This is a genomic window from Klebsiella sp. MPUS7 (assembly GCF_009905335.1).
GTDB lineage: Bacteria > Pseudomonadota > Gammaproteobacteria > Enterobacterales > Enterobacteriaceae > Klebsiella > Klebsiella grimontii.
On the sequence record NZ_CP047604.1, the window covers coordinates 1,721,453 to 1,836,795 of the forward strand.

At 54.1% G+C, this 115,343-nt stretch carries 88 protein-coding genes, 1 CRISPR repeat array and 1 riboswitch (2 of these 90 running past the window's edge); of the genes, 61 read left to right on the top strand and 27 right to left on the bottom strand.

The annotated features are described in order from the left end of the window. From GUC22_RS08170 to metG, 3 genes are all read right to left on the bottom strand, one after another. On the bottom strand, window positions 1–2,233 hold the 5' portion of the coding sequence (locus GUC22_RS08170; protein ID WP_160183465.1) for a DUF4132 domain-containing protein. 1,364 nt of this gene lie to the left of the window's left edge; 2,233 of the gene's 3,597 nt are visible here — the first part of the coding sequence; the start codon lies at window positions 2,231–2,233; its stop codon lies beyond the left edge, outside the window. Window positions 2,234–2,247: 14 nt separating this feature from the next. Next, window positions 2,248–5,967 (bottom strand): WGR and DUF4132 domain-containing protein, encoded by a 3,720-nt coding sequence (locus GUC22_RS08175; protein WP_160183466.1) that lies wholly within the window; start codon window positions 5,965–5,967, stop codon window positions 2,248–2,250. Window positions 5,968–6,108: 141 nt separating this feature from the next. After that, the gene (gene metG / locus GUC22_RS08180; protein ID WP_004138615.1) at window positions 6,109–8,142 is read right to left on the bottom strand and encodes a methionine--tRNA ligase; all 2,034 of its coding nucleotides are present in this window, start codon (window positions 8,140–8,142) and stop codon (window positions 6,109–6,111) included. 151 nt (window positions 8,143–8,293) lie between these two features. On the opposite strand from metG, the gene apbC reads away from it, so the two are divergent. Continuing rightward, window positions 8,294–9,403, top strand: coding sequence for an iron-sulfur cluster carrier protein ApbC (apbC, locus tag GUC22_RS08185; RefSeq protein ID WP_004122768.1), 1,110 nt, complete (start codon window positions 8,294–8,296; stop codon window positions 9,401–9,403). 350 nt (window positions 9,404–9,753) lie between these two features. Then, window positions 9,754–10,083 carry a hypothetical protein gene (locus GUC22_RS08190; RefSeq protein WP_024359185.1) on the top strand — a complete coding sequence of 110 codons (330 nt, stop codon included), beginning with the start codon at window positions 9,754–9,756 and terminating at the stop codon, window positions 10,081–10,083. Window positions 10,084–10,142: 59 nt separating this feature from the next. On the opposite strand, the gene GUC22_RS08195 is transcribed toward GUC22_RS08190, so the two are convergent. Further along, the gene (locus GUC22_RS08195; RefSeq protein ID WP_024359184.1) at window positions 10,143–10,460 is read right to left on the bottom strand and encodes an RcnB family protein; all 318 of its coding nucleotides are present in this window, start codon (window positions 10,458–10,460) and stop codon (window positions 10,143–10,145) included. A gap of 169 nt (window positions 10,461–10,629) precedes the next feature. Here GUC22_RS08195 and GUC22_RS08200 point away from each other — a divergent pair, with 169 nt between their 5' ends. Next, on the top strand, window positions 10,630–11,550 hold the full coding sequence (locus GUC22_RS08200) for a LysR family transcriptional regulator (RefSeq protein ID WP_024359183.1): 921 nt from the start codon (window positions 10,630–10,632) through the stop codon (window positions 11,548–11,550). A gap of 155 nt (window positions 11,551–11,705) precedes the next feature. Here the strand turns inward: GUC22_RS08200 and GUC22_RS08205 are convergent, their stop codons facing one another. Both GUC22_RS08205 and GUC22_RS08210 read right to left on the bottom strand, forming a co-directional pair. Beyond that, complete coding sequence (locus tag GUC22_RS08205) at window positions 11,706–13,049, bottom strand: NCS2 family permease (RefSeq protein WP_024359182.1); 1,344 nt, start codon at window positions 13,047–13,049, stop codon at window positions 11,706–11,708. Window positions 13,050–13,051: 2 nt separating this feature from the next. Further along, complete coding sequence (locus GUC22_RS08210; RefSeq protein WP_024359181.1) at window positions 13,052–14,863, bottom strand: adenine deaminase; 1,812 nt, start codon at window positions 14,861–14,863, stop codon at window positions 13,052–13,054. 120 nt (window positions 14,864–14,983) lie between these two features. On the opposite strand from GUC22_RS08210, the gene GUC22_RS08215 reads away from it, so the two are divergent. Next, the gene (locus GUC22_RS08215; RefSeq protein WP_171820856.1) at window positions 14,984–15,910 is read left to right on the top strand and encodes a LysR family transcriptional regulator; all 927 of its coding nucleotides are present in this window, start codon (window positions 14,984–14,986) and stop codon (window positions 15,908–15,910) included. Between the two features lie 176 nt (window positions 15,911–16,086). Next, window positions 16,087–16,665: a CRISPR direct-repeat array (repeat unit 29 nt; unit sequence GTGTTCCCCGCGCCAGCGGGGATAAACCG). A 67-nt stretch (window positions 16,666–16,732) separates the two neighbouring features. Here the strand turns inward: GUC22_RS08215 and GUC22_RS08220 are convergent. Further along, a complete protein-coding gene (locus GUC22_RS08220) occupies window positions 16,733–18,709 on the bottom strand; it encodes an alkyl/aryl-sulfatase (RefSeq protein WP_024359179.1) in 1,977 nt (658 codons plus the stop codon). Window positions 18,710–18,941: 232 nt separating this feature from the next. After that, window positions 18,942–19,038: riboswitch (TPP riboswitch) on the top strand. Window positions 19,039–19,072: 34 nt separating this feature from the next. On the opposite strand from GUC22_RS08220, the gene thiM reads away from it, so the two are divergent. From thiM to fbaB, 3 genes are all read left to right on the top strand, one after another. Continuing rightward, a complete protein-coding gene (gene thiM, locus GUC22_RS08225) occupies window positions 19,073–19,846 on the top strand; it encodes a hydroxyethylthiazole kinase (RefSeq protein WP_004138623.1) in 774 nt (257 codons plus the stop codon). Beyond that, window positions 19,843–20,643, top strand: a complete 801-nt coding sequence (gene thiD / locus GUC22_RS08230; RefSeq protein ID WP_004138624.1) for a bifunctional hydroxymethylpyrimidine kinase/phosphomethylpyrimidine kinase — start codon at window positions 19,843–19,845, stop codon at window positions 20,641–20,643. Before thiM ends, thiD begins: the two co-directional genes overlap by 4 nt. A gap of 148 nt (window positions 20,644–20,791) precedes the next feature. After that, window positions 20,792–21,844 (top strand): class I fructose-bisphosphate aldolase, encoded by a 1,053-nt coding sequence (gene fbaB, locus GUC22_RS08235; RefSeq protein ID WP_004103793.1) that lies wholly within the window; start codon window positions 20,792–20,794, stop codon window positions 21,842–21,844. Between the two features lie 197 nt (window positions 21,845–22,041). Here fbaB and GUC22_RS08240 read toward each other — a convergent pair whose 3' ends face one another. After that, window positions 22,042–23,649, bottom strand: a complete 1,608-nt coding sequence (locus GUC22_RS08240) for an FGGY-family carbohydrate kinase (protein ID WP_160183467.1) — start codon at window positions 23,647–23,649, stop codon at window positions 22,042–22,044. Window positions 23,650–23,679: 30 nt separating this feature from the next. Next, on the bottom strand, window positions 23,680–24,429 hold the full coding sequence (locus GUC22_RS08245) for an SDR family oxidoreductase (RefSeq protein ID WP_024359177.1): 750 nt from the start codon (window positions 24,427–24,429) through the stop codon (window positions 23,680–23,682). A 256-nt stretch (window positions 24,430–24,685) separates the two neighbouring features. Between GUC22_RS08245 and GUC22_RS08250 the strand changes: the two genes are divergently transcribed. Continuing rightward, complete coding sequence (locus GUC22_RS08250; RefSeq protein ID WP_049130873.1) at window positions 24,686–25,687, top strand: substrate-binding domain-containing protein; 1,002 nt, start codon at window positions 24,686–24,688, stop codon at window positions 25,685–25,687. Window positions 25,688–25,708: 21 nt separating this feature from the next. Here the strand turns inward: GUC22_RS08250 and GUC22_RS08255 are convergent, their stop codons facing one another. Beyond that, window positions 25,709–26,650 carry a sugar-binding transcriptional regulator gene (locus tag GUC22_RS08255; RefSeq protein WP_024359175.1) on the bottom strand — a complete coding sequence of 314 codons (942 nt, stop codon included), beginning with the start codon at window positions 26,648–26,650 and terminating at the stop codon, window positions 25,709–25,711. Between the two features lie 206 nt (window positions 26,651–26,856). On the opposite strand from GUC22_RS08255, the gene dalD reads away from it, so the two are divergent. The 12 genes from dalD to GUC22_RS08315 all read left to right on the top strand — a co-directional run bounded on the left by dalD (window position 26,857) and on the right by GUC22_RS08315 (window position 40,128). Then, window positions 26,857–28,224, top strand: coding sequence for a D-arabinitol 4-dehydrogenase (dalD, locus tag GUC22_RS08260; RefSeq protein WP_024359174.1), 1,368 nt, complete (start codon window positions 26,857–26,859; stop codon window positions 28,222–28,224). A gap of 9 nt (window positions 28,225–28,233) precedes the next feature. Further along, complete coding sequence (gene xylB / locus GUC22_RS08265) at window positions 28,234–29,697, top strand: xylulokinase (RefSeq protein WP_024359173.1); 1,464 nt, start codon at window positions 28,234–28,236, stop codon at window positions 29,695–29,697. A 68-nt stretch (window positions 29,698–29,765) separates the two neighbouring features. Further along, window positions 29,766–31,043 carry a D-arabinitol transporter gene (dalT, locus tag GUC22_RS08270; RefSeq protein WP_024359172.1) on the top strand — a complete coding sequence of 426 codons (1,278 nt, stop codon included), beginning with the start codon at window positions 29,766–29,768 and terminating at the stop codon, window positions 31,041–31,043. Window positions 31,044–31,091: 48 nt separating this feature from the next. Then, window positions 31,092–31,754, top strand: a complete 663-nt coding sequence (locus tag GUC22_RS08275) for an HAD family hydrolase (RefSeq protein WP_024359171.1) — start codon at window positions 31,092–31,094, stop codon at window positions 31,752–31,754. A 298-nt stretch (window positions 31,755–32,052) separates the two neighbouring features. Continuing rightward, window positions 32,053–33,207 carry a mandelate racemase family protein gene (locus GUC22_RS08280; RefSeq protein WP_024359170.1) on the top strand — a complete coding sequence of 385 codons (1,155 nt, stop codon included), beginning with the start codon at window positions 32,053–32,055 and terminating at the stop codon, window positions 33,205–33,207. 64 nt (window positions 33,208–33,271) lie between these two features. Then, window positions 33,272–34,894: an ABC transporter substrate-binding protein gene (locus tag GUC22_RS08285; RefSeq protein ID WP_024359169.1), complete on the top strand. Its 1,623-nt coding sequence runs from the start codon at window positions 33,272–33,274 to the stop codon at window positions 34,892–34,894. After that, on the top strand, window positions 34,891–35,928 hold the full coding sequence (locus tag GUC22_RS08290; RefSeq protein WP_004138648.1) for an ABC transporter permease: 1,038 nt from the start codon (window positions 34,891–34,893) through the stop codon (window positions 35,926–35,928). The genes GUC22_RS08285 and GUC22_RS08290 overlap by 4 nt, the downstream gene beginning before the upstream one ends. Next, a complete protein-coding gene (locus GUC22_RS08295; protein WP_160183468.1) occupies window positions 35,925–36,830 on the top strand; it encodes an ABC transporter permease in 906 nt (301 codons plus the stop codon). Before GUC22_RS08290 ends, GUC22_RS08295 begins: the two co-directional genes overlap by 4 nt. Next, window positions 36,802–37,665, top strand: coding sequence for an ABC transporter ATP-binding protein (locus tag GUC22_RS08300; protein WP_032710982.1), 864 nt, complete (start codon window positions 36,802–36,804; stop codon window positions 37,663–37,665). Before GUC22_RS08295 ends, GUC22_RS08300 begins: the two co-directional genes overlap by 29 nt. Window positions 37,666–37,675: 10 nt before the next feature. Then, window positions 37,676–38,449 carry an ABC transporter ATP-binding protein gene (locus GUC22_RS08305; protein ID WP_024359167.1) on the top strand — a complete coding sequence of 258 codons (774 nt, stop codon included), beginning with the start codon at window positions 37,676–37,678 and terminating at the stop codon, window positions 38,447–38,449. Between the two features lie 415 nt (window positions 38,450–38,864). Then, complete coding sequence (locus GUC22_RS08310; protein WP_024359166.1) at window positions 38,865–39,671, top strand: winged helix-turn-helix domain-containing protein; 807 nt, start codon at window positions 38,865–38,867, stop codon at window positions 39,669–39,671. Beyond that, complete coding sequence (locus GUC22_RS08315; RefSeq protein WP_024359165.1) at window positions 39,658–40,128, top strand: hypothetical protein; 471 nt, start codon at window positions 39,658–39,660, stop codon at window positions 40,126–40,128. Before GUC22_RS08310 ends, GUC22_RS08315 begins: the two co-directional genes overlap by 14 nt. Here GUC22_RS08315 and yegS read toward each other — a convergent pair whose 3' ends face one another. From yegS to GUC22_RS08355, 8 genes are all read right to left on the bottom strand, one after another. After that, window positions 40,129–41,022 carry a lipid kinase YegS gene (gene yegS, locus GUC22_RS08320; protein WP_024359164.1) on the bottom strand — a complete coding sequence of 298 codons (894 nt, stop codon included), beginning with the start codon at window positions 41,020–41,022 and terminating at the stop codon, window positions 40,129–40,131. It lies immediately after the preceding gene. 245 nt (window positions 41,023–41,267) lie between these two features. Continuing rightward, the gene (yegQ, locus tag GUC22_RS08325) at window positions 41,268–42,629 is read right to left on the bottom strand and encodes a tRNA 5-hydroxyuridine modification protein YegQ (RefSeq protein ID WP_004138658.1); all 1,362 of its coding nucleotides are present in this window, start codon (window positions 42,627–42,629) and stop codon (window positions 41,268–41,270) included. A 292-nt stretch (window positions 42,630–42,921) separates the two neighbouring features. After that, a complete protein-coding gene (gene baeR / locus GUC22_RS08330) occupies window positions 42,922–43,644 on the bottom strand; it encodes a two-component system response regulator BaeR (RefSeq protein WP_160183469.1) in 723 nt (240 codons plus the stop codon). Continuing rightward, the gene (gene baeS, locus GUC22_RS08335) at window positions 43,641–45,176 is read right to left on the bottom strand and encodes a two-component system sensor histidine kinase BaeS (protein ID WP_004138662.1); all 1,536 of its coding nucleotides are present in this window, start codon (window positions 45,174–45,176) and stop codon (window positions 43,641–43,643) included. Before baeS ends, baeR begins: the two co-directional genes overlap by 4 nt. Beyond that, a complete protein-coding gene (locus GUC22_RS08340; RefSeq protein WP_049100341.1) occupies window positions 45,173–46,588 on the bottom strand; it encodes an MFS transporter in 1,416 nt (471 codons plus the stop codon). The genes baeS and GUC22_RS08340 overlap by 4 nt, the downstream gene beginning before the upstream one ends. 1 nt (window position 46,589) lies before the next feature. Then, a complete protein-coding gene (gene mdtC / locus GUC22_RS08345) occupies window positions 46,590–49,667 on the bottom strand; it encodes a multidrug efflux RND transporter permease subunit MdtC (protein ID WP_049089146.1) in 3,078 nt (1,025 codons plus the stop codon). Beyond that, complete coding sequence (locus tag GUC22_RS08350) at window positions 49,668–52,790, bottom strand: MdtB/MuxB family multidrug efflux RND transporter permease subunit (protein WP_134878338.1); 3,123 nt, start codon at window positions 52,788–52,790, stop codon at window positions 49,668–49,670. Then, complete coding sequence (locus GUC22_RS08355; RefSeq protein ID WP_004138669.1) at window positions 52,790–54,034, bottom strand: MdtA/MuxA family multidrug efflux RND transporter periplasmic adaptor subunit; 1,245 nt, start codon at window positions 54,032–54,034, stop codon at window positions 52,790–52,792. The genes GUC22_RS08350 and GUC22_RS08355 overlap by 1 nt, the downstream gene beginning before the upstream one ends. Window positions 54,035–54,418: 384 nt before the next feature. Here GUC22_RS08355 and GUC22_RS08360 point away from each other — a divergent pair, with 384 nt between their 5' ends. The 4 genes from GUC22_RS08360 (at window position 54,419) to GUC22_RS08375 (ending at window position 57,460) form a co-directional block, all read left to right on the top strand. Beyond that, window positions 54,419–55,180 (top strand): dimethylarginine dimethylaminohydrolase family protein, encoded by a 762-nt coding sequence (locus tag GUC22_RS08360; protein WP_004138671.1) that lies wholly within the window; start codon window positions 54,419–54,421, stop codon window positions 55,178–55,180. Window positions 55,181–55,207: 27 nt separating this feature from the next. Beyond that, window positions 55,208–55,981 (top strand): ABC transporter substrate-binding protein, encoded by a 774-nt coding sequence (locus GUC22_RS08365; protein ID WP_004122619.1) that lies wholly within the window; start codon window positions 55,208–55,210, stop codon window positions 55,979–55,981. A 64-nt stretch (window positions 55,982–56,045) separates the two neighbouring features. Next, window positions 56,046–56,738, top strand: coding sequence for an ABC transporter permease (locus GUC22_RS08370; protein ID WP_024359158.1), 693 nt, complete (start codon window positions 56,046–56,048; stop codon window positions 56,736–56,738). Continuing rightward, window positions 56,735–57,460, top strand: a complete 726-nt coding sequence (locus GUC22_RS08375) for an ABC transporter permease (RefSeq protein WP_004138673.1) — start codon at window positions 56,735–56,737, stop codon at window positions 57,458–57,460. Before GUC22_RS08370 ends, GUC22_RS08375 begins: the two co-directional genes overlap by 4 nt. Here GUC22_RS08375 and GUC22_RS08380 read toward each other — a convergent pair whose 3' ends face one another. Beyond that, window positions 57,461–57,916, bottom strand: a complete 456-nt coding sequence (locus tag GUC22_RS08380) for an Lrp/AsnC family transcriptional regulator (protein ID WP_004122605.1) — start codon at window positions 57,914–57,916, stop codon at window positions 57,461–57,463. A gap of 14 nt (window positions 57,917–57,930) precedes the next feature. Here GUC22_RS08380 and GUC22_RS08385 point away from each other — a divergent pair, with 14 nt between their 5' ends. After that, window positions 57,931–59,049, top strand: coding sequence for a succinylglutamate desuccinylase/aspartoacylase family protein (locus GUC22_RS08385; protein WP_049100344.1), 1,119 nt, complete (start codon window positions 57,931–57,933; stop codon window positions 59,047–59,049). Here the strand turns inward: GUC22_RS08385 and GUC22_RS08390 are convergent. Next, entirely contained in the window at window positions 59,021–59,953 is a 933-nt protein-coding gene (locus GUC22_RS08390; protein ID WP_049086784.1) for a proline iminopeptidase-family hydrolase, read from the bottom strand. The genes GUC22_RS08385 and GUC22_RS08390 overlap by 29 nt on opposite strands. A gap of 84 nt (window positions 59,954–60,037) precedes the next feature. Then, window positions 60,038–60,790 carry a helix-turn-helix transcriptional regulator gene (locus GUC22_RS08395; RefSeq protein WP_024359155.1) on the bottom strand — a complete coding sequence of 251 codons (753 nt, stop codon included), beginning with the start codon at window positions 60,788–60,790 and terminating at the stop codon, window positions 60,038–60,040. 201 nt (window positions 60,791–60,991) lie between these two features. Here GUC22_RS08395 and GUC22_RS08400 point away from each other — a divergent pair, with 201 nt between their 5' ends. The 7 genes from GUC22_RS08400 (at window position 60,992) to GUC22_RS08430 (ending at window position 68,686) form a co-directional block, all read left to right on the top strand. Beyond that, window positions 60,992–61,891, top strand: coding sequence for a proline iminopeptidase-family hydrolase (locus tag GUC22_RS08400; RefSeq protein ID WP_154933302.1), 900 nt, complete (start codon window positions 60,992–60,994; stop codon window positions 61,889–61,891). Beyond that, window positions 61,891–62,829, top strand: a complete 939-nt coding sequence (locus tag GUC22_RS08405; RefSeq protein ID WP_154933304.1) for an ABC transporter permease — start codon at window positions 61,891–61,893, stop codon at window positions 62,827–62,829. Before GUC22_RS08400 ends, GUC22_RS08405 begins: the two co-directional genes overlap by 1 nt. After that, window positions 62,826–63,671, top strand: a complete 846-nt coding sequence (locus GUC22_RS08410; protein WP_049100347.1) for an ABC transporter permease — start codon at window positions 62,826–62,828, stop codon at window positions 63,669–63,671. Before GUC22_RS08405 ends, GUC22_RS08410 begins: the two co-directional genes overlap by 4 nt. Next, window positions 63,668–64,648, top strand: a complete 981-nt coding sequence (locus tag GUC22_RS08415; protein ID WP_098362823.1) for an ABC transporter ATP-binding protein — start codon at window positions 63,668–63,670, stop codon at window positions 64,646–64,648. Before GUC22_RS08410 ends, GUC22_RS08415 begins: the two co-directional genes overlap by 4 nt. Further along, window positions 64,648–65,682 carry an ABC transporter ATP-binding protein gene (locus GUC22_RS08420; RefSeq protein WP_024359150.1) on the top strand — a complete coding sequence of 345 codons (1,035 nt, stop codon included), beginning with the start codon at window positions 64,648–64,650 and terminating at the stop codon, window positions 65,680–65,682. Before GUC22_RS08415 ends, GUC22_RS08420 begins: the two co-directional genes overlap by 1 nt. Then, on the top strand, window positions 65,663–67,177 hold the full coding sequence (locus tag GUC22_RS08425) for an ABC transporter substrate-binding protein (RefSeq protein ID WP_024359149.1): 1,515 nt from the start codon (window positions 65,663–65,665) through the stop codon (window positions 67,175–67,177). Before GUC22_RS08420 ends, GUC22_RS08425 begins: the two co-directional genes overlap by 20 nt. A gap of 276 nt (window positions 67,178–67,453) precedes the next feature. Beyond that, window positions 67,454–68,686, top strand: a complete 1,233-nt coding sequence (locus tag GUC22_RS08430; protein WP_221343810.1) for a dicarboxylate/amino acid:cation symporter — start codon at window positions 67,454–67,456, stop codon at window positions 68,684–68,686. A 298-nt stretch (window positions 68,687–68,984) separates the two neighbouring features. Here GUC22_RS08430 and GUC22_RS08435 read toward each other — a convergent pair whose 3' ends face one another. From GUC22_RS08435 to GUC22_RS08450, 4 genes are all read right to left on the bottom strand, one after another. Further along, window positions 68,985–69,602, bottom strand: a complete 618-nt coding sequence (locus tag GUC22_RS08435; protein WP_160183470.1) for a helix-turn-helix transcriptional regulator — start codon at window positions 69,600–69,602, stop codon at window positions 68,985–68,987. A gap of 108 nt (window positions 69,603–69,710) precedes the next feature. Further along, the gene (locus tag GUC22_RS08440; RefSeq protein WP_160183471.1) at window positions 69,711–69,851 is read right to left on the bottom strand and encodes a small membrane protein; all 141 of its coding nucleotides are present in this window, start codon (window positions 69,849–69,851) and stop codon (window positions 69,711–69,713) included. A gap of 367 nt (window positions 69,852–70,218) precedes the next feature. Next, complete coding sequence (locus GUC22_RS08445) at window positions 70,219–70,917, bottom strand: response regulator transcription factor (protein ID WP_024359146.1); 699 nt, start codon at window positions 70,915–70,917, stop codon at window positions 70,219–70,221. Beyond that, entirely contained in the window at window positions 70,914–72,884 is a 1,971-nt protein-coding gene (locus GUC22_RS08450; RefSeq protein ID WP_201746409.1) for a sensor histidine kinase, read from the bottom strand. Before GUC22_RS08450 ends, GUC22_RS08445 begins: the two co-directional genes overlap by 4 nt. Before the next feature lie 650 nt (window positions 72,885–73,534). Between GUC22_RS08450 and fdnG the strand changes: the two genes are divergently transcribed. From fdnG to GUC22_RS08470, 4 genes are all read left to right on the top strand, one after another. Beyond that, a complete protein-coding gene (gene fdnG / locus GUC22_RS08455) occupies window positions 73,535–76,585 on the top strand; it encodes a formate dehydrogenase-N subunit alpha (protein ID WP_160183472.1) in 3,051 nt (1,016 codons plus the stop codon). A gap of 12 nt (window positions 76,586–76,597) precedes the next feature. Beyond that, window positions 76,598–77,500, top strand: coding sequence for a formate dehydrogenase subunit beta (fdxH, locus tag GUC22_RS08460; protein WP_004122548.1), 903 nt, complete (start codon window positions 76,598–76,600; stop codon window positions 77,498–77,500). Next, entirely contained in the window at window positions 77,497–78,126 is a 630-nt protein-coding gene (gene fdoI / locus GUC22_RS08465) for a formate dehydrogenase cytochrome b556 subunit (protein ID WP_031446324.1), read from the top strand. Before fdxH ends, fdoI begins: the two co-directional genes overlap by 4 nt. 280 nt (window positions 78,127–78,406) lie before the next feature. Continuing rightward, a complete protein-coding gene (locus GUC22_RS08470; protein ID WP_004138691.1) occupies window positions 78,407–79,693 on the top strand; it encodes a citrate synthase in 1,287 nt (428 codons plus the stop codon). 127 nt (window positions 79,694–79,820) lie between these two features. On the opposite strand, the gene yegD is transcribed toward GUC22_RS08470, so the two are convergent. Next, window positions 79,821–81,173, bottom strand: coding sequence for a molecular chaperone (gene yegD / locus GUC22_RS08475; RefSeq protein ID WP_004138692.1), 1,353 nt, complete (start codon window positions 81,171–81,173; stop codon window positions 79,821–79,823). A 136-nt stretch (window positions 81,174–81,309) separates the two neighbouring features. On the opposite strand from yegD, the gene alkA reads away from it, so the two are divergent. The 4 genes from alkA (at window position 81,310) to asmA (ending at window position 85,461) form a co-directional block, all read left to right on the top strand. Next, window positions 81,310–82,158: a DNA-3-methyladenine glycosylase 2 gene (gene alkA, locus GUC22_RS08480; protein ID WP_160183884.1), complete on the top strand. Its 849-nt coding sequence runs from the start codon at window positions 81,310–81,312 to the stop codon at window positions 82,156–82,158. Between the two features lie 114 nt (window positions 82,159–82,272). Further along, window positions 82,273–82,914: a uridine kinase gene (gene udk / locus GUC22_RS08485; RefSeq protein WP_004122537.1), complete on the top strand. Its 642-nt coding sequence runs from the start codon at window positions 82,273–82,275 to the stop codon at window positions 82,912–82,914. A 90-nt stretch (window positions 82,915–83,004) separates the two neighbouring features. After that, window positions 83,005–83,586, top strand: a complete 582-nt coding sequence (gene dcd / locus GUC22_RS08490; protein ID WP_004122535.1) for a dCTP deaminase — start codon at window positions 83,005–83,007, stop codon at window positions 83,584–83,586. Window positions 83,587–83,613: 27 nt separating this feature from the next. Continuing rightward, complete coding sequence (gene asmA / locus GUC22_RS08495) at window positions 83,614–85,461, top strand: outer membrane assembly protein AsmA (protein WP_049087582.1); 1,848 nt, start codon at window positions 83,614–83,616, stop codon at window positions 85,459–85,461. A 243-nt stretch (window positions 85,462–85,704) separates the two neighbouring features. Here the strand turns inward: asmA and GUC22_RS08500 are convergent, their stop codons facing one another. Continuing rightward, the gene (locus tag GUC22_RS08500; protein ID WP_160183473.1) at window positions 85,705–87,291 is read right to left on the bottom strand and encodes a TerC family protein; all 1,587 of its coding nucleotides are present in this window, start codon (window positions 87,289–87,291) and stop codon (window positions 85,705–85,707) included. A gap of 961 nt (window positions 87,292–88,252) precedes the next feature. Between GUC22_RS08500 and galF the strand changes: the two genes are divergently transcribed. The 21 genes from galF to ugd all read left to right on the top strand — a co-directional run. Then, on the top strand, window positions 88,253–89,149 hold the full coding sequence (gene galF / locus GUC22_RS08505) for a UTP--glucose-1-phosphate uridylyltransferase GalF (protein ID WP_024360046.1): 897 nt from the start codon (window positions 88,253–88,255) through the stop codon (window positions 89,147–89,149). A 459-nt stretch (window positions 89,150–89,608) separates the two neighbouring features. Next, the gene (locus GUC22_RS08510; protein ID WP_160183885.1) at window positions 89,609–90,238 is read left to right on the top strand and encodes a phosphatase PAP2 family protein; all 630 of its coding nucleotides are present in this window, start codon (window positions 89,609–89,611) and stop codon (window positions 90,236–90,238) included. A gap of 997 nt (window positions 90,239–91,235) precedes the next feature. Beyond that, window positions 91,236–92,675, top strand: coding sequence for a capsule assembly Wzi family protein (locus GUC22_RS08515; RefSeq protein WP_160183474.1), 1,440 nt, complete (start codon window positions 91,236–91,238; stop codon window positions 92,673–92,675). Window positions 92,676–92,748: 73 nt separating this feature from the next. After that, window positions 92,749–93,885 (top strand): polysaccharide export protein, encoded by a 1,137-nt coding sequence (locus GUC22_RS08520; RefSeq protein ID WP_160183475.1) that lies wholly within the window; start codon window positions 92,749–92,751, stop codon window positions 93,883–93,885. A gap of 2 nt (window positions 93,886–93,887) precedes the next feature. Beyond that, on the top strand, window positions 93,888–94,322 hold the full coding sequence (locus tag GUC22_RS08525) for a protein tyrosine phosphatase (RefSeq protein WP_064410835.1): 435 nt from the start codon (window positions 93,888–93,890) through the stop codon (window positions 94,320–94,322). Between the two features lie 17 nt (window positions 94,323–94,339). Beyond that, window positions 94,340–96,508, top strand: coding sequence for a polysaccharide biosynthesis tyrosine autokinase (locus GUC22_RS08530; RefSeq protein ID WP_064410836.1), 2,169 nt, complete (start codon window positions 94,340–94,342; stop codon window positions 96,506–96,508). 86 nt (window positions 96,509–96,594) lie between these two features. After that, entirely contained in the window at window positions 96,595–97,737 is a 1,143-nt protein-coding gene (locus tag GUC22_RS08535; RefSeq protein WP_227673669.1) for a glycosyltransferase family 4 protein, read from the top strand. Window positions 97,738–97,850: 113 nt separating this feature from the next. Then, window positions 97,851–98,969, top strand: coding sequence for a hypothetical protein (locus GUC22_RS08540; RefSeq protein WP_160183476.1), 1,119 nt, complete (start codon window positions 97,851–97,853; stop codon window positions 98,967–98,969). Between the two features lie 314 nt (window positions 98,970–99,283). After that, window positions 99,284–99,964, top strand: coding sequence for a glycosyltransferase family 4 protein (locus tag GUC22_RS08545; protein ID WP_227673670.1), 681 nt, complete (start codon window positions 99,284–99,286; stop codon window positions 99,962–99,964). 20 nt (window positions 99,965–99,984) lie between these two features. After that, complete coding sequence (locus GUC22_RS08550) at window positions 99,985–101,019, top strand: cellulase family glycosylhydrolase (RefSeq protein WP_160183477.1); 1,035 nt, start codon at window positions 99,985–99,987, stop codon at window positions 101,017–101,019. Window positions 101,020–101,112: 93 nt separating this feature from the next. Next, window positions 101,113–102,534: a mannose-1-phosphate guanylyltransferase/mannose-6-phosphate isomerase gene (locus GUC22_RS08555; RefSeq protein WP_064410839.1), complete on the top strand. Its 1,422-nt coding sequence runs from the start codon at window positions 101,113–101,115 to the stop codon at window positions 102,532–102,534. A gap of 16 nt (window positions 102,535–102,550) precedes the next feature. Continuing rightward, window positions 102,551–103,927 carry a phosphomannomutase CpsG gene (cpsG, locus tag GUC22_RS08560; protein WP_160183478.1) on the top strand — a complete coding sequence of 459 codons (1,377 nt, stop codon included), beginning with the start codon at window positions 102,551–102,553 and terminating at the stop codon, window positions 103,925–103,927. A gap of 74 nt (window positions 103,928–104,001) precedes the next feature. Further along, window positions 104,002–105,153, top strand: a complete 1,152-nt coding sequence (locus tag GUC22_RS08565) for a glycosyltransferase family 4 protein (protein WP_064410841.1) — start codon at window positions 104,002–104,004, stop codon at window positions 105,151–105,153. A gap of 212 nt (window positions 105,154–105,365) precedes the next feature. After that, window positions 105,366–106,721 (top strand): undecaprenyl-phosphate galactose phosphotransferase WbaP, encoded by a 1,356-nt coding sequence (wbaP, locus tag GUC22_RS08570; RefSeq protein ID WP_101868637.1) that lies wholly within the window; start codon window positions 105,366–105,368, stop codon window positions 106,719–106,721. Window positions 106,722–106,781: 60 nt separating this feature from the next. Next, window positions 106,782–107,711, top strand: a complete 930-nt coding sequence (locus GUC22_RS08575) for a glycosyltransferase family 2 protein (protein ID WP_160183479.1) — start codon at window positions 106,782–106,784, stop codon at window positions 107,709–107,711. Beyond that, window positions 107,708–108,547 (top strand): glycosyltransferase, encoded by an 840-nt coding sequence (locus tag GUC22_RS08580; protein ID WP_160183480.1) that lies wholly within the window; start codon window positions 107,708–107,710, stop codon window positions 108,545–108,547. The genes GUC22_RS08575 and GUC22_RS08580 overlap by 4 nt, the downstream gene beginning before the upstream one ends. Then, window positions 108,540–110,054 (top strand): lipopolysaccharide biosynthesis protein, encoded by a 1,515-nt coding sequence (locus GUC22_RS08585; RefSeq protein WP_160183481.1) that lies wholly within the window; start codon window positions 108,540–108,542, stop codon window positions 110,052–110,054. Before GUC22_RS08580 ends, GUC22_RS08585 begins: the two co-directional genes overlap by 8 nt. Then, window positions 110,051–111,379 carry a Coenzyme F420 hydrogenase/dehydrogenase, beta subunit C-terminal domain gene (locus GUC22_RS08590; RefSeq protein WP_064410844.1) on the top strand — a complete coding sequence of 443 codons (1,329 nt, stop codon included), beginning with the start codon at window positions 110,051–110,053 and terminating at the stop codon, window positions 111,377–111,379. The genes GUC22_RS08585 and GUC22_RS08590 overlap by 4 nt, the downstream gene beginning before the upstream one ends. Before the next feature lie 14 nt (window positions 111,380–111,393). After that, complete coding sequence (locus GUC22_RS08595) at window positions 111,394–112,527, top strand: polysaccharide pyruvyl transferase family protein (RefSeq protein ID WP_064410845.1); 1,134 nt, start codon at window positions 111,394–111,396, stop codon at window positions 112,525–112,527. Between the two features lie 139 nt (window positions 112,528–112,666). Then, the gene (gndA, locus tag GUC22_RS08600) at window positions 112,667–114,073 is read left to right on the top strand and encodes an NADP-dependent phosphogluconate dehydrogenase (RefSeq protein WP_160183482.1); all 1,407 of its coding nucleotides are present in this window, start codon (window positions 112,667–112,669) and stop codon (window positions 114,071–114,073) included. Between the two features lie 245 nt (window positions 114,074–114,318). Beyond that, on the top strand, window positions 114,319–115,343 hold the 5' portion of the coding sequence (gene ugd, locus GUC22_RS08605; RefSeq protein ID WP_004122472.1) for a UDP-glucose 6-dehydrogenase. The gene runs 142 nt beyond the window's last position; only the first 1,025 of its 1,167 coding nucleotides appear in the window; its start codon is at window positions 114,319–114,321; its stop codon lies off the right edge, out of view.

Consider the following 115,343-nt stretch of genomic DNA (forward strand, 5'->3'; position numbering starts at 1 on the left):
GCGGCCTGCGCCAGAGCGTCGGTTGCCAGAAGTCAGGCACTTTTGGAATGCGGACAGGGTAGTTGTCCAGCGGATCCTGCGTCAGCAGCTGTTCCAGCTTCGTCCACAGTGCCGGTTCGTTCCAGCGTTGTGCTACCGCTTTCAGCCGTTCATGGTGGCCTTCCTGGTACAGCAGACGCAGCGCGTTAATAGCCGCCTCGCGGCTATCGCCCGCTTTATCGAACGCCAGTGGGATTAACGCGGCGGCTGCGTGCTCCGGCCACTGCAGGAGCCACTGACGAGCCAGTTGGCTGTGCGCCTGCAAGCGTCGCCAGACGCGGGCCATCGGTAGCGCCAGCTCCGTTGCGCCGAGATGCGTCAGCAGGGGGAAGATCTCCTTTGGCCGATGCTGCAGCGCCAGCAGCAGGCCGGGTAGGGCATCGGTCCCGAGAATGCTCAGCGCATATTCGGCGCCGACAAATCTAAAGTTAGCGGCATTGATGCCCTGCCAGGCCACCAGCGCCCGCTCGCGAGGCAGCTGCATAAGCAGATAAAGATTCCAGCAGTCGTTAGGGTTGTAGGCCTTTACCAGGTAATCCCCCCATGCCTCCAGTAGCGTACCGATATCGAAGTTTTGCAGTGCGTGGCAGGCGTTGCCCCACCAGACATAGCGATGAAAATATTTCTCCGTATCGAAATGGTCCCGCTTGCCGCATAACGTGTACTGGTGGAACAGGTATTCAATACTCTGAAAGCCCAGCTCCTGCATGACGATGGTGCAACCTATGCTGGCGAGACGTTCATCGAGCGGAAGGTTATTAAAGAAACAGGCGGGTTTGCTGGCAGCCAGCGCTTCCCGCTCTCCTGGCTGCCAGTGCTCCTGAGGCGCAACGGTCAGCGACGTTAGCGCAAAACGCGGGGGCGCGACTTTTTTCTTTTTGCTGCGCCACGGCGGCGAGCGCAGGATCTCCGGCAGGCAGGAGCGATCGGTTGCCAGCGTAACGTCTGAAGGCATCGATGGTCGGCTGGCCGCCAGAAGTTCCTGTGCCTTCGTGCTTAGCCAGGGAGTAACCTGCTCAGCCAGCTGAGGATGCGTATTGAGCAGCGTCCGCAGCAGCATTCTCCAGCTTTCTTCACGCTTTTTCTGCTGCTGCGGACGCTTTTTCTCTGCGATCTCAGGATAGCCCGGACGAGCGGGCGGTTCCGGCAGCGCCAGCAATTCCGCTACAGCGGCCAGAGCGGCATGGGGATATTTTTTGGCGAATGTTGACACGCGCTGCTGGCTGGGTTTGTTTTTATCCGCCACCAGCAGCAGCAGCCGGATAGCCTGCGGATGGTTAATTTGCGCCAGCAGGCTGCCGCAGTCATCCCGGTGCGCATATATCGCCAGCCTGGGGATCGCCGCCAGCCCCTGCTCGCGCAGCAGGGCCGCGCAGGCGGAGTAACCGTAGCGGTTTTCGTCGCACATCTCGCTGGCCTGACAATCGGTAAAGACATCAAGCCAGCAGGATTGCTCCAGTACTGCCAGCTTAGCAGGATCTGTCGCTACCGCTTTCAACCACTCGCTTGATGAACGGCTGGCGTATTTATCAGCGTCGAGCAGGCTATTCGCAACGTCCGGTCGTTCCGGCAACAGCAGGGCAATAAACGGTTTACGATTAAGCTCGATATCAGGGAGCGCGCGGATAAGTTTGTCAGCGCAGCGTAGCCAGATCGCCTCTTCAGCCAGCGAAAGGTGTTTTCGCAGACGCAGATCGAATTCGTGGTAAGTATCGCAGCGAAAACCGTACTGGTACGCTTTTTTCGGATGAGAAAAAACGATGCTGGGTGGCTGAAGATTGCTGTGGGTCACGGTGATAAATTGCCGTTCAATCACCACTTCGGTGGCATATTCCACGCCCCTTAGCTGGACGATTTCATCGAGTAGCTCGGGACTGTCATCTTCTGCCAGCCGGGTAAGCGCCGCCAGCGCGCGGGGGGGCATTGCCGGTTTGGCTTCGCCCACATAGCCGACCGCCTGCGCAATAGCCTGCCGCCATTCGGCAGTGCATGTTTCATAGTCCCACGTAAGGGCCTGAATATGCTGATAGCGCGAGAGAATATCGTTCGCCAGTCGTTGCAGGCGTCCCTCTTCGATCGGCGGTACCGGGTCGCCAGGCCAGCGGCGATGGCTTAACGGTTGTTTGCCCTTTTTAAAGGATAGCTCCAGCTGCGCGTCATCCGCCAGCCATGGCGGGAGTGCTGTGTTGTGCATAAACGTTCCTTGTGTTACTCAAACAGCCCGTCGATATCGTTAATCAATTCGCTGAGGGTGACGTTATCCAGCACCGAAAACGTGGCCTGCTGTTTGCCGTTGCCGCCCCAGCCGTACTGGTGCGCATTTTCGGCACACAGCCATATTTTGCTCAGCAGCTGCTCGGCGCTGAGTTCATCCGGCAGCAACCCGACGGCAAAGCCTTCGTCGATTTCCATCACCAGCGTCCACTGGCCCAGCGGTTTAAGCATCCAGCCAATCCAGCCTGCATCCTGCGGTTCGCCGCGCAGCCAGCCTTTATTCGCCAGCCCTATTACCCGCCCGCTCGGGCATTTGCGCCCGGCCCAGCGGGTCAGCTCGGTGGCCGCCAGTTCGGCGGTCGTCAGGGTGTAGCAGCTGCGGTCAAGCTGGTGGAACGGCGGCAGCAGCTCATAATCGGCGAACAGCTGACCGAAGGCGGCGGCGTCTTCCGCGGGCATTTCCAGCAGATGCGGAAGACCGATTTGGACCGCGCCTTGCGGCAGGGTGAACAGATCGTCATCGGCGTTACCGTAGCTGTTGTCTTCCGCCACGCGGAAGCAGGCCAGCAGCCTGTTTTCGGCGTCGTAGACTCCCCATACCAGGCGGCGGGTGAGGTGGCAGACCAGGGGATGATTAACCAGAAACTGCCGGAAGTTTTCCACCGTCCAGCGGCGACGCTGGCACATGGCGGACTCCATGCGCGCGATTTGCTGGGCGGCAATCGTGCGGGCGTCTTTTTTCAGGGCTTTGTAGCGATTAACGGCCTCGGTAGCCAGCGCCTTATCATCGCTTTTATTCGGCTTCGGCAGGTCCTTAAGGCGGCTGCCGTTTTCATCGCGCACGTACGGCCTGAGGGCTTCATCAAAGCTAATGATAAAGCGCCGCGGGCCGAAATCGAGGGTCAAGGTTCCGTCGGCGTTGAGTCCCAGATCCGGCGCGAGGCGGTCCTCCAGCTCTTCCACGGTCAGCGCGCGGCTTGCGGCGATATGGCCGATTTTCTCTCTGGCGCGCTCCTGCAGGGCTTTGAACTTGAGTTTCCCGGCGATGCCGTTCAGCTGCATCAGGGCGATATCGGTGCCGATGGCGGCGAGAATATCCAGCCCGACGGTAGCGCGTTTATGTTGGGATTCTCCCGGCCAGGCGCGGATCAGCGGGGTGAGCGCGCGGGCGGTATCGTCGTTACCGAAGATGCCGAGCGCGGTAAAGGCCCAGCTCTCTTTCGACGGCGCGCCGGCGGTTTGCCAGGCGCTGAACAGATCCCAGGCGAAGGCGGCGAGTGATGCCACGGTACAGAGATCTTTTACCTGCTGCAGGCCGGGGTAAATACCTTCCTCTGACGGGAAGCGCAGCATTTCGCCGAGCGTTTTTAATGCGTCGTCCGGCAAGGCAAGGCCATTTTCCCGCAGCAGCGGTCGCGCCCACAGCGCGGGCTGATAAAACGCGGGCAGCGGCGGAATTTTCGTCGGATGGTTATCCAGCGGATCGAGCGCCAGTAGCGCGCCGACCGCCGCCATCACCTCCGGCCGATCGTAGCGGCGGGCAACCTGTTCAAGCAGCGGCTGATGACCGTTATCCATCAGCATGCGTATGGCCAGGCGCGCACTGTCCTGCGCTTCGCCCGCTTTGCCGAGAGCGGCGGGCAGCAGGCCGGCAATGGCGTGCTCCGGATAGGCCAGCAGCCACTCGCGCGCCTCTTCGCGCAGCGTTTTCAGCTTGTGAAAGGCGCGGGCGACGATGGGGGCCAGTTCGCTGGCGGCAAACCAGATAGCGACCGGTAAATTCTCCTGCGGATAGCGGGACAGGGCGTGAATAAAACCCGGTAGCCCGGCAAGACGCAGATAGGCCATCACATATTCCCCGCCGGTATGGGGCTCTTTACTCAGCGAGCTCCAGGCATCGGCTGCCCGGCCGGCGGGCAGCGCGGTGAGCATATAAAGATTCCACTCCCCCGGATAAGGGGCGTGGTAAGCGTGGAATTCGGCGATCAGCGCGGGATAATTCTGCCGCCGCCAGGCATCTGCTGCGGCGTCGGAGGCGTGTTCATAGCGATTGTTTTGACGGCTCCAGACCCTGAAACCCAGGCGCGTAAGGTACGCTTTCTCACTCTCCTGTTGGCTCATCTCCACCTGCTGCGCGTACCAGCTCCGCTGGGCGAGAAGCGCGTTGGCCGCCTCTTCCGTCAGCATACAGGCCGGTTCTAAAGCCAGCGGCGTTAAGATTAGCTGAGGGATCGGTGATTTTTTCTTTTTCGCCGTCCACGGGGGCGAAACCAGCACCGGCGGCAGAATATCGGCCCCGGCGCAGTCGACCCGCTGGCTTAACTGCCGTTGGCAGGCTGCCAGCAGCGTTGCGGCCTGCGACGAGAGCCACGGCGAAATTTGCGCCGCCAGCTCCGGCTGCGCGCTCAGCAGGGTCATCAGCATAATGCGCCAGCGCTTCTCTTCTTTCTGCGCCAGCAGTTCGGCCAGCGCCGCCAGCGCCGCGTGCGGGAAGCGGGCGCTGGCGCGGGCCATCCGCTCGTGGCAGCGTTTGCCTTGTTCGCTCACCCGTATCAGCTGCATCAGCGCCTGGGGATGGTTCACGCCGCTTACCCGCTCTCCGCACAGGTCATCGTGAACGTAGGGCGCAAAGCGGGCGATACCGGCGACGCCCTGTTCGCGCATCACCGTCGCGTTCCAGACGCTGCCGTGGTAATAATCGTTAAACAGATTTTCCGTCTGGTAAGGCTCCAGCGCTTTGACCACCTGCGGGTCGCGGGCGACGACCTTCAGCCATTCCGCCGTCTTCACATTTTTGTGCGCCAGTACCCGACGGGCGATATCGTTCACGATATCCTGGCGTTCCGGCAGCAAGAGCGCCACCAGCGGCTGTTGCCCGATGGGCATATCCGGCAACGCGGCGATCAGTTTATCCACGCAGCGCCGCCAGAGCGCCTCATCCGCATGAGCCAGATGGGCGCGCAGGCGCACGTCGAGCAGCGCCGGCCCGCGCGCGCGGGTGGGCTCGGCGCGGAAAGTCACCTGAAGGGTTTGATAATTATAATCAAACTCAATGTGCTGCAGGGCGATAAACATCTCGATGGCATATTCCAGACCGTAAACGTAAACAATCTCGTCCATCAGACAGGCATTATCAGCGCTGCGCCAGCCGCGGCGCGTGGCTACCGCCACCTGAACCGCCAGCGCCGCGGGTGAAAGCGGGCCATCGGTCAGGGCCTGGTTGATGATTTGCTGCCAGTACGCGGAGCAGTCGGCAGAGTTAAAGGTGACGATATTCACTGATTGTTTGTGGATCTCGTTGCCGAGGTCCATCAGTTTGCTATTTTCAGGCGCGGCGATCGGTTTACCGGGAAAGAGGCGAGAAGGGAGCACCTCTTCAAGCAGCTCATCCGATAAAAGCAGTTCGCCATCGTCCGCCAGCCACGGACGGGTGATGTCTGCGGGCGTTGAGGCGTATTCGGGCTGTGGGGCGGCTGGTGGCGATGCGGGTAAGGCAGGCTGCTCGGTGCGAGTATCTTCAACGTAGCCTTTGCGGGTTTTTTCGTTAATCAATTTGACTTCAGCCTTGCTGGCCGCCGCCGCGTCGGCAAAGGTTTTGATCTGGCTCTGCCCGTGTGTGCCAACCTTGCCCCAGCGTAGATGCAGCTCGTGGCCCTGCTGCTCAATCGCCCAGAATTTATGTGATTTTTCGTCCTGATAAATAAAGGTTTTCATCAACGTCCCTGTGTTTTTATCCAGCCTGGCGTTGATGCTAACAGCTATTGACAGGAACACCGAGGGTGGGGGTAGCAAGAATACAATTTTCAGAATTTATAAAATAAAAAAAGCGCTGCCGGAGCAGCGCTTTATGCGTCATTACTTGACCTGCTGGCCCGGCTGGGCGCCGCTGTCCGGGCTGAGCAGGAAGATATCTTTCCCGCCAGGACCCGCGGCCATCACCATGCCTTCAGAAACGCCGAAGCGCATTTTGCGCGGCGCCAGGTTGGCGACCATCACCGTCAGGCGGCCAATCAGCACCTGCGGGTCCGGGTAGGCGGAACGGATGCCGGAGAAGACGTTGCGCTTCTCGCCGCCGAGATCCAGCGTCAGGCGCAGCAGCTTGTCGGAACCGTCCACGAACTCGGCGTTTTCAATCAGCGCGATGCGCATATCGACTTTGGCGAAATCGTCAAAGGTGATGGTTTCCTGAATCGGATCGTCCGCCAGCGGGCCGGTGACCGGCGCTGACAGCGCTTTGACTTCTTCTTTCGACGCTTCGACCAGCGCGTCAACCTGCTTCATCTCAATGCGGTTGTAGAGCGCTTTGAAAGCGTTAACCTTGTGACCGAGCAGCGGCTGCTGGATAGCATCCCAGCTCAGTTCGCCGTTGAGGAACGCTTCGGCGCGGGCGGCCAGCTGCGGCAGGACCGGCTTCAGCCAGGTCATCAGCACGCGGAACATATTCAGGCCCATGGTGCAGATGGCCTGCAGGTCGGCGTCGCGCCCTTCCTGTTTAGCCACCACCCACGGCGCCTGCTCGTCAACGTAGCGGTTCGCCACGTCGGCCAGCGCCATGATTTCGCGGATAGCTTTACCGAACTCCCGGCTGTCCCACGCTTCGCCAATGCTTGTTGCCGCATCGGTAAAGGTTTTATACAGCTGAGGATCGGCCAGTTCGGCGGACAGCATGCCGTCGAAACGCTTGTTGATGAAACCGGCGTTGCGCGAGGCGAGGTTCACCACCTTGTTGACGATATCGGCGTTAACGCGCTGCACGAAGTCTTCCAGGTTCAGGTCGATGTCATCGATACGCGACGAGAGCTTGGCGGTGTAGTAGTAGCGCAGGCTGTCTGCGTCAAAATGATTCAGCCAGGTGCTGGCCTTAATAAAGGTGCCGCGCGACTTGGACATCTTGGCGCCGTTGACCGTCACGTAGCCGTGAACGAACAGGTTGGTCGGTTTGCGGAAGCTGCTGCCTTCCAGCATCGCCGGCCAGAACAGGCTGTGGAAGTAGACGATATCTTTACCGATAAAGTGATACAGCTCGGCGGTGGAGTCTTTCTTCCAGTATTCGTCGAAGCTGGTGGTATCGCCGCGCTTGTCGCACAGGTTCTTGAAGGAGCCCATGTAGCCGATCGGCGCGTCCAGCCAGACGTAGAAGTATTTGCCCGGCGCGTTCGGGATTTCGAAGCCGAAGTACGGCGCATCGCGGGAGATATCCCACTGCTGCAGTCCGGACTCGAACCACTCCTGCATTTTATTCGCCACCTGCTCCTGCAGCGCGCCGCTGCGGGTCCACGCCTGCAGCATTTCGCTGAACGACGGCAGGTCGAAGAAGAAGTGCTCGGACTCGCGCATCACCGGCGTCGCGCCGGAGACAACCGATTTCGGCTCGATAAGCTCGGTCGGGCTGTAGGTCGCGCCGCACACTTCGCAGTTATCGCCGTACTGATCCGGTGATTTGCACTTCGGACAGGTGCCTTTTACAAAACGGTCCGGCAGGAACATGCCTTTTTCCGGATCGTAGAGCTGAGAGATGGTGCGGTTTTTGATAAAACCGTTCTCTTTCAGACGCGTATAGATAAGCTCCGACAGCTCGCGGTTCTCGTCGCTGTGCGTGGAGTGATAGTTGTCATAGCTGATGTCGAAGCCAGCAAAATCGGTCTGATGCTCCTGACTCATTTCGCCAATCATCTGTTCCGGGGTGATACCGAGCTGCTGCGCTTTCAGCATGATCGGGGTGCCGTGGGCGTCGTCGGCGCAGATGAAGTTGACCTCGTGGCCGCGCATTCGCTGGTAACGGACCCAGACATCAGCCTGGATGTGCTCCAGCATGTGGCCGAGGTGGATTGAGCCGTTTGCGTACGGCAGCGCGCACGTTACCAGAATTTTCTTCGCGACTTGAGTCATAGTGGGCATTACATCTTCTATTGTAAAAAGGGGTTTCGATGTTACCGCAAAGGCAATAATTTGGTAAGCCCAAAGCTTATTGTGGGGGAATTATTCCCTTTAAGGTAAACTTAACGCACAAGATTCAACTCACAATAACAAAGGAGTCGGGATGAGTTCGCAATCCCAGGCCAAATCCCCCGAGCGTCTGCGCGCGATGGTCGCCGGGACCCTGGCTAATTTCCAGCACCCAACCCTGAAACATAACCTCACTACGCTGAAGGCGCTGCATCACGTCGCCTGGCTGGACGAGACCGTGCACATTGAAATTCAGATGCCGTTCGTCTGGCATAGCGCGTTTGAGGTGCTCAAGGAGCAGTGCAGCGCCGAGCTGCTGCGCATTACCGGCGCTAAAGCTATTGACTGGAAGCTGACGCACAGCATCGCCACGCTGCAGCGGGTAAAAAATCAGCCCGGCATCAACGGCGTGAAAAACATCATCGCCATCAGCTCCGGCAAGGGCGGGGTGGGTAAATCGTCTACCGCGGTCAACCTCGCGCTGGCGCTGGCGGCGGAAGGGGCGAAAGTCGGCATTCTGGATGCCGATATTTACGGCCCGTCGATTCCGACCATGCTCGGCGCGGAAGATCAGCGTCCCACTTCGCCGGACGGCACCCATATGGCGCCGATTATGAAATTTGGTCTCGCCACCAACTCCATCGGCTATCTGGTCACCGACGACAACGCCATGGTCTGGCGCGGCCCGATGGCCAGCAAAGCGTTAATGCAGATGCTGCAGGAAACCCTGTGGCCGGATCTCGATTACCTGGTGCTGGATATGCCGCCGGGCACCGGTGATATTCAGCTGACGCTGGCGCAAAACATTCCGGTCACCGGCGCGGTGGTGGTGACTACGCCGCAGGATATCGCCCTGATCGACGCCAAAAAAGGTATCGTGATGTTTGAGAAAGTCGAAGTGCCGGTGCTGGGGATTGTGGAAAACATGAGCATGCATATTTGCAGCAACTGCGGACACCACGAGCCTATCTTCGGTACCGGCGGCGCGCAAAAGCTGGCCGAGAAATACCATACCCAGCTGCTGGGCCAGCTGCCGCTGCATATCACCCTGCGCGAAGACCTCGACAAGGGAACGCCGACGGTGGTGGCGCGCCCGGAAAGCGAGTTTACCGAAACCTACCGCCAGCTGGCAGACCGCGTCGCGGCGCAGTTGTACTGGCAGGGCGAAGTTATCCCCGGTGAAATAGCTTTCCGCGCGGTCTGATTTTCCCTCCCTTCTGAACCGTACGGCACGTTGCGCCGTACGGTTTGTTATCGTATCCGCCCCGTTTTCTCTTTCCAAAATAATCACCGCGTGAATGATATAAGCGTTAAATATTACTTGTTTTTATTCACATTTAGCGATGTTGAGATTTGTCAATAAAACATATTGTTAACATTGTTTTCCGCTGGCGGTTGTGCGAGCTTGATTAGCATAGAAGTGAAGTATTTTAATTCGCCGTGACGATGTTTAATTTTGGCTGTGTGATTTGGCGAAACGTGGAAGTTATCAGTACTACGTCAATAAAAACGATGGAAGGAAAGTATAGCCGTAATACATTTCCGGAGTGCATGATGAACAATATTGCTCTAATCGTTAAGTTACGAGAACTGCTGGTTATTTTTATGCATACGCGCACGCTGCCGGAGAAAGCCGCAGACGCGTTACGCTATTGCCAGGAGCATCTCCCGATGGCTGAAATTCCGATTGGTGCTTATGGTGAATACAGTGATATTTTTGAACAGCTTGTTTTTTTATCGGATGAAAAGAGTCGTACTGCCCCGGATGATTTATTGCGTAGCGGCGGCGATTTGATATTAAGTATTTTAATGCTCTATGAGCACGTGGCTTCCGGTATTGCCGTCGAGGAATTTATGCATAAACAAAACCGCTTTAACGGATAGCATTATCGCATCGAAAAACAAAACGCCAGCGGCAGGGATAGCGCGCTGGCGTTCGGCTTTTAGCGATGGTAGAAAATCTCGCCATCATAGATTTTGAGGATTTTTCCCTCGGTTTCGGTAATCAGAACGTAGCTTCCGCCCATATAGGTCCAGCGGGTCCCGGCATCCGGGGCAGGCAAATTGCGCTGCTGCCACTGCTTGATGTTGTATTCTGGCGTGAGGTACAGCGGCGGTACGGTGTCGCCGATGTGGAATTGTTTGAAGTCTGCGGTCACCCCATCCAGCTCATATTTCTGTATACCTTCGCCGGACGCCGCCCACGCTCCGCTGGAGCAGGCCAACAGTACGCCCAGAAGCATCATTTTTGTTTTACGCATAATTTCCCCATTATTATCCTGGACACAAAATCGCAGCCTCGTATGATTCCTGATAGGTCAAGGAAATGGCAAGCATTGGTTTGGTTAAAAGTGTAAGCAAACGGTGATACGGCGACGTTTTTCATCGGGGCGCGTCTGTTTTGAGAATAATCCGGGGTGGGGAGTGGGTATGTTCAGGCTGGAAGATCTGGCATTGTTTGTCCGCGCAGCGGCGTTAAGCAGCTTCAGCGATGCGGCGCGGGAGGCCGGGCTGCAGCCCTCGCAGGTCAGCGCGGCGATAAAGCGTCTTGAAACGACGCTGAATATCCGTCTTTTCGCTCGTTCGACGCGAAGCTTACGCCTGACGCCGGAGGGCGAAACCTGGCTGCCTTATGCCACGCAGATGATCGATACGCTGCACGCCGGGCTGCAAAAAATCCACACGCCGGATGACGAAGTCCGCGGAACGTTACAAATCGCCGTGCCGTCTGACCTTGGGCGCAATTTGCTTCTGCGCGTGTTTCGCGATTTTCGCCAGCGGCATCCTGCGCTGCGCCTGCGGATACTGTTTTCCGATCATCGGACCGACGTGTTTAAAGACCCGGTGGACGTCGCGTTTCGCTACGGCGATAACGACGATGCCTCGTTTATTTCTCTGCCCGTTGCGCCGGATAATCGCCGGGTGCTGGTAGCCTCGCCCGGCTGGATAGCCGAAAACGGCGAACCGCAGACGCTGGAAGATTTGGCCCGACACAACGCGCTGACCTACGTGCTGCGCGGCAGAGCGTTCGACCGCTGGCCGTTGAGCCTGGAGGGGAAAGTCCATCACGTGCAGGTTTCCGGCACTATCGTGAGCGATGACGCCGAGGTGATACGCCGCCTGGCGGTTGCCGGGGAGGGCATCGCCTTCAAGTCTGAACTCGACGTCGGCGATGATATCCGCGAAGGGCGGCTGCGGGTGCTGTTGCCGCACTATCAAGGAGACGTGGTGCCGCTGAATATGATTTGCCCGCACCGTAAACAGCTTTCTCCCGCGGTACGGCTGCTGTATGACGCAGTGAAAGAAGCGTGCGAAGCGGTTAATTCCCGCGCGCCCTCTGCGGGCCGGTAGCACCGCCTGCGGGAACGGTGTCGGGGTGATAAATCGGCGTGGCTTTTTCCCGGTGGCGCTGCGCTGACCGGGCTACGGGTTCACAGCTGTCTGCGGGCCGGGAGCCCGGACAAGGCGCGCCAGCGCCGCCTCCGGGAACACGATTGGCACTAACCTTAATGCTTCACCAGCGTGGCAAAGTAGTACACCAGCGGAATTGCCAGGATCCACAGGCCAATCGGGATTTCTCGCCACTTCCCGGCGATGGTTTTGATCACCACATAAAACAGCAGCCCGCCGGCAATTCCGGTGCCGAAGCTATTGGCAATCAGCGTAATCATCACCATCATCAGCACCGGCAGGCCGTCGGTGAAGTTTGCCAGATCCACTTTGCGCAGGCCGCTGAACATATTCAGGCCGATCAGGATCAGCGCCGGCGCGGTCGCCTCTTTCGGAATCATCAGCGCCACCGGAGTAAACAGCAGCATCAGCAGGAACATCACCGCCGCCGATAGCGCGGTTAACCCGGTTTTGCCGCCGGCTTCCGCGGCCGCCGAGGATTCAATCAGCGCGGTCGCCGCCGGAATGCCCAGCCAGGGGCCAACGGCCGCGGCGATCGAGTCAACCATAAACGGGCGATTGATATGCGGCATATTGCCTTCTTCATCCAGCAGACCCGCTTCGCCGCCCACAGCCAGGGTAGTGCCCATGGTGGAAAAGAACTCTGAAGCGAAGAACACAAACAGGAACGGCAGGAAGGCGATATTCAGCGCGCCCAGCATATCGATTTGCCCCAGCACCGGCGTCAGCGAATGCGGCATATCGATAAAGCTGCCCGGCAGCCTGGTAACGCCCATCGGAATCCCGACCAGGGTGGCAAAGAGAATCGCCCACAGAATCGACCCAGGAATTTTTCTCGCCTGCAGGGCGATGGCCAGAAACAGCCCGCAGAGCGCCACCAGCGCCCCCGGCGAGAGAAAATCGCCGAGCATCAGGGCGTTGGTTTTGGCGTTGGCCAGCACCAGCCCGGCGTTACGGAAGCCCAGCACCGCGACGAACAGCCCGATGGACGCCGTCAGGCCGAGCTTGATCGACTGCGGCACCGAACGGGTCACCACTTCACGCAGGCCGAACTTCGTTAGCAGGAAAAACAGAATCCCCGACCAGCAGGCGATACCGAGACCGACCTGCCAGCCAATGCCTTCGCTGCCCGCCAGCGTGACGCCGACCAGCACCGAGCCGCCGATGCCCGGCCCGACGATAAACGGCAGGTTGGCATAAAACGCCATCAGCAGCGTACCGCCGACGAACACCAGGATCGTGCCGGTGGTTGCCGCGCCTTTATCCATCCCGCCAACCGCCAGCAGGCCGGGGATAACCACCAGCAGATAGGCGGCGGCGAGAAAGCCGGTGATGCCCGCGAGGCATTCGGTGCGCAGCGTACTGCCGCGGGAATACAAGGCAAAACGGCGCTCCAGCCAGCTACCTTGCGCGGATGAGTTAAGGGTATTGTCGGCCATGCTCAGGCTCCCTGATGATTATTGTTGTGTTCTGGGCGTTCCGGGATTTCCCGGCTCTCTATCAGCGGCTCGACTATCTGGCGAGTGCCGCCATCGGTCAAACCTAAATCCGTCAAATGCGGACCGGCATTACAGGCCAGGCAGGTACCCTCAATCGCCTTAAATACGCGGTAGGGCGGCTCCCAGTCGGCGATTTCCGCGCTCAGGTCGCGAAGCTCGCGGAACTGCCGCGCCAGCTCCGTGGCGGGTAAGTCGGAGAGCATCCCGGCAATCGGCATCGCTACGTGGGCGAGGATTTTTCCCTGCTGCGACAGCGCCATGCCGCCGCCGGATTCGATCAGCCGGTTTGCCGCCAGCGCCATATCGTCAGGATCGCGGCCGAGCACCACCAGGTTGTGGGAATCGTGGGAGTAGCTGGTGGCGATAGCGCCGCGCAGTTCGCCCCAGCCCTCTAATAGCGCAATTTGCGGTTTTGCTTCGTGGCGGCCGTGGCGATGCTTAACCCAAATCAGGCTAAATCCGTCCGGGATTTGCACTTTGCCATCGCGGACCTGTACCTCAACCTCTCCCCACTGGGTGAAGCGTGCGCCGCGGATATGCCGCAGGCGGGCGACGCCGTGGCGAATAGCGCCGACGCGAAGGATAAAATCGGCTGGGCTGAGCGGCGGCATCTGTAGGGTATCGCGCGGCGGGGTCACGCCGCTCGCCGACGGAATCGGCTCCAGCAGGGCGCCCGCGCGGGCAATCAGCTTACCGGCGACGTAAACTTCCCGCGCGGCGAGCTTTTCTAATGAATCGAAAACTACCAGATCGGCACGGCGTCCGGCGGCAATCAGCCCCAGATCGTTACGTTGCAGCCGGATCGCCGCGTTTAAGGTGGCGAAACGCAGGACGTCTGTTGCCGGCAATCCGTGCTCAATCAGGAGGTTGAGCAGGGCGATAATGCCGCCTTTTTCCAGCAGCATATCCGGCGGCACATCGTCGGTGCAGACGGTGATTTGCGAGGAGAGATGCGGCAACGATTTCAATGCGTTAACGATATCCGGCAGCAGGTAAGGGTGCGAACCGCGGATCTCTACCGTCAGCCCGGCGCGCAGTTTTTCCAGCGCATCTTCCGCCGAGGTGAGTTCGTGATCGGAGGTGACCCCGGCGGCGAGATAGGCCTGCAGATCCGCGCCGCTCAGGCCGCGCGCGTGGCCTTCAATCAGCTTGCCGCTGTCCAGGCCGGCCTGGATAATCTCCTGCATCCTCTCGCTGCCGTGCAGCACGCCATGCATGTCCATCACTTCGGCGACGCCGCAAACTTCCGGCCAGGCCAGCATGGTGGCCATTTCCGCGCCGGCGAAATCGGCACCGGACATCTCCAGCCCCGGCGTGGACGGCACGCTGGAGGGGGCGGCGACCATCACCTGTAGCGGCAGATGGCGGCTGGCGGCGACGGCGTAGCGCACGCCCTCAACGCCCAGCACGTTGGCCAGCTCGTGCGGGTCCCAGAATACCGCCGTCGTGCCCTGAGCCAGGACGATTTCGGCATAGCGTTCAGGCGGCAGGTGAGAGCTTTCAAGATGGACGTGGGTATCCATCAGCCCCGGAGACAGGAAACACCCCGCCAGCGAGCGGCGTTCGCGGGCATCGGAGCGGCTGCCGCGCGGGTGCACGCTGGCGATCCTATCGCCGACGATCCCGACATCGGCCTCGCGAATTTCGCCGGTGGCCATGTCGACAATCTGCGCGTCGGTTAATAAGAGATCGAAAGGGGATTCTCCGCGCGCGGCCTGCACGGCGCGGCGGCGAGTTTCAGCACTGCTGGACATAACAACTCCGGCACAAGGATAATGGGGATACTCTAGGGGCAGAGCAAACGTTTGCCCAGATGAATAAATTTATCGCCCGATAACCTCGGGTTATTCTGCATGCTCACCGTTGACGAAAACATGATGACCGAACCCTGGCAACGTCTGCCCGCGCTCTCTCTCAAGCAGATTCAGTACTTTGTGACCCTGGCCCAGCTGCGTCACTTCACCGACACCGCTAACCGGTTGGCTATCAGTCAGCCGGCGCTAAGCAGCGCGCTGCGGCAAATCGAGACGGTGCTGGGTGGTAAGCTGGTCAACCGCACCGCCTCGGCGGTCACCTTAACCGAACTGGGGGCGGCGATTTTGCCCCACGCCCGGCGGGTGCTGAGCGTGGCGCAGCTGGCGTTTCAGGATATGCAGCAGATAGTCGAGGCCGGCGGCGACGGTACGGTGCGTATCGGTCTGGTGCCCTCGGTGAGCTCGCTGCTATTTCCTCTGCTGCCGCAAACGCTGGCTCAGGCGTTTCCGCGCCTGAGAGTGGAGTTTCACGATCAGACTAACGACGCCCTGTTTTGCGAGCTGCAGTCGGGAAAGATAGATTTTGCCGTAGGCGCAATAGACCGTTCGTTACCGCCTGAGCTGCAGGTTTATCCTCTGCGCGAAGATCCGTTTGTGGCGGTGCTGCACTGCGACGATCCGCTGGCCGGGCAGCCGCATCTGCCGTGGAAGCTGCTCGCGGGGCGCGATATCGCGGTGTTCTCAAAGGGCAATATTCAGCGCCTGGTCGGCGCGCTGGCGGAGAGCCATCGCCTCACGCTGCAAACGCGTTATCAGGTTGACTATATTGAAACGCTTTACGGCCTGGTGCGTTCCCGGCTGGCGGTGGCGATTCTGCCTGAGCTTTATACCACCCACCTTCAGGATCCGGCGTTAAAGGTGGCGCAACTTCAGCAGCCGGCGCTGACGCGAACCGTGGCGCTGATGCGCGGGCCGCAGCCTCTGCCGCCGCTGATAGAAGCGTGTTTTACATTATTACTGAGTTCGCTGCGGGAAGTGAATCTGTAGAGGCCGTTGCTCTCTCAGCTTGTTGTGGTGAAATGCGAGAGAGGTAACGGAATAGTTTCTTGTGCCTTTTAAAATCAAATAGTTATGGCTCTTTAAAAACATCAATTTGTTGCAAAAATGTCGGTAGATTGTTCTTGGTGGATAAATTTATTATAAAACAATAAGATATGGTTAGTGTGTTCCCCGCGCCAGCGGGGATAAACCGCTCGATATTTGAGTCCTCAGCCAGACCAATGAGTGTTCCCCGCGCCAGCGGGGATAAACCGACAGCGCCATCTGAGCAGGAGGCGATCGATACGTGTTCCCCGCGCCAGCGGGGATAAACCGTTCTTTTGAGCAATACTACCTGAACCGTAAGGGTGTTCCCCGCGCCAGCGGGGATAAACCGGGAGCATTTAAAAATCTGCTGCTGCACGCGCCGTGTTCCCCGCGCCAGCGGGGATAAACCGAAATCCGCAGCCGCCGCGAAGTCGTTCGCGTGTGTGTTCCCCGCGCCAGCGGGGATAAACCGGTTATATCCCTTACCCAGGCTTCAAAAAGTTGGTGTTCCCCGCGCCAGCGGGGATAAACCGTGCGCGCGCTTCTTCTTCATCCGCTCCTTTGGGTGTTCCCCGCGCCAGCGGGGATAAACCGGGGCGGCCGGTAGTCGTCCTTTCCAATAATGAGTGTTCCCCGCGCTAGCGGGGATAAACCGAACAGCCCACAAAACTTTTTGCATGGAGCCGCGTGTTCCCCGCGCTAGCGGGGATAAACCACAGTCAATGTTTCCCGAACATGGTTCTAAAGAGTGTTCCCCCGCAGCTGGCCGCCGCGGGGGCTGATTTACGGCGTCACGATATTGAACCAGAACTCAAATTTATCCATATAGCCCAGCATCTCATCCAGCTTCGCGCCATCGCCGGTCACTTTCACTTCACCCTTATCTTGCGCCTGTTTTAGCGTTTCCTCTTTCAGGATGATTTTGTTCAGCGTGGCGCGTTCCAACGCAATGGTAGCATCCGCGTCCTTGGCTTCGGCATCGGCGGTGTGGTTGAGCACGCCGTTTTCCAGCTCCAGCTTATATTTACCGCCATCGTTACCCAGGTCGATATTGAACACCGCTTTGGCGGTTCCGGCTTTCTCACCATTAATATGCACCGCAAGGTAATCGAAGAACATTTCCGGGGTCATCGCCCGTACGGTATCCGGGCTGGCGGTGTTCGGCGTCGGGCCTTTCACTACGCCGTTGCGTAGCTCCTGAGCGCCGGTCAGGTAGAAATTACGCCACGGTCCTGATTCCGCCTGATAGCCCAGCTGCTCCAGGGCATCGGCTTCCAGATTGCGCGCCTCCAGATTACCAGGATCGGCGAAGACAATTTTACTCACGACCTGCGCTACCCAGCGATAGTTGCCCTGGTTGTAGTCCTCTTTGGCTTTCTTGAGGATAGCGTCGGCGCCGCCCATATAATCAACGAATTTCTTCGCCGCTTCTTCCGGCGGCAGTTCATCCAGCGTAGCCGGGTTGCCGTCGAACCAGCCGAGGTAGAGGACGTAAGTCGCTTTTACGTCATGGCTGACGGAACCGTAGTAGCCGCGGTTGGCCCAGGTGTTGGCCAGGCTGTCCGGCAGCTTGAATTTGGCGGCGATCTCATCGCGGGTCAGGCCCTCGTTGGCCATGCGCAGGGTCTGGTCATTGATGTATCGATACAGATCGCGCTGGCTCTTCAGCAGGTTAACCACGTTCTCATTGCCCCAGGTCGGCCAGTGGTGCTGGGCCATAATGATTTCGGCCTTGTCGCCCCAGCGTACGATGGCGGCGTTGATATATTTCGACCACGGCAGCGGTTCACGAATTTTCGCTCCGCGCAGCGAGTAGGTGTTATGCAGGGTGTGGGTGACGTCTTCTGCGGATTCAATCAGCTTCTTCTCTTCGATATACCACAGCATTTCCGACGGTGCTTCTGAGCCCGGCGCCAGCATAAAATCGTAGGTCAGCCCGTCGATGGTCTCTTTCTGACCATCTTTCTCGATGATATTGGTGGGAGCAATCAACGTGACGGTGCCGGCGGAGGTCGTGGTGCCGAGGCCTGCGCCAACCTGGCCGGTGGCATCCGGTTTCAGCAGGTTGCCGTACATATAGCTGGCGCGGCGGCTCATTACGTTCCCGGCCATAATGTTTTCAGCAACGGCGGCTTCCATAAAACCGGAAGGCGCGTAGATTTTGACTTTACCGGATTTCACATCGGCTTCATCGACCACGCCGCGAACGCCGCCGTAATGATCGACGTGGCTGTGGGTGTAGATCACCGCAACGACCGGCTTATTGCCGCGATTTTTGTAATACAGATCCATTCCGACCTTTGCGGTCTCCGCCGATACCAGCGGATCGACAACGGTGATGCCTTCTTTGCCTTCGATAATGGTCATGTTGGAGAGATCGAGGTTGCGGATCTGGTAAACGCCTTCGGTCACTTCAAACAGGCCGCTAATATTGATCAACTGGGATTGACGCCAGAGGCTGGGGTTGACCGTATCCGGCGCCTTTTCACCCTCTTTAACAAAGTTGTACTGCTGCGGGTTCCAGATAACGTTGCCCTGTTCGCCTTTAATCACCTCCGTAGGGAGCGCGGCGATAAAGCCTTTATGCGCGTTGGTAAAGTCGGTGTTATCGGAGAAGGGAAGCTGTTTGTACAGCGCGTCGTTTGCCTGTTTGGTTGCCGCGGCGGCTGCTTTGGGAGACGTTTCGGCCCAACTGGTCATGGGGAGGGTCGAAATGATTCCTGCCAGAGCCAGACTTATCATAATCGGTGTTAATTTCATCGGAATCCTCATGGGTTTACGCTGATTCACTCGTTAATTTCGATATGACGCCGGGTTACATCCTGTAACGCCTCCTAAACTATAAACACGTATCTGAAAAAGTGTTTATTTTGTTAATTATTTGATTTCTTATTGTTAAATTCAGATCGGCGTGCGCTCCTCTAACCGCGCCAGGCCAGCTTGCGTTGTCCCGCGACTTACCGTAACCTGCCCGCTGAGAACGTTTTTATCTCTCAATGACTCGGGGTGCCCTTCTTTGTGAAGGCTGAGAAAAACCCGTACCACCTGATCTGGATAATGCCAGCGTAGGGAAGTCAGAGACCGCAGGGTCGTCGCTTCTTCATCGCCTGGCGGGAGCAAACGATGTCTGACCTGCTGAACCCCGCGCATATCGCCCATCTGCGGCACCTTTTTCACCGTCATTCCCCTCTTGTGCACTGCATGACGAACGACGTGGTGCAGACCTTTACCGCCAACGTCCTGTTAGCGATTGGCGCATCCCCGGCGATGGTTATCGACCCGGACGAAGCCAGCCAGTTTGCCGCTATTGCCGATGCGCTGCTGATTAATGTCGGTACGCTGACCGTCGAACGCGCGGCGGCGATGCGTGCGGCGGCGCATAGCGCAACGCAGGCGGGCAAGCCCTGGGCGCTGGACCCGGTGGCGGTCGGCGCGCTGACCTTACGGACAGAATTTTGCCGGGAGCTGCTGGCGCTGCAGCCTGCCGCTGTTCGCGGTAATGCCTCGGAAATTATGGCCCTGGCCGGAATGAGCGGCGGCGGGCGCGGTGTCGATACCACCGATACCGCCGCCGCAGCGCTGCCCGCGGCGCAGGCGCTGGCCCGCCAGTTGAATACCGTGGTCGCGGTCACCGGCGAGGTCGATTACATCACCGATGGCCAGCGCACGCGCGCGGTCACCGGCGGCGATCCGCTAATGACCCGGGTAGTCGGCACCGGCTGCGCGCTATCGGCGGTGGTTGCCGCCGCTGCGGCGATGCCCGGCGATCGGCTGGAGAACGTGGCCGCGGCCTGCGGTCTGATGAAGCTGGCGGGGGGAAAAGCGGCGCGGCAAGGCGGCCCCGGCAGCTTTACTCCCGCCTTTCTCGATGCGCTCTACGCGGGAGGTGACCTGTGAAACGAATTAACGCGTTAACCATCGCCGGCACCGACCCGAGCGGCGGCGCTGGGATCCAGGCGGATCTCAAAACCTTCTCGGCGCTGGGCGCTTACGGCTGCTCGGTCATCACCGCGCTGGTGGCGCAAAACACCCGCGGCGTCCAGTCGGTGTACCGTATAGAGCCTGATTTTGTCGCCGCGCAGCTCGATTCGGTCTTCAGCGATGTGCGCATCGATACCACCAAAATCGGGATGCTGGCGGAAACCGATATCGTCGAGGCGGTGGCGGAACGGCTGGCGCGCTACCGGATAACCAACGTGGTGCTGGATACCGTCATGCTGGCAAAAAGCGGCGATCCGCTGCTCTCAGCCTCGGCGGTGGAGACGCTGCGCCAGCGCCTGCTGCCGCAGGTGTCGCTGATCACCCCGAACCTGCCGGAGGCGGCGGCGCTGCTGGATGCGCCACATGCCCGAACGGAAAAGGAGATGCTGGAGCAGGGCAGAGCGCTGCTGGGAATGGGCTGCGGAGCGGTATTAATGAAGGGCGGCCATCTTGATGATGCGGAAAGCCCTGACTGGCTCTTTACCCGCGACGGGGAGCAGCGCTTTACCGCGCCGAGAGTCCAGACCAAAAACACCCACGGTACCGGCTGTACGCTGTCGGCGGCGCTGGCGGCGCTGCGTCCGCGTTACGATGATTGGGGGCGAACCGTGGAGGAAGCCAAGGGCTGGCTCTCTGCGGCGCTGGCGCAGGCCGATTCGCTGGAAGTGGGGCACGGCATCGGTCCGGTCCACCATTTCCACGCCTGGTGGTAACCGGCAAGACAACGTGTCAGCAGACTATGCTGAAAAAATAGGCTCCCGGCTGGAAAATATGCTGAGTCGGTACCAGGCTTAACCTGCCCAAAATAATTGGGTTGGGAAAACGCATGCCGGTTTCGACCGGCACTTACGGGAGATAGCTATGACTGATATTACGCAGTTGCTTGGCAAAGATGCCGACACGCTTTTACAGCACCGCTGTATGACGATTCCAGCCGACCAGCTCTATTTACCGGGGGCGGATTATGTCGATCGGGTGATGGTGGATAACAATCGTCCGCCGGCGGTGCTGCGTAATATGCAAACCCTGTATAACACCGGCCGCCTGGCGGGAACCGGGTATCTGTCGATCCTGCCGGTCGACCAGGGCGTAGAGCATTCTGCTGGCGCCTCTTTTGCCGCCAACCCGCTGTACTTTGATCCGAAAAATATCGTCGAACTGGCCATTGAGGCCGGTTGTAACTGCGTGGCCTCCACCTATGGCGTGCTGGCCTCGGTGTCGCGCCGCTATGCGCACCGCATCCCCTTCCTGGTCAAACTGAACCATAACGAGACGCTGAGCTACCCGACCGAATACGATCAGACGCTGTACGCCAGCGTTGAGCAGGCATTCAATATGGGCGCCGTGGCGGTCGGGGCGACGATCTATTTCGGTTCCGAGCAGTCTCGTCGGCAAATCGAAGAAATCTCCGCTGCGTTTGAACGCGCGCACGAGCTGGGCCTGGTGACCGTGCTGTGGGCCTATCTGCGTAATTCGGCATTTAAGAAAGATGGCGTCGACTACCATGTTTCCGCTGACTTAACCGGCCAGGCCAACCACCTGGCGGCGACCATCGGCGCGGATATCGTGAAGCAGAAAATGGCGGAAAATAACGGCGGCTATAAAGCGGTGAACTTCGGCTATACCGATGACCGGGTTTACAGCAAGCTCACCAGCGATAATCCGATCGATCTGGTGCGTTACCAACTGGCGAACTGCTATATGGGCCGCGCCGGGCTGATTAACTCCGGCGGCGCGGCGGGTGGCGAAACCGATCTTTCCGACGCGGTGCGCACGGCGGTTATCAATAAGCGCGCGGGCGGCATGGGGCTGATCCTGGGACGTAAGGCGTTTAAAAAATCGATGGCCGACGGCGTGAAGCTGATCAATGCCGTGCAGGATGTCTATCTGGACGGCAAAGTCACTATCGCTTAAGCACTCGCGTCGTCTGCCTTCCCCGGCGGCGCTGCGCTTGGCCGGGCTACCGGTTCACCGCCGTCTGAGGATCGGAGCCCGGACAGGCGCGTCAGCGCCGCCTCCGGGAAGCTATGCAGAGCAGGGTGACCGGTTCACCGCCGTCTGCGGGCCGGTAGCCCGGACAGGCGCGTCAAGCGCCGCCTCCGGGATCCCGCTTATTCGCGAATCAGCCGCGCCGTGTGCTGTAGCGTTTTATACGCTTCATAGCGCCGCTGATGCTCGGCGCTATACTGCGCAACGCAGCGATAGGTTTTATCCACCCGCGTAAACTGCTTCATCGCTTCCGGCAGTGAAGGGGCGACTTTACCTGCTACCGCGCCGAGGATGGCCGAACCTAACAGCACCGGCTCGCTGCTGGCGGTGCTAACTACGGTAACGCCGCAGGCATCGGCTAATAGCTGGCGCACCAGCGGATGCTGCCCGGCACCGCCGCTAATGATGATATTCTCGCTGCGGATGCCGCACGTCTTCTGCGCGTCAATAATCTGCCGCAGGCCGTAACCGATCCCGCACAGCCCGGCGACGTAGAGCGCCATCAGGTTGTCCAAATCCCGTTCCATCCCCAGTCCGGCGATAATCGCTTTCGCATGCGGGTCGGCCAGCGGCGCCCGATTACCTAAAAATTCAGGCACCACGTGCAGCCCGGCGGCGAGGTTAACCGCCGCAGAAGGAGTTTCCACCTGCGCCAGCACGCGATCCGCCAGCCAGACCGGCAGCGGGAGGCCTGCGGATTTCGCCCGGTCGCGAGCCTCCGCCGCAGCCGGATGGAAGCTCAGCAACTGGTCGATGGCCGCCCCGGCCGCGCTCTGTCCGCCTTCGCTCAGCCACAATCCCGGTACCATCGCCGAATAGTAAGGACCCCAGACGCCGGGCACGAACACCGCTTCCTGAGTGGAAGTCATGGTGCAGGAGGAGGTGCCGAAGACGTAGGCCATATTGTTGACCGCGCCGTTCAGCACGCCGACGGTGCCGATGCCGCCCGCGTGGGCGTCGATCATACCGACCGCCACCGGGGTACCGACCGGCAGGCCCATCTCCTCTGCCGCCGTGGCGCAGAGGCCGTCGCCGCAGGGGGTTCCCGGATCGACAATCCGCTGGCCGATGCGGACAAAATCTTCATCCGCCAGCTCTTCGAGGCCAATCTGGCGGAAGTACCCGGCGTCCCAGCGTTGTTCATGCGCCAGGTAGGTCCATTTACAGGTCACGGTACACGCCGAGCGGGCTAAATCGCCGCTTGAGCGCCAGGTCAGATAATCCGCCAGATCGAAAAAGTGGCGCGCCTGCTGGTAAATGTGCGGGCGGTTCTCCTTCAGCCAGAGAATTTTCGGCGTTTCCATCTCCGGCGAGATTTTGCCGCCAACGTACTGCAGCACCGGGTGGCCCGTGGCGTTAATTTTTTCCGCCTGGCCAGTGGCGCGATGATCCATCCAGACGATAATGTTACGGTCCGCATCTTCCGAAGGCCCGACCGCCAGCGGCGCGTCGTTTTCGCCGATCACCACCAGCGAGCAGGTGGCATCGAAGCCGATACCGGCAATTGACGATGGAGCGACCCCGGCGCTGGCCACCGCCGTTTTAATGCAGTAGCACACCGCCTGCCAGATCTCGCGGCTCGACTGTTCCACCACATTTCCGGCACTGCGAAACAGGGTAATTTCCCGGGTCGCGTGGGCGACAAGGTCGCCCCGCAGATTGAACACCCCAGCGCGAACGCTGCCCGAACCGACATCGACGCCAATAATATGTTGCGTATCGCTTTGCATAAAATCCTCTCACACAGGCTGGTTGAACGGTCAGAGATCGACGCTGTTAGGCAGAATCACGATGTCGCGTACGGTGACGTTTTTCGAGCGCGTGACCATAAACAGTATCGACTCGGCCACTTCAATCGGCTGCATCAGGCTGCCGTTGGCCAGCGCTTCGTCCATTTTTGCTTTTGGCCAGTCGTCCAGCAGGGCGGTGACCACCGGACCCGGCAGCACGGCGCCGACGCGCACGCCGTACTGGGAAACCTGGCGACGGGTGGTATGCACAAACGCCTGGACGGCAAATTTCGACGCGGTATAGATAGGTTCCCAGATCACCGGCACCACGCCCGCGATAGAGCTGGTGAAGATAATGTCGCCGGATTTTTGCGCGATAAGATGCGGCAGGACGCTGCGCACGCAGCGGAAGGCGGCGTTGATGTTGAGATGCAGCACGCGGTCCCATACGTCCGGGTCGCCTTCAGCCACCGGCCCGCCGATATAGGCTCCGGCGTTGGCGTGGAAAATATCGAGACGTCCGGCAAGGCGTAAAATGCCCTGCAGCAGGTTATCAACCTGTTCCGCCTGCATCAGGTCAACCTGCAGGGCGAAGGCGTTTTCGCCTAGTTCAGCGACGATTTTGTTGAGCTTCTCGCCTTCGCGGTCGATAAGCACCACTTTAGCGCCAGCCCCGAGCAGGGTTTTCGCGCATTCGAGGCCGATACCGGATGCCGCGCCGGTGATAGCGGCGACTTTACCGCTGAGGGAAGTATTCATAGAGGAGACAGAGTGGTTCATTTTATAATCCTTTACAGAGTCAGTTGGCGCTAACGAACACGAGGGCATCACGTTCGACGCCAGGGGCGAAAACTTGTTAAGGTATTGAATATGAGCCTCATTATTTGATGTTCGCTGGAATATTAACGCTCAATGCGTGAAGGCTCCGGCGGGTAAAATGCAAGCTCAATCGATGAAGCTCATGTTGCTCCAGCTTCATCGATTGAGCAAGTGGGGAAATTAACAGCGAAATGATTTTGTGACGCAAGTTGGAAAAATGAAGAAAATCACGATTTACGACCTGGCGGAACTCTCCGGCGTTTCGGCGAGCGCGGTCAGCGCCATTCTTAACGGCAACTGGAAAAAGCGCCGCATCAGCGCGAAGCTTGCCGAAAAGGTCACGCGGATTGCCGAAGAGCAGGGATATGCCATCAACCGCCAGGCCAGCATGCTGCGCAGTAAAAAATCGCACGTCATTGGCATGATTGTCCCCAAATACGATAACCGCTATTTCGGTTCAGTCGCTGAGCGTTTTGAGGAGATGGCCCGCGAGCGCGGCCTGCTGCCGATCATTACCTGTACGCGCCGTAGCCCGGAGCTGGAAATTGAAGCGGTAAAAGCGATGCTCTCCTGGCAGGTTGACTGGGTGGTGGCGACCGGGGCGACCAACCCGGATAAAATTACCGCCTTATGCCAGCAGGCGGGGGTTCCGGTGGTTAATCTCGACCTGCCGGGTTCTCTTGCGCCATCGGTGATTTCGGATAACTACGGCGGCGCGAAGGCGCTGACGCATAAGATCCTCGCCAACAGCGCCGGGCGTCGTGGGACGCTGGCGCCGCTGACCTTTATCGGCGGACGCAGCGGCGACCATAATACCAGCGAGCGTTTACGCGGCTTTCACGATGCGCACCGGGAGCAGGGGCTGAGCGTGCCGCAGGAGAACATCCTGGCGCCCGGTTATTCGAAAGGTAAAGTCGAGGCCTGCCTACAAGCGCGGTTTGGCGCCGCGAAGACCTCATTGCCGGGGATATTTGTCAACTCGACGATATCGCTGGAAGGAGTGGTGCGTTGGCTATCGCAGGCGGGATTGACCGGCAGCGAGCAGCCGCCGATGGGCTGCTTTGACTGGGACCCGTTTGTCTATCTGCTGGGGCACGATATCGACATGGTGCAGCAGGACGTGCCGGCGATGCTGGAAGCGGTGTTTCAGATTATCGATTCCGGCGATGCCAGCCAGCAGCGGATTGAAATCCCGCCGCTGTTGATGAGCAGCCGCTGAGCCGCTTGCTGGCGGTTGACGTTAGCGCGTCAGCAGCCAGCGGGCGGTATGTTCATCGGTCACCAGGCCATTGATCCAGCCGCCTTTAAGCGCCGCCAGAATCGCCGGACGTTTGTACTCGCCGCACGCCACCGCGATACGCGGACACTGGTTCTGGCGAATGTCATAGCTGGTAATCATTCTGTTGATTTCGCTGTCAACCACGCCGCCTTCGGCATCGATAAAGCGCCCCATGATCTCGCCGATGCCGCCGCGGGCGGTCAGCTCATCCATCTGCGCCTGATTGATAAAGCCGTCTTTGAAAATCGGGCTTTGGGTACCTAATGGCCCAATGCCGACAAAAATAACGTCCGCCCGGCGGGCGACGGCGGAAACGCTGCAAAACAGCCGGCTGGTGCACCACATGTCGTACTCCTCCTGGGTCTGCGCGTAGCGCGGCGCGGGCCACTGATAGTACTTGGCCTTAATTTTGCTGGTCAGCAGCAGCGGGACGTCATCGTAATAGTTGCACTGGCCGTCGGCGTCCATGGCGCTGATCAGCGCCACGCAGCGGGTATTCTGGCTATCGAAATCGATGCGCTGCAGCGCTTTTTTCAGGGTCAGGCCGGAACCCAGGCCGATGATTTTCTCTTTATCATCCTGCAGATAGCGGGCCATCAGCTGATAGCAGCCGAACGACACGCTATCGAGGGTGCTTTCTTCGTTAAAGGCGGGCACGATATTGCACTCGATAAGCCGGTACTTCTCCTGCAGCAGCTGCGCGTAATCGAGGCAGTTAGCCACCGGATGGTGCAGGCTAATCGACACGATCCCTTCTTCTTTCGCGGCGGCGATCAGCCGCTGCACCACCGGCCTCGAGGTGCCAAGCTGGCTGGCGATTTCGCTCTGATTCTGCCCGGCGATGTAGTACATCCACGCGGCGCGGACCTTCTGATCCAGCCGGATATCGTCTTCTTTGCTCATGGTTTCCCGCCCTAAGTTGCTGGCCGCGGCGATAATTTCACCCGGCGAATACCCGCATTCTGGCCGTGGTCGGGATAACTGGCAAGCTTTTGCTCTTTTCTGGTCATTTGTAATTTTATTGGGTAATTGTTCTTTTGTGATCCATGGCTCTTATTTCGGTCAAATGATCAATTACAGTGAGCCCATCAACTCAAGGAGAGCAGAACATGAACAATCAATTCACATGGCTTCACATTGGTCTGGGTTCTTTTCATCGCGCTCACCAGGCGTGGTATCTGCATCGTTTGATCGCTTCCGGAGATAAGCGCTGGCATATCGCGGCGGGGAATATCCGCAACGACGCCGAGCAGGTGGTCCAGGCGCTGGCGGCGCAGGGGGGGCGTTACGTGCTGGAAACCGTCAGCCCGGAAGGGGAGCGCGAATATGAAGAAATCACCTCCATTCAAAAACTGCTGCCGTGGCAGGCCGGGCTGCAGCCGCTGATTAACGAAGGGGCAAACCCGCAGACCAAAGTTATCGCCTTTACCGTGACGGAGGGGGGCTACTACCTGAATACCCGCCATCAGCTGGAAACCAGCAATCCCGATTTGCAGGCCGATCTGGCAGGGGAGTGCAAAACCATTTACGGCACCCTCGCGCGGATTCTGGAAAAGCGCATGGCCGACAACGCCGGGCCGCTGACCCTGCTGAACTGCGATAACGTGCGCCATAACGGCGAACGCTTCCACGACGGTATGGTTGAGTTTCTGCAGCTAACCGGCAAGCAGGCGGTGATTGACTGGATGGCCGTCAACACCACCTGTCCGAATACCATGGTCGACCGCATTACACCGCGTCCGGCGGCGGACCTGCCCGCGCGCATCAAAGCGCAAACCGGTATTGACGATAAAGCGCCGGTGATGGGCGAGACCTTTATCCAGTGGGTAGTGGAAAACAACTTCCGCGATGAGCGCCCGAAGCTGGAAGCAGTCGGCGTGGAGATGGTTGCGTCGGTGATCCCTTATGAAGAGGCGAAAATCCGCATTCTCAACGCTTCGCATAGCTGCATCGCGTGGGCGGGGACGTTAATCGGCCAGCAGTATATTCATGAAAGTACGCTGACCGACTTCATCTACGCCATTGCCGACCGCTACGTCACCGAGGATGTGATTCCGTGCCTCGGCGATAACGGCATTGACCTGCCGACCTATCGTGACGTGGTGCTCAAGCGCTTTACCAACCCGTATATCCAGGACACCAACCAGCGCGTCGCCGCCGATGGCTTCTCGAAAATTCCGGCGATGATCGCGCCAACCCTCCAGGAGTGCTACCAGCGCGGCGTCCGCCCGGAAGCGACCGCCATGCTGCCCGCGCTGTTCTTCGTCTTTATGGAACAGTGGCATAAAGGAACCCTGCCGTATCAGTACCAGGACGGTATCCTCGACGCTCAGGCGGTACATGAAATGTTTGAAGCTCAGGATCCGGTGGCCCTGTACGCCCGCAATACAGCGCTGTTTGGCACGCTTGCCGACAATGCCGATTTCCTGGCGCTGATGCGCGAGAAGATCGCCGCCGTTTATACGCTGATTAAATAAGAGGTGGCTATGTATCTGGGTATCGATCTCGGCACATCGGAAGTCAAAGCGCTGGTCATTGATGAGAACAATGAGGTTATCGCCAGCCATAGCGCGCCGCTGAGTATTCAGCGTCCCCATCCGCACTGGTCAGAACAGTCGCCGCAGTCATGGTGGGAGGCGACGGAGTATTTGATGGCCACGCTGCGGGAAAAATGCGCCCAGCACTGGCCGGCTATTAAAGCGATCGGCCTTTCCGGGCAGATGCACGGCGCGGTCCTGCTGGATGCCGAGGGGGAGGTGATTCGCCCGGCCATTCTGTGGAACGACACCCGCTGCGCCGCGGAGTGCGCGGAGCTGGAAGAGATGGCGCCGGAGCTGCATCAGGTGGCGGGAAACCTGGCGATGCCGGGCTTTACCGCGCCGAAGCTGCTGTGGGTACGCCGCCACGAGCCGCAATACTTTCAGCGCACCGCCACGGTGCTGCTGCCGAAAGACTATCTGCGCTACCGGATGACGGGTAAGAAAGTCTCCGATATGTCTGACGCCGCCGGGACGCTGTGGCTGGACGTGGCGAAGCGCGACTGGTCCGATTCTCTGCTGGATAAGTGCGGCCTGTCGCGCAGCCAGATGCCGACCCTGGTCGAAGGCTGCGAGGTGTCCGCCACGCTTGACCCGCAGGTGGCCGAGCGCTGGGGGCTGAACGCCTCGGTAGCGGTTGCCGGAGGCGGCGGCGATAACGCGGTCAGCGCCATCGGCGTCGGCGCGGTCTCGCCGGGAGACGCGTTTATTTCGCTTGGCACCTCCGGGGTGCTGTTTGTGGTGACCGACGCCTATCGTCCGGCGCCGCAGTCGGCGGTACACGCCTTTTGTCACGTTCTGCCGAATCTGTGGCATCAGATGAGCGTCATGCTCAGCGCCGCCGGCTGTTTGCAGTGGTTCTGCCGCCTGACCGGCACCACGGAGGTGGCGCTGCTGGAGGAGATTGCCCAACTTAGCGAGGAGGAGAAGGCCCATGCGCCGTTCTTCTTACCCTATCTCTCCGGCGAACGTACTCCGCACAACGATCCTGACGCGCGCGGCATGTTCTGGGGCATGACCCACTCCAGCCTGCGCGCCCAGCTCGGCTATGCGGTGCTGGAAGGCGTGAGCTTCGGCATCAACGACGGCCTGCGGGTGCTGAAAGAGAGCGGGACGCGGATCGAACAATGTTCACTGGTTGGCGGCGGCGCCCGCAGCCCGTTCTGGGCGCAGCTGTTGGCCGATATTCTCGATATGCCGGTGGTGACCCACAAAGGGGGAGAAACCGGCGGCGCGTTGGGCGCGGCGCGGCTGGCCTGCCTGGCGGCGGGCAAACCGCTTGCCGCCGTGTGTGAAAAACCGGAGGTCTGGCAGACCTGGCGCGCTGACCCGGTACGCCATCAGACCCTGATGCGCCGCTACGCGCAGTTTAACTCCTTGTATTTAAATGATCTGAACTACCGGCAGCACTAATTTTTATCACGATAACCGTTCCGGTGAACTGACCGGAACGGCCTCCTGTACCCTAAAACGAGGTCATTATGTCTATCAATAATAAACAGTGGCTCGGCTTACCCCTGAACCTGCTCTGGGGATACATCGCCATTGCCGTATTCATGACCGGCGACGGTTTTGAACTGGCATTTCTCTCGCATTACATCAAAGAGCTCGGCTTCTCTCCGGCGCAGGCTTCATTTGCCTTTACCCTCTACGGCCTGGCCGCGGCGCTGTCGGCGTGGATCTCCGGCGTGGTGGCGGAAATTATTACCCCGCTGAAAACCATGATGATTGGCTTCGTGCTGTGGTGCGTGTTCCACGTGCTGTTTCTCGTCTTCGGCCTCGGCCATGCGAACTATGCGCTGATCCTCGTTTTTTACGGTATTCGCGGCTTCGCGTATCCGCTGTTCCTCTACTCGTTTATCGTGGCCATTATCCACAACGTGAAAAGCGATAACGCCAGCTCGGCGATCGGCTGGTTCTGGGCGGTTTACTCGATCGGCATCGGCGTTTTCGGCAGCTATATTCCGAGCTTTACCATTCCGCATATCGGCGAGCTGGGGACGCTATGGCTGGCGCTGGCTTTTTGCGTCACCGGCGGCATCATCGCGCTGGCTTCCCTGCGCCATATTCAAACGCCGCGCCATATGCAGAACCTGACCACCCGCGAGAAGTTTTCCGAACTGGGGCGCGCGGCGACGCTGCTCTATACCAACCGCAATATTCTGCTGTCGAGCATGGTGCGGATTATCAATACCCTCTCGCTGTTCGGCTTTGCAGTGATTATGCCGATGATGTTTGTCGATGAGCTGGGCTTTACCACCTCCGAGTGGCTGCAGGTGTGGGCGGTGTTCTTCTTCACCACCATTTTCTCTAACGTGCTGTGGGGCATTCTGGGGGAAAAACTGGGCTGGATGAAGGTGGTGCGCTGGTTTGGCTGCATCGGCATGGCGCTCTCCAGCCTGGCGTTTTACTACATTCCGCAGCATTTCGGACATAACTTCGCGATGGCGATGATTCCGGCCATTGCCCTCGGGATCTTTGTCGCCGCGTTCGTACCGCTGGCGGCGGTCTTCCCGGCGCTGGAGCCGAAGCACAAAGGGGCGGCCATTTCGGTTTACAACCTGTCGGCGGGGATGTCGAACTTTCTCGCGCCGGCCATTGCGGTGATTTTGCTGCCGTTCTTCAGCACTATCGGGGTGGTGATCGCCTATACCGCGCTGTACGTGACGGCCTTTTTCCTCTGCGCGTTTATTCGCGTCGAGCAGCCGGGTTTTACCCGCAAGGAAGCGCCGGCCGGCGAGCAGGTGGAGTTCTCTTAAGGTAATGCGGCTGGCATGCCCGGCATGCCAGCCTTAACGAGGTGGATGATGAGTATTCAGGCAGTAATTTTTGACATGGATGGCGTCATTATTGATTCCGAATCCCTGTGGCGACGGGCGCAAATCGAAGCCCTCGCCCGCTGGGGGGCAACGGCGAGCGATGAGGAGTGCGAAAGGCTGACCAAAGGTAAACGCCTCGACGACATTGCCCGCACCTGGTGTCAGTATTGCCAGCTTGACCTCGCCCCGCAGCGGCTTGAAGAGGCCATACTGCAGCGTATCACCGGCCTGATCGCCGCCGAAGGCGAGGCGATGCGCGGAGTGCATGAGGCGTTACGCTATTTTCGCCACGCGGGCTATAAGATTGCGCTCGCCACGTCTTCATCCCGGCAGGTTATCTCCGCGGTGCTGAACAAGCTCTCGCTCTGGCACTATTTTGACGTTATCTCCAGCGCGGATGATGAAGCGCAGGGCAAGCCGCATCCGGCGGTGTATCTGACGACGTTGCGTAAGCTCAATCTCGACGCCAGCCGGTGCCTGGTGATTGAAGATAGTTTCAACGGCTTTAGCGCGGCCCGGGCCGCAGGGATCGCCACGGTGATTATTGCCGAAGATAGCCAGCATGCGCGCTTCCAGGCCGCCGCTGGCCGCTATCAGGCTTTACCTGAGCTGCTGGAAAACCTCACCGCAGCGGCGGAAGCGGTCGAATAACTGACTCTTTCGTGGGCGCAGAACATCTCGGGATGTACCCGGTCGGTCACTCTCTTTTCTGCGCTCACGCCCCCTTTTTCACCATGACGATCCTTCTCACATATCGCCCATCTTTTGTGAAAACAGTCACGTCCTGTTGTGCCAATGCCCAAATTTATTGCCTTGCTTAGCGGTGTTTGTCCGAGGCACTGCTACGTAATTGTGCTTAGATTAGATATTGAAACGTTTTTTCAATAATGTGAAACCACTTTACCGATTTGCCTCTATAGATCGGATTTGGCCGTGATAAGGACCGAGCATGAAAATTGAATCTGTAAATGTCACCGTTTTCCAGTATCCCACGCGTCGGGTTTCCGACAGCGCCGGGCACTCCCATCCGGGAGCGGAAAGCATGGCGAAAATGGCGATGCTGACCATTACCGCCGATGATGGCACCCGGGGTTTTTCGTTTGCGCCGCCGGAAGTGGTACGCCCGTTCGTGGTGAACACCTTTTTTCGCAAGGTGATGGTGGGGCAGGACCCGTTTAACCGCGAGCGTATCTGGCAGGATCTTAACCACTGGCAGCGCGGCAGCGCCCATCAGCTGACCGAGCGCGCGCTGTCGTTTGTTGAACAGGCGCTGTGGGACCTGATTGGCCGCAAGCTTAATATGCCGGTGTACAAACTGCTCGGCGGCTATCGCGATACCGTCCCCGCCTACGGCAGCACCATGTGCGGCGACGATCTGCCGGGCGGTCTGTCGACCCCGGAGGAGTATGCAGCCTTTGCCGAAAAGCTGGTCGCCCGCGGCTATAAGGCCATCAAGCTGCACACCTGGATGCCGCCGATCGCTTTTGCGCCCAATCCGAAGATGGACATTAAAGCCTGCGCGGCGGTGCGCGAAGCGGTAGGGCCGGATATCGACCTGATGATTGACGGCTATCACTGGTACAGCCGCGCCGAGGCGCTGTGGATTGGCAAAGAACTGGAAAAACTCAACTTCGCCTGGTTTGAAGAGCCGATGGAGGAGGATTCGATGTCCTCCTACGCGTGGCTGGCGGAAAACCTGTCGATTCCCATCGTCGGACCGGAGAGCTTCGGCGGCAAGCACCATATGCGCGCCGAGTGGGTGAAAGCCGGAGCCTGCGACATCCTGCGCGCCGGGGCCAACGGCGTGGGCGGCATTACCCCCACCATGAAGGTGGCGGCGCTGGCGGAATCCTTCGGTATGGACTGCGAAGTCCACGGCAACGGCGCGGCAAGCCTGGCGGTGGTCGGCGCGATCCGCAACTGCCGCTGGTACGAGCGCGGACTGCTGCATCCATTCCTCGACTACGATGAGCCGGCGGCCTATCTCAACAGCATTGTCGATCCTATGGATGACCAGGGCTTTGTGCATTTGTCCCAGCGTCCGGGTCTCGGCGAAGACATTAATTTTGCCTGGATCGAAGCCAATACCGTTAGCCACGACTGATGAATAACTAAAAAAACAGGCGCGTGCTGAGTCGCGACGCCTGAGTACCCTACAGGCGATAGATATGAAAAAAAACTCCTTACTGGCAGCGTGCTTACTCGCGCTCGCCGTGTCGATGGGGAGCGGGGCGGCGTTGGCGAAAACGCCGCCGGATCAGCTCATCATCGGCATGAATATGAATAACCTGCTCACCCTTGACCCGGCGGCGATGACCGGGAACGAAGTGGTGGGGATCGTGGTTAACCTCTACGACTCGCTGGTGGAGCTTGATCCTGAGCAGCTCACCAACGTCAGGCCCGCGCTGGCGAAATCCTGGGACATCAGCCCGGACGGTAAAACCCTGACCTTTCATCTGCGCGACGACGTGAAGTTTCACTCCGGCAACCCGCTGACCGCCGCCGACGTGGTGTGGTCGATGCGGCGTATTTTGCATCTCAACCTCGCGCAGGCCTCGGTGTGGAAGTCTTACGGCTTTAGTAAGAAAAATATCGACGGCCAGGTCAGCGCGCCGGACAGCTTCACGGTGCAGATCGTGCTGCCGAAAGATAACGACCCGCAGCTGGTTATCTACTCGCTGGCGGCGCTGGGCAACCTCGGGGTGCTGGACAGCAAAACGGTGCAAAGCCGCCAGCAGGATAATGACTGGGGCAACCGCTGGCTGACCACCCATGAAGCCGGTTCCGGGCCGTTCACGCTGGAAACCTGGCAGGCAAAAGATGTGCTGCGCATGAAGCGCAATCCTGACTACTGGCGCGGCGAGGCGAAAATGAGCCGCGTGGTGCTGCGCCACTTCCAGGAGTCGCAAACCCTGCGCCTGATGATCGAAAAAGGCGACCTCGATATTGCCAACAATATGGCGGTTTCCGACATCAACGCCCTGCGCGGCGACCCTCAGCTGACCGTCGACGCGGTGCAGCGCGGCACCATGTACTACGTGGCGATGAGCATGAAAGAGGCGCACTTCGCTAACCCGAAAGTGCGCGAAGCGGTGCGCTATCTGATTGATTATCAGGGCATCAATAAAGCGCTGATGCCGGGCTACGGGGTGCTGCATCAGCGGCCGATTAAGGCGGGTATGCCGTCAACGCTGCCCGATCCTGGCTACAGGCTGGACGTGGCGCGGGCGAAAAAGCTGCTGGCGGAAGCGGGCTATCCCAACGGGTTTGATACCACGCTGCGGGTGCTCGCGGATCAGCCGTTTCTCAATATCGCCATCGCCGTGCAGTCGACGCTGATGCAGGCGGGGATTAACGCCAAAATCATCACCGGCACCGGTAACCAGATTTATGGCGCGATGCGCGAGCGTAAATTTGACCTGCTGGTGGGGCGCGGCGGCAGCGGCATGGAGCCGCACCCGCACTCCAGCCTGCGCGCGCTGGTCTATAACCCGGATAACAGCGATGAGGCGCGCCTGACCAACTTCCAGGGCTGGCGCACCGGCTTTTACGACCCGCAGCTCAATTCGATGATTGACCACGCCCTGCTGGAACGCGATGCGCAAAAGCAGGTCGCCGATTACCAGGCCATTCAGGCGCGCTACGACCAGCTGATCCCGGCGTTAATTCCGCTTTCGCAGATGGTCGATTCGGTGGTGGTGCGCAACGAGGTGCGGGAGTATCAGCCGCACCCCTCCGCCACCACTTTTCTGCGTGACGTCTACAAAACCCGCGAAGGAGAGAAAGGATGAGCACCGCAATCCTTGCGCCCGGCTCACGCGGCCGGCGCTTATCAAAACGGCTGCTGCAGGTGGTGATTACCCTGTTCGGCCTGCTGCTGCTGACCTTCACCATCGGCCGCGTTATGCCCATCGACCCGGTGCTGGCGATTGTCGGCCCGGACGCTGATCAGAGTACCTATCAGCAGGTTTACCAGCAGCTGGGGTTTGATAAATCGCTGACCACCCAGTTTGGGATCTATTTCGTCAACCTGCTGCACGGCGATCTGGGCAACGCGCTGCTGACCGGGAAACCGGTGGTGGACGATATTATCCGCGTCTTCCCGGCCACCATGGAGCTGGCGACGATGGCGATTCTCGTCGGCGCCGGGCTGGGTATCCCGCTGGGCGTGCTGGCGGCGGCGCGACGCAACAGTATTTCCGACTATGTGGTGCGCATTATCAGCCTGGCGGGCTACTCAACGCCGATCTTCTGGGTGGGGATGATGGGGCTGCTGCTGTTCTACGCCTGGCTTGGCTGGGTGGGCGGCGCCGGTCGGGTAGACCTCGGGCTGGACGGTATCGTGCCGCGGCGTACCGGTTTAATGACCGTCGATGCGCTGCTGGCGGGCAACGGGCAGGTGTTCTGGAATGCGATTAACCACCTGATTCTCCCCGCCTCGCTGCTCGGCTTTCACTCGCTGGCCTACATCAGCCGCATGACCCGCAGCTTTATGCTGGCCCAGCTGTCGCAGGAGTTCATTATTACCGCGCGGGTGAAGGGGCTGACCGAGCGTCAGGTCATCTGGAACCACGCGTTTCGCAACATTCTCGTGCAGCTGCTGACGGTGGTGGCGCTGGCCTACGGCGCGCTGCTGGAAGGCGCGGTACTGATTGAAACCGTCTTCTCCTGGCCGGGCTTTGGCTCCTATCTCACCGGCAGCCTGCTGCTGGGCGATATGAATGCGGTGATGGGCTGCGTGCTGCTGGTGGGGGTGATCTTCGTGATGCTCAACCTGCTCTCCGACATGCTGTATCAATTCTTTGACCCGAGGACAAAATCATGACCGTTTCTCTGGATTCGCCGCTTTCCGACGGCACGGGTGAAGGCCGCCAGCGGCTGCGGCGCGCGGCGTCGCGGACGGCCGGGTTTATCGGCAAAATGGCGCGCAACCCGCTAACGGCGATCGGCGGCGGAATTATCTTTCTTCTGCTGGTGGTGGCGATTTTCGCGCCGCTGATTGCGCCTTATAACCCGCTGGTGCAGGACCTGAACAGCGCGCTGGTCGCGCCGAACGCGCAGCACTGGTTCGGCACCGATGAGTTTGGCCGGGATATCTTTAGCCGCCTGGTGTACGGCTCGCGCATCACGCTTTACATCGTGCTGCTGGTCTCGGTGACCGTCGGTCCGCTCGGGCTGCTGCTCGGCGTCAGCGCCGGCTATTTCGGCGGCAAAGTCGATATGGTGCTGATGCGCGTTACCGATATTTTCATCTCCTTCCCGAGTCTGGTTCTGGCGCTGGCGTTCGTCGCCGCCTTAGGTCCCGGGCTGGAGCACGTGGTTATCGCCATCACGCTTACCGCCTGGCCGCCGATTGCCCGTCTGGCGCGCGCCGAAACCCTCTCTCTGCGCCAGGCCGATTTTATCTCCGCCGTACGTCTGCACGGCGCGTCATCGGCCCGCGTCCTCTGGCGACATATCGTGCCGCTGTGTCTGCCGTCGGTGATTATCCGCATCACCATGAATATGGCGGGGATCATTTTGACCGCGGCCGGTCTGGGCTTTCTCGGCCTCGGCGCGCAGCCGCCGGAGCCGGAGTGGGGGGCGATGATCTCCAGCGGGCGCACTTATATGATGGAGTGCTGGTGGGTGGTTACGATTCCGGGGCTGGCGATTCTGATCAACAGCTTAGCGTTCAACTTTTTAGGAGATGGCCTACGTGACATCCTCGATCCTCGCAGCGAGTAATGCTCCGCTGCTCGACGTACGCGATCTGTGCGTCGACTTTGTTAACGGCAGCGCGGTGACCCATGCCGTGCGCGGCGTCTCCTTCCAGCTGGGGCGCGAAAAGCTGGCAATTGTCGGCGAGTCCGGTTCGGGTAAGTCCACCGTTGGGCGCGCGCTGCTGCAGCTGCATCCGAAAAAAGCCCGCGTCACCGCCGCCCGGATGCAGTTTGCCGACCTCGACCTGCGGCATCTTAGCGAAGCGCAGATGCGCGGCGTACGCGGTAAGCGTATCTCCATGATTATGCAGGACCCGAAATATTCGCTCAATCCGGTGGTCTGCGTCGGCAAGCAAATCGCCGAGGCCTGGCTTACCCATCATCCGGGGCGTAAAGATGAGGCCAAAGCAAAGGCGCTGGAGATGCTAGAGGTGGTGCGTATTCGCCAGCCGGAGCGCGTTTACCAGCTTTATCCGCATGAAATATCCGGCGGGCAGGGGCAGCGCATCATGATCGCCATGATGCTGATTACCGACCCGGAGCTGGTGATCGCCGATGAACCCACTTCCGCGCTGGACGTGTCGGTGCGCCTGCAGGTGCTGGGCCTGCTGGATGACCTGGTTCAGTCGCGCGGGCTGGGGCTGATTTTTATTAGCCACGATATCAACCTGGTGCGCAGCTTCTGCGACCGCGTGCTGGTGATGTACGCCGGACGGGTGGTGGAGTCCATCGCCGCTAGGGATCTCGATAACGCGCGCCATCCCTATACTCAGGGATTGATTAACTCGCTGCCGGATATGCAGCATCGTCGCCCGATACTGCCGGTGCTGCAGCGTCAGGCCAGCTGGTTAACGGAATAAGGAGCGGATGATGATTGAAGTTCAACATCTCAACCTCGCGTTCGGCGAAGGGGAGAAGCGCAATCAGGTGCTGTATGACGTCAGTTTCCACGTTAAGCCCGGTGAGATCTACGGTCTGGTGGGCGAGTCCGGCTCCGGTAAAACCACGGTGCTGAAGTGTCTGGCGGGGCTGTTTACCCACTGGCAGGGGGAGCTGGCAATCGATGGTCAGCGTTTAGGCCACGAGATTAACCGCGAGCGCTGCCGGCAGGTGCAGATGGTTTTTCAGGATCCGTACGGTTCGCTGCATCCTCGTCACACCATTGGCGACATCCTCGAAGAGCCGTTACAGATTCATCGCATTCGCGATCGCGACCGGCGGATCAATGCGCTGCTGGACAAAGTGGGCCTCAATCGCGCCTTTCGCGAACGCTATCCGCACCAGCTCTCCGGCGGCCAGCGGCAGCGCGTGGCGATTGCCAGAGCGCTGATCCTTGAGCCACGGGTGCTGCTGTTGGATGAGCCGACATCGGCCCTGGATGTGTCGGTGCAGGCCGAGATCCTCAACCTGCTGGCGGAGCTGCAGCAGGAGGCGAAGCTCACTTACCTGATGGTGACCCACGATCTGGGCGTTATTGCCCACTTATGCCAGAAAGTAGCGGTGATGCAGTACGGCAAGATCCTCGAAACTTTGACGGTGGACGCGCTGGTCAACGGCGAAGCGCAAACGGCCTATACGCAGATGCTGGTTAACGCCAGCCAGCAATATACGCGCGAAATGGCGCGGGCGGTGGCTGCCTATTAGGCAATATGGCGCATTCTCTACCGGAGTGTGCGCCATTTTTTAGATAAAAGATTGAAATTATATGTATTTATAGTTATAAATATCGTATATTAATGTAAAAGTGGTGTTTAGATCTAAAATGATTATATCTTTCGTATAAATGAAATTATATGAAACTATAATTTATATTTATGGTTTTTAATGACATAAACGACCATTTTCTGTTTAAAGTGCAAAATCATCCCTTCTGTAAATTCGCTTAAACCTTGTTAATAGCAAGGAAAAACTGCGTATTGTGCCTCCAGATCCGCTGAGTAATAGAGTAAACTCGCTTGCGAAAAATCTTAAGCTGTCATCTCCGTCATGGAGGATTATCGTATTTAAAATACGGTACCCATGCCGCTCATCCACATGATTACCACGCTCAGGGAACAGGATGGAAAAATATACGATTAATGGAATAGTGGAATTTACTCCGCAACGTAGCGTTTTAATACTCATTGCTGACGAGACGAAAGCGGTATCATTAAATATGCCGGCCAGCCGCTGTCTGTTGCTGCTTATTCAGCAGGATGGCAAAAACGTAGCCCGTGAAACCTTTTTCGAGGAAGTGTGGATAAAGCATGGTGCCCAGGTGACCAGCAACGGTTTCTATCAGAATATTTCCCTGCTGCGCCGCGCATTTAAGGAACTGGGCGTCGAGGAAGATATTATTATTACGGTGCCGAGAGTGGGCGTCAGGCTGGAGGCGACATTAACGATGACGGAATTTCAGCCGGACGAGGCGGAAAAGACGCCGGTCGCGGAGGAACAACGCCCGCACGTTGACGAGCCTGGGCATAAGGAGGTCGCTGCTGCGAGTGTGCCGGGAAAAAAGCGGTTAAGGCCGCGAAGCTCTCTTCTGTGGGGGCTTGCGGCGCTGCTGAGCTGTCTGGTGGGCGGTTTTGTTGCGTGGTACACAGAATTCGACTCTTATTTGCAAAGTTATGTGCCCATTAATGCTAAATTTTCGCAACAATGTCATTTTTTTGCCAATAATGATGTGGTAGATCACGTTCGGCATACGACTTTTATCAATCGTAGCAAATTTGATTGTGAAAAATATTCGTGGATTTATTTGACGCTTTATCCTGGGGGAGCCCGCGTTTCGGTGATTAGCTGTCAGCAAAAATTTAGTCAATGGCGTGATAATCAATGCCTCACCAAATATTACATTAAGGAGGTAGTCAATGCGCCGGCGTGAAATTAACTGGTTAATCACTATCGTATTTATCGGCATATTAACTGGGGTAGCAATAAAATCCTGGCAATACTGGCAGCGCAACCATTTTCAGTGTAGCGGGGAGCTGCGGCTATTTAGCGCAGGTTACCAGGGCGATATTTCGTTACGCTATGTATTTGATAGCAGCCGCGGGCTGGTGATTGTTCGCGGGGAAATTACGCCGCCGCAGGGCGAGTCGTTTACTATTAATCAGAACATCTGGTTTAGCTTTACCCGCGACGGCCGGCACTACTTCCTGCGTTCAGAAACCGTCTCGGCCAGCATCGGCGAGACCGAGCAGGAGGAGCACATAAAGCGCATCCTGCCCTCGTTTTTCCTGCAGCCGCAGGTGCCGTTTTACCTGAACATCCAGCGGCTTAACGAGCGTACCCGGCTGCTGTATACCAGCCGGGCGCCGTCTTTACTTTGCGAAGCCTGATTAGCGTAACAGCGGGCAGTCGGGCGGCAGTCGGCAGCGCAGCGCGGCCGGTAAGAGCTCCATCCGGAAGGTTTTACCGGTTAGCGGTTCGCCGTCGAGGTTAAACGTCATCTCATGGGGAGCGGTTATCTCAAACCACGATGAGACGCCGTCGATAATATTCGGTGAGTTTTCCGGATTGGCGAGGGTGCTGAACAGCGTAGGGATCAGCTCTTCGCCGGTGAAGATGCGCAGGTGCAGCAGGCCGTCGTTAATTAACGCTTCCGGGCACAGCTGCTGGCCGCCTCCGGCCTGGCGTCCGTTGCCGATGCCGATGACCAGCGCATCGCCGTGCCAGTAAAAGTTCTCGCCGCGGATTTCGCAGCGGTCCGGTTTGAGCGCGTCCATACGCATCAGGCCGTGGATTAAATAAGAGACGCCGCCGAGCGCGGCCTTGAGTTTCTCCGGGGTTTCGGTCGTGATTCGGGTGCCAAAGCCGCCGGTGGCCATATTAATAAAACCGGTCTTATCATTAACCCGCGCAATATCTATCGCCACGTCGCGGCCAACAATGGCCAGCTTCAGGGCGCTGGCCAATTCCTGGGGGATACCGACGCTGGTAGCGAAGTCGTTCGCCGTGCCCAGCGGTAAAATTCCCAGCGCCATATCGCCGTCGCGCTCGACCAGCGCCGTCGCCACCTCATTGATGGTGCCATCGCCGCCGCCGGCAATCACCGTTTCGACATTCAGCTTCAGGGCCTCATCGATAAACCGAGCGGCATCGCCTTTTTCCCAGGTCACGCGGACGTGAATATCAATTCCTTCGTCGCGTAACAATTTAACCGCCTCTCGTAGCGACGGTTCATTGGCGCCTTTGCCATTCAGAATCAGTAAGCTGGCTGGAAACGTGGACATTATCAGGGGACCTTTGTTGCTCAGTAATGCATAAAGTGTACCGCATGAAGAAAGGGAAGGATGGGGGGAGAGATAAAAAAATAAGCCCGCGTAAGGGAGATTACGCAGGCTAAGGAGGTGGTTCCTGGTACAGCTAGCATTTATGGGTTATGTTTTTCAGCGAAATGGATGATATCTGCTTTGAACGAAACGGTATGTGATCCGTTTCTAATATCTTTACATCGTGAAAAAATAACCCCGATTAACTAGTTTCCGTGTGGGTTTCTGGTCGTCTGACCCGCAAAATTGCGCATCAGCAGCGCATACTGCAGCGCCATATCTTCCGGAACGGGCAGCCATACCGTGTGGCCATCGCCTGGCGCGACCGGCATGATTTCGCCTTTGCCGTTTTCCATATGCTCAAGGGTAAAGTTGACGTTGCCCTGCGGGGTCATCAGCTCCAGGCTGTCACCGACGGAAAATTTGTTTTTCACCGCCACCGCGGCCAGCTGGCCTTTGCGCTCGCCGGTAAATTCGCCGACGAACTGCTGGCGTTCGGACACGGAGTAGCCGTGCTCGTAGTTCTGGTAGTCATCGTGGGTATGGCGGCGTAGAAAGCCTTCGGTATAGCCACGGTGAGCGAGGTTTTCCAGAGTATCCAGCAGGCTGGCGTCGAACGGTTTGCCTGCGGCAGCGTCGTCAATGGCCTTGCGGTAGACCTGAGCGGTACGGGCGCAGTAGTAATGTGATTTGGTGCGGCCTTCGATTTTCAGCGAGTGGACGCCCATCTGGGTCAGGCGCTCAACGTGGGCAATCGCGCGCAGATCTTTCGAGTTCATGATGTAGGTGCCGTGTTCATCTTCGAACGCGGTCATATATTCGCCCGGACGCTTGGCTTCTTCAATCATAAACACCTGGTCCGTGGGCGCGCCGATGCCCAGCGTCGGCTCGACGTTCTGCACCGGGATCGGTTCGTGCTTGTGAACGATATTGCCGACGTCGTCTTCTTTGCCTTCCTGAACGTTGTACTCCCAGCGGCAGGCGTTGGTGCAGGTGCCCTGGTTGGGATCGCGTTTGTTGATATAGCCCGAGAGCAGGCAGCGGCCAGAGTAGGCCATGCACAGCGCGCCGTGAACGAAGATTTCAATTTCCATCTCCGGCACCTGGCTGCGAATTTCGGCGATCTCATCCAGCGACAGCTCGCGGGAGAGAATCACGCGGGTCAGCCCCATTTGCTGCCAGAACTTGACCGTCGCCCAGTTGACGGCGTTAGCCTGTACCGAGAGGTGAATATCCATGTCGGGGAAATTCTCGCGCACCAGCATAATTAACCCCGGATCGGACATGATCAGCGCATCCGGCCCCATTTCCACTACCGGCTTCAGATCGCGAATAAACGTTTTCAGCTTGGCGTTATGCGGCGCGATATTGACTACCACATAGAACTTTTTACCCAACGCGTGGGCTTCGTTGATGCCGAGCTGCAGATTTTCGTGATTGAATTCGTTATTACGCACGCGCAGCGAGTAGCGCGGTTGGCCCGCATACACGGCGTCTGCGCCATAAGCGAAAGCGTAACGCATATTTTTCAGCGTTCCCGCCGGGGAAAGGAGTTCCGGTTTAAACATGATTTTCTCGTTCTGATGACAGGTCAGATTCGCCGCACCCGGTGCGGCGAGTTGGGGAGTGCCCCCACATTAAGGGCGGGCATTGTAGCGCCGTGGGGGAGGGGAGTAAATATCAGCCGGGTATCTTTGGCGATCAGCGGGCGGCAAATCTTTACAGGGCATGAATCGCGCGGCCGCTCTCTGCTGGTTTCAGCCGCTGCTTTTCCCCGGAGACGGCGCTTGACGCGCCTGTCCGGGCTACCCGGCCCGCGGACGGCGGTGAACCTGTAAGCGCAGCGCGAGCCGGGGCTAACTACGCCAGCCGGCAGGCGTCGGCTTCCCAGCGGTATCCAACGCCGTACACCGCGCGGATAAACGACTGATCGGCGTCCAGCGACTCCAGCTTACGCCGCAGGTTCTTGATATGGCTGTCGATCGTTCGGTCGGTGACCACGCGGTAATCATCGTACAGATGATTCAGCAGCTGCTCGCGCGAGAAGACTTTACCCGGCTCCTGGGAGAGGGTTTTCAGCAGGCGGAACTCGGCGGGAGTGAGGTCCAGCAGCTTATCGCGCCAGGAGGCCTGAAAGCGCCCCTCGTCGACAATCAGCGGGCTTTGCGCATCCAGCGCCTGCAGATCGCGCTGCGGTTTGCAGCGGCGAAGAATGGTCTTCACACGGGCCACCACCTCGCGCGGGCTGTAGGGCTTACAGATATAGTCATCGGCGCCGATCTCTAACCCCAGCAGGCGGTCGATCTCTTCGATTTTGGCGGTCACCATCACCACCGGAACCTCAGAAAAACGGCGGATTTCCCGGCACAGGGTGAGCCCGTCGGCGCCGTGCAGCATCAGATCCAGCAGGATCAGGTGCGGCGGCGTCTGGCGAACGTACGGCAGAACCCGATCGCCGTGATTAATCAGCGTCGGCGCATAGCCCGCCGCCTGAAGATAATCAATCAGCAGCTGACCCAGCTTGGGCTCATCTTCCACGATAAGAATGCGTGGCGTGTTTTCATCAACAGGTAATTCAGTCATACGTCTCTCGATAAATTACGTTCCAGAGGTAGCTCTACTTTAATGCTAACCCCGCCCAAAGGCGAATGGCCGACACGTAAAGTGCCGCCGTGGGCCGCGACGATGTTAAGGCAAATCGCCAGTCCTAAACCAGAGCCGCCGCTGGCACGATTGCGCGACCCCTCAGTACGGTAAAAACGCTCAACCAGCCGCTCCAGCTGTTCATCGGTGACGCCGGGGGCGCTATCGGCGAAATCGAGAATTAGCCTATCGCCGCTCTGGCTGGCGCTAATCTGCAGGCCGCCGCCGCTATCGGTATAGCGCAGGCTGTTTTCCAGCAGGTTATTAAAAAGCTGCATCAGGCGATCCCGGTCGCCGAAAACCGTCGCGCTTTCCGGCAGCGAAACGCCGATCGACAGTCCGCGGCTGGCGAAGCGTTCGCGAAACGCGCCGGCGGCGACCTCCAGCAGGTTGATGATATCCACCGCGCTTTTCTGATAGGAGAGGGCGCCTTCATCGGACATCGACAGCTGGTGCAAATCATCGACCAGTTTGGTCAGGGTGGCGACCTCCGCCTGCAGGGAGGCGATGGAATCCGGGGTGAATTTCCTGATCCCATCCTGAATCGCCTCCAGCTCGCCGCGCAGCACCGCCAGCGGCGTGCGCAGCTCGTGGGAGATATCGGCCATCAGGTCCCGGCGCATCTGCTGGTTGCGCTCAAGGGTGCTGGCCAGCTGGTTAAAATCTTTGGCCAGACGCCCTAGCTCATCGCTGCTGGTGGCGGCGACGCGGGTGGAAAAATCCCCGGCCGCCAGACGGTGCGTCCCATCAACCAGTCGTTTGACCGGCGCGAGCAGGCCGCGCGCCAGCGGGAAGGTGGCCAGCGCCGCCAGCAGCGTGGCGAGGGCGACAATCAGCCAGCTGGTGCGCTTCTGCTGGCGGTCGAAGTTGATATCGGTATTGCGCGTCAGGCGTTCAACCGGCGAGGCGATGACCGCGCCAACCTCAACGCCGTCGACCATAATACTGCGCCGGGTCCCGTCCTGCGGCACGCGCTCGCGCGGGCCCACCAGCACGCGCCCTTTTTGATCGACCACCCAGAACATGGTGCGCCAGCCGTGGGGAGGCATATCGGGGCCGGGACCGCGATCGCCACGATCGCCGCGCGGACCGTCGAGCGGCCGGTCCGGCGCGGCATCCGGCGGCATCTCTTCGGGGCCGGGGCCACCGTGCGGCTCATCTCTCGGACCATGACCCATACCGCGGCCCGGCGGCGAGCGGTCGTCGTTGTCGCGTTCAAAGGTTTTCAGCAGCTGGAAAATAAAGCGGTCGTTGTTGCGCAGGAACGTCCAGCTGCCGTGCTGGGCATACTGCTCGCTCAGGGCATCGCCGAGCATCGTCAGCCGCTGTTCATTGCCGCGTTTGATATAGTCGATAAACCCGCGTTCAAAGCTGATGCGCACCGCCCAGTGCATGCTGATCAGCAACACGATGCAGGTGGCGAGGATCGCGATAAACAGCTTGCCGGTAATGCCGGGACGCCAGAACTTCAAGACTCACTCCTTTTACGGCGACGAATCACCGTATTGACCGTGGTGTCGTCCGGGACGCGGGCAAAAATCAGCGCGGGCAGCGCGATAACCACCGCCATGCTTAAGTAGGTATAGAGAAAGACCTGGTGCGTGGTCGGCGCATCGGCGCTGATATGCTGCTGGCCGTAGAAACCCAGCAGCATGCCGGCGACGGTCACGCCGATACTCATCGACAGCTGCATGACCATCGACAGCAGGCTGTTGCCGCTGCTGGCCAGATCGTCGGGCAGGTCTTTCAGGGTCAGCGTATTCATAGAGGAAAAGCGGCTGGCGTTGATCATCCCCTGCATAAACAGCACCACCGGCAGCAGCCAGTACCAGCCCGCGAGGGCGACGGCCATGAACAGCAGGCTGACCAGCGCGAGGCCGATCGTCGAGGCCACCAGCACCCGACGGTAGCCGAAGCGGTTGACCACCTGGACTACGATGCGCTTCATCCCCATGCTGCCGAGCACCATCGGGATCATCATCAGACCGGCGTGGAACGGCGTAAAGCCGAGGCCAATCTGTAAAAACACCGGGGTCATAAACGGCAGCATACCGCTGCCGATGCGCCCGGCGAAGCTGCCGCCAAGGCCGAGCGAAAAGGTGCGGTTGTTGAATAACTTAAGGCTAAACAGCGCGTTGCGGTTGCCGCGCGCGTGCCGTAAATAGTACAGAATGGACGCCACGCCGACCGCCACCAGCCCCGCCAGCCACAGGGGAGAGATCCCGAGCCCTTTGTTGCCGTCCAGCGCCAGGGTCAGCGTCGCCATCCCGGCGGCCAGCAAAACAAAGCCGAAGAGATCGAAGCGGCGGGTTTGCAGGGTGTAGTTGGGCATCAGGCACAGCGTGGCGATGGCGCCGACAATACCGACCGGAATGTTGATCAGAAAGATCCAGTGCCACGAGGCGTACTCCACCAGCATTCCGCCGAGAGCCGGGCCGAGCAGCGGGCCCACCTGGCCGGGTAGGGTGACGAAGGTCATCGCCGCCATATATTGGCTGCGCGGGACGATTTTCATCACCGTCAGGCGGCCCACGGGAACCATCATCGCGCCGCCGACGCCCTGCAGCACGCGGGCGAGTATTAACCCATCAAGAGTAGCGGCCTGGGCGCAGAACAGGGAGCCGGCGGTAAACAGCACGATGGCGCAGAAAAAGATATTGCGTACCCCAACGCGGTCCGCCAGCCAGCCGCTGGCGGGCAGCATCACCGCTACCGTCAGGACATAGGAGACGATAACCATATGCATATGCAGCGGGCTCTCCCCAAGGCTTTTCGCCATCGAGGGGAGAGCGGTGTTAACGATAGTGGTATCCAGCGCCTGCATAAAGAAGCCGAAGGCCACTATCCATAGCTGCCAGCGCACGCTGGAGGGGAGGTCTGTCATGTTATTCGCTTACCGGTTGATGGACTTTTCGCGAAAAACGCAGCCGCAGACGGTCGAAGAACAGATAGACCACCGGCGTGGTGTACAGGGTCAACAGCTGACTCATCACCAGACCGCCGACAATGGTAATCCCCAGCGGCTGGCGCAGCTCGGATCCATCGCCGCCGGAGAGCACCAGCGGCAGCGCGCCGAACAGCGCCGCCAGGGTGGTCATCATTATCGGCCGGAAACGCAGCAGACAGGCCTGGAAGATGGCCTCTTCCGGCGGCAGGTTGCCGTTGCGCTGCGCCTCAAGGGCGAAATCGACCATCATGATGGCGTTTTTCTTCACGATACCAATTAATAGCATAATCCCGATGAGCGCGATTAGGCTGAACGGGGCATCGAAAAGCTCCAGCGCCAGCAGCGCGCCGACGCCGGCGGACGGAATGGTCGACAGAATGGTCAGCGGATGAACGTAGCTCTCATAGAGGATCCCCAGCACGATATAGACCGTGGCGATGGCCGCAAGGATCAGGATCACCTGCGAGTTCATGGTCTCCTGGAACACCTGCGCGGTCCCGGCGAACGACCCGCGTACGCTGGACGGCACGCCAATCTGGGTCATCGCCCGGTTGATGGCGTCACTGGCTTCCGACAGCGACTTGCCGGTAGGCAGGTTAAAGGAGATGGTCGACGCCGCCGAGAGTCCCTGGTGATTCACCGACAGCGGCGCGTTGGCCGGCTGCCATTTCGCGAAATAAGCAAGCGGAATCGGCTTGTCTTCGCTGTTGATCACAAACATCTTATCGAGGGCGCTGACGTCCTGGGTGTAGACCGGGTCGACCTGCATCACCACTTTATACTGGTTCAGCGGCTGGTAGATGGTGGAGATCTGCCGCTGGCCGAAGGCGTTGTTCAGCAGATTGTTGGCGTCCTGCACGCTGATGCCGAGCCGCGACATGGTATCGCGATCGTAGATCAGGTCCATCTCCGCGCCGTTATTCTGACTGTCGGAGTTAACGTCCGCCAGCTCCGGCAGCGCCGCCAGCGTTTTGCGGATTTTCGGCTCCCATTCCCGCAGCGCCGCGAGGTCGTCTGACAGCAGGGTGTACTGATAGCTGGCGTTGGCCTGACGACCGCCGACGCGGATATCCTGTACCGCCATCAGGAACAGGTTGGCCCCCGGCTCCTTCGCCAGCTTTTTGCGCAGTCGATCGATAATCTGCTGCGCCGTCTCATGGCGCTCATCGCGCGGCTTCAGGGTGATAAACATCATCCCGCTGTTGACCCGCGAGCCGCCGGTAAAACCGGTGACGTTGTCTACCGCCGGATCTTCACGAATGATCTTCATAAAGTCCTCCAGCTTGCCGCGCATCGCCTGGAACGAGATGCTCTGGTCCGCCTGGATGCCGCCCATCAGCACCCCGGTGTCCTGCTCGGGGAAGAAGGTTTTGGGAATCGAGATATAGAGCCAGACGCTTAGCGCGATGGTGCCGAGCAGCACCAGGCCGGTTAAGCGGCTGTGCTTCAGCACCCACTTCAGCGACTTACCGTAGCCGCCCTGAATCGCCACCAGCAGGCGGCCAAACCCGCGCTTGCGCGTCGGCTGGTGGGGCTTGCCGCTTTTCAGCAGCCAGCCGCACATCATCGGCGTCAGGGTCAAAGAGACCGCCAGCGAGATGCCGATCGCCACCGACAGGGTGACGGCGAATTCGCGCAGCAGCCTTCCCGGCAGGCCGCCCATCAGCAGCAGCGGCAGGAACACCGCCACCAGCGACAGGCTCATCGACAGGACGGTAAAGCCGACTTCCCGGCTCCCCTGCAGCGCGGCCTGCAGCGGCTTCATGCCGGCTTCGAGATGGCGGGAAATATTCTCCAGCACCACGATGGCGTCATCGACCACGAAGCCGGTGGCGATGGTCAGCGCCATCAGCGACAGGTTGTTGAGGCTGAAACCGCACAGGTACATAGCGGCGAAGGTGCCGATCAGCGATACCGGAACGGCCACCGCCGGGATCAGCGTCGCGCGCCCTGAGCGCAGGAACAGGAAGACCACGAGGATCACCAGCGCCACCGAAATCACCAGCGTTTGCTCGACTTCCTCCAGCGAGGCGCGGATGGTCGGCGAACGGTCCTGGGCGATCTGCAGATCGACTGAGGCCGGGATGGTGCGCTGCAGCTCCGGCAGGCGGGCGCGAATGCTGTCCACCGTCTCAATGATATTGGCTTCCGGCAGCTTGCGGATCATCAGCAAAATCGCCGGTTTGGCGTTAGTCATCCCGGCGTTGCGCACGTCCTGCACCGAATCGGTGACGTTGGCGACGTCGCCGAGGCGCACCGCCGCGCCGTTATTGTAGTGCACGATCAGCGGCTGGTATTCGGCGGCGGTCTTCAGCTCGTCGTTGGTCGCTACCTGCCAGCGGTGGGTCGCGTCTTCCAGCGCCCCCTGCGGTCTACGCACGTTGGCGTTGCTGATGGCGGTTCGCACCGCGTCCAGCGACACGCCCTGGTTAAACAGCGCCTGCGGGTTGAGGTCGACGCGCACCGCGGGCAGCGAACTGCCGCCGACGTCAACGTCGCCGACGCCGTCAATCTGGGCAAGGGTCTGCGCCAGCTGGGTAGAGGCGAAGTCGTACAGCTCACCCTGGGACCAGGTATCCGAGGTGAGGGTGAGGATCATGATCGGCGCGTCGGACGGGTTGGCTTTGCGGTAGGTCGGACGGCTCGGCATGCCGCTCGGCAGCAGGCTTTGCGCGGCGTTAATCGCCGCCTGCACGTCACGGGCCGCGCCGTTGATATCGCGGTCAAAGTTGAACTCGAGAATGATTCGCGTACTGCCGAGCGAGCTGGAGGAGGTCATCTCATTGACCCCGGCAATCCGCCCCAAAGAGCGCTCCAGCGGGGTCGCCACCGACGAGGCCATGGTCTCCGGCGACGCGCCGGGCAGCGAGGCGCTGATCATGATCACCGGGAAATCCACCTGCGGCAGCGGCGCCACCGGCAGCAGGCGGAAGCCGAGGATGCCGCACAGCGTAATGGCGAGCGAAAGCAGAATCGTCGCCACCGGACGATAAATGAAGAGGGCGAAAAACTTCACCTACGCCTCCTCCTCACGCCGCGGGAAGCGGCTCTTCATATACAGCGACAGGCGGTCGAACAGCAGATAGATAACCGGCGTGGTGAACAGCGTTAGCACCTGGCTGAGCATCAGGCCGCCGACCATGCCAATCCCCAGCGGTCGCCGCAGCTCCGCGCCGACGCCGGTACTGAGCATCAGCGGCAGCGCGCCGAACAGGGCGGCGAGGGTGGTCATCAGGATCGGGCGAAAACGCAGCAGACAGGCCTGATAAATCGCCTCGCGCGGCGGCATACCCTGTTCGCGTTCGGCGGCCAGCGCGAAGTCGATCATCATGATGGCGTTTTTCTTGACGATGCCGATCAGCAAGATGATGCCGATAATGGCGATAACGTCCAGCTCGCTCCCGGCCAGCCATAGCGCCAGCAGCGCGCCGACGCCCGCCGTCGGCAGGGTGGAGAGAATGGTGATCGGGTGAATAAAGCTCTCATACAGCACGCCGAGGACGATATACATCGCCACCACCGCGGCGACCACCAGCCAGACGGTACTGCCGAGCGCCGACTGGAAGGCCAGCGAGCTGCCCTGGAACTGGGTGCGGATGTCGCTCGGGAAGTCCAGCGCCTGCTCGGCGCTAAGAATCGCCTCGACCGCATCGCCCAGCGAATAGTTGTCCGGCACGTTAAACGAAATGGTGGTGACCGGGAACTGATCGAGATGGTTAATCGACAGCGGAGCAAAGCGCTGCTCGACTTTGGCGATCGCGGTGAGCGGCACGATCCCGCCGTCGCTGCTGGTGAGGCGGATATTGTCCAGCGCCGCCAGCCCCGGCGTGGCCTGGGTATCATGCTCCAGCACCACGCGGTACTGGTTCGCCTGGGTATAGATGGTGGAAATCAGACGCTGACCAAAGGCGTTATACAGGGCGTTATCGACGTCCGCCATGCTGATGCCGAGGCGGCTGGCGCTGTCGCGATCAACGTTGATATACGCCGCCAGCCCCTTATCCTGCCAGTCGCTGCTGACGTCGGAGAGCTGCGGCAGCGCCTGCAGCCGGGCCAGCAGCTGCGGGACCCAGTTGCTCAGCGCATCCAGCGAATTCGCCTGCAGGGTGAACTGGTACTGGGTCCGGCTGACGGTGGTGTCAATGGTCAGATCCTGGGTCGGCTGGAGATAGAGCTCGACGCCGGGGATGCCGCTCACCGCGTTTTGCAGACGGCCGATCACCGTCTGCACACGATCGTCGCGTTCATCCAGCGGCTTGAGGTTAATCTGCAGGCGGGCGCTGTTCAGCGCCGGGTTGGTGCCGTCGACGCCGACGAAAGAGGTCAGGCTTTCCACCGCCGGATCTTTGAGTATCGCCGCCGACACCTGCTGCTGGCGCTCGGCCATATTGGCGAACGACGCCGACTGCGGCGCCTGTAGCGTGCCCTGGATAATACCGTTGTCCTGAATCGGGAAGAAGCCTTTCGGAATAAACACCCACAGCATAATCGACAGCGCCAGGGTGCTGAGGGCTACGCTCAGGGTCAGCCACGGATGATTCAGCACCCGGCTCAGCCAGCGGCCGTAGACGGCAATCACCCGCTCAAAAAAGCGTTCGCTGGCGCGCGAGAAGCGGTTCTGCTTGCGCAGCGATTCATGGCTGAGCATGCGGGCGCACATCATCGGCGTCAGGGTCAGCGACACCACCGCGGAAATCAGAATCGCCACCGCTAGGGTGATGGCGAACTCGCGGAACAGACGACCCACGATATCGCCCATAAACAGCAGCGGGATCAGCACCGCAATCAGCGAGAAGGTCAACGAGATAATGGTAAAGCCAATCTCTCCGGCCCCTTTCAGGGCGGCGGCCAGCGGCTTTTCGCCTTTCTCGATATAGCGCGAGATGTTTTCGATCACCACGATGGCGTCATCGACCACAAAGCCGGTGGCGATGGTCAGGGCCATCAGCGTCAGGTTGTTAATCGAGAAATCGAGAAACACCATTACCGCAAAGGTGCCGACCAGCGATAGCGGCACGGCGATGCCGGGAATAATTGTCGCCGGGACGTTGCGCAGAAAGACGTAAATAATCATCACCACCAGGGCGATAGCCAGCATCAGCTCGAACTGGGTGTCGCTAACCGACGCCCGGATGTTGGTAGTGCGGTCGGAAAGCACCTGTACTTTGACTGATTTCGGCAGGCTTTCGGTCAGCTGCGGCAGCATCTGGCGGATGCTGTCGGCGGTCGAGATAATATTCGCCCCCGGCTGGCGCTGGACGTTCATGACGATCGCCCGCTGATTGTTGGCCCATGCTCCGAGCCAGCTGTTTTCCGCGCCCTGTTCCACGGTAGCGACGTCGCCGAGGCGAATCGGCGCGCCGTTCTGGTAGGCGATAATCAGCCGGCGGTAATCCTCCGCCGACTGCATCTGATCGTTGGCGGAGAGGGTAACCGCCCGCGACGGGCCGTCGAGGCTACCCTTCGCCGAATTGACGTTAGCGCTGGTAATCGCGGTGCGTACCGTTTCGCTGGTCAAGCCGAGGGCGGCGATGGCCTGGGCGTTGAGCTTGACGCGTACCGCCGGGCGCTGCCCGCCCGCCAGAGTCACCAGTCCGACGCCGGAAACCTGGGAGATTTTTTGCGCCACGCGGGTCTCGACCATATCTTCGACCTGGGTCATCGGCACGGCGGAAGAGGTGACCGCGAGGGTCATAATTGGCGGATCGGCAGGGTTCACTTTGCTGTAGACCGGCGGGTTAGGCAGGTCCGAGGGCAGCAGGTTGGTGGCGGCGTTGATGGCCGCCTGAACTTCCTGCTCAGCGACGTCCAGCGGCAGCGTGAGCTGGAACTGGAGCGTGACCACCGACGCGCCGCCGGAGCTCTGGGAGGACATCTGCTTAAGGCCGGACATCTGGCCAAACTGCCGCTCCAGCGGGGCGGTCACCGACGAGGTCATCACGTCCGGGCTGGCGCCGGGATAGAGCGTTACCACCTGAATCGTCGGGTAGTCCACTTCCGGCAGCGCCGAAACCGGTAGGAAACGATAGCCGATAATCCCGGCCAGCATAATGGCCACCATGAACAGCGTGGTGGCGACCGGGCGCATGATAAACAGACGGGATGGGCCGCCCGTACTGCTCGGCGGTAGCACTTGCATCAGGAGCGCGCTCCTTTTTTACCGTATTCGCGGCTGGTGGCTTTCGCCGGTTCGGCGGCGCTAGCCGCATTCTGGGCTTCCACCACTTCAACCTTCGCGCCTTCGGTCAGACGGTCGATACCGTCGGTCACTACGCGATCGCCGGCGGAAAGCCCGGCGTTAATCACCACTTTCAGGCTGTCCTGAATACCCGGCGTGACGGTGTGCTTGCTGACTTTGTTCTCATCGTTCAGAACCCAGACAAAATGGCCTTCGTTACCCATTTGCAGCGCGGCGGTTGGGATCACCACCGCGTTCTGCTCGGTATCGACCAGCATCCGGGCGTTAACGAACTGATTCGGGAACAGGGCATCGTCCAGGTTAGTAAAGCGCGCTTTCAGCTTGATGGTGCCGGTGGTGGCGTCAATCTGATTATCGAGGCTCAGCAGTGAGCCTTCGCTGATTTTCTGTTTATTGGTGCGGTCCCAGGCTTCGACGACCAGCTTTTTCCCCGCCTTTTGCGCCTGTACCACCGTGGCGATTTGGTTTTCCGGCAGCGTAAACACGACGTCGATCGGGTGCGTTTGCGTCAGCACCACGATCCCGGTGGTATCACCGCTGGAGATTTGGTTGCCGATATCCACCTGCTTTAAGCCGACCCGGCCGTCGATCGGCGCGGTGATGCGGCTCCAGTTCAGCTGCAGCTGGGCGCTGGCGACGGCGGCTTCGTCCGCTTTGATCGTGCCCTGGGTTTCGCTGACCAGCGACTGCTGGGTATCCAGCTCCTGACGGGAAACCAGATTGGTTTTCACCAACTGCTGGTAGCGCGCCAGATCGCGGCGGGCGTTGGCCAGGGTTGCCCGATCTTTCGCCAGCTGGCCTTCGGCCTGGGCGAGGGCGACCTTAAACTGGCTGGGGTCGATTTCCGCGAGCAGATCGCCCGCTTTAACCTGCTGGCCTTCGGTAAAGTGGATAGCCAGCAGCTGACCGTCGACGCGGCTGCGAACGGTGACGGTATTCGCCGCCGTTACCGTACCGAGGCCGGAAAGATAGCGGGGCACCGCTTCGCTGGCGGCGGTTGCCGCCTGCACCGGCGCGAGGGCGGCGCCAAAACGGCCAGCACGCCCGCCGCCGGGCCCCGGACCTGCCGCCGTTGCCGACGGCGCGTTTGCCGCTTCGCGACCCTGCCAAAACCAGTACGCGGCACCCGCGATGATTGCCACCACCAGCACGGCTGCCCAACGGCTTTTATTGCTACCTTTCATTAATTTGCTATCTCATCCTGAAACGTTTCACGGAATGATACTAGTTTAGCCAGCGAACGCTGCTTAAAAATGGAGGAATTATGAAAAGACTGTCCAGATATGTCTGTAAAAAAGGCTTTTCGCTGAGCCGTTTACGGTGAATATTTACGCGCAATTTACGCTTAGTCATTTTCGACTACCGGCCTGGCGAACAGGGCTGCTTATTACCCTCATTCGGCGCTTTCAGGGGGCCAACAGCGGAATACGTCGAACCTGAACTGATATACAGCGTGAATAAGCGGCCCGGGGAAGTGATTCAGCCTGATTGGCGGCGGCATCTGATTAATAATCAAATTCACTCACCGTTTTGCATTAAACAATGCGACCAATACCAGAGGGTTCTTTATGCATTTTACCCAGGCTATCGCCCGCCTACCGGCCGCCACCTGCGGCGCGGGACAAACTACCGCCCAACTGGGCGCGCCGGATATCGCCGCCACCACCCGCCAGTTTCTCGCCTATGTGGAAACCCTGCTGCAGCTTGGCCTGAAGGTCACGGTGCTGCCCCCGGCGGCGGATTATCCTGATGCGCACTTTGTTGAAGATACCGCCGTGGTCATGCCGGAACTGGCGGTGATTACCCATCCGGGCGCGCCGAGCCGTCAGGGCGAAGTCGATACCATTGCGCCGGTGCTGGCGGGGTTTCGTCCGCTGGCGCGGATGAGCGAGCGCGGGCATATGGACGGCGGCGACGTGCTGTTAGTGGATAAGCAGTTTTTTATCGGCCTGACGGCGCGCACCGATGAGCAGGGGATCCGCGAGTTTGCCGCCGCCGTTGAGCCGCACGGCTATCAGGTCGCGGCGATCGAAGTCAGCGCCGGTCTGCATCTGAAATCAATCGTCAACTATGTGGGCCGCAATACGCTGCTGCTGACGGAAGGCTACGTTAACCATCCGGCGTTTAGCGGTTTCAACAGCATCGTGATCCCGGAGGAGGAGGCCTACGCCGGAAATACGCTGTGGATCAACGATACCTTAATTACGCCGCAGGGCTATCCCCATACCCTCGGCGAAATCAGCAAGCTGGGAATGCCTATCGTGCAGCTCGACACCAGCGAATTTAAGAAAATGGATGGCGGCCTGACCTGCCTCTCACTGCGTTTTTAATCATCGCGCCAACACCGGGGAATCAAAATGAAAATACGCCTTGCCGCATTACTGGCCTGTATGGCGCTGAGCGCGCCGCTGGCCGCCCAGCAGTTTGACACCATCAGCTTTGGCGTCGATGGCGGCTATCCGCCTTTTGACGTGCTGGCGCCCAGCGGCGAAATCACCGGCTTTGATATTGATATCGCCAACGCGCTGTGCACCCAGCTAAAAGCCAAATGCGTTTTCGTGAAGCAGCCGTTTGAGAGCATGATCGCCGCCCTCAACGCGCATAAGTTCGATGCCATTATCGCCTCGCTCAATATTACCGATGAACGTAAAAAGGAAGTGGATTTCACCGACCGCTACTACCGCAGCGCGGCGCAGCTGGTGGCGCGCAAAGGCAGCCCGTTGCTGCCGGATGCCGCCAGCCTGAAAGGCAAAACCGTCGGCGTTCAGACCGGCTCTACCCATGAAGCGTTTGCAAAGGCCAACTGGGCCAATCATGGCGTGAAGATTGTCGGTTACGCTAACCAGGATAACGTCTACCTCGACCTGCTCTCCGGGCGCATCGACGCCGCGTTGCAGGATAATATCCAGGCGGCGACCGGCTTTATTGATACCCCACGCGGGCAGAAATTCGCCTTTGCCGGCCCGGTTATCCAGGACGGCGGCATCTCCTCCGACGTCGGGATTGCGGTCAATAAAGACAATCCGGCGCTGCGCGATGCGCTGAACGGGGCCATTAAGGCAATCCGCGCCGACGGGACCTATGACGCCATTCAGAAAAAATACTTTAGCTTTGATATTTATGGCAAATAAGTCGTAAAGGAGCGGGCGTGGGCGCTGGCCTGCGCCCCTTTACGACCTCCGCGGAAGGCTGAATATGGTCGCAGACTATTTACCCCTGTTGTTACGCGGCGCGGCGCTTTCGCTGTGCGTGATGCTCTCTTCATTACTGGTTGCTCTGCTGCTGGGGCTGATTAACTCGCTGATTAAGCTCTTCGGCCCGCCGTGGCTGCGCCTGTTTTCCACCGCCTACACCACGCTGGTACGCGGGATCCCGGAGCTGGTGATTATGCTGCTGCTGTTTTTCGGCGGCGAGATGCTGGTTAACCTGCTGCTGGGTCTGGTGGGGCTGGGGCCGGTGCGCTTCAATACTTTTATCTCCGGCGTGCTGGCGATTGGCTTTGTTTTCGGCGCCTATTACACCGAGACTTTTCGCGGCGCGTTTCTGACCGTCGATAGCGGGCAAACCGAAGCCGCGCAGGCCTACGGGATGCGACCCTGGACGGTATTCCGCCGGGTGATGCTGCCGCAGATGCTGAGCTTCGCGATCCCGGGCATCAACAACAACTGGCTGGGGCTGATGAAAGCGTCAGCGCTGGTGTCGATCCTCGGCCTTGAGGATATGGTCTGGCTGGCCGAACAGGCTGGGCGCGCCACGCAAAAGCCGTTCCTCTTCTATTTTCTGGTCTCGCTGATTTACATGGTGATTACCGCGCTCTCCAGCTGGCTGTTCAGCCGCCTGGCGAAGCGTTACGCGCTGCGCTCTTCCACGGCGGGGGCGGCCTTATGAATCTGCAAACCTTTATCGATGCGATTCCGAGCTTTTTGTGGAGCGACGGCAACGGCGCCGCCAGCGGACTGGCGGTCACGGCGGAGCTGTTTTTACTCTCCATCGTTCCCGGAATGGCGCTGGCGATAGCGATGGCGGTGGGGCAGGTGTACGGTCCGCGCGGGCTGGCGCTGCCCATTCGCGCGTTTACATATTTTTTTCGCAGCACGCCGCTCTATCTCCAGCTGATGCTGATTTACTACGGCCTGTCGCAGTTCGATATCGTACAGACGGGCTGGATGAACGACCAGCCGTTCTGGCTGCTGTTTCGCGATGCGACCTTCTGCGCCACCCTGGCGCTGGTTCTCAACACTGCCGCGTACGTTGCGGAGCTGCTGGCGGGGATGATGGTGACTTTCCCGCGCCAGGAGTGGATCGCCGGAGAAGCCTACGGGATGGGGAAATGGCAAATTATTCGCCGTCTGGTTCTGCCCGCGACCCTGAGGCGTGGGATCCCGGCGCTGAATAATGAAATGGTCTTTTTGCTGCACGCCACGTCGCTGGCCAGCACCGTGACCCTGCTGGATATTACCGGCGTGGCCCGCGCGTTCTACGCCATGACCTATTCGCCGTTTATTCCGTTTCTGATGGCCGCGGCGCTGTATCTGCTCTGCACCTTTTTGCTGATTTTCACCTTCGCGCGCGCCGAGCGGCGCTGGCTGGCGTTTATCCGTCGCGGCTAATCAGGAGCGCTTAATGGCCTGCAGTTCGGTGAGGGTGACGATTTTATCGACGTGAAACTTTTTACTGGTCAGCCAGCTATCCGCCAGCTGGCAGTAGTGCGCCATGCTGCGGCAGCCGATACGCACCAGAAAGTCGAAGCTGCCGCTGACCAGCCAGCAGTCCAGCACTTCGGGCGTCTGGCGCATCTCCTGTTCAAACACTGGCTGCGATCGCCCGTGGTCGGCCAGCGCGATTTGCGCCTGCACCACAAACGCGTGCTCCGGCTCGGGCAGTTCTACAATGGCGCTGTAGCCGCGAATAATGCCGTCGCGCTCGAGGCTGCGCACCCGTTCCAGGCACGGACGGGCGGTAAGGTTTACCTGCTCCGAGAGCTTTTGATAAGAAATGCGGCCATCCCGGCGCAGGATTTCAAGGATCTTGTGATCGATACGGTCAAGCCGGATTTTCTTTTCCACAACCAGGACGTCCAATGAAAATTAAACACTATACATTACCTGAACATGCACTCGGTGGGCAGCGGCAATTAAGCCATTTTCATTTCGGCGCGCCCGGCACAGGAGAGAAGGTCTATCTGCAGGCGGGGCTGCACGCCGATGAAATTCCGGGCATGCTGGTTCTGCATTATCTTAAAAGATTACTCAGTCAGGCGGAACGGCGCGGCGAGCTGCGCGGCGAAATCATTCTCGTGCCGGTGGCCAACCCGCCGGGGCTGGCCCAGGTGCTGCTCAGCGGCGGCGTAGGTCGTTTCGATCTGGCAAGCGGGCGTAATTTTAACCGCGACTTCCCCGATCTGGCTGCCCTGGCGCAGCCCTATCTGCGTGCGCCATCGCCCGGTTCGCGCCGCGAGTACCTGCAGCAGGTGCGCGCGGCGATGCGGGATGCGCTGGCGGCGCTGCCCGTGGTCAGCGAAGTTCAGGCCCTGCGCCATCATCTGCTGGGCCTCGCCTGCGATGCCGATTTGGTACTCGATCTGCACTGCGATGACCAGGCGATTTTGCATCTCTACGCCGACCCGGCCTGGCAACGCGAGGCGAAAGTTCTGGCGGCTTTCCTCGGTATTGGCGCCGTGCTGCTGTCGCAGGAGAGCGGCGGTCATTCGTTTGATGAGGCCTGCGGCCTGCCGTGGCAGCGCCTGGCGGCGCGTGATTCATCGCGCTCGCAGCAGCAGCCCGGCTGTATGGCGGTGACCGTCGAACTGCGCGGCCAGCAGGAGGTGGATCACGCCACCGCCTGTGACGATGCCGAACGTCTTTATCGCTATCTGCAGTACCGCGGCGTACTGGCCGGCGCGAAGCCTGAGATTCCGCAGCAGGAAACGGTAATGCTGCCGTTTGCCGCCGGGGAGATTGTTACCGCCCCGGCGACCGGCATCCTGGTGCTGTTAAAACAGCCCGGCGAGTGGGTCAGCGCCGACGATGTGGTCGCGGAAATCATCGATCCGCTGACCGATATGGTCAAAGCGGTGCGCCCGACATCGGGCGGGCTGATTTATGCCAGCCGTCGGGCGCCGTTTGTCACCCTGGGGGCCGAAGTAATGAAAATCGCCGGCGAGCGGCCGTTCAGCGGCGGAGGCGGGCTGGCGCTGTAAGCGGCTTTTCGTTTATCGCGCGGCTTAAAAAGTCGTTTACCGTCTTCATGCACAGCTCGCGCTCTTCGACGTGCGGCATATGGCTTGAGGCTTCGAAAATGACCCACCGCGCGTCGGGGATGTGGTCCATAAAGGGTTGTACCACCTCCGGGGTGGCTTCATCGTAGCGCCCGGAAATCAGCAGGACCGGAACGTCAATGCGCGCGAGGCGGTCGATAATCGTCCACGCTTTCATGCTGCCGATGACGTGGAATTCGGTGGGGCCATTCATGGCGTGATAAACCGTCGGGTCGGCATCCATGGCGTCGAAGGTGCGCCGCACTTCCGCCGGCCAGGGATCGAGGCGACAGACGTGGCGTTGATAAAATACCTGGCTTGCCGCCTTATATTCCGCGCTGTCCAGCGTTCCTGCCGCCTCATGGGCCAGCAGCGTCTGCTGGACGTCGGCGGGCAACTGCGCCCGCAGCCTGGCCGCTCCCTGTAGCCACAGGGCCATCGACGCCGGGGAGTTGGCGATAATCAGCGCCTTTAACCCCTTTGGCCGCGTCACGGCGTGCTCCGCGCCGAGCATACCTCCCCACGATTGGCCGAGCAGGGCGTAATGATCGGCAATATTGAGATGCTGCAGCAGGTTGGCCAGTTCGTCGAGGAACAGCGCCGGTTGCCAGAAATCGGCGGGCTGCTGCGGGAGATGGGTTGAGCGTCCGTTGCCTAACTGATCGTAGTGGATCACCGCCCGCCCGCTGAGGGCGATATCGCGGAACGCATCAACATAATCATGCGTGCACCCCGGCCCGCCGTGGGCGATGACCAGCGGCGTGAGCCCGCTATCGATATCGCCGCAAACGCGAAACCAGGTTTGATAGCGCCGAAACGGGGCGTAACCTTCGCTGATGGTATACATGAATCATCTTTACCCTGCTAAGTGGACCGGCTTTCAGGGTAAAGGGTGGCAACCGCGGCTGAACACTAGCAAAAATGCTAGTTCTTAGCTGTCGAGCAGGCGGTAGTGCAGGGCGCGGACTACCGCCTGTACGCGGTTGCTGGCGCCGAGCTTTTTGGCCGCGGTATTAAGATGCAGCGTCACCGTCGCCACCGAGCGGTGCAGCTTGCGGGCGATCTCTTTAGCGGTAAGTCCTTCGGCGGACCACGCCAGGCATTCGCGCTCGCGGTTGCTTAGCTTCACATGGCGGCAGGTAAGCAGGGTGCTGTCAAACAGCGGAAACGCCGACTCCTGAAACTGGTGGGCGAGCAGCATCAGCTGCGCCAGGGTGGCGCTGATTTCCCGTTCCTGACGCTGGCCGGTATGGATGCCGGTGAGAGTGACGAAACTGCCGTTGGGGAGATGCAGGGGAACCGTCGCCCCGCAGGGCATATTATGTTCGCGCATATAGTCGGTGACCGCGGTGGCGTGATTGTTCAGCCTCCCGCGCAGCATGCTGTTGTCCGGTCGTTGATAGGACCAGACAAAAGGCGCGCAGCTTTCGAGCGCGCAGTGCTGCACCGGATCAAGCTGGTAATATCCGCGCTCGCACCATAGCTGGCGCATATCTTCCGGCACATTGCACGTTTTCAGCAGCGAAGGCGTAATCAGCTCCCCTTCCAGAGAACGCGGGACCGGCGTGTAGTCGTAAATGACCGCGTCAAATCCTAACTTCCGGGTGGCCTGAAAAAGTCCGCTGAATGCCTCATCCAGGCTAGCCGCCCGCGCGCTGCCGGGGCGTTCAAATTCCAGTCGCATATAACCCCCTTCATCTAAAACGAGACCTGCGACGGGCACGATTTGTGCAAATCCGTCAATAGTTAGCGCAAAAGGCATGCAATTCCGGTGCCGCACCGGCGCCGCGCAAAACTAGTATTTTTGCTAACTGTTCAGCCTCCGGGGTTGCCGTTAGCGTTAACGCAACGCCAGAACCGGGCCATCGACGATGAGGAGTACACCATGTGGAGCGAAATAGCGCCCGATCAGTACCATAACATTGCGGTGGAGGGATATAACGTCGTGGCCTATCAGTTTGGCGACGGCGAGGAGACCGTTCTCTGCCTCAACGGCGGGCCGGGGCTGCCCTGCGATTATCTGCGCGAAGCCCACTCCTGCCTGAAGCAGCACGGTTATCGGGTGATCGCTTTTGACCAGCTGGGTACCGGCAAGTCCGACCGGCCGGATGATGCCAGCCTGTGGACGATGGCGCGCTACGTGCGTGAAGTGGAGACCGTGCGTCAGGCGCTGGGGCTCGGTCAGGTGCATCTGCTTGGTCACTCGTGGGGCGGATGGCTGGCGATTGAAGTGGCGTTGCACCATCCTGGCGCAATTCGCTCGCTGATTCTGGAAAACACCGTCGCCGATATGCCGCATCTGGTGCAGGAGCTGAACCGTCTGCGCGGGGCGCTGGGGCCAGAAACCGTCGCGATGATGCAGCGCTACGAAGCGCTCGGCTGGCTAGACCATCCGGCCTATCAGGCAGCGATTACGCTGCTGAATTACCGTCATGTGTGCCGTCTTGACGTCTGGCCGGAGCCGGTTACCCGCTCGCTTGGGGACTGGAATATGGGCCCGTATATCACCATGCAGGGGCCGAACGAATTCCTCTACACCGGTAATTTAAAAAACTGGAACCGCAGCGCTGAGCTGGCGTCAATCCGCGCGCCCTGTCTGATCACCAGCGGCCAGCACGATGAGCTGACGCCCGCCTGCGCCCTGAAAATGAAGCAGGGCCTGGCGAACGCCGAAATAGCCATTTTTGCCAACAGCAGCCATATGCCATTTTACGAAGAGCCGCAGGCTTACTACCCGGTGCTGCTCGATTTTCTGGCGCGCCAGCGCGACGCGGGAGGCTGTTGATGCACCGTTACCGCTTTCTGCTTCTTCGCCCGCTACAGCTGCTGCCGGTTCTGCTGGGTATCAGCCTGATCACCTTCATGATGGTGCGCGCGATCCCCGGCGATCCGGCGCGTATTCTGCTCGGGGTGCGCAGCACGCCGGCGGCGCTGGCCCGCCTCCGCGCGCAGTTTGGCCTCGACGAACCGCTGTGGGTTCAGTACGGCTATTTTCTGCGCAATCTGCTGCAGGGCGAGCTGGGTAAGTCCATTGTTTACCGGGTCGATACCCTGAAGCTGATTGCTTCGCGTCTGGAACCGACGCTGTGGCTGGTGCTCGGCAGCGTTCTGCTAGCGATAGCGTTGACGGTACCGCTGGCGGCGATGGCCGCACGCCAGCGCGGGCGCCTCGCCGATCGGCTGATTCGTCTGTTTACGACCGCCGGGCTCGGGTTTCCGGCGTTCTGGCTCGGCATCATGTTGATTCTGCTGTTCAGTATCGCGCTCGGCTGGTTTCCGGTCTCCGGCTACGGCAGCGATTTTGTAGACCAGCTGCACCATATGGTTCTGCCGTGCCTGACCGTGGCGCTGGCGCTGTCGGCGGTATTGATTCGCAACCTGCGCGCCAGCCTGCTGATGGAGATGAATAGCGACTATGTGGTGGCGGCCCGGGCGCGGGGACAGCAGGAAAGACGTATCTTCTGGCGGCACGTGCTGCCGAACTCTCTGGTGCCGACCATCAATCTGCTGGCGGTGAATATTGGCTGGCTCATCGGCAGTACGGTGGTTATCGAAAGCGTGTTTGCCATCCCCGGCCTCGGACAGCTGTTGGTTAAGGCGATTTTTAGCCGCGACTACATGGTGGTGCAGGGCGTGGTGATGGTCTTTGCCCTTGCTACCGTAGCGGTCAGCCTGCTGGCGGATATTCTGACCGTGGCCCTCGACCCGAGGATAAAACTATGAAGGCGATAGCGACGTTTTCCCGTCTGCGTCAGCGGGCTATCCCGCGTCAGCAGGCGCTCTACGCCGGGCTGGCGATCGTCGGACTATGGCTGCTGGTCGCCTGTCTGGCGCCGTGGATCGCGCCGTTCGATCCGATTGCCCAGGACGCCTCTTCCAGCCTGCTGCCGCCGGGCGGCGCGCATCTCTTCGGTACCGACAACTTTGGCCGCGACGTTTTTTCCCGCGTGCTGTGGGGCGCGCGGGTCGATCTCCAAATCTGCCTGCTGGGGGTGCTGTTCCCCTTTATGCTCGGTACCGCGCTGGGGGCGCTTGCCGGCTATTCTGGCAGCGTGGTCGATGCCCTGGTGATGCGGGTTATTGATATCGTGCTGGCCTTTCCGTTTCTGGTGCTGATGCTGGCAATCATCGCCATTCTCGGGCCGGGACTGAGCAGCTTTTACATCGCCATGGCGATGGTGGGCTGGGTCTCCTACGCCCGGCTGGTGCGCGCTCAGGTACTGACGCTGAAACAGCGCGATTTTATTCTGGCGGCCCGCAGTCTGGGCTACGGCCATCCGCGGATTTTGTTCCGTCATCTGCTGCCGAACGCGCTAACCGGAGCGATCGTTTTTTCGATGTCCGACTGCGTACTGGTGCTGCTGAACGGAGCCGCGGTGAGCTATCTCGGGCTCGGCGTGCAGCCACCAACCGCCGAATGGGGCGTTATGGTGGCCGAAGGGCAGAGCTTTATCACTACCGCGTGGTGGATAACCACCTTTCCAGGGCTCGCCATCGTGCTGCTGGCGATGGGCTTTAGCCTGCTGGCTGATGGGCTCGGCGACAAGTTAGGAGGACGGGGATGAGTTTGCTGAAGGTGAATCGCCTGATGGTCACGGGCGGCGAGGATATCGCGCTGGTCGATAACGTCTCATTCACGCTTGAAGCCGGGGAGATGCTGGGGCTGGTTGGCGAAAGCGGGTCGGGAAAAACCGTGACCTGCCGGGCGCTGATGCGCCTGCTGCCGGGGGACGGGCTGCGGATTAGCGGCGGTGAGGTTGTGCTCGACGGCCGGGATATCTTACCCCTCAGCGAAGGGCAAATGTCGGCGGTGCGCGGGCGGGAAATCGGTATGATTTTCCAGAACCCGACCAGCCATCTCAATCCGGTGATGACCATTGGGGAGCAGATCGCGGAAAGCCGGCGCCTCCATTTTGCGGCAAACCGCCGTCAGGCGCGGGAAGATGCGCTGGCCCTGCTGCGCCAGGTCGGCATCCCGGACCCGCAGAATCGGCTCAATAGCTATCCGCACGAATTTTCCGGCGGTATGCGCCAGCGGGCGATGATCGCCGTCGCCCTTGCGCCGGAACCGCGGCTGCTGATTGCCGACGAACCGACGACCGCGCTGGACGTCACCGTGCAGATGCAGATTTTGCGCCTGCTCAGCGACCTGCGTGCCGAGCTGGGGCTGGCGGTCATTATGATCACCCACGATCTCGGGGTGGTGGCGCAAACCTGCGACCGGATCGCGGTGATGTACGGCGGCAGGCTCTGCGAGGTGGGCGACAAACGCGAAGTGCTCGCCGGGCCGCTGCACCCCTATACCCGCGGGCTTATTGATTGTCAGCCGGCCAGCGAAGGCGGACGGGGGAGGCTGACAATCATCGACGGCCAGCCGCCGAGCGCCGACCACTTTCCATCAGGCTGTCGCTTTCATCCGCGCTGCCGCCGCGCCGATGAGGCGTGCCTGCAGCAGCCGCCGCTGCATTACGGGCAGGATCGCCATAGCCACGCGGTGGCTTGTCATCACCGCTTACCCACGCTGACCCGACAGGAGGGATAATGGCTAACGCTCACTGGCCGCTGCTTGAGGCCGATAATCTTTGCGTCACCTTCCCGGTGTCGGGCGGTCTTTGGCAGCCGAAGCGGGTCGTGCACGCGGTGAACCAGGTCACGATGCAGATCTTTCCCGGCGAAACGCTCGGTCTGGTCGGCGAATCCGGAAGCGGCAAGAGCACGCTTGGCCGAGCGTTGTTACAGCTTGAACGGGTAGCCGATGGCGAGGTGCGGTTCGAGGGGCAGCGTATTACCCATGGCTTAACCAGCGATATCGCCCGTCTGCGCCAGCAAAGCGCGATGATTTTCCAGGATCCCTTTGCCTCGTTGAACCCGCGGCAGAGCGTGGGAGAGAGCATCGCCGAGGTGCTGCGCGTGCATCAAAAAGTGCCCCGCGGGCAGGAGGCGCTGCGGGTAGCAGAACTGCTCACCCTGGTGGGCCTGCGCCCGCAGCAGGCCAGCGCGAAACCGGCCCAGCTTAGCGGCGGCCAGTGCCAGCGCGTCGGTATTGCCAGAGCGCTGGCCATGGAGCCGCGGCTGATCGTGGCCGATGAGTGCGTCGCGGCGCTGGACGTCTCTATTCAGGGACAGATCGTCAACCTGCTGATGGATCTGCGGGAGAAGATGGGGCTGGCGATTCTGTTTATCGCTCACGATCTGGCGATTGTGCGGCGGCTCTGCGATCGGGTGGCGGTAATGTACCTTGGGCGGATTGTGGAAGAGGGGCCGGCAGAGGCGGTCTTCACCCGTCCGCTGCATCCCTATACCGCCGCGCTGGTCTCGGCGATCCCGGAAATCGACCCGGATAAACCCCTACCGAAAAATTTGCTGGGGGGCGAGCCGCCCAGTCCCGTTGCCGTTCCACAAGGCTGTGCATTTCATCCGCGCTGCCCTTATGCGCAGGTGCAGTGCCGCACCGGAGCACCACCACCAACCCGGCAGATTGCCGATCGCGCTTATGCCTGCGTGCTCAACCTCGCGGGCGATGAGACCGTTTTTCCTTTAACAGGGGGATCTTTTGATGAAGCACAGGCAAGTTAAATTACTGGCGGCGAGCGTTTTTCTGGCGCTTAGCGTGGTGAGCGAAATGGCCCAGGCGGCGGGGGTATTGACCATTGGCCGCCGGGAGGACAGCACCACGTTTGACCCGATAAAATCGGCGCAAAACGCGGATAACTGGGTCTTTTCCAACGTCTTTGACCCGCTGGTGCGGGTGGATAAGAGCGGGACGAAGCTGGAGCCGGGCGTGGCTGAGAGCTGGACGATTTCTCCGGATGGCAAGGTCTACACTTTTAAAATTCGCGACACGACCTTCTCTGACGGCACACCGCTAACCGCCAGCGATGCGGCGTTTAGCTTGATGCGTATCCGCGATGATGAAGGCTCGCTGTGGCGCGACTCCTATAGCATTATTGCCAAAGCGGAAGCCCCGGACCCGCGCACGCTGGTAGTGACGCTGAAATCGCCGTCAGCGCCGTTCTTGTCGCAGCTGGCCCTGCCGAACGCCTCGGTGATTTCGCAGAAGGCGATGAAAGCGGAAGGCGAAGAGGCGTTTGCCGAAAAACCCGTGGGCTCCGGCGCGTTTAGCGTGAAAGAGTGGCTGCGCGGGGAAAAGATCGTGCTGGTGAAGAACCCGCACTTCTGGCAGGCGAAAAACGTCAGCCTCGATGGCGTGGAGTGGTTAACCATTCCGGACGATAATACCCGCATGCTGAAGGTGCAGGCCGGCGAGCTCGACGCCGCGCTGACCGTGCCTTTCTCGCGCATTGCATCGTTACAAAAGGATGCCAATCTGAAGGTGGAGCTGGACCCCTCCACGCGCGAGGACCATCTGCTGATCAACCATTCTCACGGCGCGCTGGGCAAGGTGGAGGTGCGCCAGGCGCTGGACTTCGCGATTGATAAAGACGCAATCGTGAAGACCGTGACCTTTGGCTACGGCCAGGTGGCCAACTCCTATATTCCCGCCGGGGCGCTTTACCACTACCAGGATAATCTTCGCCGGCCGTACGATCCGCAGAAGGCCAAAGCGATGCTAAAAGCGGCGGGCGCTGCCGATCTGAAGCTGAACTACGTGGTCAACGCCGGGGATGAAGTCGATGAGCAGATTGCCATTTTGCTGCAACAGCAGCTGGCGAAAGCCGGGGTGACGGTGAATTTGCAAAAAGTCGACCCGAGCCAGAGCTGGGATATGCTGGTGGCCGGAGAGTACGATATTTCGGTGATGTACTGGACCAACGATATTCTTGACCCCGATCAGAAAACCACCTTCGTGCTGGGTCACGATGCCAATATGAACTATATGACCCGCTATCATAACGAGCAGGTAAAAGCGCTGGTGGCTGCCGCGCGCGTCGAAATGGACGGTAAAAAGCGCGAGCAGATGTATATCGACCTGCAAAAAATGGCCAAGGCCGATGTGAACTGGGTCGATCTGTATTACAGCCCGTACCGCAACGTCAGCCGCAAAAATATCGACGGTTTTTATCAGAATCCGCTGGGACGTTTCTTCCTGGAGGATACCGTAAAACGCTAGTGCCTCTTTGCGCCGGTTGTCCTCTGACGCCGGCGCCTTTTTCATCTTACCGGCGGCGCGACGCGGTTTGATGCATATCAACGAGCACATTAACTTTTACTATAAAAACTAAAAAAGAGTTGTAACCCCGCGTGCTTTTATTCAATTTATGTGGTGAATGTTTAATGTATTCCAATAAATAAAGCATATATACATTAAAAAACAACACGTTAAATAAATCAGGGGTTAATTTTTGTGGCAAGTGCAAACAAACTCACGCTGTTCATCGTCATCTTCATGCTGCTGGGGATCCTCTCCGGCGCGGCCATCCACGCTTACGCCGGGCAAACGACCATTACCGCATGGTCGGAAAACATTACGCTGCTAACCGATGTGTTCCTGCGCCTGATTAAAATGGTGATAGCGCCATTAGTCTTCAGTACCCTGACGGTCGGCATTATGCGCCTTGGCGAAACGGCGACTATTGGCCGGGTCGGCGGTAAAGCCATGGTGTGGTTTATTACCTCGTCAATTCTCTCCATTCTGGTCGGGCTGGTGATCGTCACCCTTGAGCATCCCGGCGCCGGTCTGAACCTGGCGATCCCGAAAGAGTCCGTGGATACCGGGCTGGCGGTGAGCGGGATGAGCCTGAAAGGCTTTCTGACCCATACCATCCCGACCAGCATTACCGAAGCGATGGCCAGCAACGAGATTCTGCAAATCGTGGTGTTCTCGATGTTCTTCGGTATTGCCGGGGCGTCGCTGGGGGAGAAATTCAATGCTCCGCTGGTGGCGGCGCTCAACGTGGTTTCCCACATTATGCTGAAGGTGACCGGGTACGTGATGTACGTCGCGCCGCTGGCGATTTTCGCCGCTATCTCTTCGGTTATCGCCTCGCAGGGGCTGGGGATCCTGCTTAACTACGCCTCGTTTATCGGCGGATACTATGTCGCGATCCTGCTGACCAGCGCGGTGCTGCTGGCGGTGGGGTATATGGTGCTCAAAAAAGAGGTTTTTCGCCTGCTGAATATGCTGAAAGACCCGGTGCTGGTGGCGTTCACCACCAGCAGTTCCGAAGCGGCCTATCCGAAGACCCTGGAGCGCCTGGTGGAATTTGGCTGTTCGCGAAATATCGCGTCGTTTGTGCTGCCTATCGGCTACTCCTTCAACCTGGTCGGCTCAATGGTGTACTGCTCTTTTGCCGCCATGTTCATCGCTCAGGCCTATAATGTTCAGCTGAGCTTTAGCGAAATTACCGTGATGATGCTGACGCTGATGCTGGCCTCGAAAGGGATTGCCGGGGTACCGCGTTCGGCGCTGGTGGTGCTGGCCGCGACCATCCCGAGCTTCAATATTCCGGTGGCGGGTATTTTGCTGCTGATGGGCATTGACCATTTCCTCGATATGGGGCGCTCAGCGATTAACGTGCTGGGTAACGGGATTGCGACGGCGATGCTGTCAAAAAATGAAGGTCAACTGCAGGAAGAGGCCCCGGAGGCTGAAGCCGCGCCTCAGCAGGCCGAAGCCTGATCGTCGCGCGCCCTCTCTGACGGGGGCGCGTTCCGCAGAGAAAAAGAGGCCCCTAACAGGCACGCAAGGGGCAATGTGACGAAGTAACAGATTCCTCGATAAAGACGTTGTTCTTATTATATAAAAATACGCTCCGGTATTTTCACATTGAGGAACCGGGTAATGGTACCCGCAGCCAGTTACCCCTGAGTAGATGTTTTTGAGGTTACCGATCTTTTTCGGAATCCCGTCGCTAACAAGCCGTCAAATTCCTAATTTTAACGTACAGAATGCGCTCACTGGCGGGCACAGCGCGAGTTTACCAGCGCTCTTTTAACAAGTTAATGAACTGAAAAAAGTCATGATTGTTATTAAGACGGTATTTTTCCATGATTTTGCTTTTGTGCCAGGTGATGGTTTTGGGGGTGACTTTGTTGAGGGCGGAAATTTTAATGATATCAAAGCCATCGATGATGCCGGTGGCGACGGCAGCCTGCGATTTGGAGAGCATTTTATGCGGGCAATGGGTGCAAACGAGCGTGGAATTGCTGCTCTGCGCGCCGGGGAGAATTTCGCTCCTTTTTATCTCCTGGGCAATAATTTCGAACATCTCATCGATATTGACCGATTTGATAGAAACAAAGATAACGCCCTTGAGACAGTTAACGATCAGCTCTTTTTCCGGCAGCTTGTCATAGCTGTGCAGGATAATCACCGAACTGTTTTTTTTACGGTTCTTTATGCTGGTATTGCACAGATAGATCTCGCCGGGGAGAACTTCAGCGATGATGATATCTTTATCTAAAAAATCATTATGCTTATAAGAAAAAGCGACTTTAAGATTCCCGCTGCGGCTGATGAGCTCATTGACGACGGAAACCAATGATTCTCTGAGAAAGGTATTTCTGGTGTTGATGGCGATGTTTACTTTTTTCATGGCGTTATTTCCCTGATATATCAACATAACGCCATGTTGTGATCAATCCTCCGGGCGTATGCGGTGATTGTTGCTATGCAGATTTCGTTATTATTAATGTGACTTTAGTTATTTTCTGCGCATAGAGTTCTTTGCTGAAAACGGAAATTTCTGTTTTCGCCTGTCGCGGATATACGACACAAGACTATAAACAGATACGCAAAGGCAAAATATGCACAGCAATAAGGCTAACCATGTTTGCATGGCCATAATTGAGATCCTTTAACTTAATTTTTGGTGTTAAAAATGTACCTCGCAGGCACGTGAATATTTTTATACTCTTCGTTAAACCGTGCTCGCGATGCGCGGACGAAATGCGCATGACAAGCGGCCTGCATTCGGCTCGCGCTGAATTCAGCAATAGCCTGATAGCTCAGGTCGCTTTGGGTCGAAACGCTCACGACGCCCGGTCAATGTAAGAAAATTCTTAATGTGCTGTCAGTCTCATTTCTCTCATTCCTCTCAAAAACTGAAAAAAAATTAACAAGAAACGCCAGGCTGAAAACATATTCGCCATGACCTCGCGCGGGTGGCGGAACGGTGGCCGGCGGCGTCGCCGCTGCCGGCTGGGGAAAGGTCAGGAGAGAAACGCCAGCCCTTTGCCAAAAATCGCGCGAATCGGCAGGGTGATGCCCTGTAGGCGGGCCTTGTGGCGCAGGCGGCTGATCACCACGTCGATGCGGTGCAGTTCCGGCTCGCCCTCATCGGTAAACAGCGAAGTGTGCAGGTCAACTTTGCTGCACACTTCATTGCGATTACGCATTAAGACTTCCAGCAGACGGTACTCTTGCTGCGTTAGCGGCAGGATCCGCCCCGATGGCGCCACCAGGCGCTCGCTCTGGAGAATCCAGTGGGAAGGGGCTGACCGCTCCGCTGATGGCGCCGGATTGACGCCTTCCGCCGGTTGTTGCTGGCGAAGCCGGGAGCCCAGCGCGTGGATGCTCTCCGCGAGGTCGGAAAAGTTGACCGGCTTGATGAGATAGAGGTCGGCGCCGGCGTTTAAGGCCTGGAGCCGATCCTGCTCATGCCCTCTGGCGGTAATGACGACCAGGCCGAACTGGCCAATCTCGTGCAGATAGTCCAGCACGCTAAACCCGTCTTCGCCCGGCAGGCCAATATCGATAAGAACGATATCAACCGGATCGCGATGCAGCTGCCGCCAGAAGGCCTCGGCGCTGCCGACGCCCCAGGCGTCAAAGCCGCGATGGCGCAGAAAAGCCAGCAGCTCGTCGAGTAGATCTGCGCTATCTTCAATGATAGCTACGCGTAGTGTCATGGTTTGTCCTTCTGCTGTCCCGTCAGCGGGAGAGTGAGCGCAAATTCGCATCCGGCTGAGCTATTTTCTGCCAGCCACAGGTCCCCGCCGTGGGCCTGGATGATTTGTCGGGCGACGTACAGCCCAAGACCGGTCCCGGCCGGCGTTGAGGTATGCGTTTCGCCGCGTCGATAGCGCTCGTAAATATGCTCGACCTGTTCCGGCGGGATGCCGGGACCGCGATCGCCAATGCGTAATTCAACGTGCTTTTCCTGCTGATAAATCTCGATTCTTATTTCGCCTGCTGCAGCATATTTAACCGCGTTATCGAGCAGGTTGGCGATCGCAATACACAGCAGCCCGCTATCAATAAACAGCACCGGCGAAGGGGATTGCGGGCCGACAGTTTGCCCCTCAAGGGTGACATTCAAATAATGATTAAGCGAAAGATCCACGACGGTCGCCGCCATATGGATGACCGGCAGCAGTTCGGCATCCTGCTTGTCGGCGTGCAGGTCTCGGGAGGAGAGGCGGGCATCGGCCAGGCAATTATCGGTAAGCTGCACCAGGCGGGTTGTCGCGCGCTGCATGCGATCGAGGCGCAAGCTCTGGGTGACGGTTGCGGGACTCAGGCGCAGGTTTTCCAGCGCCGCCTGGAGGATCGCCAGCGGCGTTCTGAACTCATGCGCCACCATTCCCATAAACTGGCGCTGGTGGAAGCTGGCCTCGCGTTCAATCTGCAGTTCCCGCGCCAGCTGCTGCTTGCGCACCAGGGTACGGTTTTCCGCCCGCACCCGCAGTACCGCGATGATCAGGACGGTGACGATATGGATAATCAGCGCGTACTGCCAGGTGGAATAAACCATGTTATGAAACGGAATGACGCCGTGGATAGAGAGCAGCGCCAGCCCGGCGGAGACGACGTATACCGGCGGCAGCAGCCCCAACAGCAGGGTGTTGATATCAACCGCTTTGCGCCGCCACAGCATCCATGAGGTGATCAACAGAATCGGCGCGGCGATGAAGAATATCCCCGCTTCAATCTGCATCGCCTGGCCGTAAAACCCTAGCGGGATACTGATCTGCAGAACAATGTTTAAGGCGATCGCCGCCAGCAGCAGTTGATGCAGCCGCGGCATGTTTTTCTTCAAATCGAAAACTTCGCTATGCAACCACAGCGCGGTGGCGTAGCTCACCAGCGACAGGCAGCTAATCATGTAATCCTGCACCGGCAGCAGGGCGTCGCCAAAGAGCCATTCCGGGTAGCCATGAAGGGCCGCGACGAGCGGATAGTTGAGCGAGAACAGGCAGATCCCCCACAGCAGGCGTCGGCGCAGCGCGACGGCAAGCCACAGGGCGATACCGCTGGCAATCACCGCCAGGCCAAAATAGAAACTCCAGAAGGCGGTATCGAGGGTGGCCGAACGCACGAACTCCTGCGGCGACGAGAGCGTCGCCAGCAGGATCAGGGTGCTGGTGCTCTGGAGACGGAAGACCATCTCGTAGCCAGCCGCCGTGGGCGGGGGCGGTAAAATCAGCACGCTTTCGCGGTAGTCGAGATCGTTATCGCGGGCGGAAGCGTGGTCGCCAAACTCTTTTTGTTTCCAGGGGGCATCGCTGCCGCAGGGGCGATAAAATACGCTCAAGCGATCGACAAACGACGGACCGAGCTGCAGCCAGCGCTGCTCGCCTGCAAACCAGGCCGCCGGGAGCGAAGTACGTAGCCAGTAGGTCTTTGACGAATAACCGAACGACGGGATAAGCGGCGCCGTTTTTAGCGCCTCCTGTGGCAGCGAAAGAAAGGCGTCGAGGGGCATCGTGTCGCTGGCGTCGGCGTACCAGTAGACCGGGATATCGATACCCAACTGGCGGACTTCCGCGCGCGCCGGCGTCCACCACTGCAGGGAAATAATGACGCCGCACATTGCCCAGAAATACGCGCTGTGGCTCCTGCGAATAAGATCAAAAAAAGCGCACGAACGATTCAATCACGCCCCCTTGCGGCATGGATTAATAAATCAGTACGGTATAAACGAACAGGGACTCTGCTACTGGCACAGATAACCCTCCGCCATTCGGGAAATATACGTGTAGGGCTGGACAACGCAGCATTCTGCTGGTGCCGAAGATATTATTCCAGCGTTATCTACGCGCCGGGGAACTGGCCAGACCTGCTGCAAGAAGATCCTTAATCAAAGTTAACGTATGGGGGAGATGCATAATAAGCAAGCGGAAAGTTCAGTCACGACATACGGATTTACGATGTTATGCCATGAATTCACGCGATAGTTATATAAAAAGCGGCAATAAATTATTTAATCAGCGCATATAAAACCCGATAGTTATATTAAACGTTAATTACCGTTGTTATTGATGGCCGGATAACGGCGGCACATCGCCCACCTCATCAAACGAAGTTGGGTACGGTCCGAAGGTTTGTAGACGGCAGGGGATGACAATGATTAGCATGGCGTTAACATTCCCGGCCCCTGTTTTAAGGCGATGGATTTTAACTATTTGAAATGAAATGGATTAATTGTTTGTTTTTTGTCGTAAATGTTAACAGCAGATGCAAAAGCCAAAAATACCCGTATAATCATTGTCCCTTTTCCTGTCTTAAGTTTAAGCTGGAGGCACAATGGAGCTCAGTCGCAGGCAGTTCTTTCGCATCTGCGCGGGTGGTATGGCAGGGACGACCGTAGCATCGCTTGGTTTTCTTCCCTCGTTTTCCGCTCACGCAGAGACGCGTCAATATAAACTCTTAAAAGCTAAAGAAACCCGTAATAACTGCACCTACTGTTCAGTCGGCTGCGGGATCCTCATGTACAGCTTCGGAGATAACGCCAAAAACGTGCGTGAACGCATTTATCACGTCGAAGGCGACCCCGATCATCCCGTGAGCCGCGGATCGCTGTGCCCAAAAGGCGCAGGCGTACTGGACTATATTCACAGCGATAACCGTTTACGCTATCCGGAGTACCGCGCGCCGGGCTCGGACAAGTGGACGCGTATGAGCTGGGATGAGGCCATCGATCGTATCGCGCGATTGATGAAAGATGATCGCGACGCCAACTTTATCGAAAAGAATGCCCTGGGCGTCACCGTCAACCGCTGGACCTCAACCAGCATGCTGTGCTCTTCGGCGGCGAGCAATGAAACCGGGATCCTTGACGGTAAATTTACCCGCGCGCTGGGGATGGTATCGATTGACTGCCAGGCGCGCCTTTGCCACGGCCCGACGGTATCGGCGCTGGCGCCAACCTTTGGTCGTGGGGCGATGACCAACAACTGGGTGGATATTAAAAACGCCAACGTGGTGCTGATTATGGGCGGCAACGCGGCGGAAGCGCATCCGGTAGGGTTCAAATGGGTTATCGAAGCCAAAATTAAAAATAATGCGACGGTGATCGTCGTCGATCCGCGCTTTAACCGCAGCGCGGCGGTGGCTGACCTGTACGCGCCCATTCGCGCCGGCTCCGACAGCGCTTTCCTGCTCGGCGCGATCCGCTATCTTATCGAACACGATCGGATACAGCATGAGTACGTGCGTCACTACACCAACGCCAGCATGATCGTGCGGGAAGATTATGATTTCGACGAGGGGCTGTTTAGCGGTTTTGATCCGCAGAAGCGTCAGTACGATAAAACCAGCTGGAACTATGAACTCGACGCGAACGGCTTCGCCAGGCGCGATGATACGTGGAACCATCCGTGCTGCGTCTGGAATCTATTGAAGCAGCACGTTGAGCGCTATACGCCAGAGCTGGTCAACCGCCTGTGCGGCACCTCGTTACACGATTTTCAGCGCATTTGCGAACTGTTAGCCAGCACCAGCGCTGCGAATCGAACCGCGACAATCCTGTATGCCCTCGGCTGGACCCACCACACCACCGGAGCGCAGACCATCCGCGCGGCCGCGATGCTGCAGCTGCTGCTGGGCAATATCGGCATGGCCGGCGGCGGCGTTAACGCGCTGCGCGGGCACTCCAATATTCAGGGCTATACCGACCTGGGGCTGCTTTCGACTAATCTGCCGGGATATATGCCGCTACCGTCGGAAAAACAGGTTGATTATCAGAGCTATATTTCACAAATCACCCCCGCGGCGCTGGGCGTGAACGAAGTGAACTACTGGCAAAATACGCCGAAGTTTTTCGTCAGCATGATGAAAAGCTTCTGGGGCGATGCCGCAACCGCGGAAAACAGCTGGGGCTATGACTGGCTGCCGAAATGGGATCGTTTATACGATGTCATGACCCAGGCCGAGCTAATGGCCCAGGGCAAAATCAACGGCTACGTGGTACAGGGATTTAACCCGCTGGCGGCGTTCCCGGATAAAAACAAATCCGCCCGCGCGCTGGCGAAGCTCAAATATCTGGTGGTGATCGATCCGCTGGTGACCGAGTCGTCGAATTTCTGGCAGAACCACGGCGAAATGAACGACGTGCGTCCTGCAGATATCCAGACCGAAGTCTTCCGCCTGCCGTCCTCCTGCTTCGCCGAAGAGAACGGTTCGATCGCCAACTCGGGCCGCTGGCTACAGTGGCACTGGGCGGCGGCCGAACCGCCGGGCGAAGCGCTCCACGATGGCAAAATTCTCGGACGCCTGTTTATGCGCCTGCGCGATCTGTATCGGCAAGAGGGCGGCGCAAACCCGGCGCCGGTGCTGAATATGTCCTGGGATTATCACGATCCCCTCGACCCGCAGCCGGAAGAGGTCGCCAGGGAGGCCAACGGCAAGGCGCTGCGCGATATCGTTGACGAGCAGGGCCGGGTAGTTGTCAAAAAAGGCCAGCAGCTGAGCAGCTTCGCGCAGCTAAAAGATGACGGTTCAACCAGCAGCTACTGCTGGGTTTACTGCGGCTGCTGGACCGAGCAGGGCAATCAGATGGCGAACCGCGATAATAGCGACCCGTATGGTTTAGGCTGTACGCCCGGCTGGGCATGGTCCTGGCCGGCGAACCGCCGCATCCTCTACAACCGCGCCTCCGCGGACCCGGCGGGTAAACCCTGGGATCCGCAGCGCTCGCTGCTGAACTGGGACGGCAAACGCTGGACCGGTATGGACGTCGCCGACTATAGCCAGGCGGCGCCGAACACCAACGTCGGGCCGTTTATCATGAATCCGGAAGGCGTGGCGCGCCTGTTCTCGCTGGACAAACTAAACGATGGCCCGTTCCCGGAACACTATGAGCCTGTCGAATCGCCGATTGGCACCAACCCACTGCACCCGAAGGTGGTCTCCAGCCCGGTAGCGCGCATCTATCACGATGACCTGGCGAATATGGGCAAAGCGGATGAGTTCCCCTACGTGGCGACAACCTACTCGATCACCGAACTGTTCCGTCACTGGACCAAGCATGCGCGGCTGAACGCCATCGTTCAGCCCGAGCAGTTTGTTGAAATTGGCGAGGCGTTGGCGAAGGAGAAGGGCATCGTCGCGGGGGACACGGTAAAAGTGATGTCGAAGCGCGGGTTTATTAAAGCCAAAGCGGTAGTGACTAAGCGAATACAGGCGCTGACTATTGATGGCCGTACGGTGAATACCATCGGTATTCCGTGCCACTGGGGTTTTGAGGGGGCGACGCGGAAAGGATTCCTGGCCAATACGCTGACGCCATCGGTGGGGGACGCGAACTCGCAGACGCCTGAATATAAAGCTTTCCTCGTGAACGTGGAAAAGGCGTAACGGAGACGAATTATGGCCTATCAATCGCAAGACATTATCCGTCGTTCCGCGACTAACGGCTTCACCCCCGCGCCCCGCGCGCGGGACCACCAGGAAGAGGTGGCGAAGCTTATCGACGTCACCACCTGTATCGGCTGTAAAGCCTGTCAGGTGGCCTGTTCCGAGTGGAACGACATCCGGGATGAAGTCGGTCACAACGTCGGGGTGTACGATAACCCCGCCGACCTGACCGCCAAATCCTGGACCGTGATGCGCTTCTCGGAAGTGGAGCAGAACGACAAACTGGAGTGGCTCATCCGCAAGGATGGCTGTATGCACTGCGCCGACCCGGGCTGCCTGAAGGCCTGCCCGGCGGAAGGGGCGATCATTCAGTACGCCAACGGCATCGTCGACTTCCAGTCCGAGCAGTGCATCGGCTGCGGCTACTGCATCGCCGGCTGCCCGTTCAACGTGCCGCGTCTGAACCCGGAAGATAACCGCGTCTACAAATGTACGCTGTGCGTCGACCGCGTTAACGTTGGCCAGGAGCCGGCGTGCGTGAAAACCTGCCCGACCGGCGCTATCCACTTCGGCTCCAAAGAGGAGATGAAAACGCTGGCTGGCGAGCGCGTCGCCGAGCTGAAAACCCGCGGTTACGACAACGCGGGGCTGTACGATCCGGCCGGCGTTGGCGGCACGCACGTGATGTACGTGCTGCACCACGCCGACAAGCCGAACCTGTACCACGGCCTGCCGGAGAACCCGGAAATCAGCGCCACGGTTAAGTTCTGGAAAGGGATCTGGAAGCCTCTCGCGGCGGTCGGCTTTGCGGCCACTTTCGCCGCCAGCATCTTCCACTACGTCGGCGTCGGTCCGAACCGCGCGGAAGAGGAAGAGGACAATCTGGATGAAGAGAAAGACGAGGTGCGCAAATGAAAAGACGTGACACCATCGTGCGCTACACCGCGCCGGAACGCATCAACCACTGGGTCACCGCCTTCTGCTTCGTGCTGGCGGCGGTGAGCGGGCTGGGCTTTTTCTTCCCGTCCTTCAACTGGCTGATGCACATCATGGGCACCCCGCAGCTGGCGCGTATTCTGCACCCGTTCGTGGGCGTGATTATGTTTGCCTCGTTCATCATCATGTTCTTCCGCTACTGGCACCATAACCTGATCAACCGGGACGATATTTTCTGGGCGAAGAACATTCGCAAGATTGTGGTCAACGAGGAAGTGGGCGACACCGGGCGCTATAACTTCGGCCAGAAGTGCGTGTTCTGGGCGGCGATTATCTTCCTGGTGCTGCTGCTGGTGAGCGGGGGGATTATCTGGCGTCCGTACTTTGCGCCGGCCTTCTCCATCCCGGTTATCCGCGTCGCGCTGATGCTGCACTCCTTCTCGGCGGTCGCGCTGATCGTGGTGATCATGGTGCATATTTACGCCGCGCTGTGGGTGAAGGGCACCATTACCGCGATGGTGGAAGGCTGGGTGACGAAGACCTGGGCGAAGAAGCATCATCCGCGCTGGTACCGTGAAGTGAAAGCGAAACGGACGAAGGATTGATAAAACAAATACGATAAATTTGCTGCCATGCAGCGGATATTATCGTAGCGAGCGCGCGTAATGGCAGGTAAACCGCAAGGTGAACAAGCGATTACGCGCTATTTTTATCGGTAATTATTAGAGGGTAATCAACATAAAACCGCTGATAATAACGCTGTTTTATGAATGTTTTGGTTATCCATATCAAAGAATCGCCGGACGACTCTGGTTATGTTGGCCGTTGCGCCCGGAGAAACGCCCGGGTTAATTCATCACTCGTTGTGGAAGGGGACCTGACAGGATGACGACGAAATCGCTAACGCTTTCTTTGGATGAACAACAGTCAATTCCTTTGAGTACGGTCTCGGGGACCCTGGGCTACCTCGGCATGGATATTCGTCCGCTGGCTTCCGCCGGGATATGCAGTTTCGACCCCGGCTTTGCTAACACCGCAGGCTGTAAGTCGGCCATCTCGTGGATCGATACCGAAAAGAGCATTCTGCTGCACCGCGGCTATCCGGTCGATCAGCTGGCGCGCCAGTGCGACTTCCTGGAAGTGGCGTGGATTCTGCTGCGCGGAGATGCGCCTGACGAAGCCAGCTATCAGGACTTCAAAAACACGATTACCCGCCATAGCCTGGTGCATGAGCAGATTGCCCGCATGTGCAGCAGCTTTCGTCGCGACTCGCATCCGATGGCCTTAATGTGCGCCCTGGTAGGCACCCTGGCGGCGTTCTATCACGATGTGCTGGACGTTGAAAATCCTGAGCACCGCGCGCTGGCCGCCACCCGCCTGCTGTCGAAAATGCCAACGCTCGCGGCGATGAGCTATAAGTTTTCAATTGAGCAACCGGCGCAGTATCCGCGCAACGATCTTTCCTATGCGGGGAATTTCCTGCATATGCTGTTTGCTATTCCGGCGGAACAATATCAGCTGAATCCGGTGATTGAGCAGGCGATGAACCAGATCCTGGTGCTGCACGCCGACCATGGCCAGTGCGCATCGACGACCACCGTCCGGGCGGCGGGCTCCTCCGGGGCGAATCTCTTTGCCTGCGTCGCCGCCGGGCTCGCGTCTCTGTGGGGACCGGCCCACGGTGGGGCGAACGAAGCCAGTATGCGGATGCTGGAGGAGATCAACACCGTCGATCAAATTCCGGCGTTCCTGAGCAAAGCGAAACGCGACCCGCAGACGTTCCGTCGTCTGGGATTCGGTAACTCTCGCTACCGTCATCTTGACCCGCGCGCCGCCATTTTGCGCGAGACCTGTCATCGGGTACTGGAAGAGCTGGGGATGTCCGACATGCCGTTGCAGGTGGCGATGGCCCTCGAAGAGGTGGCGCTGACCGACCCGTACTTTGTTGAAAATGGCCTGTCGCCGAGCGTGGATTTCTATACTGCGGTGATCCTCAAGGCGATGGGGCTGCCTTCATCGATGTTTGTGGTGATTACCGCCGTGGGCAGAACGCTTGGCTGGGTGGCGCACTGGAACGAAATGCACGAAGCGCCGCTGACGATTTATCGTCCGCGGCAGATTTATACCGGCGAACAGCGGCGGGATTACGTTTCACGGCGTGAAGGGAAATAACAGAGCGCGGTTTTGATATTGTGTTCGTATTGTTGCCGGGCGGCAGCTGTCGCCTTGCCCGGCCTACCAAACCCTGGTCGGTAGCCCGGATAAGGCGTCAGCCGCAATCCGGGATCGTACCGTTTGATTAACGAAACACCACCTGCGCCCAGCGGGCCAGCCCGGCGGTGACCGAGCCAAAATCATCGCCGCCGGCCACCGGAATGCCCGGCAGGTGTGCCGCCAGCGCTTTTTTGATCAACGGCGAGCGAGCGCTGCCGCCGGTCAGGTAAATCACGTCCGGCTTGTCATTGCTGTTATCCAGCGCCAGCTGAACCTGCTCCATTATGCGGGCCAGCGGCTGATCCAGCGCCGCTTCCAGACCCTGCTGGCTGATGGCTGTCGCCAGCTCGTCGCTGATAAACGGCAGCCCGGCGGTGACGCTCGGCTGCGCGGACAGGGCGATTTTGCTCTCTTCCGCGCTACGCACCAGACGATAGCTCAGACGCTGACGCCAGACCTTCAGCAGCAGCGCGACTTTTTCGCTATCGCGGGCGCTGCGCAGCAAATCGTTAAGCAGGCGACCGTTGGCGGCGCTGTAAAAATCGGTTTGCGCCGGGACGTCGTTAATCGCCACCGCATTCCACCACGGCAGAATCGGCAGCGCGATGCCTTTTTCGGTATCGCCGCCCATACCCAGCAGCGGCATCAGGCATTTAAAGGCCAGGGCGATATCAAGGTCGTTACCGCCGACCCGGCAGCCGCTGTGGCCAAGCAGGCTTTGCTGGCGATCGGCTTTTTCCCGCCACTGCGGCCCCATCAATAGCAGTGAACAGTCGGTGGTACCGCCGCCGATATCGACGACCAGCACGCGTTTTTCCTCGCTCAGCGTCGCTTCGAAATCCAGACCGGCGGCGACCGGTTCAAACTGAAACACCACGTCGCGGAAGCCCGCGCGCTTTGCCGCACGTTCGAGAATGCCCTGCGCCTGGGCGTTGGCGTCATCGCCGCCCAGTCCCTGGAAGTTAATCGGCCGGCCGATAACCGCCTGGTCGATGGTTTCCGGCAGCTGCGTTTGCGCCTGGAGTTTGATATGCAGCATCATGGCGCACACTAAGTCTTCAAACAGCGCCACCTGCTGCGGCTTGAGCCCGCTGGCGCCGAGAAAGGATTTCGGCGACTTCACAAAGTAGACTTCTTCCGGATCTTCAACGTATTGATGCAGCGAAGCGAGACCAAACTGCACGCTGTTGCCGAGTACGTCGATATCTTCCTCGCGGTTGAAGCTAATGGCGCGACGCAGCAGCGCCTGGTTTTCATCCCCGTTGGGCGGGACATCGTGATGGCGGTAGAGCCACTCGCTGACCGCTTCGCGGGTCGGCGCGCAAAGCATGGATGGCAGCAGTGAACTGCCGTTTTCCAGCGTTAACAGCTGCGGCGTATTCTCGCGCATTACCGCCACCGAACAGTTAGCGGTACCGTAGTCAAAACCAATAAACATAGCCTGCAAAATCCCCATGCCGGTGAAGAAGGGGGGCGACTTTAGCGGATTGACGGCACTGCGACAACTGGAATTTAAAAGCAAGGCGCCCGCGGCGCAGAGCCGCTATGATTGAAGCGCTAAAAAAGGAGAAATGATGACGCTGCTACCCTGGCATCCCCCCTACGACTGGCAATGGATGTTTCATTTTCTTGAGGCGCGTACCGTGCAGGGGATTGAAACTTTTGTCGACAACAGCTACTGCCGCAGCTTTGCCCTCAATGGCCACGCCGGGCTGATCGCGGTGACGCCGGATGACGCCGCGCAGGGCATGCGGGTGACGCTTTCCGCCGGGCTACAGCCGGTCGCGGAAGAGTGCCTGGCGCGGGTTGCGCGCTTATTTGATTTGTCCTGCGACCCGCAGCGGATCGCCCTGACGCTGGGAAACCTCGCGCTGCCAAGGCCGGGGCTGCGCCTGCCGGGATCCCTGGATGCGTTTGAACAAGCGGTACGCGCGGTGCCCGGCCAACTGGTGAGCGTGGCCATGGCGGCAAAGCTGACCGGGAAAGTGGTGGCTGCCTTCGGGGAACCGTTGACCGATGCGCCGGGCTTTTATCTGTTCCCGAGCGCGCAGCGGCTGGCGCAGGCCGATCCGCTGGCGCTGAAGGCGCTGGGTATGCCCCTGCGGCGGGCGGAGGCGCTGATTCACCTGGCGCGGGCGGCCATCAGCGGCGAACTTCCCCTCCGGGCGCCGGATAATATCGACGCTGGAATAAAGCAGCTGCAGACGCTGCCCGGCATTGGCCGCTGGACGGCGAACTATTTCGCGCTGCGCGGCTGGCAGGCGCCGGATATCTTTCTGGCGGATGATTATCTGATTAAACAGCGTTTTCCCGGCATGACGCCGAGCCGGATTGCGCGCTACGCCAGCCGCTGGCACCCCTGGCGCTCGTACGCTTTATTGCATATCTGGTATACGCAAGGCTGGTCGCCGGAGGAGGAATAGACCCGAGAGGCGCTTAGCACTGGTATCGACGCGCTGAAATCCCTATAATTGCGGCGTTTGGCGGTCAACCGCCACCCTTCCTACATTCCCAGGTTAATCAGGTCGCAAAAATTTATGACTGATACGTCTCATCAGTGCGTCATTATAGGCATCGCCGGCGCATCGGCTTCGGGCAAAAGCCTTATCGCCAGTACGCTATATCGTGAATTACGTGAACAGGTCGGCGATGAACATATCGGCGTTATTCCGGAAGACAGCTATTACAAGGATCAAGGTCATCTGTCGATGGAAGAGCGTGTAAAAACCAACTATGACCATCCAAGCTCCATGGATCATAGTCTGCTGTTTCAGCATCTGCAGATGCTGAGAAGCGGCCAGCCGATAGAGTTGCCGGTATACAGCTACGTTGAACATACCCGTATGCCGGAAACTATCCATATCGAACCGAAGAAAGTCATCATTCTTGAAGGGATTCTGCTGCTGACCGACGCTCGCCTGCGCAACGAACTCAGCTTCTCCATTTTTGTCGACACCCCGCTGGACATTTGTCTGATGCGCCGCATCAAGCGAGACGTCAACGAGCGCGGACGTTCGATGGATTCAGTGATGGCGCAGTACCAGAAAACGGTGCGCCCGATGTTCCTGCAGTTTATCGACCCTTCCAAGCAGTATGCCGATATTATTGTGCCTCGCGGCGGTAAGAACCGTATCGCCATCGATATTCTGAAGGCCAAAATCAGTCAGTTCTTTGAATAACACGAACGAATTGTGTAACGTGCAAAGAGAAGCCAATTTGCCCTTATCCCCGGAAGGCGTAGGGGCGCAATGCCTTAAAGGAGAACGTTCATGCGTCTGTGCGACCGAGATATAGAAGCCTGGTTGGATGAGGGGCGACTGGCCATTAATCCGCGCCCGCCCGTTGAGCGCATTAACGGCGCGACGGTCGATGTTCGGCTGGGGAATAAGTTTCGGACTTTCCGCGGGCACACGGCGGGCTTTATTGACCTGAGCGGGCCGAAGGCGGAAGTCAGCGCGGCGCTGGATCGGGTGATGAGCGAAGAGATTGTTCTGCCGGATGGTGAGGCGTTCTTCCTGCATCCGGGCGAGCTGGCGCTGGCGGTGACCTTTGAATCGGTTACCCTGCCGCCGGATCTCGTCGGCTGGCTGGATGGCCGTTCTTCGCTAGCGCGTCTGGGCTTGATGGTGCACGTTACCGCGCACCGCATCGATCCGGGCTGGTCCGGCTGTATCGTTCTGGAATTCTATAACTCGGGTAAGCTGCCGCTGGCGCTGCGTCCAGGGATGCTGATCGGCGCGTTAAGTTTTGAACCCTTATCCGGCCCGGCGGTGCGTCCTTATAACCGCCGCGAAGATGCGAAATATCGCGACCAGCAGGGCGCGGTAGCGAGTCGAATCGACAAGGATTGATAATTTTAGCGGTTTGCTGAGGATGCCATGAGACGAATTCTGACCACGCTGATGATCTTACTGGCGGTAGTTGTCGCCGGTCTTACCGCGCTGGTATTGCTGGTCAACCCCAACGATTTTCGCGCCTATATGGTTAAAGAGGTGGCGGATCGTAGCGGCTATCAGCTTGAACTCAATGGGCCGTTGCGCTGGCACGTCTGGCCGCAGCTCAGCATTCTCTCAGGCCGCATGACCCTGACCGCGCCCGGCGCGGCAGAACCGGTCATTCGCGCGGATAATATGCGCCTTGACGTCGGGCTGCTGCCGCTGATCTCGCATCAGCTGCAGGTTAAGCAGGTGATGTTGAAGGGGGCGGTGATCCAACTGACTCCCAAAACCGAAGCCGTGCGCAGCAAAGGAGCGCCGGTCGTTCCGCACGACAACACGCTGCCTCAGGTTCCGGAGGATCGCGGCTGGTCGTATGATGTCCAGAAGCTGCAGATTGCCGATAGCGTGCTGTTTTTTCAGCATGAAGATGGCGAGCAGGTGACGGTGCGCGATATCCGCCTGCAGATGGAGCAGGACAGCAGCCATCGCGCAACGGTCGATTTCTCTGGCCGGGTGAACCGCGATCAGCGCGATCTGGCGCTTTCCTTCACCGCCCAGGTGCAGGGCGGTGATTATCCTCATTCTCTGAAGGCGGATATTTCACAACTGAACTGGCAGCTTCGCGGCGCGGAGCTTCCCCCTGAAGGGATTAGCGGCCAGGCCAGCATGCAGGCCAGCTGGTTCGAGGATGCGAAAAAGCTCAGCTTCGATAAGCTGAACTTAACGGCTAACGGGAGTACCGTTGCCGGCAACGGCAGCGTGGTGCTGGGCCAACAGCCTGACTGGACGCTGAATCTTCAGGCGGGCACGCTCAACCTCGATAGCCTGCTGTCTCATCCCTCAGCATCTGACAATAATGGCGTTAACCAGCAGGGGCAAAGCCAGGCCAGGCAGCTACGCCCGGTTATTGCGGATAACGGTATTCAGCAGGATTACAACTCGCTGCGCGGTTTTAACGCCCGGCTGAGCATCACGGCCGAGCAGCTGCAGTGGCGAGGCATGCATTTTACCCAAGTGAAAAGCGATATCAGCAACCAGCAGGGGCTGCTGACGATTCATCAGATGCAGGGGAACCTGGACGGCGGGCGACTCTCGCTCCCCGGCTCGCTGGACGCGCGAGGTGAAACGCCGCGAGCCTCCTTCGAGCCGCAGCTCGACAACGTTGAGATCGGCTCGATTCTGAAAGCGTTCAATTATTCGATAAACCTGACCGGCAAGCTCTCGCTGACCGGCGAGTTCTCCGGCGGCAAGATTGATGCCGACGAGTTCCGCCGCAGCTGGCAGGGGCAGGCGCAAATTCAGATGACGGATACGCGCACTGAAGGGCTTAATTTCCAGCAGCTAGTCCAGCAGGCCGTCGAGCGCAGCACCAACGTTCAGGCGCAGGAAAACTACGATAATGCGACCAGGCTGGACTCCGTCAGCACCGAGTTTGCGCTGGATAATGGACAGGTGACCTTAAAGGGTATGCAGGGGCAATCTGAACTGATGGCGTTAACCGGGCAGGGTGAACTCAATCTGCTGAAAGAAGACTGCGATATGCGCTTCAACGTCCGGGTACTGGGCGGCTGGAAGGGCGAGAGCAAACTCATCGATAGGCTCAAGCAGACGGCGATCCCATTGCGAATTTATGGAAACTGGCAGACGCTGAGCTACAGTCTGCAGGTGGACCAGATACTCCGCAAGCAGCTGCAGGATGAAGCGAAAAAACGGCTTAGTGAATGGGCCGAACGCAATAAAAACACTCAGGATGGCAAGGATGTGAAGAAGCTGCTGGATAAGCTGTGAGTCTGGCGGTTGTTGTCGGCGGATGATAATCCATGGCCGGCGTCTTTGCTGACAAAGTGCGACATGTGGCATTGCCTGGCGGCGCTTTGCTTGCGCGGGCCTACGGGGAGGCGTTATGTGTTGCGGGCGTGGATTTGTAGGCCGGGTAAGGCGTCAGCCGCCACCCGGCAGTAATGTCAACGGCTCCTCAAAAACCGGTTTGCCATTGTTCATGCGGCTTTAGAATATTCATTGAAGTGAGCATTACACTTCATAGTCCAGTTCATCTTCATTATGCGCCGGCGGCACTATTTGTACTTTTTGCACCCGATGGCTCTCCACCTGCAGCGTGCGCAGAACGTAGCCGTCAAGGTTCACTTCTTCACCTTCCTGCGGCACATGCTGCAGGTACTCCATCAGCAGACCGGCGACCGTATGGTATTCACGTTTCTCATCCAGCGGCAGGGGGACATACTGGACCAGGTCTGCCAGCGGCATATGCCCGTTGACCGTCCAGCTACCGTCGCCGTTTTTGTGAATATCGTGGCGAGCGTCAATCTCTTCTACTTCATTAGGCAAATTACCGGCGATAGTTTCCATAACGTCGCTGAGCGTGACAATGCCCTCGACGGAGCCAAACTCATCAACCACAAAGGCAAAGTGGGTTCTGGCTTTGCGGAACTGCTCCAGCGCCGGAAGCAGCGGTAGCGTCTCCGGGAACACCAGCGGCTGACGAATCAAGGCCTGCAGGTTGAGCGGTTCATGTCGTAACGATTGCTGCAGCAGATCGATCACGTGCACGACGCCAAGCATATCTTCGTCATCATCGCCGCCGGTAACCACCAGGCGGGTATGCTGATTCTTGTCGAGTAAGGCGCGGATCTCCTCTTCCGGAGCGCTGAGATCAATATGTTCAATATCATGACGCGAGGTCATGATGCTGCTGACGGTGCGCTGATTGAGATTCAGTACCCGCTCAATCATCCGCCGCTCCTGTGGATTAAACAGCGGGTTATCGTCGCGATCGGCAACCAGCGAAGCGGTATCGCTATCCAGCTCGCTATTCTCTTTGTGGCCGCTCAACAGATTCATTACCGCTTCAGTGGTTCGCTGGCGTAACGTCAGGTTGGCCGAGAGAAAGCGATGACGGTTAAAGATCGCCAGCTGATTGAAGGATTCAATCATGACCGAGAAGCCGATGGCAGCGTACAGGTATCCTTTGGGAATAGGGAAGCCAAAGCCTTCGGCAATCAGGCTAAAACCGATCATTAACAGGAAGCTCAGGCAGAGAATAACAATTGTCGGATGGCTGTTAACAAAGCGGGTCAGGGCCTTGCTGGCCATCAGCATCAGGCTAATGGCAATAATCACCGCAGCCATCATTACCGCCAGGTGGTCAACCATGCCGACCGCGGTTATCACCGAATCGAGAGAGAAGATGGCATCAAGCACCACGATTTGCGCAACCACTCCCCAGAACCTGGCGCCTTTGCGCTGGGTCGGGTTATCGCTATCTTTACCTTCCAGCCGTTCGTTGAGCTCAACGGTGGCTTTAAAGAGAAGGAACAACCCGCCAAACAGCATAATGAGATCGCGAGCGCTAAAGCTCAGATCGTGCCACGTAATCAGCGGCCTGGTGAGAGTAACCAGCCATGAGATCGACGCCAGCAGCAGCAGGCGCATCACCATTGCGAGCAGCAGACCGGTCACGCGCGCCCTGTCGCGCTGCGCGGGAGGGAGTTTTTCCGCGAGAATGGCGATAAAGACCAGATTATCAATACCGAGTACCAGCTCAATAACGACAAGCGTGATGAGCCCGGCCCAGATCGAGGGGTCGGCAATCCATTCCATATTCAGTTAAAACCTTTACAACCTAAGAGTGCCATGTACCGATCATGGATAAGCCATAGATAAAATGCAATATTTTCTGCTGTTAATTACCTCGGGCGCCAAACGGGGCCTCGTAATACCTGTAAATAAAATAGCCACTTGCACAGGATATAACCGTATTCAACCACAAGCATATCGGCTGGTTATTATTTGTCATCGTGCGAATTTTCATCGATATAGGCTGAAATGGCCCGCCTGATTTTATGCCGGATTCCGCGCAGGCGCTGAATGGCTATACCAGGGCGGTCTCCGGCAAACGGTAAAGTCTATCAATAGATTTGATGTATATAACAACAATTTCCTGGAATTTAGATATTTATACTACTTAATGTCGTGGCTTGTCGGAGATCAATTTTTCCCGGAGGATGTGATGCGCGTTATCGGGGGACGCAGAGCGGCAAAAACAGCAGTGGGAATAATTTGTTGCCAGTAAAAGGCACCAGGGGTTAGCGGGGAAGACGTCGCTGCTGCTGAAACCCGTTGTGACGAGTAATTTGCTGCCGTTCAGACGGTTTTGTGCGTTAAATAATTTTATTATCACTATAATTGATTATATGGTCTGGATTTTTATTTTTTTGCAGTCACTTGTTCTGTATCAACTCATTGTGAAAGATAACAAGGTATTAAAAGAGGAATGATGGAGGAACGATGAACGTCATTACTCAATCTTATGAATTGAATGGAACGGTTTTTTTGCCTAACATATTGTAAATATTGGGTATTTACTTCGAAATATTGCGTATAAGAATTTTCTTAAATCTGTCTATTGGTATGTAGACTTTACGTGTATTCTTAAATTATACGTGTAATTTCAGAATTTGACGGACAGTATGGCAGGGATCAACCGTGTATCATCACTGATAAATGCCAGTGATAGATACAAACTGACAGGATCAAAAGGTTTATAACCATACGGGTGGATATGAAAATGGTGAGTTTGAAAGCAGTTATACCGGTAGCAGGATTAGGGATGCATATGTTGCCCGCCACTAAGGCCATTCCGAAAGAGATGTTGCCGATCGTCGACAAGCCTATGGTGCAGTATATTGTTGATGAAATCGTAGCTGCGGGAATCAAGGAAATCGTGCTGGTAACGCATTCATCCAAGAATGCGGTAGAAAACCATTTCGACACCTCCTATGAACTGGAAGCATTGCTCGAACAACGCGTAAAACGTCAGCTTCTGGCGGAGGTGCAGGCTATCTGTCCTCCTGGCGTAACCATTATGAACGTACGTCAGGGCCAGCAGTTGGGGTTAGGCCACTCCATTCTTTGCGCGCGCCCGCTGATTGGCGATAACCCCTTTGTGGTTGTGCTCCCGGATATCATTCTGGACGACGCCAGCGCCGATCCTCTGCGCTATAACCTTGCCGCGATGGTAGCGCGTTTCAATGAAACGGGCCGTAGCCAGGTTCTGGCCAAACGAATGGAAGGCGACCTCTCCGAGTACTCTGTTATTCAGACTAAAGATCCGCTGGAATCGGCAGGGCAGGTGGCCCGAATCGTTGAATTCATCGAAAAACCTGATGAACCGCAAACGCTGGATTCCGACCTGATGGCGGTAGGGCGTTATGTGCTCTCTGCCGATGTATGGTCCGAACTGGAGCGTACCGAGCCGGGCGCCTGGGGACGCATCCAGTTAACCGATGCCATCGCCGAGCTGGCGAAAAAGCAGTCGGTCGATGCGATGTTAATGACTGGCGATAGCTATGACTGCGGTAAAAAAATGGGCTACATGCAGGCTTTTGTAAGCTACGGTCTGCGTAACCATAAAGAAGGGGCAAAATTCCGCGAGAGCATTAAGAAGCTGCTGGCATAGTTTAAGCGCATAGTTTTTTAGCGGATGAGAGTGAGCGGTCCGAGTTTTCTGATGAAGAACAGACAATTCGTGACCGTTCACACCGTTAAGTACAGCAGGTATCACTGATTAGTATCCATTTTAATACAATGAGTTAGCGGTTTTCTTGTTATATTGTAGCGTTTGCGAACATGAGGCAATGTTCGGAGACTTCTGGTAGTAGAAGAACACGTATCATGCTGAAATGGTCGGACTAGCTAAATTTACTCTTTGCTGATAATTACTTACTAAGAGTTTTCTTAAGTAAGTGGCCCTTAGTCAAGGCGTGAGACGAAAATAAAACTTGACTGAGATCATGTTTGCGCATTAAACAACGGTAACGCATGCATAATAATGTGAAGTTACTGATTGTGTATGCCCACACCAATGTCGCGGAAAAGACGTTACGGACTGGAGAGATCGTCAAAGGATGAAAAAGAAATGAACTGGCAGGTTGTCACTTTTTTTGGCGATAGCACCGTACTGTTACCCAGTGCGGCCGTACTGTTTATCGTTCTTTTTCTGCGAAAAGACTCAAAGCAGCTGGCCTGGCACTGGGCTCTGCTGTTCGGCATAACTGGCGCAATTGTCTGCGCATCAAAACTGGCATTTATGGGCTGGGGTATCGGGATTCGCGAGCTGGACTTCACTGGCTTTAGCGGGCACACCGCACTCTCTTCCGCTTTCTGGCCAATCCTCTTATGGCTGCTGTGCGCGCGTGCCACACCAGCTCTTCGTTTTACTGCCGTCGTATTCGGATATGCACTAGCCGGGCTGGTAGGCTATTCCCGTTTGATGGTTCATGCACATTCAACTTCGGAAGTTATTACCGGCTTACTGCTGGGCGCCGCAGGGAGTGCAGCCTTTCTGCTGCTGCAGTCGCGCGTTCGCGATACTCATACAGCGCAGTTATCATTTGGCAGCCTGGCGAGCATGGTCATTATCCCGGCGCTTCTGCTGAATACCGGGGCGAAGGCGCCAACCCAGTCGCTGTTGGGCGAGATAGCGGTGAAAATTGGTCCACTGGAGAAACCTTTTACCCGTGCCGACCTGCATAAGGAATTTTACTGACTCAGGGGTGCGTGGGCGAGTTGAAGGATTCAGAGTGATTCATGTGCTGTTCACATTGTATGCTAGATGAAATTTAAGGTGAAATGGTCTGCCGCTGCGATATTTCATATCCATGAAATAAATCTGTGATGGGCAATTCTGCACAATAATTAGCATAACGATAACCAGCCAGGATGTTTCCTAAATAAGTTTTCTGGCTATATATCGAATTTATTAATGATAACAGCATGCTGGCATAATTCTTTTCACTATTAATTTTTGTAGTTGACTAACTATAATTAATTTGAAACTAAGTCAACACACTTTTTGTGGTGAAAAAACAATAAAATCATAGGGTTGAGATTATTTGGCTGTACGGTACTGTTGGCGTTTGTATGCGTTGGACTGAAAACAATAACCTTATCGACGAGCAGTTCATAGCGCTGCCAGCGTATCTGATAATTTAAGATTACGCTCCCAATTGAGGGCAGAATCTCGTAAACTTATGGCCGCGAAATTGTTTGTTTTGATGGATTAATCGCCGATTTATCGAAATCTGCGATTGAATTTAAAGGGAAAGAAGTGCAGTGCATTGGTAGCTGTTAAGCCAAGGGCGGTAGCGTACCTGCGGACGGACGTTTTCTCTATATCACATCTCATTTCATGCGACCGAAATTCCTAAAGTGGCCTTCATACAGGTGATTATCTTCACAACCAGTATATACTTACGTGTTGTCGCCAGCTCAGAGCGTTCCGTTTGGGGGCGGGCAGGAGAAACTGCGGGTGTAAAGCGTAAGGAATGGCCTTCAATAACAATTTCGCATACATTGTGTACTGCAGATAGCCTGTGAATCAAAAGCGGGCGTTGACCTGAGAATCCGATAACATGCTTTCGTTTTCTTTGCTCAAACCTGTAGACCAAAAATAGCAAAGGTTGGCGTCAGAGGGCGCTGCATCTATCTGTGTTCCCCTTGTCGCGCCAGCTTGCGGAAACGGGGCTTTAAATGGATCTTGTACAATGATAAAAATTGCGCGAATCGCACTCGCATTAGGGCTGCTTACTTCTGCCAGCTCACTTGCCTATGCCTCAGGGTTAGTGATGAATGACAACGAACTGCGCAACGATCTGGCGTGGCTTTCCGATCGCGGCGTTATTCATCTCAGCCTGTCGACCTGGCCTCTGAGCCAGGAAGAGATTAATCGGGCACTTAAGAAAGCAAAACCCTCTTACTCTTCTGAACAGGTTGTTCTTGCTCGAATCAACCAACGCCTCGATTCCTTAAAATCTGATTTCCGGGTGAGTGGCTATACCTCAACGGATAAACCCGGAACGCCGCAGGGGTTTGGTCAGAATCAGCCTGCGGATAGCTCTTTATCATTAGCCTTTAATAACAGCGGCGAATGGTGGGATGTGCACCTGCAGGGCAACGTTGAAGGTGACGAACGCATCAGCAACGGTTCCCGTTTTAATGCTAACGGCGCCTACGGCGCGGTTAAGTTCTGGAACCAGTGGCTCTCGTTCGGCCAGATGCCGCAGTGGTGGGGACCGGGTTACGAGGGCAGCCTGATCCGCGGTGATGCGATGCGCCCGATGACCGGCGTTTTAATGCAGCGTGCTGAACAGGCCGCACCTGAAACCTGGTGGCTGCGCTGGATTGGCCCGTGGCAGTATCAGATTTCCGCCAGCCAGATGAATCAATATACCGCTGTACCGCATACCAAAATTATCGGCGGTCGTCTGACGTTTTCTCCTTTCCAGTCCCTTGAGCTTGGCGCATCACGCATTATGCAGTGGGGAGGGGAGGGGAGACCGGAGTCGTTTAGTAATTTTTGGGATGGCCTGACGGGTAAAGATAATACCGAAGCAAACGATCCCAATGAACCAGGCAATCAGCTTGCTGGTTTCGACTTTAAGTTGAAACTGGAACCCACGCTTGGCTGGCCGGTTAGTGTCTATGGGCAGATGATTGGTGAAGATGAATCTGGTTTCTTACCTTCAGCGAATATGTTCCTTGGGGGTATCGAAGGACACCACGGTTGGGGTAAAGATGCAGTCAACTGGTATCTTGAAGCTCATGATACCCGGACGAATATGAGCCGAACCAATTATAGCTATACGCACCACATCTACAAAAATGGTTACTACCAACAGGGGTACTCACTCGGGGATGCAATGGGAGGCGATGGCCAACTGTTTGCAGGAAAAGTCGAGCTGGTGACCGAGAATAATCAACGTTGGAGCGCGCGTTTAGCGTATGCGAAGGTTAACCCTGAAAACCAGTCAATTAATAAGGCGTTTCCTCGTTCGGATACCTTGAAAGGTGTGCAATTGGGATGGAGCGGGGATATCTATAAATCGGTAAGGCTGAATACCTCTCTCTGGTACACAGACGCAGACAATAGCGATAGTGATGATGTGGGTGCGAGCGCGGGGATAGAAATCCCATTTAATTTATAGCCTTAACACAGCTTCTGGAAATAGACTGTTGTTTGGGGATTAGAAACTTTTGGTTTACTGATGATGTGACATTATGAAGAAAAAAATTGTTAGATTTTCGGCATTGGCATTAGCAATAGGGTTTTTATCGGGCTGTACTATTTTGCCGGGACAGGGGTTAAATAGCCTTCGTAAGAATGTGGTTGAGTTGCCGGATAGCGATTACGACCTGGATAAACTGGTGAATGTCTATCCAATGACGCCGGGGTTAGTGGATCAGCTTCGCCCTGAAACCATATTGGCTCGCCCAAATCCGCAGTTAGACAACTTACTAAAAAATTATGAGTACCGTATCGGCGTAGGCGATGTACTTATGGTGACGGTTTGGGATCATCCAGAGTTAACTACTCCTGCCGGTCAATATCGTAGCGCAAGTGATACGGGTAACTGGGTAAATTCTGATGGGACGATTTTCTATCCTTATATTGGAAAAGTTCAAGTTGTTGGCAAAACTTTAAGTCAGGTGAGGCAAGATATTGCTAGCCGGCTAACAACTTATATCGAAAGTCCGCAAGTGGATGTAAGTATCGCGGCATTCCGTTCTCAGAAAGCCTATGTAACCGGTGAAATTGTCAAATCTGGTCAGCAACCGATAACAAATATTCCTCTGACAGTAATGGATGCGATAAATGCGGCTGGTGGACTTGCTCCAGATGCAGATTGGCGAAATGTTGTCCTAACTCATAATGGAAAAGATACTAAGCTTTCTTTATATGCATTGATGCAAAAGGGCGATTTAACACAGAACCGATTGCTTTATCCTGGCGATATTCTATTTGTTCCGAGAAATGATGATCTAAAAGTATTCGTTATGGGCGAGGTTGGCAAGCAAAGTACTCTTAAAATGGATCGTAGTGGTATGACCCTTGCAGAAGCATTGGGTAACACTGAAGGCTTATCACAATCCGTAAGTGATGCCACAGGAATCTTTGTAATTAGGCAGCTTAAAGGTGATAAAGAGGGCAAGATTGCAAATGTGTACCAATTGAATGCGCAAGATGCTTCGGCTATGGTTTTGGGTACTGAATTTCAGTTGAAGCCATATGATATTGTCTATGTCACCGCTACACCAATTGCTCGCTGGAATCGTGTAGTAGCTCAGTTGGTACCGACGATTTCAGGAGTTCATGATATGACTGAAACCGTAAGATTTATTAAAAATTGGAATTGATTATGTTTGATTCGATTCTCGTTGTTTGTACTGGGAATATTTGTCGTTCTCCAATTGGAGAACGTTATCTGCGATCTGTTCTACCGGGAAAAAAAATTGATTCCGCTGGAACAGGAGCACTTGTAGGTCATGAAGCTGATGCAAGCGCTAAGCGAATAGCAGAGATACATGGCTTATCTTTAGATGCTCATTCAGGAAAACAATTTACTGCATCATTAGGACGCCAGTATGATTTGATTCTTGTTATGGAACGTACCCATTTAGAGCAGATAGGACGAATTGCACCTGAGGCTAGAGGTAAAACTATGCTTTTCGGACATTGGCAGGACCAAAAAGAAATACCGGATCCTTATCGGAAAAGTGAAGAAGCCTTCGCCTCGGTGTATGAGTTAATAAAGCGGGCCGGTGATAGCTGGGCTAAAAAGTTGAGTGATTAATATTCAGGAATTAATGCATGTCATCAGTTAAAAATAAACCAGCCGTTAAAGATGCAGATGAAATTGATTTAAGTAGATTATTTGGTGAGTTAATCGATCATCGGAAACTTATCATTTCAGTTACAGCATTTTTCACATTGCTTGCGTTGATTTACTCATTATTTGCAACACCAATTTATCAAGCTGATTCACTGATTCAAGTCGAGCAAAAACAGGCTAATGCAATACTGAGTAATTTAAGTCAGATGTTGCCAGATAGTCAACCTCAATCAGCGCCAGAGATTACTCTTTTACAGTCACGAATGATCTTAGGGAAAACAGTTGATGATCTCAATTTACAAGCTAGGGTAAAACAAGACTATTTTCCGTTGTTCGGTCGAGGCTTAGCAAGAATACTAGGGGATAAGCCTGGTAAGATTTCAATTTCTCGACTTTATTTGCCAAAATCGGTTGATGATGCGGACACTCCTGAAATTAAATTAACAGTCTTAGGAAACAATAGATTTATTATTTCTGGTGATGGCTTTGAAGGTGAAGGAACAGTTGGCAATTTATTTGAAAATAAAAACGTTGTTTTAAATGTCGCGAGCCTTGATGCTGAGCCAGGTACAGTTTTTATAATATCATATATTACCCGGTTGAAAGCCATAAATGATTTGCGGGATGCAATGACAGTAAGTGATCAAGGCAAAGATACTGGTATGTTAACTTTATCTTTAATTGGCGATAATCCGAGTCTGATCAAGGAAATTCTCGATAGCATTAGCAACAATTACTTGATGCAAAATATTGATCGACAAGCTGCTCAAGATGCAAAAAGCCTGGAATTCTTAAACAAACAATTGCCAGAAGTTCGTCATGACTTGGATGTGGCAGAAGAAAAGCTTAATAAATATCGTCAGCAAAAAGATTCTGTAGATTTATCACTAGAAGCTAAATCTGTTTTAGACCAAATAGTCAATGTTGATAATCAACTCAATGAACTTACTATTAGAGAATCAGAGGTATCTCAGCATTTTACTAAAGAGCATCCAACATATAAAGCCTTGATGGAGAAAAGAGTAACCCTCCAGGAGGAAAAGGCCAAATTAAATAAAAAAGTATCTGCCATGCCTGAAACACAGCAAGAGGTGTTAAGGTTGAGTCGCGACGTAGACTCAGGTAGGGCCGTGTTTATGCAATTGTTAAATCGTCAGCAAGAGTTAAATATAGCGAAATCGAGTGCTATAGGTAATGTTCGAGTTATTGATGAAGCTGTGACGCAGCCGAAGCCTGTACAACCTAAAAAAATCCTCATAGTGTTACTGGGTATTATACTTGGAGGTATTGTAGCCTTTGGTTTAGTGTTTATACGTATATTCTTACGCAGAGGTATTGAGTCTCCCGAGCAATTAGAGGATTTGGGTATCAACGTTTATGCAAGTATTCCTGTGTCAGAAGTATATGCAAAAAATATAGTTCAGGGGATTAGAGGAAGTAAAAAGAAAGCAAAAGAATATGATGAGTTCTTGGCTATTGCTAATCCGGCGGATTTGGCTATCGAATCTATCCGTGGTCTACGGACTAGCTTACATTTTGCAATGATGGAAGCCAGAAACAATATCCTCATGATTTCCGGTGCAAGTCCTAATGCGGGAAAGACATTTGTAAGCTCTAACCTTGCTGCGATTATAGCGCAGACCGGTAAAAAAGTTCTATTTATTGATGCGGATTTAAGGAAAGGATATACCCATAAGTTATTTAAAACAAATAACGATCATGGGCTGTCAGATTTTTTGGCGGGGAAATATGAAATTGATTATTGTGTCAAAAAATTGGTAGACACTGGATTCGATTATATCTCTAGGGGAATGGTTCCACCTAATCCAGCGGAGCTCTTGATGCATTCGCGCTTTAGTGATTTAGTTCAGTGGGCAAGTCAACATTACGACTTAGTTATAATGGATACACCTCCGATACTTGCAGTAACAGATGCTGCTATAATTGGTAATTATGCCGGAACAACATTACTTGTCGCGAGATTTGAACAAAACACTGTCAAGGAAATAGAAGTAAGTATTAAACGTTTTGAACAAAGTGGTGTTGTTGTCAAAGGTAGTATTCTAAATGGAGTAGTTAAAAAAGCTAGTAGCTATTACGGTTATGGTTACAGCCATTATGGATATTCCTATTCTGATAAGGAATAGAAAATAATCAGTACTAACCACTTGTGAATTCTGCTGGTGGTTAGTATAAAAATTGCTATAAGTCGAAAACATATTTAGGAAAGTCCATGAAAATAATGATTTTCAATTCACTATACTATCCTTATCGTGTAGGAGGAGCTGAAATATCAGTCCAGTTGTTAGCTGAAGAGCTGGTACGTATCGGGCATGATGTGAAAGTTATTACTTTACATGAACAGAAGTCTAGGCTTGAAGATGTGTTAAATGGCGTTAAAGTAGTTTATTTACCTTTAAAAAATATCTATTGGGGTTTTCCAAATAAAACAAAGTCTAAAATTAAAAAATTAATATGGCATATGCGTGATTGCTACAATTTTGGAATGAAAAAACAAGCATTAGCTGAATTAGAAAGCTTCAAGCCAGATGTTGTTCATACGAATAATATCTGTGGTTTTTCAATATCAGTTTGGGATGCTGTTAAAAAAATGGATATAAAATTAGTACATACCTCAAGAGATTACTATTTGTTTCATCCAAATAGTACATTATTTAAAAATGGAGAGTGTATGTCCCCAAATGACTGGAGTGTGAAAGTATGGTCGTTAATAAAGAAATATAAAAGCAAAAAAGTAGATGATTATGTGGGTATTAGTAAATATATAACAGACCTGCATACAGCTTCTGGTTACTTTAAGAAAGCTGAAAGAGAAGTAGTATATAATTCAGTCGATAGAAAACCATCAGTTAGTGATGTTGGTTGTTTCAAGCGTATTGGCTTCATTGGGAGACTTTCGATAGAAAAAGGATTTGATGTATTTTGCCAACTAGCATCAAATTATAAAGATGTAGAAGGCATTTCATTTTCCGCTGCAGGTAATTTCCAGAATAATAATGAAGGAGAAGCTTTAAAATTAATGGCGCAAAAAAGCTCGATTAAGTTACTGGGGTATATAAGCTTAGATTCCTTTCTTGAACAAGTGGATGTTATTATCTTACCCCTAAAATGGAATGAACCATTCGGACGCACTGTCGTTGAGTGTGCCATGGCTGGGAAAATAGTAATAACTTCTCCTATGGGTTCAATGCCAGAACTGTGTGATCTTTTGCCAAATGTGATTGTCACAACCTCAATGGAAGATGAGTTTAAAAAAGTTATTGACGGTAAAATTGCGTTGACAACAACGCTACTAAATACAAACATGTTTAGCCCAAATAAAATTGCGAACCAATATTTAGATATATATAAATGAATTGAGATTTCTATATGACTCTGAAATCGTTTGAGATACGGTTAATTAATCTCTCTCTACTGCTTTTTTTGTTCTTCGAATTCTTTGCGGGGCCGTTAAGGTGGATATTTCACATGGCCGGGGCGGAGATATTATTTTCAGTACCAAAATTACTTATTATAGTCACACAGATCGTTTCTATAGTTAATATAATATATAGTAAAAAGATCACTAGAAATGGATTTATTGCTGTTATTACCTTGTTATATATATTTGTTATTAGTTTGATAGATTCAAATATAGTTGCAAGTTTGGTTGGTTTGTGGGGGATTATCCCAATATTTCTCGGTTATCATTCTGCAAGGATAATATTTGAAAGTGTGAAGGAGCGTAAAACAAATAATATTGTATATGCTGTGTTTTACTTATCATGCTTAGGGGTTTTTCTCAATATACTGGTTAATTACCCTTGGTATGATGTTTCATATCAAATTGCTGGCATGGATGTATCTTCGGCTCAAATAGGTACAACCGGGGGATATACACGCTATGCAGGATTTTTTAAAAGTTCTTTACAAGCATCATCAAACATATTCATAGTATTACTATATATAGTGGCATCAACAAAAAATAAGCTACATATATTAATATGCTTTCTTTTAAGTCTTTTAGTATCACTAATAACTATATCAAAAACAACCTTTGCATTACATTTGATTCTTTTATTATACGTATTTGTTAAAGCTTTACCTGTGAAGTTGCTTTGGAGAGGTACTCTCCTTGTGGGTATACTTATTTCCGTTTTTACTATCCTATCAACTAATTATTCGTTTGAAATGAGTGATGACTCAATTAGTATCATGTTGTTAGGTTCATTAAATGCTCGCCTGACAACTACTTGGCCTGACGGTGTCAATGCAATAATGAATAGCGGGAATCTGATATTCGGTGGTGGTTTAGGTACCATTGGTGTAGGTTCGAAGTTAGGTATGGGTGAATACAACCCCGGTGACAGTATGTATTTATACATTATTGGTACTGGTGGATATATCTTAGCATTACTATTATTATTTTGGGCAAATTATCAAGCAATTGTACTGGATAACTCACCTATATCGAGATTTATATCCATGACTCTGATAGTTCTTTGCCTTTTTGGTATTTCCATGACTACTCCTGAATATCCATTGATGGGTTTTGCATTAGGAATGGTATTCAACGCTAGAGTCTATAATAAACTTAGAGAGAATTAAATTTATATGTCAAGAACAAATAAAATTATCTTTGATTCACGATGGATTGGTGAACATGGTATAGGACGGTTCGCTAGTGAAATATATGATAGGCTACCGGGTTTAACCAAAATAATTTTAAAATCTAAACCAAGCAATCCTTTTGATGTTTTACAAATAACATGGTACCTCTTCAGGCATAAGGGGCTATATTTTTCTCCTGGATATAATGCTCCTTTATTATTTCTAAATCGTTGTATTATTACCATTCATGATCTAAATCATATAGATACCGAACATAATACTAACATTTTAAAAAAATCTATTATGAGATTGTGCTTAAAAGGGCATGTAGAAGAGCTCTTAAGATATTTACTGTATCTGAATTTTCAAAAGGTCGAATCTGTGATTGGGCAAAAATAGACTCTTCAAAAATTATCGTTGTGGGTAATGGTGTTTCAAAAGAGTTTAATAATAATGTTAGCCACTATTCAGGAAAATATTTCTTAGTTGTAGGAAATAGAAAAAAACATAAAAATGAAGCTGTTGCTTTGGAAGCCTTCTTTAATGCAAACTTACCGGATGATGTTAATATATTATTCACAGGTAGCGAATCGGAAGATCTAGTAAAAGCAGTCAATAGATTGGGACTTACAAAAAAAGTTAAATTTTTAGGCAAGCTTGATAATAATAGCCTTGCTTCTCTTTACAAAGGAGCAATAGCTTTATTATTCCCTTCGTTATATGAGGGTTTTGGTTTACCTGTAATAGAATCTATGGCTTGCGGTACTCCCGTCATCACATCTAATTCAACATCTTTACCAGAAGTTTCTGGTGATGCTGCATTATTAGTAGATCCGTTAGACGTCCATAATATTAGCGCTGCAATAAAAAGTATTTATTATGATATAGAATTAAGGGAAAGACTCATTCAAAAAGGCTATAAACAAGTTTCTAACTATTCGTGGGAAAAAACTGTAAAGATTATAGATAATGAGTTAAAGAAACTCCTTTAATAAATGGTGAGATGGTAAAAATGAGTGATACTGTATATAAATTTATTTATTACTGTGTGCTTCTCTGCATTAGCAGTTTTTCAACAACAATTTCTGCATTAGAGCTAGGAGTTGGAACTCATTTTCAATCATACAAAGAAGCTCCAAGTGTATATATTGAACTGCTTAAGAGCTATGGGTTTACTTCGTTTAGAGATGACTATCCTTGGAGCAAGGTTGAGTTACAACCCAATAATTATCAAGCATCCAGATATGTAAAAAATGTAGATTATGCTTTTTTAAATGCAAAAAAGAATGGACTAAGCCCAATATTAATATTGGATTATGGTAATAAGTTTCATAATGATGGTGGTTATCCGAGTACAGATAAAGAAATTCTAGCCTTTTCGAGATATGCTTCCTGGACTGCCCAAAGATTTAAAGGGAATGTTAAATATTACGAAATATGGAATGAATGGACAATTGGTACTGGAATGGTGAAGTTTAGAAAAACTATCCCATCAGCACAAGTCTATTATAAGTTAGTTAGGAGTGTTAGCGAGGCAATCCATAAAGTTGACCCAAATGCAATAATTATTGCTGGATCATTAAATCCTTTAGACCGGCGCGCGAGATATATCGATAAAAATGACTGGCAATGGTTCGATGAATTAGTGCAGCTTGGAATTATGAATTATATTGATGGTGTATCATTACATACTTACGCCTTCATGAACGGAAATAGAACTCTTAGAACCCCGGAAGGAAATTTAGAATTCATTGATTACTTTCATCGTTATTTTTCGGAAAAAGCAGGGAAAGATGTCTATATATATATAACAGAGACTGGGGTTACTAATTATAACGGTCCTGGTGGGATGAGTTTAACAGATTCTGCAAATTACATTAAAACTTACACCGAAGGTGTAAGAAAGAGACCTTATATAAAAGGATTATGGTGGTATGACCTTGTCAATGATGGAGCTAATATTAACAATAAAGAACATAACTTTGGCTTTTTTATGCAAGATTTAACACCTAAGCAAGCAGCATATGAGATAAAAGGTTTGAGATAGAATTTTTATTTCAACTTTTTATCATTAAAATCATCTAATGCATTAATATTATTTCTGGCTCTTATTATCAATAAATTAAATAGAGGATATTACATGATTATTCCTGTGATTATGGCTGGGGGTACAGGAAGTCGTTTATGGCCTATGTCGAGAGAACAGTATCCGAAACAGTTCCTACGTTTAACAGGCGAAAATTCGATGCTGCAGGAAACAATCTTGCGATTACAGGGGCTAGACATTGCACCGCCTTTGCTCATCTGTAATGAGCAGCATAGATTTCTTGCAGCAGAACAATTGCGGCAACTTGAGCTATTTTCAAAGAATATTATTCTAGAGCCGTTTGGGCGAAATACAGCTCCTGCAGTAGCGCTGGCTGCGTTAAGTGCTATAAATAGTGGCGATGAAGATCCTTTATTACTCGTATTGGCTGCTGATCATGTTATTGAAAACATTGAGTCCTTCCATAAAGCCGTAAAAAATGCTGTATCATATGCAGAGAATGGCAGGCTAGTTACATTTGGCATCGTTGCTAAGTTTCCTGAGACAGGCTATGGATACATTCAACGTGGAGAATATATTGAAAATGACAGTTTCGCCTTTAAAGTTAAAAGATTTGTAGAAAAACCTGATTCTATTACAGCTCAAAAATATATTGAAACAGGTGAGTATTACTGGAATAGCGGAATGTTTTTATTCAAGGCGAAGAAATATCTAAGCGAATTAGAAAAATATAGGCCAGATATATATAGTTCCTGTCAGAGTGCTATTTCGGGCTTTAAACATGATTCTATACAAGATTTTATCAGGGTTGACACTGAAGCTTTTTCATGTTGTCCGGATGAATCTATCGATTATGCTGTAATGGAAAATACTGAAGATGCAATTGTTATTCCGCTCGATGCGGGCTGGAATGATGTGGGCTCTTGGTCCGCATTATGGGATGTTAACCAGCATGATAATAATGGTAATGCCCTGAATGGTGATGTTTTCGTTCATGACAGCTCTAATTGTTATATTAATACTGATGATACTCTCGTTGCGGCAGTTGGAGTTGATAATTTAGTTATTGTTAATACTAAAGATGCTGTCTTGATTATTAATAAGTCGAAAGTACAAGATGTGAAAAAAGTTGTAGAATTCTTAAAAACACAGTCTCGCACTGAATATCGAAAACATCGCGAGTCTTATCGTCCATGGGGACGCCACGATAAAATTGTTGAAAAGCCAAGATATCACGTAAATCGAGTTACAGTTAAGCCCGGCGGTAAATTCTCTTTACAAAAACATCTTCATAGGGCTGAGCATTGGGTTGTACTTTCGGGCACAGCAGAAGTCACTTTGGAAGATAAAGTTTTTCTGCTTACTGAAAATCAATCGACATTCATCCCTGTTGGTGCAACCCATATGCTGGTTAATCCTGGAAAAATCCCTCTTGAATTGCTAGAAATTGAGTCAGGCTCCTATCTTGCTGAAGATGACATAATTAGAATTAAAGATCATTACGGCCATTTTTAATTGAAAGGAAACTATTATGGCACAAAATTTGAAATGTTTTAAAGCTTATGATATTCGTGGGAAACTTGGTGACGAGTTGAATGAAGATATTGCCTATCGTATAGGTCGCGCCTATGGAGAGTTTCTAAAACCTAAAACCATGGTTGTTGGCGGGGATGTACGCCTGACCAGTGAATCTTTAAAAAATGCACTTGCAAGGGGCTTAAGAGATTCTGGTACTAATGTTATTGACATTGGCCTGGCAGGTACTGAAGAAATTTATTTTGCGACCTCTTTCCTAAATGTAGATGGTGGTGTGGAGGTCACGGCTAGCCATAATCCAATGGATTATAACGGAATGAAACTGGTTCGAGAGAATTCAAAACCAATTAGTGGTGATACTGGATTACATGAAATTAAGGCTTTAGCAGAAAGTAATCAATTCAGAAAAGTAGATGAGTCTTTGAGAGGAACATATGAGAAGGTTTCCATTTTAAATGATTACGTTGATAAGCTTTTGAGTTTTGTTGATTTCAAAAAGTTTAACAGGCCTCTGCGTTTAGTAGTTAATTCGGGTAATGGGGCAGCTGGTCATGTTATTGATGCTATTGAGAAACGGTTTAAAGCGGCTAATATCGATATCGAATTTGTGAAAGTGCATCATACTCCAGATGGCAATTTTCCTAATGGAATACCTAACCCCTTACTTCCGGAATGTCGCCAGGATACGACCGATGCCGTATTATCTACAAAGGCTGATATGGGAATTGCATTTGATGGTGATTTCGATAGATGTTTTCTTTTTGATAATAAAGGAAAATTTATAGAAGGCTATTATATAGTTGGGCTGTTGGCAGCTGCTTTTCTTGAAAAAAATCATGGTGCTAAAATAATTCATGACCCTAGATTGAGTTGGAATACTATTGATATAGTCAAGCATGCTGGCGGCGTACCAGTTATGTCTAAAACAGGCCATGCCTTCATCAAAGAGAGAATGAGGTTCGAAGATGCTGTCTATGGTGGTGAAATGAGTGCTCATCATTATTTCCGGGATTTTTACTATTGCGATAGCGGCATGATCCCATGGCTGTTAGTTGCTGAATTGCTATGTGTAAAAAAATTGAATCTCAATGATTTAGTAGAAGAACGAATGATGGCGTACCCTGCTTCAGGAGAAATTAACAGTTCATTATCTGATCCTCAGAAAGCTATCAGTAAGGTACTTGAGAATTTCGAGTCTGCAGCTCTCAATATTGATCATACTGATGGTATTAGTCTTGAATTTGATGACTGGCGTTTCAACTTAAGAAGTTCTAATACAGAGCCTGTTGTAAGACTTAACGTTGAGTCAAAAAATGATACGCTGCTAATGAAAAGCAAAACTGATGAAATACTGAACATTCTCCGTTCATAGTCTATTGTACAGGATGGATAGACAATTATATAATCCATCCTTTATTAGTTCTTTAGTAATTTAAAGGTTTAAGTATGCGGAATATAGATGTTGGAATAGTAGCTGATTGGTTAGTTACATATGCTGGCTCTGAAAAAGTAATTAAGGAATTTATTGAGATTTATCCTGAATCTGAACTATATTCTGTTGTGGATTTTTTATCAGATAAAGATCGCCAGTTTTTCAAAGGGAAAAAGGCTACTACAACATATATTCAGCGATTTCCTAAGGCAAAATCTAAATATCAAAAATACCTGCCTTTCATGCCAATGGCAATCGAGCAACTTGATGTATCTCAGCATGATATTATTATCTCAAGTAGCCATGCTGTTTCGAAAGGTGTCATCACAGGTCCTGACCAATTACATATATGTTATGTACATTCGCCAGTTCGCTATGCCTGGGATTTACAGCACCAGTATTTACGGGAAGCGGGCTTAGATAAAGGCGTGAAAGGTATTATTGCTAAATGGCTACTGCATAGAATACGACTTTGGGACTACCGTACCGCAAATGGTGTGGATCATTTCATTGCTAACTCACATTTTATCGCACGTCGAATACATAAAGTATATGGACGTAAAGCTGTTGTAATTTACCCTCCGGTTGATGTAGAACGATTCTCATTATGTGAACAAAAGCAAGATTATTATTTTACTGCATCAAGAATGGTACCCTACAAAAAAATGGATCTTATTGTAGAAGCTTTCAGCCGCATGCCTGAAAAAAAATTAGTTGTGGTTGGTGATGGTTCTGAAATGTCGAAAATTAAAGCAAAAGCTACGAGCAATATTGAGATTTTAGGCTATCAGCCTAATTCTGTGATGGAAGAACACATGAGAAATGCTAAAGCTTTCGTTTTTGCTGCAGAAGAAGATTTTGGGATTACCCCCGTTGAGGCTCAGGCGTGTGGAACTCCTGTTATCGCCTTTGGAAAGGGAGGAGCATTGGAAACAATCCGCCCTTATGGCGTAGAAAAGCCTACAGGGATATTCTTTGATAAACAAGATGTGACTTCTTTAAAGGACGCAGTATCACTTTTTGATGCTAAAAGTGAAGAGTTTTTGCCTACAAATTGCCGAGAAAATGCCCTTCGTTTCTCTATACAGCGCTTTCAAAGCGAAATTAAAAATTTTGTAGAAATCAAATGGGAACAATTTCAAGACAAAAAGAAGATTACATATTAATGTATTTCATCATGGTTGGCTTTAAATAAACGATGCAGTTACTTCTTATTGTATTGTGATTTAATTACTTATTTTTGAGTGGTTAATCGGATCAAAATTCATTTACAACAATAAATGATAATGTTTGGTGAGGACTTATGAGTCGTCTGGCTAGAAACTTTTGGACCAGTATTTCGCTGGCTTTTTCTGATTTCATTGGTTTTACTATAGCTATGTATATTGCTATAGAAACCGTAAAGTTATTCATAGAAGATGGAGAGAAGTTAGTTCTTGACGCTCACGTCACTGACTGGATGGCTTTCCATATCTGTTTGGGGGGGTGCTGTGTTGCTTGGTACTCGGTACGCCTGCGCCACTATTTTTATAGAAAAACTTTTTGGTTTGAACTAAAAGAAATATTAAGAACATTAGTAATTTTTGCTGTCATAGAAATAGCTGTAATGGCTTTTGCTAACTGGTATTTTTCACGTTATATTTGGAGTTTTACTTGGTTATTTGTTCTTTTGCTAGTACCATCTCTACGGATGTTATCGAAAAAATGTCTAGATTTGATGGGCTTATGGCGCCGCGAAACTGTCATTATCGGATCTGGTAATAATGCTATCGAGGCATGGAAAGCTATTGATAGTGAGAAGAATTTAGGTTTCCGCGTAATTAGCTTTATTACTAGTGATCGTGAGAAAATAACAATAAATGATGTAGATAATATTTCTATAATAGAGCTTGGCCCTAGAGAGCTTATGGAAAATTTCGATAAGCGAACTCAATTCATAGTTGCGCTGGAATCACATGAAAGTACGTTAAGAAATGATTGGTTGAGAGTATTTATGATTAATGGTTATCGCTACGTTTCTGTAATACCAACTTTACGTGGCATGCCGCTAGATAGTACAGATATGTCCTTCATCTTTAGCCATGAGGTAATGATCTTCCGCGTTCATCAAAACTTAGCAAAAATATCTTCACGGATAATTAAACGAGTATTCGATATCATTGGTTCACTTGCAATAATTACTCTCAGTTCGCCACTATTAATATATATCGCTCTCAAGGTTAAAAAGGATAATGGACCTGCGATATATGGGCATGAACGCATCGGAAAGGGAGGGCGTTCTTTTAAATGCTTGAAGTTTCGTTCAATGGTAACTAATTCAAAAGAAGTATTAGAAGACCTGTTAAGGTCTAACCCTGAAGCAAATAAAGAGTGGAATGAAACGTTTAAATTGAAAGATGACCCAAGGATTACTGATATTGGTAAGTTTTTGCGTAAAACTAGCCTGGACGAGCTTCCGCAACTTTTCAATGTCTTAAAAGGTGAAATGAGTCTTGTTGGACCACGACCTATAATCACGGCTGAACTGGAAAGGTATTCTGATGAGGTTGATTATTATCTTTTAAGTAAACCAGGTATGACGGGATTATGGCAAGTTAGTGGTCGTAGTGATGTTGACTATGAGACTCGTGTATATCTCGATGCCTGGTATGTTAAAAATTGGTCAATGTGGAATGATATTGCAATTCTGTTCAAAACAATTGGTGTAGTCTTACGTAAAGATGGAGCTTATTAAATTATTTATGCGGTGACGTTAATTTTAACAGCTAATCGATAAATAGTTCGAGAGCATTTTATGAAATTGTCAATAGTTATACCATGTTTCAATTGTAGTAATAACATTATAAATATTATTGATTTACTTGAACAACAAGTAAACTCTTCTGTAGAAGTTCTATTTATTAATGATGGTTCCACTGATAACACAGCTCAAATAATCTCTGACAGTATTGAAAAAAGAAATTTAGTTTTTTTTCATCTTTATAGCTTTGAGAATTCTGGTGCAGCCAAAGCTAGATCAAGAGGTCTTGAACTATCAAACGGAGAATATGTATTTTTTCTCGATTCAGATGACATTATAAGCAAAGATTTCATAAATAATATTTTTAGTTGTATACAAAAAAATCCAGATATGATTTATTTTAGCTCGATCATTGTTTCTTCAGATGACCCTGAAATGAAAATATCTGATAAAATAACTTTTGTTAAAGATGAGCTCTACTGTAATCCTGATGAATTTATTTGCATGATGTTCGAAAATAAAAATTGGACTTCAGCTGTTTGGTCATATGTTTTTCGCCGTGAATTAGCAGCTAATTCTAATGCTTATTTCACAGACAGGGCTGCTCATGAAGATCATATATTTACTCTGAGACTGGTTGGACACTCTGAGAAAATTCAAGTCTTAAAAGATATCCTTTACTTGCAGAAACGAACTGCTGGCTCTTTAACAACTTCAAAGAAAAGCCGCCAATATATATTAGAACGCTTTCGAGCTTTTGAAGAGTCGAGAGATGATATGAAAAGGTTGTATTCTAAAAAATCAATCTCCTTATATGAGAGATGGTCAATCTTCTCTTTCATTCATTTATGCTTCGAAAATATAAAAATTGTAGTGATATGGCTGTTACAACCTAAATTTTACTATAATTTATGGAAATATCATTCAGTTATTTTTGAAATATTCGCATCATTAATTAACAAAAAAATCAAGAGGCTCATATGAAAAGTATCAATATTACAACAACTCATAGCCGCCTCGATTTATGCTCTGCAACCATATGGTCATTAATGCATCAAAGTGTTTTACCTGATACAATTAATCTGTGGGTCTCTCAAGAGCCTTATATGGCAGATCAAGGAATTCGTGACATTCCGAACTGGTATTATGAGTTAAATAACATTAATGACATTTTGCGAATTCATTTTGTAAAAAATATTGGGCCGTATCGTAAAATAATTCCTGCACTGAGAATAGCCACTGATGATGATATTCTAACATATGCTGATGACGATGTGATCTATGGTCGTGAGTGGTATGAGTCTCTGCTTTTGTCTTTCAATGAACATAAGGCTAAATATATTGTTGCTTCTAGGGTTCGATTAAAAAAGATAAATGTATTTGGTCGTTTGCAGAGTTATAATATGTTCAATGTTTGCAATAGAGATATAACGCTTGATAACCGTTACATAGTCACTGGTGTTGGTGGCTGTATGTTAACGAAAGCACATATTAGAGACGATCTGATATTTCTTGATGATTTCATTAGTGTAGTGCCGCGCACAGATGATATTTGGTTAAGCAAGATTTTCGAAATTTCTGGTGCTTCTGTATATTGCTGTGCTTCATCTTTAAAATATATCCAAGAAATTACTCACTCAAATAATGCCTTAAATCAATCAAATAATGTTATTCCTGGAGGAGGGTTATTAAGGAAAGTTTTATCTAAAATAAGAAATAAAATCTTTGGTTATTTAGGTTTTTCATTGTCAAATAATGATAAAGCTATTCGTAACACGGATGCTTTTTTTGAGAAAAGAGATAACCATAAAAATGTCTAAAAATAAACTTATCGTTAAAAATACTCTTTTTTTGGCAACCAGGACGATTTTTTCGTTGGCCATATCGTTTTATACTACCAGGATTGTATTACATCAACTTGGTGTATCAGACTATGGCTTATTTAGTGTAATCTATGGCGTCGTTGCATTTTTTGTGTTCATTGTGTCGGCTATGAATGATTCTGTTCAACGATTTATATCAATAAATCTTGGACTTCGAGATGTTGATAGTGTCCGGGATACTGTGAAGAATAGCATCGTAGTCTATTTTTTAGCTGGTATATGTTTAGTTAGTCTCCTTTTATCGGTTAGAACATATATCATTTATGACTTTTTAAACATAGATACAGCATCTTTAGATGTAGCCAAAAAACTCTATATTGTCGCATTATTTTCTATTTTTATATCAGTGCTTCAGACACCTTTTAATGCTTTAGTATTAGCAAATGAAAGAATGTCGTTCTATGCTTATATGACTATCTTTGATGCATGTTCAAAATTGGCAGTTTCTTTTTTGATTGTTGTTATTCCCTATCAAAAGGTGGTTATATATTCATTATTGTTGCTGACGTCAACATTTTTAGTTTTTTGTATTTATCTTGCTTATTGTTACACTAAATTTAAAGCCTCTTTTTTGGGCGGAAAAATTAACGTTGCAATAATTAAGGAAATTACAGTGTTTTCCTTCTGGAATGTGTTTGGTAATTTTGCGTATGTATGCAGAACGCAAGGAATCAATGTTGTTATAAATGTTTTCTTTGCAACAGCAGCAAATGCAGCATATGCACTATCAAATACTGTTTTAAATGCAATTAATTCATTGACTCAATCTTTCATCACTGCGATTAGACCTCAAATCTTTAAAGCATACGCTGAAAAAAATATTGATCGATATAATATTTTGATTAATAGCGGCTCTAAGTATACCTTTTCACTCCTGTTCATTCTAAGCTGCCCAGTATTGCTTTGTACTAAACAGTTATTGTCTCTTTGGCTCGTTAATATTCCTGTTTATACTGTTGGGTTCGTCAGGTTTATTATTCTTGTTGCACTAATTGATAGTTTTTCTTCAAGTGTAATAACTGGTATTCAGGCTACCGGGAAAATAAAGAAGTATCAGATGGTTGTTGGTTTTTTTGTTTTTATTAGTTTGCCTGTTACATATTTACTTTATCGTTCAGGCGCTCCTATTTATTCAGCATTTATTCCACTAATCGCAACCTCATTGCTGAATATGTTTCTTCGGATTTATTTTGTTTCTTCTCTTTCAAGTTTTAAATCAGCCTGCTTTTACAAAAGCGTTTTGATACCTTGTGTCTTCTCTGCTTTAATTTCTTTGGGCTCAGGGTACTATATTAACATGCATGTTCCATATGAAGGAGTAATTGAGTTGCTATGCTTTAGCGCTTTATATTCCTTAATATCACTTGTAACTGTTTTTATCTTCGTTGTTAGTAAAGAAGAGAAGAAATTAATAGTTAAATATATTGGGAGTAAGCGTAAATGACGCTAAAAAAAATTGTAGAAAACAATCTTTGTACAGGTTGTGGAGTATGTGTTTCTGAAGATAAAAATAAAGCCACTAAGATGATTTGGAATGACCAAGGGTTCTATATACCGGATATAAATGAGGACACTGATGCTAGCAATATGGAAAGAGTTTGTCCTTTCAGTCTTCAAAAAGATAACCATCTCGATGAGGATCAATTAGCTAAAGAGTTTTTAATTAACCCGGCGTATTCTGATTCGCAAATTGGATTATATACTGCCCTCTACGCTGGTTATTCAAGAGAGCATAGAGAAACCTCGTCATCGGGTGGTTTGGCGACCTATATTTTTGAACAATTATTAAGACAAAAATATGTTGACTATCTTTTTATTGTCCGGGAATTTGAGGGGCGTTACGCTTATCAGCTTTTCAGTGACGCTGATAAAATTAAAGAAATGTCAAAAACACGTTACTATCCTGTAACTTTGGCTTCTTTATTCGATTGCCTTAATAATCTTCATGGAAAGGTAGCTGTTTCCGGGGTGGCTTGCTTTATTAAGGCTATACGTTTAAAACAACACTTTACTCCAGGATTGAAAGAAAAAATCCCCTTTCTTATAGGAATAATATGTGGTGGGTTAAAAAGCAAGTATTATACAGATTTTTTAGCCCAATCTTCAGGGTGTATGGATTCTTATAAAGATGTTGAGTACAGAGTTAAAAACTCCAAAAGTGTTGCGTTAGATTATAAGTTCTCATGTTATGGCGAACGTGATAATAGAATTCATGTAGTTGACATGCAAAGTCTAGGAGACATGTGGGGTACTGGACTCTTCAAATCTAATGCATGCGATTTTTGCGATGACGTTACAACTGAACTAGCTGATGTTTCACTTGGTGATGCCTGGATACCACCTTATAACAAAGATGGATTAGGTAATAGCGTTGTAATTACTAGAAGTGCACTGGCTGAAAGTATAATTAGAAAAGGTATTGAATCAGGTGATTTAAAATTAGATGTTTTGGAACTGTCAAGATTAAAGTCCTCGCAGCAGGGCAGTTTTAACCATCGGCATAAAGGTTTGCTTTATAGGATTAATCGAGCTCAAAAAAAAGGAATTCCTGTTCCCAGGAAGCGAAAACGATTTCTTCGCAGACAACACTTGCTGCTTAATATAATTCAATATCTCAGAATGAAAGTTAGGGCCCAAAGTCTTGAAATATGGACAAAGGTACGTAATGTGGATGATTTTAATGCCAAAATGAAACCTCATTTATTAATTTTAAAACGTGCCACAAGACTTAATCATAAATTGGGAAGTATAAAAAATATTTTAAAATAAATTGGATGTGATTTATGAAAGTTGCTATTTTGACCCAGCCTTTACATACTAATTATGGTGGCACGCTTCAGGCATTTGCTCTTCAATACATTCTACGCGAGTTCGGGCATGAACCTGTAACAATTAACTATCGTAAAATAAAACCGGTTGTTAACCCTGTTCGACTCACTCTGTCCAGGATAAAGCAAAAATTAATCAGAGGTAAGATTATATATTCTTTTTCTGATGAGGATGTTACACAAATATCAAAGTACCATAATGAATTCATAAGTAAGAACATTAAATATACAGATGCTATATATAGCGTAGATGAGTTAAACAACATTATTCTTTCAGAGAACTTCAATGCCATCATTGTTGGAAGTGACCAGACATGGAGACCTCGATACTCACCACGTATCGATAGTTTTTTTCTCGATTTTTTAAGTGCAAATAAAAAGATTAAGAAAATAGCTTATGCTTCTTCGTTTGGCACAGATGACTGGGAATTTTCAGAAGAACAGACAGTCAAGTTTTCCAAGTTATTAAAAGAGTTTCATTCTGTTTCTGTGCGTGAAAACTCTGCTGTACAAATGTGTGTGGAACATTTTGGTGTTTCACCACAACACGTTTTAGATCCTACACTTTTGCTCGATAGAAGTATCTATATTGAGCTTATTAAGAATGTTTCCTCAAAAGGCAGTGGGAATGTTTTTAACTATGTTCTTGATAAAAGCAAGGAGAAAAAAGAGATCATTCAAAGCACGTGCAAATTACTTGATAAGGATTTCTTCGCAACTTATCCTGAATATTCAGAAAAAGAAGTTCGCAAGATTAAAGATTATACTGAATATACTTATCCGCCAATTGAAGAATGGATCCGTTCATTCTACGATGCGGATTTTGTTATCACTGATTCTTTCCATGGTACCGTCTTTTCTATAATTTTTAATAAGCCATTTATTTCAATAGGTAATGAAAGTCGCGGGAAAGCCCGGTTTACTTCTTTACTCAGTATGTTTAACCTTGAAAATAGACTTGTAAGTCATGCAAGCGAAATTAATCCAGAATTGGTTAATGCCCCTATTGATTTCGATATGGTTAATTCGAAGCTGTATGAGATGAGAAAACACGCAATTACCTTTTTAAAGGACTCTTTATCTAAGTGAGAATTTTCCTTATTTTTTATATAGGTTAAATGCATTAATTGTCATTTTTACCCTATGCTACTAACTTCCTTTGCGCTAACATAATCATCACATTTAAGCTGCGTACAGTCGCAGTGACCACACCAGACAGGAGTATGTAATGTCCAAGCAACAGATCGGGGTTGTCGGTATGGCTGTGATGGGGCGTAACCTTGCGCTCAACATCGAAAGCCGTGGTTATACCGTCTCCGTTTTCAACCGCTCCCGTGAAAAGACCGAAGAAGTGATTGCCGAGAATCCGGGCAAGAAGCTGGTCCCACATTATACAGTGCAAGAGTTTGTTGAGTCGCTCGAAACTCCACGACGTATCCTGTTAATGGTGAAGGCGGGCGCTGGCACTGATAGTGCCATTGACTCTCTGAAGCCCTACCTGGACAAGGGTGACATCATCATCGATGGTGGTAATACCTTCTTCCAGGATACGATTCGTCGTAATCGTGAGCTTTCTGCTGAAGGTTTTAACTTCATTGGCACCGGTGTATCCGGTGGTGAAGAAGGGGCTCTTAAAGGTCCTTCGATCATGCCTGGTGGTCAGAAAGAAGCTTATGAACTGGTTGCTCCAATTCTCAAGCAGATTGCTGCAGTCGCCGAAGACGGTGAGCCGTGCGTAACCTATATCGGTGCGGATGGTGCTGGACATTATGTCAAAATGGTTCACAACGGTATTGAATACGGCGATATGCAACTTATTGCAGAAGCCTATGCTTTACTGAAAGGTGGTCTCGCGCTTTCTAATGAAGAACTGGCCCAAACCTTTACCGAATGGAATGAAGGTGAGCTCAGCAGCTATCTCATTGACATCACCAAAGACATCTTCACCAAAAAAGATGAAGAGGGTAAATACCTGGTTGATGTGATCCTCGATGAGGCAGCAAACAAAGGTACCGGTAAATGGACCAGCCAGAGCTCTCTTGACCTCGGCGAACCGCTGTCACTTATTACCGAGTCTGTATTCGCCCGTTACATCTCTTCTCTTAAAGACCAGCGTGTGGCTGCTTCGAAAGTCCTTACCGGACCGCAGGCTAAGAGTGTAGGCGATAAAGCGGAGTTCGTTGAGAAAGTTCGCCGGGCTCTGTATCTGGGCAAAATCGTCTCTTACGCTCAAGGCTTCTCCCAGCTGCGCGCGGCTTCTGATGAATACCATTGGGATCTTAACTACGGTGAGATCGCGAAAATCTTCCGTGCCGGCTGTATCATTCGTGCCCAGTTCCTGCAAAAGATTACGGATGCATATGAGCAGAATGCTGGCATCGCTAACCTGCTTTTGGCACCGTACTTCAAGCAGATTGCTGATGACTATCAGCAAGCCCTGCGCGATGTAGTTGCATATGCTGTGCAGAATGGTATTCCGGTTCCGACGTTCTCTGCGGCCATTGCGTACTACGACAGTTATCGTTCCGCAGTCTTGCCTGCTAACCTGATTCAGGCGCAGCGTGACTATTTTGGCGCGCATACCTATAAGCGTACCGATAAAGAAGGTGTGTTCCATACTGAGTGGATGGATTAATTTCCATCACCTAATTCAAAGCAAAATCCCGGTTAGTTTTTAACCGGGATTTTTTGTACGTTTCTCCAGACACTCGCAATTATGTAACGAGTGTGCACTTCGTCTTTCGAGTTTAGGCTATTACCCCGCCACTGGTAAGGTCTCTCCTTGACATACATCCAGCCACGGAGTAAAACCGCCACAAGTGTTGATTACCAGGGTGGCTAATTTGCCGCCGTCCAGTTAACTGATTAAAGTGTGATCGAATGAAAATTACTATTTCCGGTACCGGTTATGTTGGTTTATCGAATGGCATCCTTATTGCGCAAAACCACGAAGTGGTGGCGCTGGATATCATTCAATCCAAAGTTGATATGATTAACCAAAAGATTTCTCCGATTGTCGATAAGGAGATCCAGGAATATCTGGCGGAAAAGCCGTTGAATTTTCGCGCGACAACTGATAAGCATGATGCCTATCGTAATGCAGATTATGTCATTATCGCCACGCCGACTGACTACGATCCGAAAACGAACTACTTCAATACTTCGACCGTTGAAGCCGTTATTCGTGATGTCACCGAGATTAACCCAGACGCGGTAATGATAATTAAATCCACCATTCCCGTTGGCTTCACGCGTGATATTAAAGAGCGCCTGGGCATTGATAACGTCATTTTCTCTCCTGAGTTTCTTCGTGAAGGCCGCGCGCTCTATGACAACCTGCACCCGTCTCGGATCGTCATTGGTGAACGTTCAGAACGCGCAGAGCGTTTCGCTAATTTGCTGAAAGAAGGCGCGATTAAGCAGGATATCCCGACGCTGTTTACTGACTCCACCGAAGCTGAGGCGATTAAGCTATTTGCCAATACCTACCTGGCGTTGCGCGTAGCCTACTTTAATGAACTGGACAGCTATGCTGAAAGCCAGGGTCTGAACAGTAAGCAGATCATTGAAGGCGTGTGCCTCGATCCGCGAATTGGTAATCACTATAACAACCCTTCCTTTGGCTACGGCGGCTACTGCCTGCCGAAAGATACCAAGCAGCTTCTGGCAAACTATGAATCTGTACCGAATAACATCATCGGTGCCATCGTTGATGCTAACCGCACGCGTAAAGATTTTATCGCTGACTCAATCCTGGCGCGCAAGCCTAAAGTCGTAGGTATCTATCGCCTGATCATGAAGAGTGGCTCCGATAACTTCCGCGCTTCTTCTATTCAGGGCATCATGAAGCGTATCAAGGCCAAAGGTATTCCGGTCATTATCTACGAACCAGTTATGCAGGAAGA

What these genes read in the sequence shown, in the direction of transcription:
- GUC22_RS08415 (WP_098362823.1), top strand. Translation starts at nt 63,668, where the DNA reads ATGAGTTTGCTGAAGGTGAATCGCCTGATGGTCACGGGCGGCGAGGAT.
- GUC22_RS08510 (WP_160183885.1), top strand. Translation starts at nt 89,609, where the DNA reads ATGAACTGGCAGGTTGTCACTTTTTTTGGCGATAGCACCGTACTGTTA.
- GUC22_RS08515 (WP_160183474.1), top strand. Translation starts at nt 91,236, where the DNA reads ATGATAAAAATTGCGCGAATCGCACTCGCATTAGGGCTGCTTACTTCT.
- GUC22_RS08355 (WP_004138669.1), bottom strand. Translation starts at nt 54,034, where the DNA reads ATGAAAGGTAGCAATAAAAGCCGTTGGGCAGCCGTGCTGGTGGTGGCA.
- GUC22_RS08305 (WP_024359167.1), top strand. Translation starts at nt 37,676, where the DNA reads ATGATTGAAGTTCAACATCTCAACCTCGCGTTCGGCGAAGGGGAGAAG.
- GUC22_RS08575 (WP_160183479.1), top strand. Translation starts at nt 106,782, where the DNA reads ATGAAATTGTCAATAGTTATACCATGTTTCAATTGTAGTAATAACATT.
- GUC22_RS08525 (WP_064410835.1), top strand. Translation starts at nt 93,888, where the DNA reads ATGTTTGATTCGATTCTCGTTGTTTGTACTGGGAATATTTGTCGTTCT.
- GUC22_RS08470 (WP_004138691.1), top strand. Translation starts at nt 78,407, where the DNA reads ATGACGACGAAATCGCTAACGCTTTCTTTGGATGAACAACAGTCAATT.
- yegQ (WP_004138658.1), bottom strand. Translation starts at nt 42,629, where the DNA reads ATGTTTAAACCGGAACTCCTTTCCCCGGCGGGAACGCTGAAAAATATG.
- GUC22_RS08210 (WP_024359181.1), bottom strand. Translation starts at nt 14,863, where the DNA reads ATGTCCAGCAGTGCTGAAACTCGCCGCCGCGCCGTGCAGGCCGCGCGC.
- GUC22_RS08405 (WP_154933304.1), top strand. Translation starts at nt 61,891, where the DNA reads ATGCACCGTTACCGCTTTCTGCTTCTTCGCCCGCTACAGCTGCTGCCG.
- GUC22_RS08310 (WP_024359166.1), top strand. Translation starts at nt 38,865, where the DNA reads ATGGAAAAATATACGATTAATGGAATAGTGGAATTTACTCCGCAACGT.
- GUC22_RS08410 (WP_049100347.1), top strand. Translation starts at nt 62,826, where the DNA reads ATGAAGGCGATAGCGACGTTTTCCCGTCTGCGTCAGCGGGCTATCCCG.
- GUC22_RS08280 (WP_024359170.1), top strand. Translation starts at nt 32,053, where the DNA reads ATGAAAATTGAATCTGTAAATGTCACCGTTTTCCAGTATCCCACGCGT.
- GUC22_RS08315 (WP_024359165.1), top strand. Translation starts at nt 39,658, where the DNA reads ATGCGCCGGCGTGAAATTAACTGGTTAATCACTATCGTATTTATCGGC.
- fbaB (WP_004103793.1), top strand. Translation starts at nt 20,792, where the DNA reads ATGACTGATATTACGCAGTTGCTTGGCAAAGATGCCGACACGCTTTTA.
- GUC22_RS08385 (WP_049100344.1), top strand. Translation starts at nt 57,931, where the DNA reads ATGAAAATTAAACACTATACATTACCTGAACATGCACTCGGTGGGCAG.
- GUC22_RS08350 (WP_134878338.1), bottom strand. Translation starts at nt 52,790, where the DNA reads ATGCAAGTGCTACCGCCGAGCAGTACGGGCGGCCCATCCCGTCTGTTT.
- GUC22_RS08250 (WP_049130873.1), top strand. Translation starts at nt 24,686, where the DNA reads ATGAAGAAAATCACGATTTACGACCTGGCGGAACTCTCCGGCGTTTCG.
- GUC22_RS08255 (WP_024359175.1), bottom strand. Translation starts at nt 26,650, where the DNA reads ATGAGCAAAGAAGACGATATCCGGCTGGATCAGAAGGTCCGCGCCGCG.
- GUC22_RS08375 (WP_004138673.1), top strand. Translation starts at nt 56,735, where the DNA reads ATGAATCTGCAAACCTTTATCGATGCGATTCCGAGCTTTTTGTGGAGC.
- GUC22_RS08500 (WP_160183473.1), bottom strand. Translation starts at nt 87,291, where the DNA reads ATGGAATGGATTGCCGACCCCTCGATCTGGGCCGGGCTCATCACGCTT.
- yegS (WP_024359164.1), bottom strand. Translation starts at nt 41,022, where the DNA reads ATGTCCACGTTTCCAGCCAGCTTACTGATTCTGAATGGCAAAGGCGCC.
- GUC22_RS08275 (WP_024359171.1), top strand. Translation starts at nt 31,092, where the DNA reads ATGAGTATTCAGGCAGTAATTTTTGACATGGATGGCGTCATTATTGAT.
- GUC22_RS08205 (WP_024359182.1), bottom strand. Translation starts at nt 13,049, where the DNA reads ATGGCCGACAATACCCTTAACTCATCCGCGCAAGGTAGCTGGCTGGAG.
- baeR (WP_160183469.1), bottom strand. Translation starts at nt 43,644, where the DNA reads ATGACTGAATTACCTGTTGATGAAAACACGCCACGCATTCTTATCGTG.
- GUC22_RS08200 (WP_024359183.1), top strand. Translation starts at nt 10,630, where the DNA reads ATGTTCAGGCTGGAAGATCTGGCATTGTTTGTCCGCGCAGCGGCGTTA.
- GUC22_RS08245 (WP_024359177.1), bottom strand. Translation starts at nt 24,429, where the DNA reads ATGAACCACTCTGTCTCCTCTATGAATACTTCCCTCAGCGGTAAAGTC.
- GUC22_RS08390 (WP_049086784.1), bottom strand. Translation starts at nt 59,953, where the DNA reads ATGTATACCATCAGCGAAGGTTACGCCCCGTTTCGGCGCTATCAAACC.
- GUC22_RS08295 (WP_160183468.1), top strand. Translation starts at nt 35,925, where the DNA reads ATGACCGTTTCTCTGGATTCGCCGCTTTCCGACGGCACGGGTGAAGGC.
- xylB (WP_024359173.1), top strand. Translation starts at nt 28,234, where the DNA reads ATGTATCTGGGTATCGATCTCGGCACATCGGAAGTCAAAGCGCTGGTC.
- GUC22_RS08445 (WP_024359146.1), bottom strand. Translation starts at nt 70,917, where the DNA reads ATGACACTACGCGTAGCTATCATTGAAGATAGCGCAGATCTACTCGAC.
- GUC22_RS08340 (WP_049100341.1), bottom strand. Translation starts at nt 46,588, where the DNA reads ATGACAGACCTCCCCTCCAGCGTGCGCTGGCAGCTATGGATAGTGGCC.
- GUC22_RS08395 (WP_024359155.1), bottom strand. Translation starts at nt 60,790, where the DNA reads ATGCGACTGGAATTTGAACGCCCCGGCAGCGCGCGGGCGGCTAGCCTG.
- GUC22_RS08190 (WP_024359185.1), top strand. Translation starts at nt 9,754, where the DNA reads ATGAACAATATTGCTCTAATCGTTAAGTTACGAGAACTGCTGGTTATT.
- GUC22_RS08370 (WP_024359158.1), top strand. Translation starts at nt 56,046, where the DNA reads ATGGTCGCAGACTATTTACCCCTGTTGTTACGCGGCGCGGCGCTTTCG.
- GUC22_RS08580 (WP_160183480.1), top strand. Translation starts at nt 107,708, where the DNA reads ATGAAAAGTATCAATATTACAACAACTCATAGCCGCCTCGATTTATGC.
- GUC22_RS08400 (WP_154933302.1), top strand. Translation starts at nt 60,992, where the DNA reads ATGTGGAGCGAAATAGCGCCCGATCAGTACCATAACATTGCGGTGGAG.
- GUC22_RS08360 (WP_004138671.1), top strand. Translation starts at nt 54,419, where the DNA reads ATGCATTTTACCCAGGCTATCGCCCGCCTACCGGCCGCCACCTGCGGC.
- GUC22_RS08220 (WP_024359179.1), bottom strand. Translation starts at nt 18,709, where the DNA reads ATGAAATTAACACCGATTATGATAAGTCTGGCTCTGGCAGGAATCATT.
- GUC22_RS08585 (WP_160183481.1), top strand. Translation starts at nt 108,540, where the DNA reads ATGTCTAAAAATAAACTTATCGTTAAAAATACTCTTTTTTTGGCAACC.
- GUC22_RS08540 (WP_160183476.1), top strand. Translation starts at nt 97,851, where the DNA reads ATGGCCGGGGCGGAGATATTATTTTCAGTACCAAAATTACTTATTATA.
- GUC22_RS08590 (WP_064410844.1), top strand. Translation starts at nt 110,051, where the DNA reads ATGACGCTAAAAAAAATTGTAGAAAACAATCTTTGTACAGGTTGTGGA.
- GUC22_RS08550 (WP_160183477.1), top strand. Translation starts at nt 99,985, where the DNA reads ATGAGTGATACTGTATATAAATTTATTTATTACTGTGTGCTTCTCTGC.
- GUC22_RS08535 (WP_227673669.1), top strand. Translation starts at nt 96,595, where the DNA reads ATGAAAATAATGATTTTCAATTCACTATACTATCCTTATCGTGTAGGA.
- cpsG (WP_160183478.1), top strand. Translation starts at nt 102,551, where the DNA reads ATGGCACAAAATTTGAAATGTTTTAAAGCTTATGATATTCGTGGGAAA.
- GUC22_RS08520 (WP_160183475.1), top strand. Translation starts at nt 92,749, where the DNA reads ATGAAGAAAAAAATTGTTAGATTTTCGGCATTGGCATTAGCAATAGGG.
- GUC22_RS08440 (WP_160183471.1), bottom strand. Translation starts at nt 69,851, where the DNA reads ATGGCCATGCAAACATGGTTAGCCTTATTGCTGTGCATATTTTGCCTT.
- GUC22_RS08175 (WP_160183466.1), bottom strand. Translation starts at nt 5,967, where the DNA reads ATGAAAACCTTTATTTATCAGGACGAAAAATCACATAAATTCTGGGCG.
- GUC22_RS08565 (WP_064410841.1), top strand. Translation starts at nt 104,002, where the DNA reads ATGCGGAATATAGATGTTGGAATAGTAGCTGATTGGTTAGTTACATAT.
- asmA (WP_049087582.1), top strand. Translation starts at nt 83,614, where the DNA reads ATGAGACGAATTCTGACCACGCTGATGATCTTACTGGCGGTAGTTGTC.
- apbC (WP_004122768.1), top strand. Translation starts at nt 8,294, where the DNA reads ATGAGTTCGCAATCCCAGGCCAAATCCCCCGAGCGTCTGCGCGCGATG.
- metG (WP_004138615.1), bottom strand. Translation starts at nt 8,142, where the DNA reads ATGACTCAAGTCGCGAAGAAAATTCTGGTAACGTGCGCGCTGCCGTAC.
- gndA (WP_160183482.1), top strand. Translation starts at nt 112,667, where the DNA reads ATGTCCAAGCAACAGATCGGGGTTGTCGGTATGGCTGTGATGGGGCGT.
- GUC22_RS08420 (WP_024359150.1), top strand. Translation starts at nt 64,648, where the DNA reads ATGGCTAACGCTCACTGGCCGCTGCTTGAGGCCGATAATCTTTGCGTC.
- wbaP (WP_101868637.1), top strand. Translation starts at nt 105,366, where the DNA reads ATGTATATTGCTATAGAAACCGTAAAGTTATTCATAGAAGATGGAGAG.
- GUC22_RS08430 (WP_221343810.1), top strand. Translation starts at nt 67,454, where the DNA reads ATGCTGCTGGGGATCCTCTCCGGCGCGGCCATCCACGCTTACGCCGGG.
- udk (WP_004122537.1), top strand. Translation starts at nt 82,273, where the DNA reads ATGACTGATACGTCTCATCAGTGCGTCATTATAGGCATCGCCGGCGCA.
- fdnG (WP_160183472.1), top strand. Translation starts at nt 73,535, where the DNA reads ATGGAGCTCAGTCGCAGGCAGTTCTTTCGCATCTGCGCGGGTGGTATG.
- dalD (WP_024359174.1), top strand. Translation starts at nt 26,857, where the DNA reads ATGAACAATCAATTCACATGGCTTCACATTGGTCTGGGTTCTTTTCAT.
- GUC22_RS08285 (WP_024359169.1), top strand. Translation starts at nt 33,272, where the DNA reads ATGAAAAAAAACTCCTTACTGGCAGCGTGCTTACTCGCGCTCGCCGTG.
- galF (WP_024360046.1), top strand. Translation starts at nt 88,253, where the DNA reads ATGAAAATGGTGAGTTTGAAAGCAGTTATACCGGTAGCAGGATTAGGG.
- GUC22_RS08365 (WP_004122619.1), top strand. Translation starts at nt 55,208, where the DNA reads ATGAAAATACGCCTTGCCGCATTACTGGCCTGTATGGCGCTGAGCGCG.
- dcd (WP_004122535.1), top strand. Translation starts at nt 83,005, where the DNA reads ATGCGTCTGTGCGACCGAGATATAGAAGCCTGGTTGGATGAGGGGCGA.
- GUC22_RS08530 (WP_064410836.1), top strand. Translation starts at nt 94,340, where the DNA reads ATGTCATCAGTTAAAAATAAACCAGCCGTTAAAGATGCAGATGAAATT.
- GUC22_RS08555 (WP_064410839.1), top strand. Translation starts at nt 101,113, where the DNA reads ATGATTATTCCTGTGATTATGGCTGGGGGTACAGGAAGTCGTTTATGG.
- GUC22_RS08195 (WP_024359184.1), bottom strand. Translation starts at nt 10,460, where the DNA reads ATGCGTAAAACAAAAATGATGCTTCTGGGCGTACTGTTGGCCTGCTCC.
- GUC22_RS08240 (WP_160183467.1), bottom strand. Translation starts at nt 23,649, where the DNA reads ATGCAAAGCGATACGCAACATATTATTGGCGTCGATGTCGGTTCGGGC.
- GUC22_RS08435 (WP_160183470.1), bottom strand. Translation starts at nt 69,602, where the DNA reads ATGAAAAAAGTAAACATCGCCATCAACACCAGAAATACCTTTCTCAGA.
- GUC22_RS08290 (WP_004138648.1), top strand. Translation starts at nt 34,891, where the DNA reads ATGAGCACCGCAATCCTTGCGCCCGGCTCACGCGGCCGGCGCTTATCA.
- yegD (WP_004138692.1), bottom strand. Translation starts at nt 81,173, where the DNA reads ATGTTTATTGGTTTTGACTACGGTACCGCTAACTGTTCGGTGGCGGTA.
- fdoI (WP_031446324.1), top strand. Translation starts at nt 77,497, where the DNA reads ATGAAAAGACGTGACACCATCGTGCGCTACACCGCGCCGGAACGCATC.
- alkA (WP_160183884.1), top strand. Translation starts at nt 81,310, where the DNA reads ATGACGCTGCTACCCTGGCATCCCCCCTACGACTGGCAATGGATGTTT.
- GUC22_RS08595 (WP_064410845.1), top strand. Translation starts at nt 111,394, where the DNA reads ATGAAAGTTGCTATTTTGACCCAGCCTTTACATACTAATTATGGTGGC.
- GUC22_RS08215 (WP_171820856.1), top strand. Translation starts at nt 14,984, where the DNA reads ATGATGACCGAACCCTGGCAACGTCTGCCCGCGCTCTCTCTCAAGCAG.
- fdxH (WP_004122548.1), top strand. Translation starts at nt 76,598, where the DNA reads ATGGCCTATCAATCGCAAGACATTATCCGTCGTTCCGCGACTAACGGC.
- dalT (WP_024359172.1), top strand. Translation starts at nt 29,766, where the DNA reads ATGTCTATCAATAATAAACAGTGGCTCGGCTTACCCCTGAACCTGCTC.
- thiM (WP_004138623.1), top strand. Translation starts at nt 19,073, where the DNA reads ATGTCTGACCTGCTGAACCCCGCGCATATCGCCCATCTGCGGCACCTT.
- GUC22_RS08425 (WP_024359149.1), top strand. Translation starts at nt 65,663, where the DNA reads ATGAAGCACAGGCAAGTTAAATTACTGGCGGCGAGCGTTTTTCTGGCG.